Genomic DNA, 112,949 nt, shown 5'->3' with positions numbered 1-112,949 from the left:
TCGTTCGTGCCGTGGGCCAGCGAGACCAGGGAGGCGGAGGCGATCTGGCCGAGCCGGAAGCCCTTCGTCACCGAGTCCTGGCGGGCGCGGGCGCTGAGCCTGTAGGCGAGGTAGGTGGCCACCAGCGCCGCGACACCGGCTACGACCGGGGAGACCACCGCGGGGAGGAGCACCTTCTCGACAACCTTGTCGAGGTGCACGCCGTGCGAACCCGCGCCGACCCAGACCGCGCCGATCAGACCGCCGAAGAGGGCGTGGGAGGAGCTGGAGGGGAGTCCGGCGAGCCAGGTCACCAGGTTCCACAGGATCGCCCCGACCAGCCCCGCGAAGATCATCGCTGGGCTGACCAGTGCGTCGTCCACGATCCCGCCGGAGATCGTCTTCGCGACCTCGGTGGACAGGAAGGCGCCGACGATGTTGAGGACTCCACTGACCAGGACCGCTATACGCGGTCTGAGCGCACCGGTGGCGATGGAGGTGGCCATCGCGTTCGCGGTGTCGTGGAATCCGTTCGTGAAGTCGAACGCCAGAGCCGTGACGATGACGACCGCCACGAGGAACGTGATGTGGTCCATTCCGCAAGGCTGACAAGGGCAGGCCAATGTACGGAGAACTGAAGGCGAACGGCGTGTCGAAGATGGGGGACTCTGTTGTGCGCTCGTGTGCGGAAACGTCGTATCTCCCGGTGTCAGTGCCCTGTGCCACGCTGTGAACGCGACCGTGGAGGCATCGATGACCGTGCTGGAGGACCTCAGACGGCTGCGCCGCGTGCGCGACCGGATGGATCGTGAGTACGCCGAGCCGCTGGACATGACCGAGCTGGCCCGGGGCGCCCACATGTCCCCGGGCCACTTCCAGCGCAGCTTTCGCAAGGCCTTCGGCGAGACGCCGTACAGCTATCTGATGACGCGCAGGATCGAGCGGGCCAAGGCACTGCTGCGCCGGGGCGACCTCACGGTGACCGAGGTGTGCCTCGCCGTGGGCTGTACGTCGCTCGGCTCCTTCAGCTCCCGCTTCACCGAGCTGGTCGGGGAGACACCGAGCGCCTACCGCGCCCGGGACCACGAGGAGAGCGCGGTGATCCCGTCCTGCGTGGCCCGTACGTTCACCCGCCCGCGCCGCAGACCGTACTGACCCCCCGGCACCTCGGCGTCCGCCCCGCCGTACCGTATCCCGTGTCCGCCCCGCCGCACCGAGTCCCGCGCGTCCGCGCCCGCACGGGCCTAGCGTGAGGTCATGGACGTGAAACTCAAGCAGTGCTTCATCTCGGTGGACGACCACGACAAGGCGCTCGCCTTCTACCGCGACGTGCTCGGCCTGGAGGTCCGCAACGACGTGGGCTTCGAGGGCATGCGCTGGGTGACGCTGGGCTCGCCGCTCCAGCCGGACGTCGAGATCGTGCTGGAGCCCCCGGGCGCGAACCCCGACGCCTCCCCCGCCGACCGGCAGGCGATGGCCGAACTGCTCGCCAAGGGCATGCTCCGGGGCGTCATCTTCACGACCGAGGACTGCGACGCCCTGTTCGAGCGGGTGCGCGAGTCCGGCGCCGACGTGCTCCAGGAGCCGACCGACCAGCCGTACGGGGTGCGCGACTGCGCCTTCCGCGACCCGGCGGGCAACCAGCTGCGCTTCCTCCAGCGGCCCGCGGAGTAGGAGACGGCAGCGGGCGCGGTGCATTCCCGGCGACGGTGCGGGAGTTCGCGCCTACACTCCGGGACATGATCATTCGCTGGACGTACGCCTTCGCCGACCGTCCCGCCGGCCGGCTGTCCGAGGCCCGCGCCTTCTGGACCGCGGTCACCGGCACCCGGCCGTCCGAACCCCGGGGCGAGCGGGGCGAGTTCCTGACCCTGCTGCCCGACCCGGCCACCGGGGCGGACGCGTGTGTGAAGCTCCAGGGGCTCGCCGAGGGGGACGGCGGCGCCCATCTCGACCTGTGCGTGGAGGACGTGCGGGAGTCGGCCGGGGCGGCCCGCGCCCTCGGTGCGGACCCGGTCGGGGACCACGGCGACCGGGCCGTACTGCGTTCCCCCGCCGGGCAGTTGTTCTGCCTGGTGCCCTGGCACGGCGAGGCGGTACGGCCGCCCGTGACGGCGGGCAGCCGGCTGGACCAGGTCTGCCTCGACATCCCGCCGTCCGCGTACGCCGCCGAGTCGGACTTCTGGGCCGCGCTGACGGGCTGGGAGCGGCTGGCCGGGTCCCGGCCGGAGTTCGAGACGCTGCGGCCGCCGGCGGGACTGCCCGTGCGGATCCTGCTCCAGCGGCTCGGCTCCGAGCGACCCGCCGCCGCCCATCTCGACCTCGCCTGCGCGGACATCCCCGCGGTCCGGGCCCGGCACGAGGAGCTGGGAGCCGTCCCGGTGTCGCACGGCCCGCACTGGTCGGTGATGCGCGACCCGGCCGGCGGCGTCTACTGCCTGACCGGCCGCGACCCGGAGACGGGCGGCCTGCCGACCGCTCACCGGGACGGCGGCGCGTAGAAGCACACGAGTGCGGCGTGCCCGGATGCCGTGCCCCGGTCGGCCGGCGAGCGCGGCGGGCACGCACCCGCGCCGGCGCGGTGACGGGCCCGTTCCGCCGGCGCACGCCCCCGCGCCCTCACCCCCAGGGCTGCACCTCCACCACCGCGTCGGCGGGCAGCGGCCCGTACACGTGCGGGAACTCCTCGCCGTCCGGCTCCATGGCCTCGTACTTCACCGGCACGCCGACCAGGGCCGGGTCCACGACGAGCACGACCAGTTCGTCCGGGCCGTCGTAGTCGCCGTAGAGGAAGGCGGCGACGCGCGGGAGCTGTTCGCGCGTGGAGAAGTGGATGAAGCCCTCTTCCTGAAGAGTGCGGCCGCGCGTGGACACCTCGTAGCTGCCGCGCTCGCGGGCCGCTTCCCACAGGGAGCGTTCGGTGATGTGGAAGATGGGGGGCAGTTTCGGCATGCGCTTACGGTACGGCGTCGGCGCTCCGGGACCATACGGCTCTCCGTCGACCCGCGCACAGCGGCGGGCCCCGCACACTGTGGGGATGTGCGGGGACCGCCTGACCGGAGCCCCGGTCGCCGCACGGGGTCAGGAGCCGCACGGCGACCGGGGTCCGGGGTCTCTCCGGCTGCCGCCGCGCGGGCGCGACCGGCCACGACGGCGCCGCAGCCGACCGACGGCACCTCGCGGCGCCTCCCCTCACGGCGCCCCCGGCGGAGCCCTACGCGCTGCGCCGGGTCACGAACTCGGCGAGCGCCAGCAGGCCTTCCGCCGCCTCCGGGCCGGGAACCGCGCGGGCCAGCTCCTGCATGGCGCGGGCCATCCGGTCGGCCGCCTCGGTCTGCGCCCAGTCCCGGCCGCCGGCCCGCTCCACGGCCAGCGCCGTCCGCGCGATGCCGTCGGCGTCCCCGGTGACGTACGGCGTGGCGTACAGCTCGGTCAGCTCGGCCGCCGCCTGCGTACCGGACGCGAGCGCCGCCACCACCGGCAGCGACTTCTTCCGGGCCGCGAGGTCCGCCCCGGCGGGCTTCCCGGTGCGCCGCGGGTCGCCCCATATGCCGATGACGTCGTCGATCAGCTGGAAGGCGAGCCCGGCCTGGCGGCCGAAGTCGTCCAGCGCGGCGACCTCCTGGGGCCCCGCGCCCGCGTACAGCGCGCCGAGGGCACAGGCGCAGCCCAGCAGAGCCCCGGTCTTCGCCTCGGCCATGGCCAGCACCTCGTCGAGGGTGACCTCGTCCGGTGCACGGTGTTCCAGGTCGGTGTCGGTGTGCTCCCCGGCGCACAGCTCCACCACGCAGCTCGCGAGCCGGGCCGCGGCCGGGCCGCCGGCCGGGTGCGGGTCCTCGGCGAGCAGCCGCAGGGCCAGGGCCAGCAGGGCGTCCCCGGCGAGGATCGCGTCGGTGTCGCCGAACACCGTCCAGGCCGTGGGGCGGTGCCGGCGGGAGGTGTCCCGGTCCATCACGTCGTCGTGCAACAGCGTGAAGTTGTGGACCAGTTCGACCGCCACCGCCGCCGGGACGGCCGCCGTGCGGGCCGCCGGGCCGCCGAGGGCGGCTGCCGCGGCCAGGACGAGCGCGGGCCTTATGGCCTTGCCGCCGCCCGCCTCCGCCGGGCTGCCGTCGACGTGCTGCCAGCCGAAGTGGTAGAGGGCGATGCGGCGCAGGGAGCCGGGCAGTGATTCGAGTGCCGCGCGCAGCTCGGGGTCGACCACGGCCCTGGTGCGCTCCAGCAGCGCCGCCGCCTCGTGGCCCTCCGCACCATCGGCCGGACCGCCGTCGCCGTTCTCCGCCCTGTCCTGCCCGCTCCGCCCGAGCTGGGCGTCCTGCGTCTTCTGCTTGGCGTGCGTGTCCCCCGGGGCCTCCCCCGCCGTGCCGGGGTGCGGCACGGCGGGGGAACGCTCTTCGGTCTCCGTCATGAACTCGGCCATGTCTCCCCCTCGCCAGGTCCCCGGACGCCGGCGTCGCCGGACCGACCGGGCACGTGTGCCGAGGGTCTACCCGCGCGGGCGGGCGGGAACACGGCCCCGAAGTGCGGAAACGTCACCCCCACCGGCCGATCTCGACGTTCTCCAGTACCCCGAGCGCGTCCGGCACCAGCACGGCGGCCGAGTAGTAGGCCGTCACCAGGTAGTTGATGATGGCCTGTTCGTTGATCCCCATGAACCGCACCGAGAGGCTCGGCTCGATCTCGTCCGGGATGCCCGACTGCCGCAGGCCGATCACGCCCTGCTCGTCCTCGCCGGTGCGCATCGCGATGATCGACGTGGTGCGCTGCTCGGTGACCGGGATCTTGTTGCACGGGTAGATCGGCACACCGCGCCAGGTCGGGATGCGGTTGCCGTTGACGTCGATGCTCTCGGGGACCAGGCCGCGCTTGTTCAGCTCGCGCCCGAACGCGGCGATCGCGCGCGGGTGGGCCAGGAACAGCTTGGTGCTGCGGCGGCGGCTGAGCAGCTCGTCCATGTCGTCCGGGCTGGGCACGCCGTCGTGCGGCTGGATCCGCTGGTCGTACTCGCAGTTGTTGAGCAGGCCGAAGTCGCGGTTGTTGATCAGCTCGTGCTCCTGGCGCTCCTTGAGCGCCTCGACCGTGAGCCGCAGCTGCTGCTCGGTCTGGTTCATCGGCTGGTTGTACAGGTCGGCCACGCGCGTGTGGATGCGCAGCACGGTCTGGGCGATGCTCAGCTCGTACTCGCGCGGGCTCGGCTCGTAGTCGACGAAGGTGTGCGGGATGTCGGGCTCGCCGGTGTGGCCGGCCTTCAGCTCGACCTCCTTCTCGCCGTACTTGTTGGTCCGCTGCTCGGGCACCGCGCGCAGCTGCTCCAGGTGCCCGCGCAGGCTGTCCGAGCGCTCCGCGACCTGCTCGAAGTCCTGGCGGCTGAGGATGAGCACGGTGGTGGGGGTGTCCGCGCGGACGGTGAACTCCCAGATGGCGTCCGGGTCCAGCAGCGCCGCCTCGCCGAAGTAGGCGCCGTCGGCGAGGACTCCGAGGACGGCGTCGTCGCCGTAGGGGCCGGTGCCGACCTTCGCGACCCTGCCGTGCGCCAGCAGGTACACCTCGTTGGCCGGGTTGCCGAAGTCGGCGATGACTTCCCCGGGAGCGAAGTCGCGCTGGCGGCAGCGCCGGGCCAGCTCCGACAGCACCTCCTCGTCGCCGTACGCGCGCAGGGCCTGCAGCTCGCCCAGTTCGGCCGGGATGACCTGGACCTGGTCTCCTGTCTTCACGAAGGTGATGCGGCCGTCGCCGACGGTGTACGCCAGGCGCCTGTTGACGCGGTACGTGCCGCCCTTGAGGTCCACCCACGGGAGCGTGCGCAGCAGCCAGCGGGAGCTGATCTCCTGCATCTGCGGAACGGACTTGGTGGTGGTGGCCAGGTTCCGCGCGGCCGCTGTCCCGAGGGACTGCTGCGGCTTGCCCTCGTCCGTGCGGACCTCTTCGCCTACCGACATAAGGAAATGTCCTCCCATGTATGGCTGGTGCCGGATCACACGGGCACCGGTCTCGGGACCGAGCCTTCCATCACGGAACGTGTCGTCGCCATTACCCGAAAGAGCGGGATTGGATCATCGGACGGCTGGGCATGAAAGGGGACCTCATACAGCTCACAGGTCCTTTCTGCACGTGCAGGCTGTCCGGATCGGCTCGCACAGCGCGCGAACGAGGTGTCCGGGACATCCGTTTTTCGGTAGGGGCCCGCCACAGGATGGAGCGAACACGAAGGAGGCGTTATGGCCCCACCCATGTCCGCGAGCACGTTTCTGGACGTTCTGCGGGCCGAGGGCGTCACGGTCGTCGAGGTCGGCGACTGGCGGCACCACCATCGCAACCACAAGGGCCCGTGGGGTCCGGTGCACGGCGTGATGATCCATCACACGGTGACCCGGGGCAGCGCGGCCACGGTGCGGCTCTGCCGGGACGGCTACCGGGCGCAGCCGGGCCCGCTGTGCCACGGCGTGGTCACCAAGGACGGCACGGTCCACCTGGTCGGCTACGGCCGTGCCGACCATGCCGGGCTCGGCGACGACGACGTGCTGCGCGCGGTGATCGCCGAGCGGACGCTGCCGCCGGACAACGCGGCGGACACCGACGGCAACCGGCACTTCTACGGCTTCGAGTGCGAGAACCTCGGCACCGGCGCGGACCCCTGGCCGGACGCCCAGCTGGAGGCGATCACGCGCGCGGCGGCAGCGGTGTGCCGGCGGCACGGCTGGACGGAGCGCTCGGTCATCGGGCATCTGGAGTGGCAGCCGGGGAAGGTGGACCCGCGGGGCTTCACGATGGACTGGCTGCGCACGCGGGTCGGGGGGCGGCTGAAGGGGTAGCGCCGGTGCGGCCGGGCAGCCGCGCCGGGCGACAATGAGGTGTGACCGGCCCCGACTCCCTCGCGCCCCGCCTTCCCTCCCCTCTCCACGAGATACGGGACGAGCGGTTCGAGCGGCACGGCCTGCGCCTGCTGCTCAAACGGGACGATCTCATCCACCCCGAGCTGATCGGCAACAAGTGGCGCAAGCTGGTGCCGAACATCGCTGCGGCGGGCGGGCGGCCGCTGGTCACCTTCGGCGGGGCCTGGTCCAACCATCTGCGGGCCACCGCCGCCGCGGGCCGCCTGCTCGGGCTGCCGACCACGGGTGTGGTGCGCGGCGAGGAGCTGGCCGGACGCCCGCTCAACCCGTCCCTCGCCCGGTGCGCGGCCCACGGCATGCGGCTGCAGTTCGTCGACAGATCGACGTATCGCCGCAAGACCGAGCCGGAGACCCTGGCCGCGGTCCTGCGCGCGGCCGACGCCGAGGAGGCGTACGTCGTCCCCGAGGGCGGCAGCAACAGCGCGGCCGTGCACGGCTGCCGGGCCCTCGGCGAGGAGCTGCGCGGGCACACGGACGTCGTGGCCGTCGCCTGCGGCACCGGCGGCACCCTGGCGGGACTCGCCGCGGGACTCGCCCCCGGGCAGAGCGCGCTCGGCGTGCCCGTCCTCAGGGGCGGCTTCCTGGAGGGCGACACCGAGGCACTGCAGGAACGTGCCTTCGGCGGCCGTACCGGCGACTGGTCCCTCGACGAGCGCTTCCATTTCGGCGGGTACGCGCGCACGACCCCCGAACTGCACGCATTCGCCCGGGACTTCGAGGACCGTCACGGACTGCCCGTCGAACGTCTCTATGTCGCCAAGTTGCTCTACGCCCTTGTCACCCGCGCGGAAGAAGGCGCCTACGCGCGCGGGACGACGATCACGGCGGTCGTCACCGGACGGCCGTTCCCGGAGGACTAACCCGCCTCCCGGTAGGCCGCCGCCTCCTCCAGGTCGAGGCGTCTGAGCAGCGCGCGCAGCATCTCGTCGTCGATGTAGCGGTGGTCGCGGAGCTTGACGAAGACCTCGCGCTCGGCACTGATCATCTCGCGGGAGAGGCGCCGGTACGTCTCGTCCACGGACTCGCCGGTGGCGGGGTTGGTCTGGCCGAGGCGCTCCCAGACGGCGTTGCGGCGGCGTTCCAGGACCGAGCGCAGGCGGTCGGCGAGCGGCGGCGGCAGGGCGTTGCGCTCGTCGTCGAGGAGGTCGTCGAGGCGCCGCTCGGCGGCCCGGGAGGCCTGCGCCTGGGCGTTGGCCTCGGCGAGCGTCTCGGCCTGCTGGTCGCGGCCGGGGAACCTCATCAGACGGATCAGCGGCGCGAGCGTCAGCCCCTGCACGACCAGCGTGCCGATGACCGTGGTGAACGTCAGGAAGAGGATCAGGTTCCGCTGCGGGAAGGGGGCGCCGCCGTGCACCGCGACCGGGATGGAGAACGCGATGGCCAGGGACACCACACCGCGCATCGCGGCCCACGACGTCACGACCGGCCCCCGCCAGCCGGGGCTGTCCTCGCGTTCGCGGATGCGGCGGGAGAGCACGCGGGGCAGCAGGGCCGCCGGGAACACCCACACGAACCGGGCCGCGACGACCACGACGAAGACCGCGATCGCGTACCAGGCCGCGTCGGCCCCCCGGTACGCGCCGAGCCCCTTGAGCACGGTCGGCAGCTGCAGGCCGATCAGCGCGAAGACCGCCGACTCCAGCAGGAAGGCGACCATCCGCCACACCGCGTCCTCCTGGAGCCGGGTGGCGAAGTCGACCTCCCATGCGCGGTGCCCGAGATAGACCGCGACCACCACGACCGCGAGCACACCGGAGCCGTGCAGCTGCTCGGCCACGCCGTAGGCGACGAACGGGATCAGCAGCGAGAGGGTGTTCTGGAGCAGTGCCTCCTTCAGGTGGGTGCGCAGCCAGTGGATCGGCACCATGAGCACCAGTCCGACGAGCACACCGCCGACGGCGGCCCGCAGGAACTCCCAGAAGCCGCCCGACCAGGTGGCACCCTCGCCGACGGCCGCGGCGAGGGCCACCTTGTAGGCGGTGATCGCGGTGGCGTCGTTGAGCAGGGACTCGCCCTGGAGGATGGTGGTGATCCGGGACGGCAGCCCGACCCGGCGCGCGATCGCCGCGGCCGCGACGGCGTCGGTCGGCGCGACGACGGCGCCGAGCACCAGCGCGGCGGGCAGCGGCAGTCCGGGGACGACGAGGTAGGCGGCCCAGCCGACGGCGAAGGTCGCGAAGAGCACGTACCCGATCGACAGCAGCCCCACGGGCCGCATCTGGGCCCGCAGATCGAGGTACGAGCTCTCGGTGCCCTCCTTGTACAGCAGCGGGGGCAGCACCAGCGGCAGGACGACCTCGGGGTCCAGCGTGTAGTGCGGGATCCCGGGCACGTACGAGATCGCCAGGCCCACCGCGACCAGCAGCAGGGGCGCCGGCACCGGTGTGCGCCGGGCGGCCCCCGCGATGCCCGCACTGCCCGCCACCAGCAACAGCAGCGGCATCACGTCCATGGTCCTCGCCCGCCCTCGTTTTCCGCGCGGTCACCCGCACACCCGTCGTAATCTGGCAATCATGAAACAGTGCACGCACGCCGACGCGCTGCCGCACCCGGAACCGGAGCCGCTCGCCGCGACCTGCCCGGAGTGTCTGCGGGACGGCACACACCCGGTGCAGCTGCGGTTGTGTCTCACCTGTGGTCACGTCGGCTGCTGCGACTCCTCGCCGGGGCAGCACGCGACCGGACACCACCGGGAGTCCGGCCACCCGGTCATGCGGACCTTCGAGCCCGGCGAGGACTGGCGGTGGTGCTTCGTGGACCACATCCTCGTGTGACACTGCATGAGGTGGCGGCCGTACGACGGTTCGAGCGTCGGACGCCTGGGTACGTCAACCCGGCGCGCGCTCTTCCCATTTGGGCCCGCAGACCCTCTAGACACGGAGCGTATCCGCAGCTTTACTGTGAGTGACGCCAGGGGGTTGGGGTCCCGGGGACAGGACCGTTCGGAGCGCGATAGCGTCACCGCGGAACCACGTACGCGTTACCCCGGGGGGCGACCCTCGGCCCCGTAGAGCTTGTACCACCATGGAGGTGAGGGTGTCCCAGATCGCAGGCGAGCCCACGGCGAATCAGGACTTCGTGGAAGTCCGGCTGCCGGCCGCGGGTGCCTACCTGTCGGTGCTGCGGACGGCCACGGCCGGTCTCGCGGCCCGCTTGGACTTCACCCTGGACGAGATCGAGGACCTGCGCATCGCCGTGGACGAGGCCTGCGCGATCCTCCTCCAACAGGCCGTGCCCGGCTCCGTGCTCAGCTGTGTCTTCCGGCTCGTCGACGACTCGCTGGAAGTCACGGTCGCGGCGCCGACCACGGATGGTCACGCCCCCTCGCGGGACACCTTCGCCTGGACCGTGCTGTCGGCCCTCGCGGGCAAGGTCTCGTCCGCCGTCGACGAGGACAAGACCGTGTCGATCAGCCTCTACAAACAGCGTGGCGCGGGCCCCGGCCCGGCGTGAGGAAGAACGGGGACGGTCCGGTGCGGGACGAAGAGCGCGGCACAAGGGAGCTGCCGTCCGGGGACGGGGGTGCCTCCTGGCCATGGGGGTCCCCCCGCTCGAGCGGAACCGAGAGCGGGGGTACGGGCGGCATGTCCGGGGAACCTCCCCGGGACGGTTCGCGGCGCATGGCGGACGGCATCGACGGCATCCCCGAGCAGGCCAGACCACACCCGGTGGACGACTCCGCGCGGCCCGGCGGTGCCGGTGCCGTGCAGGGCGCGGCGCCGGCGGAATCCGGCGCCGCCGGTACCGCCGTCCACGTGGGGGCGAGGGCTCGGGGAAGGGCTACGGGCGGGACGATGAGCGAGCACGAGCGATACGCCGAGGACGACGCGCCGGGCGCGGATGCCGTGCAGGCCGTCCAGCACGGCCCCCAGGACCGCAGCGGGGCACGTGCGCTCTTCGTCGAGCTGCGCAAGCTGAACGCGGGCAGCCCGGAGTACGCGGAGCTGCGCAACCAGCTGGTCCGTATGCATCTGCCGCTCGTGGAGCACCTGGCGCGCCGCTTCCGCAATCGCGGCGAGCCGCTGGACGACCTCACCCAGGTCGCCACGATCGGTCTGATCAAGTCCGTCGACCGGTTCGACCCGGAGCGCGGCGTGGAGTTCTCCACGTACGCCACCCCGACCGTCGTCGGCGAGATCAAACGGCACTTCCGCGACAAGGGCTGGGCGGTGCGCGTGCCGCGCCGGCTCCAGGAGCTGCGCCTCGCGCTGACCACGGCGACGGCCGAGCTGTCCCAGCTGCACGGCCGCTCCCCCACGGTCCACGAACTGGCCGAGAAGCTCGCCATCTCCGAGGAGGAGGTCCTGGAGGGCCTGGAGTCCGCGAACGCGTACTCCACGCTGTCCCTGGACGTCCCCGACACGGACGACGAGTCCCCGGCGGTCGCGGACACCCTCGGCGCCGAGGACGAGGCGCTGGAGGGCGTGGAGTACCGCGAGTCCCTCAAGCCGCTGCTGGAGGACCTGCCACCACGCGAGAAGCGCATCCTGCTGCTGCGCTTCTTCGGGAACATGACGCAGTCGCAGATCGCGCAGGAGGTCGGCATCTCCCAGATGCACGTCTCCCGGCTGCTGGCCCGCACGCTGGCCCAGCTGCGGGAGAAGCTCCTCGTGGAGGAGTGAGCCCGATAAGCGAGCCCCGGGCGGTCGGCTATTCGCTCCGGCCCGGTCCCCTGATGCCCAGGGCCCGGGTCGTGGCAGGGTTGACGAGCAGCACCAGCGCCACGACGGCGACGACCGCGAGGGCGATGCCGGCCGGGACGGCCATGCTGTCGGCCTTGAGCAGGCTGTAGGCCACCGGCAGCGCCATCAGCTGAGTGATCACCGCCGGGCCCCGGCTCCAGCCGCGCCGCAGCAGCAGACCGCGCGCGGCGAGCAGCGGCAGCAGCGCGAGCACGAGGAGGGTGATCCCCAGGGAGATCCCCTGCTGCCGGTCGGAGGCGTCACCGGAGATCCCGAGGACGACCATCCACAGGCCGCCGGCCACCAGGGCAAGGCCCTCCAGTGCGGCGAGCACGGCAGCGTAGGTCAGCCGGCTCGGACGCGGTCCGACGACGGCTTCGGTGGTGTCCGCGGCTTCCGCGGCGGCTTTCTGCTCACTGCTCACCCCAGCAGGGTAGCCGTCTGCCCGCCGGTGCCCTCCGTCCACCCGGGGGCCCGAGGGTGTCAGGGCTCACACCCTCTCTCTTACCGGATCCCTACCTCGGCGTCCGCCGGGTACCACCCAGTAGGTACGCTGCCATCCATGCGTGCACTTCTCGTGGTCAATCCGGCGGCAACCACCACAAGCGCACGCAGGCGTGACGTTCTGCTCCACGCGCTGGCGAGCGAGATGAAGCTGGAGGCGGTCACCACCCAGTACCGCGGGCACGCGCGCGACCTCGGGCGGCAGGCGGCGGACAGCGACGACATCGACCTCGTGGTGGCCCTCGGCGGCGACGGCACGGTCAACGAGGTCGTCAACGGCCTCATGCACGACGGCCCCGACCTGAACCGCCTGCCCGGCCTCGCCGTGGTGCCCGGCGGCTCCACCAACGTCTTCGCCCGCGCCCTGGGGCTGCCCAACGATCCCGTCGAGGCCACCGGCGCCCTGCTGGACGCGCTGCGCGAGCGACGCGAGCGGGTCGTCGGACTCGGGCTGACCTCGGGCACGCCCGGCACCGAGGACGAGGCGGTCCCGGACCGCTGGTTCACCTTCAACGCCGGACTCGGCTTCGACGCGGGCGTGGTCGGCCGGGTCGAGCAGCAGCGCGAACGCGGCAAGACCTCGACGCACGGGCTCTACGTCCGTCAGGTCGTCCGGCAGTGGCTCGGCGAGCCGAGCCGCCGGCACGGCTTGATCACGCTCGAACGCGCCGGCGAGGACCCGGTCGCCGAACTCGTCGTCGCCATAGTCTCGAACACGGCCCCGTGGACGTATCTCGGCAATCGCCCGATGTATACGTCACCTAAGGCCTCGTTCGACACCGGCCTCGATGTGCTCGGTCTCAGCCGCCTCTCGACGGCCGCGGTTGCCCGGTATGGCACCCAGTTGCTCACTTCGTCCCCCGAGCGCGGACCCCATGGCAGGCACGCCCACTCACTGCACGATCTGGACCAGTTCACCTTGCATTCGAAGGCGCCTCTGCCCTTGCAGATGGACGGCGACCACCTTGGGCTGCGCACGAGCGTGACGTTCACAGGCGTTCGCCGTGCACTGCGTGTGATTGTGTGAGCGGAACGGGCCAAAGTCCTTTCACTCGAACGTTTAGGCCAGGATCCACCCCATGGAAGTACGGCTGTGACCTAGTCGACACCGAGGAATCAAAAAAAACTTTCCGGAAGGGGTTGTATCCGTCGCCGAGGTTTGCGAGTCTCTACGTGTCGATCGGGACGGCCCGCAACACCGGCCTCCACTGATCAACAGAACCCCTCTTCAAACCCAGGACCACGCCGGGGAGATCTCGGCGGTCGGCCCTTCACTTGTTGAGGGATTCGTGAAAGCGTTCACATTCACAAGCAACCTGCATGTAATACCAAGGAGAGGTAGCAGCCATGGACTGGCGTCACAACGCCGTTTGCCGCGAGGAAGACCCCGAGCTCTTCTTCCCCATCGGCAACACCGGTCCTGCGCTGCTGCAGATCGAGGAAGCCAAGGCCGTCTGCCGTCGCTGCCCGGTGATCGAGCAGTGTCTGCAGTGGGCGCTCGAGTCCGGTCAGGACTCCGGCGTCTGGGGTGGTCTCAGCGAGGACGAGCGCCGCGCCATGAAGCGCCGCGCCGCCCGCAACCGGGCTCGTCAGGCCTCCGCCTGACCTACCCACCCCTGCTGACAGCCTGAGCTTGGCGGCGCGTACACCACGTACGCATCTCCCGCCCCCGAGCCGCAGCGCGCAGTATCCCCCGATGCGCTTAGCAATGACGCAGAGCAGCAACGAGCACGAGCCTCGGACCAACACCGGTCCGGGGCTTTTTGCTGTGCACAGCCGAGCCGGCCAACTCCCTTGTACGAAAAGGCTGTCGGCCGGCTATTTCTGCGACCGCACCGGAAGGTCGAGGATCACCCGGGTGCCCCGCTCCGGCGCCGGGACCATGTCGAACGAGCCGCCCAACTCGCCCTCCACCAGCGTCCGTACGATCTGCAGGCCGAGATTGCCCGAGCGGTGCGGGTCGAAGCCCTCGGGCAGGCCGACGCCGTCGTCCTGGACCGTGACCAGGAGCCGGGCCTCCTTCGTCGTACCGCCGCGGACCGCGGAGACCTCGACGGTGCCGGTGTCGCCCTCGCGGAAGCCGTGCTCCAGGGCGTTCTGGAGGACCTCGGTGAGGACCATGGACAGCGGGGTGGCGACCTCGGCGTCCAGGATCCCGAAGCATCCTGTGCGCCGGCCGGCCACCTTGCCCGGCGAGATCTCGGCGACCATCGCCAGTACCCGGTCGGCGATGTCGTCGAACTCCACGCGCTCGTCCAGGTTCTGGGACAGCGTCTCGTGCACGATCGCGATGGAGCCGACCCGGCGCACGGCCTCCTCCAGGGCCTCCCGGCCGCGCTCGGACTCGATCCGCCGCGCCTGGAGGCGCAGCAGGGCGGCGACCGTCTGGAGGTTGTTCTTCACCCGGTGGTGGATCTCCCGGATGGTGGCGTCCTTGGTGATCAACTCGCGTTCGCGGCGCCGCAGTTCGGTGACGTCCCGGCACAGCACCAGCGAGCCGATCCGGGTGCCCTTGGGCTTGAGCGGGATCGCCCGGAACTGGATCACCCCGTCGTGGGCCTCGATCTCGAACTCGCGCGGCGCCCAGCCGCTCGCGAGCTTGACCAGCGCCTCGTCCACCGGGCCGCGGGTCGGGGCGAGTTCGGCGGTGGTCTGTCCGAGGTGGTGGCCGACCAGGTCGGCGGCGAGCCCGAGCCGGTGGTAGGCGGACAGGGCGTTCGGGGACGCGTACTGGACGATGCCGTCCGCGTCGAGCCGGATCAGTCCGTCGCCGGCGCGCGGCGAGGCGTCCATGTCCACCTGCTGGTCCGGGAAGGGGAACGATCCTGCAGCGATCATCTGCGCGAGATCTGAGGCGCTCTGGAGGTAGGTCAGCTCCAGCCGGCTCGGGGTGCGGACGGTGAGCAGGTTGGTGTTGCGGGCGATCACGCCGAGCACGCGGCCCTCGCGTCGTACGGGGATGGACTCGACCCGAACGGGGACCTCTTCGCGCCACTCCGGGTCGCCCTCGCGCACGATCCGGCCCTCGTCCAGGGCCGCGTCCAGCATGGGCCGGCGGCCGCGCGGGACGAGGTGGCCGACCATGTCGTCCTGGTAGGAGGTGGGGCCGGTGTTCGGGCGCATCTGGGCGACCGAGACGTACCGGGTGCCGTCCCGGGTGGGGACCCACAGGACCAGGTCCGCGAAGGACAGGTCGGAGAGCAGTTGCCACTCCGAGACCAGCAGGTGCAGCCACTCGAGGTCGGAGTCGTCGAGGGCGGTGTGCTGGCGGACCAGTTCGTTCATGGAGGGCACGTGTGTGAGCGTACTCGCACGTGTGAAGGTGGCCGAAAACACCCGCGGGCCGCGGCGCCTGGAAGGGACCCTCAACCCTCCCGGCACCGCAGCCCGGAGCATCATCGGCCGCGGGGTGTGCGGTCCCGGCCGGCCGAAGGTCGAGGAGCCGGGGCAGTCAGGGCAGAGAGCGCCGGTTCCTCGATCCGCCCTCCTGTGCGGGGAAGGCGGAGGCTTTTGTGTTCTCTTGGAATTGTGGACTAGACCACAAGGGTGTGTCCATGGCCTTGTCGGCATGCACGAGCGATGGCACCCGATATCCACACCTGATGGCACTCGATGCCACGCAGCACGCAGCCTAGCCCGCCGGGCTCAGTCTTGGGGCCAGATGGTCATGGCAATTTCCGCGAGTGCTTCCAGTTCCTCCCGGCTCGCCCCGTCGCGCGCCTGCTGGGACATGCCCTGGATCATCGCGCCGGTGTGCCGGGCCAGTGCGGCGGCGTCGGTGCCGGCCGGGAGCACCCCCGCCGCGACGTCGGCACGGATCCGGGAGGCCATGGCCGCGATGTTGGCGTTGCGCCGCTCGCGCAGCAGCCGCTCCACCTCGGCGCTGGTGCAGTTGGTCGCGGCGTGCACGACGAGGCAGCCGAAGGGGTGGGCGGGGTCGGTGTACTCGGCGGCGGCCTCGCGCAGCGTGCGGGCGACGGCGTCGCGAGCGGTGGACTCCTCGGCGAGGGCGCGGTCGCCGAAGGCGCCGTGCGTGTCCGCGTAGACCCGGACGACCTCCTCGAACAGGCTCCGCTTGTCGCCGAAGGCCGCGTAGAGACTCGGCGCCCCGATGCCCATGATCCGGGTGAGGTCGGAGACCGAGGTGGCCTCGTACCCGTGCTCCCAGAAGGCCATGAGCGCCTTCTCCAGCGCGGTGGCCCGGTCGAAGGAGCGCGGCCGACCACGCGTCCTGCCGTTGCCCGCCTGCGCTTTCGCGTCCTGACCCGTCACCATGACAGGCATTTTATAGCGGGCCCTAGAAAATTGTCCCCGTCATGCTGTACGGTTTTTCTGTAGCGACCACTAGAGAAATGCGAAGGGGTGGCAGAAATGGGTGCGCTCACGGGGAAGACGGCGCTGGTCACGGGTGCGAGCCGGGGCATCGGGCGGGGCATCGCCGAGCGGCTCGGGCGAGACGGAGCCCGGGTGGCGGTGCACTGCGGAAGGGACGAGGCGGCCGCCAAGGAGACGGTCGCGGCCATCGAGGCGGCCGGCGGCTCGGCGTTCCCGATCAGGACGGAGCTGGGCACGCCGGGGGACGCGGCACGGCTCTGGGAGGAGTTCGACCGGCACGCCGACGGCCTGGACATCCTCGTGCACAACGCGGGCATCGGCACCTCGCGCCCGTTCACGGAGATCGACGAGGAGGAGTACGACCGCCTCTTCGCGGTGAACGCGAAGGCACCGTTCTTCCTCACGCAGCTCGGGGCGGACCGACTGCGGGACGGCGGACGGGTGGTGAACATATCGTCGGGGCTCGCACGGACCGCCCTGATGCCCCACCTCGTCGCCTACGCGATGACGAAGGCCGCGCTGGACGTCTTCACCCGGGACCTGTCCAAGGTGCTCGGCCCCCGCGGGATCACGGTGAACTCGGTGGCGCCCGGCATCGTGGACACCGACGTCACCGCCGACTGGCTGCGCGCGAGCGACGAGGCATGGGCGAACGCGGCGGCGTACGCGGCGCTGGGCCGGGTGGGCCGGCCGTCGGACATCGCCGACGTGGTGGCCTTCCTGGTCTCGGAGGACGGTCGCTGGGTGACGGGCCACTGGCTGGACGCGACGGGAGGCTCCCTCACCTGACCACTCCCGGACCGCTCCACCCGAACGTTCCCCGGAGCTTCCGCCCCGCTTTCCCGCCCCGTCGTACGGCGATTCTGTTAGATTGGTCTAAACCACATAGAGGTGCACAGAGCCCACTTCGAGCCCACTTCAGAACGGCAGGCCCAGCGTGGAAGTTGTCATCGTTCCGGACGCCGCGGCGGGCGGCGAGCTGATCGCCGAGGCCATGGCACAGCTGCTGCGACGCAAGCCCGACGCCCTGCTCGGCGTGGCCACCGGCTCCACCCCGCTGCCCATCTATCAGTCGCTGACCGCGAAGGTGCGCTCCGGCGCCGTGGACACCTCGCGGGCCCGGATCGCCCAGCTCGACGAGTACGTGGGGCTGCCCGCCGAGCACCCCGAGTCCTACCGCTCGGTGCTGCGCCGTGAGGTGCTGGAGCCGCTCGGCATCGGCATGGACGCGTTCCTCGGCCCCGACGGCACCGCCGCGGACGTCCAGGCGGCGTGCGAGGAGTACGACCGCGCGCTCGCCACGGCCGGCGGGGTGGACCTCCAGCTGCTCGGCATCGGCACCGACGGACACATCGGCTTCAACGAGCCGTGCTCCTCGCTCGCCTCGCGCACCCGCATCAAGACGCTGACCGAGCAGACCCGCGTCGACAACGCCCGCTTCTTCGACGGCGACATCGGCCAGGTCCCCCACCACGTCATCACCCAGGGCATCGGCACCATCCTGGAGGCCCGGCACCTGGTGCTGCTCGCGACCGGCGAGGGCAAGGCCGACGCGGTGGCCGCGACCGTCGAGGGCCCGGTCGCCGCGGTCTGCCCGGCCTCCGCGCTCCAGCTGCACCCGCACGCGACGGTGGTGGTCGACGAGGCGGCCGCGTCCAAGCTGAAGCTCGCCGACTACTTCCGGCACACCTACGCCAACAAGCCGGACTGGCAGGGGATCTAGAGGCCCGGGGCGGGGTGATGGACTAGACCAACCAGGGGTGCGACGGTATACAGAGGAGATCGCGGGGCGTGCGGGTGGACTCCGGACACAAGAACCCGTGCCACGATGTGAGCCGTGGCCGATGTCAGTCGGTCGCTTTCGGCATCCGGAGCCGGGAAGGCAGGGCATGAGCACCGACGTGAGCAGTGCGGAGAACGAGGCCGGCACCACCGTCCGTACGGCACGCGTGCCCAAGTACTACCGCTTGAAGAAGCACCTGCTCGACATGACGGAGACGCAGGCGCCGGGCACTCCGGTCCCGCCCGAGCGCACACTGGCGGCCGAATTCGACACCTCCCGCACCACCGTCCGCCAGGCCCTTCAGGAGCTGGTCGTCGAGGGCCGGCTGGAGCGGATCCAGGGCAAGGGCACCTTTGTCGCCAAGCCCAAGGTCTCCCAGGCGCTCCAGCTCACCTCCTACACCGAGGACATGCGCGCCCAGGGCCTGGAGCCGACCTCTCAACTGCTGGACGTCGGGTACATCACGGCGGACGACCGGCTCGCCGGGCTGCTCGACATCACGGCCGGCGGGCGCGTGCTGCGCATCGAGCGGCTGCGCATGGCCAACGGCGAGCCGATGGCGATCGAGACCACGCATCTGAGCGCCAAGCGCTTCCCGGCCCTGCGCCGCTCCCTGGCGAAGTACACCTCTCTCTACACCGCGCTCGCGGAGGTCTACGACGTCCATCTCGCCGAGGCCGAGGAGACCATCGAGACCTCCCTGGCCACGCCGCGCGAGGCGGGCCTGCTCGGCACCGACGTGGGCCTGCCCATGCTGATGCTCTCCCGTCACTCCCTGGACCGCGAGGGCAAGCCGGTGGAGTGGGTGCGCTCGGTGTACCGCGGGGACCGCTACAAGTTCGTGGCGCGGCTGAAGCGGCCCGTCGAGTAGACCCCGCCGGGGGCGCGGGCGGTGCACGTTCGCCGAATCGATATACCGATATGCGGACGAGGTCTTCCACTGCCGTGACACCGTCACCTAGATTGCCTGCGCATTACACAGGTGATCAGCGAGGGGACGGAGATCGGTGGCATGTCCGAAGCACCAGAAGTGAGGCCGCCGGTGGTGACACCGGTGCGCGTGATCATCGGCGTGTGCCTCGTCGCGCCCTTCGTGGCGATGCTGTGGGTCGGCTCGTACGCCAAGACCGACCCCGCGTTCATCGGTATCCCCTTCTTCTACTGGTACCAGATGCTCTGGGTGCTGATCTCCACGGCGCTCACGATGACGGCGTACAAGCTGTGGCAGCGTGACCAGCGCGCCCGCGCCGGCCGGCAGGGGGGTGCGGCGAAGTGAAGAACGGCGTCAACGGCGTCGCGCTCGGCGTCTTCATCTTCTTCTTCCTGGCCGTCACGGTCATGGGCTTCCTCGCCGCACGCTGGCGCAGGGCCGAGAACGAGCACTCGCTGGACGAATGGGGCCTGGGCGGGCGGTCGTTCGGCACCTGGATCACCTGGTTCCTGCTCGGCGGTGACCTGTACACGGCGTACACATTCGTCGCCGTACCGGCGGCGATCTACGCGGCGGGCGCGTCCGGCTTCTTCGCGGTGCCGTACACGATCCTCGTCTATCCGCTGATCTTCACGTTCCTGCCCCGCCTGTGGTCGGTGTCCCACAAGCACGGCTACGTGACGACCTCGGACTTCGTGCGCGGCCGGTTCGGCTCCAAGAGCCTGTCGCTGGCGGTGGCGCTGACCGGCATCCTCGCCACGATGCCGTACATCGCGCTCCAGCTCGTCGGCATCCAGGCCGTGCTGGACGTGATGGGCGTCGGCGGGGAGAACAGCGGCAACTGGTTCGTCCGGGACCTGCCGCTGCTGATCGCCTTCGGTGTGCTCGCGGCCTACACGTACTCGTCCGGGCTGCGCGCCCCCGCCCTGATCGCGTTCGTCAAGGACGCACTGATCTACATCGTCATCGCGGTCGCGATCATCTACATCCCGATCAAGCTGGGCGGCTTCGACGCCGTCTTCGCGAAGGCCGGTCACGCCTTCAGCCAGGTCAGCCCAGCGACGGGCAAGCCGCGCGGCGCGCTCGTGCCCCCGCAGGCGGGCCAGTGGACATACGCCACGCTGGCCCTCGGTTCGGCCCTGGCCCTGTTCATGTACCCGCACTCGATCACCGCGACCCTGTCGTCCAAGAGCCGTGAGGTGATCCGCCGCAACACCACGATCCTGCCGCTGTACTCCCTGATGCTCGGCCTGCTGGCCCTGCTGGGATTCATGGCGATCGCGGCCGGAGTCAAGGTCGGCAACGGGCAGTTGGCGATCCCGCAGCTGTTCGAGGACATGTTCCCGAGCTGGTTCGCGGGCGTGGCCTTCGCCGCCATCGGCATCGGCGCCCTCGTGCCCGCGGCCATCATGTCGATCGCGGCGGCGAACCTCTTCACCCGCAACATCTACCGGGACTTCATCAGACCGGACGCCACGCCGAAGCAGGAGGCCCAGGTCTCCAAGCTGGTCTCCCTGCTGGTGAAGGTCGGCGCCCTGGTCTTCGTCCTCACCATGGACAAGACGGTCGCCATCAACTTCCAGCTGCTGGGCGGCATCTGGATCCTGCAGACCTTCCCGGCCCTGGTCGGCGGCCTGTTCACCCGCTGGTTCCACCGCTGGGCGCTGCTCGCCGGCTGGGCGGTCGGCATGATCTACGGCACGGTCGCCGCGTACGGCGTCGCCTCCCCGACCCAGAAGCACTTCGGCGGCTCGGCGAAGGAGATCCCCGGCATCGGCGAGATCGGCTACATCGGCATGACGGCGTTCGTACTGAACGTGGCGGTCACCGTGATCCTCACCCTCGTCCTGAAGGCCGTGAAGGCCCCCGCGGGCCTGGACGAGACCAGGCCGGAGGACTACACGGCGGACGCGGGCGACCCGGGCGTCGAGACGGAACTGGCGGGTGTCGCCCACTGAAACGCGCCCCCTAGGGGAGCGGGGCCGTATCGCTCTGCGGCTCCGCCGCGTGGGCGCGGTCTACCACGACGCACCGCAGCGGGCCGCCATGGGACGAACCCACGGCGGCCCGCTCTCGTATGTCCCCCGTCATACACAAGTTGACGCTCTGAAGCCAGCGCAACACACAACAGACACAACATCTGGGGGTGTCACGACAGCCCGGCACTAGATGTATGCTCATCCTCGCTGTCGCCGCAGGGGAATCCGGTGCGAATCCGGAACTGTCCCGCAACGGTGTACTTGTGCGCATCCGCGCCCAGGAGTCAGTCCGAGGACCTGCCGGCAGCGTGCGCCCGGCCGTCCGGCCCGGGTGCCTTCCGACGTCCGGGCCTCGTGGAATGGGCCGGTGGACGCGACGCGTGCGCGCTCGTGGCTGCCCCCTGCCCTCCGCAAGGCCCCCGTGCCGAGCGAGGGAGAGCCCCACGTGACCATCGCGCCCGCAGATCCGGCTTCAGCAGGCGGTCTGGACACCGACGGTCCCGGTACCGCGCTGCTGCGTACCCTGACCGAGCTGACCGCCGACCTCCCCGACGCCGACCCCGGCCGGGTCGCCGCCGCCGCGCTGCGCGGCCGGTCGGCGAAGGCCGACGAGGCGGAGTTGCGCGAACTGGCCACGGAGGCCGCCGCCGGGCTCATCTCCGAGGACCCCGCCTACTCGCGGCTGGCCGCCCGGCTGCTGACCCTCTCCATCCGCGCCGAGGCCGCCTCGCAGGGGGTGACGTCCTTCACCGAGTCCGTGGCCGTCGGCCACCGCGAGGGCCTCATCGCCGACCGCACCGCCGCGTTCGCACGGCTGCACGCGGCCCGTCTCGACGCCCTGGTCGACGTGCACGCCGACGACCGTTTCGGCTACTTCGGCCTGCGCACCCTGCACAGCCGCTACCTGCTGCGGCACCCGATCACCCGCCGGGTCATCGAGACCCCCCAGCACTTCATGCTCCGGGTCGCGAGCGGTCTCGCCGAGGACGACAGCGTCCGCGCGCTGGACGAAGTCGCCGCCCTCTACGGGCTCATGAGCCGCCTCGACTACCTGCCCTCCTCCCCCACGCTCTTCAACTCCGGTACGCGGCACCCCCAGATGTCGTCCTGCTACCTCCTCGACTCCCCGCTGGACGAGCTGGACTCGATCTACGACCGCTACCACCAGGTGGCCCGGCTCTCGAAGCACGCCGGCGGCATCGGGCTGTCGTACTCCCGCATCCGCAGCCGCGGTTCGCTGATCCGCGGCACCAACGGGCACTCCAACGGCATCGTGCCGTTCCTGAAGACGCTGGACGCCTCGGTGGCCGCCGTGAACCAGGGCGGCCGACGCAAGGGCGCGGCCGCGGTCTACCTGGAGACCTGGCACTCCGACATCGAGGAGTTCCTGGAGCTGCGGGACAACACCGGTGAGGACGCCCGCCGTACGCACAACCTGAACCTCGCGCACTGGATCCCGGACGAGTTCATGCGCCGGGTCAACGCGGACGCGTCCTGGTCGCTGTTCTCCCCCGCCGACGTGCCGGAGCTGGTGGACCTGTGGGGCGACGAGTTCGACGCCGCGTACCGCAAGGCCGAGCAGGCGGGCCTCGCGAAGAAGACCATCCCGGCCCGTGAGCTGTACGGCCGCATGATGCGCACCCTCGCGCAGACCGGCAACGGCTGGATGACCTTCAAGGACGCCGCCAACCGCACCGCCAACCAGACGGCCCTGCCCGGTCACGTGGTCCACTCCTCCAACCTCTGTACGGAGATCCTGGAGGTCACGGACGACGGCGAGACGGCGGTCTGCAACCTCGGTTCGGTGAACCTGGGTGCCTTTGTCGACACGGCGAGGGGTGACCTCGACTGGGAGCGGCTGGACGAGACCGTCCGCACGGCCGTGACCTTCCTCGACCGGGTCGTGGACATCAACTTCTACCCGACCGAGCAGGCGGGCCGCTCCAACGCCAAGTGGCGTCCGGTCGGTCTCGGCGCGATGGGCCTCCAGGACGTCTTCTTCAAGCTGCGGCTGCCCTTCGACTCCGCCGAGGCCAAGGCCCTCTCGACGCGGATCGCCGAGCGGATCATGCTCGCCGCCTACGAGGCCTCCGCCGACCTCGCCGAGCGGGGCGGCCCGCTGCCGGCCTGGGAGAAGACCCGTACGGCCCAGGGCGTGCTGCACCCGGACCACTACGACGCCGAGCTGACCTGGCCGGAGCGCTGGGACGCGCTGCGCGAGCGGATCGCCGGCGTCGGCCTGCGCAACTCGCTGCTCCTCGCGATCGCCCCGACGGCCACCATCGCCTCCATCGCCGGTGTGTACGAGTGCATCGAGCCGCAGGTGTCGAACCTGTTCAAGCGCGAGACGCTGTCGGGTGAGTTCCTCCAGGTCAACTCGTACCTGGTGCAGGACCTGAAGGACCTGGGCGTGTGGGACGCGCGCACCCGTGAGGCGCTGCGCGACGCGAACGGCTCGGTGCAGGACTTCGCGTGGATCCCCGAGGAGGTGCGCGCGCTGTACCGCACCGCGTGGGAGATCCCGCAGCGCGGTCTGATCGACATGGCCGCGGCCCGCACGCCGTTCCTGGACCAGGCGCAGTCCCTGAACCTGTTCCTGGAGACGCCGACCATCGGCAAGCTCTCCTCGATGTACGCGTACGCCTGGAAGTCGGGCCTGAAGACGACGTACTACCTGCGCTCCCGCCCGGCGACCCGGATCGCCCGCGCGGCCCAGGCGCAGCCCCAGAAGACCATCCCCGCCCAGCAGGTCGCCGACCCCGACGCCGTCGCCTGCTCCCTGGAAAACCCCGAGTCCTGCGAGGCCTGCCAGTAATGTCCACTCCCGCCCACCCGTCGCCCGACCGCCACCCCTCGACGACGGCGCTCCGCGGCGCCACCTCCCGATTCCAGAACCTGCTCGACCCGGGCTTCGAGCTGACGCTGCGTCCGATGCGCTACCCGGACTTCTACGAGCGCTACCGGGACGCGATCAAGAACACCTGGACCGTGGAGGAGGTCGACCTCCACTCGGACGTCGCCGACCTCGCGAAGCTGACGCCCGAGGAGCAGCACCTCATCGGCCGGCTGGTGGCCTTCTTCGCGACGGGCGACTCGATCGTCGCGAACAACCTGGTGCTGACGCTGTACAAGCACATCAACTCCCCCGAGGCGCGGCTCTATCTGAGCCGTCAGCTCTTCGAGGAGGCCGTGCACGTCCAGTTCTATCTGACGCTGCTGGACACCTACCTGCCCGACCCGGACGACCGGGCGGCGGCCTTCGCGGCCGTCGAGAACATCCCCTCCATCCGCGAGAAGGCGCAGTTCTGCTTCACGTGGATCGACGAGGTGGAGAAGCTGGACCGGCTGGCGTCGAAGGCCGACCGCCGGCGCTTCCTGCTGAACCTGATCTGCTTCGCCGCGTGCATCGAGGGCCTGTTCTTCTACGGCGCCTTCGCGTACGTCTACTGGTTCCGCAGCCGGGGTCTGCTGCACGGCCTCGCCACGGGCACCAACTGGGTGTTCCGCGACGAGACCATGCACATGTCCTTCGCCTTCGACGTGGTCGACACCGTCCGCAAGGAGGAGCCGGACCTCTTCGACGACCAGCTCCAGCAGCAGGTCACCGACATGCTGGCGGAGGCGGTCGAGGCCGAGCTGCAGTTCGCCCGCGACCTGTGCGGTGACGGGCTGCCGGGCATGAACACCGAGTCGATGCGCCAGTACCTGGAGTGCGTCGCCGACCAGCGCCTCACGCGCCTCGGCTTCGCCCCGGTGTACGGCTCGGAGAACCCCTTCTCCTTCATGGAGCTCCAGGGTGTTCAGGAGCTGACGAACTTCTTCGAGCGCCGCCCGTCGGCGTACCAGGTCGCGGTGGAGGGCACCGTCGACCTGGACGAGGACTTCTGAGTCTGCCGCCCGTACGCCCGATCAGGCCTTGAATCCGGTTTCCGGTCATGCACGGCCGCCGTGCTGCCGGACGGGGTGCCCGGGTGCTGAGCGTGTGTTCCGGGGTGTCGCACCGGGACGGCGGGCAGGCCCGGTCCATCGAGCGGCCGCTGCCGAAGGGCTCGTGCGACACCGTCGGCGAGGTGCTGGTGCGGAGGGAGGAGCGCCTCGGCGCGGAGGTGACCGTCGAGCAGCTCGCCGCCCGCGCGCACATGGCGCCGCGCGCCTTCGCCCGCCGCTTCCAGCAGCAGACCGGGACCACGCCGTACCGGTGGATCCTGCGCCAACGGGTGCTGTGCGCACTGGAGTTGCCGGAGGGTACCGACGAGACCGTGGACGCCATCGCCTGGCGCACCGGGTTCGGTACGGCGGCTGCGCTGCGTCACCAGTTCGTGCGGGCGCTCGGGACCGCGCCGAACGCCTACCGGCGCACGTTCCGCGGCCCTCACGCCGCGTGAGCGCGCGCCGGTATCAGGACGTATCCGTCACCTCACCACTCCACAGGTTTCAGCAGCAGGTCGTGCGGGCGCAGCGTGATGCCCACGCGGGTGGCGTCGTTCGACCCCGCGACCTGCTCGAAGCGGTACTTCGCGGAGATCGCCGCCGTGATCAGGGTCAGCTGGGTCATGGAGAAGTGGTCGCTCGGGCACTTGCGGTTGCCCGTGCTGAACGGACTCATCGCGTGCTTCGGGACCTCCTTGGCCCGCTCCGGCAGCCACCGGTCGGGGTCGAAGTCGAGGTGGCGGTCGTAGGAGCGGGTGTCGCGCTGGATCGCGTAGGGGCTGTAGACGATGTCCGCCCCGGCCGGAATGCGATAGCCGCCGAGTGAGGTTTCGGTCACCGCCCGCCGCGTCAATATCCAAACGGCCGGCCTGAGCCGCATCGCCTCGACGACGACATTGTTGGTGTGGGTGAGTGAGCGGACGTGCTCGAATGCGACGGGTCGGCCGCCGGTCACGGTTTCGACCTCGGTCCGTACCTTCTCCGCGTGTTCCGGGTGTTCCGCGAGGACTTGGAGCAGCCACATGATCGTGGACGCCACTGTTTCGCTGCCCGGGGTGAGTATCGCGACGACCTGGTCGTGGATCTCCTGTTCCCCGATGGGGTCGCCATTGTCGTCCTTCGCTTCCAGCAATGCCGTCAGCAAATCGTCCGGCCTTTGACCACTTGCCCTCCGCTCGGCGACGATCTCGTCCACGAGGAGATGCAAATCGGCCAAGGCCCGGTTGAATTGGCGGTTGGCCGGAAACGGCAGCCGGTACAGCGGTCCGAGCGGGACGACCATCCTGCGGTACATGCCCCGGAAGACGGTGGCGAGGTCGACGCTGAGCCGCTCGGCGCGCTCGTCCATGTACTCGCCGCGCAGCAGGCAGCGGGCGGCGATGCGCACGGCGACCCGGAAGGACTCGGAGGTGCACTCGACGGTCCGGCCGGGCTGCCAGCGCTCCGTCAGCGCGTGCGCCTCCTCCTCCATGATCGGCCCGTAGTTCGGGATGGCGTCCAGCCGGAAGGCGGGCTGGATGGTGCGCCGCTGGCGCCGGTGCGTGGGGCCGTTGGCGGTGGCCACGCCCTCCTTGCCGAGCAGCCCTTCGAGGGACTCCCACAGCGGTCCGTCGATCTTGAAGTCGGGGCTGAGCGCGAGGGCGCCGGTGAGCGCCGGCGTGGTGACGGCGTACACCGTCTTGGGACCGAGCTTGAGGCGTACGACGTCACCGTGGTCGCGCAGGCCCGCCATGAAGGCGAGCGGGTCACGGACCAGCTTCAGGCCGTGCCCGAGACCCGGCACGGCGCCGCCCGCGAGGGGCGCCTCGCGCGGTTGTGCCGTCTCGGAGGTCACGGGCCGCACAGACTCGACGGTCATTTCTCACCTGCCGTTTCGTTCGTCACGTACGGGGGCGTGGACCGGTCGTCCCAGCTGTCGACCATGTACCGGCCGGACTCGTGGTGGAACCAGTAGACGGAGCTGAACCAGTTCCGCATATCGCCGACACAGGCGCGCACCGCGGTGCTCAGTTCTTTGCCGCCGGCGACCAATCCAGGGGCGGCGCCGTCGGCAATTGCGTCGGCGAAGCGCAGTGCCTGCTGTTCGGCCTCCAGGAATTCCTGGATGCATTTCTCGACGCGCCGCCTGACCTCGTCCACGGCTTCTTCGAGAGTCAGTCCCTCATGGGTGATGAGACTGATTCCGAGATTGTGGACCTCATCTCCCGCTATTTCTTTCGGCAGCGAGCACAGGTCGTTGTACCAGGCGGCGAATTCCTGGGTCAGCAGCGCGGCCCGGCGATAGGCCGGGTTTTTCCGTACGGCGTCCGGGAGTTCGCATCCGGCGCTGGGTTCGAGCAGGTCCGTCCATATCCAGTGGGCGAAGGTGTGCCGACGCAGGGCGAGGTATTCCTCGACACCGGGTATGTATCCCTCGGTGCGGTTGCGGAATTCACGGTCGTAGGCCTCGATCACCGCATGGAAGTGCCGGGCGAACCGCTGGTTCCAGGTGCGCGGCAGGAAGCCGTACAGCCGCTGCACGCTGTCCGCGAACCCCGAGACCAGCGGGTCCGGGTGGTGCAGATGATGCCTGGGCGCATCGAGGGCCGCGTGCAGGCGGTTCCTCAGCCGCCGCCAGTCGCCCGCCCGGCCGTGCACGATGTCGCGGTCGTGGCGGTCGTCCCAGATGAAGAACCACGCGCTGTAGTCGGCGATGGCTTGCAGGACCTGGTCGGAGGCGTTCACGTAGAAGCCCGCCATCAGGTCGGTGTAGCACAGTCCATCGGCATATTCCTGCACCTTGCCCACGGGCATGAGCCGCTTTTCGAGCAGCCACAGGCGGGTCTTCTCCTGAAGCCGCGGCCAATACGGATGCAGTTGCCGGGGAAAGGCGGACTCGATCACCGGGAGTGCCAGTGAGGGTGGCACTACGACCGCCGTAGGTGTCGCTGTGGTGCTGTGTGGGAAAGCTTGCACGAACAAACCCCTCTCAGCCGCCAGGAGCGCGCGCCCCTCCCGTCATGCCCGGGCGTGCGCCGTTGCGTATCCCCGCAGTTCCCATTCAGCACCACAACTGACCGCCATGGGAACGGATTTGCTTCACTCACTACCCCAAGATGCCGAGAATCCCCCCATGTATGACTGATTAGGGATCACGAGAGAGCCGGAAGCGATCGGTTGTGCGACGCACGGATGAGCGAGGAAGGCCATGCGAAGGGCGCCCGGCCGGGAGTGATCCCGGCCGGGCGCCCGAGGCCCCGCGCCCGTCAGTCGTTGGCGACGACCGGGTAACGTGGCTCGTTCTCGGCCATCTGCCGCATGACGTCCTTGCGCTCCCGCTTGGACAGCCGGTCGATGTAGAGGTAGCCGTAGAGGTGGTCGGTCTCGTGCTGCAAACAACGCGCGAAGTAGCCGGTGCCGCGGACCTTGATCGCGTTGCCCGCGACGTCCTGGCCCGTCACCTCGGCGTAGTCCGGACGCGCGAGCGGCGCGTACGCACCCGGCACGGACAGGCAGCCCTCGTTGTTGTCGTCCAGCAGGCGCTTCTCGGCGGGCAGCTCGACCAGCTTCGGGTTGCAGACCACGCCGACGTGCCGGTTGCCCTCGTCGTCCTGGCAGTCGTAGACGAAGACCTTGAGGTCGACACCGATCTGGTTGGCGGCCAGGCCCACGCCCTCGGCGGTGCGCTGGCTGGCGAACATGTCGGCGGCCAGCTGCGCCAGCTCCGCGCCGAACTCGGTGACGTCCCGGCACTCCTTGTGCAGCACCGGGTTGCCGACGACCGTGATCGGCCGCGAGGTGCCGCGCTCACGCCAGGCCTGCTCGCGCTCCTCGCAGTCCTCCGTGTCGACGATGTACCCCTCGTCGTCGACGGGGAGCACGCCCGCGTGCTGCTGATCGGTGTCCTGCTGCGCCATGACCGACGTACGCCTTCCTGCAAAACCTTCAAAAGAATCGAGTACAGCCTAAAGGCGACAGCTCACCGGCCGCTCAGCAAACCTCTTCCAGGTCCCGCCAGTCCCGCGAGTCCGGGCTGTCCGCGACCCATCCGTCCAGCAGCCCCCGGACCAGCGAAGCGGGCGCGGCCACCCCGCACTCCCGTTCCGGGACCCACAGCTGTCCGTCCGTGCGGTGCCCCAGCGGGCCGGGGTGACCTGGCTCGCTGTGGTCGTGCGGGTCCAGATGCTCCCCTTCACCCTCGTCCGACGGCATCCGCGACTCCGAGCACATCCGGCACAGCAGCCGCACCGAGGAGGACCAGTCCTCCGCCGCGAACCCCGCGTCGGCGGCCAGCTGCTCCAGCGCGTCCCGGTCCGCCTCCGTGGCCGCCTCCAGCAGGACCACCCAGGTCGGCACGGGCGAGGGCGCCCACAGCTCGATCTCGTCGAAGACCGGGTAGGAGTGGCCGGCGGACGTCGTGCGCTCGCCGTGCGGGACGCCGTCGTGCAGCACGACCTCGCCCCAGCGTCGCCCGGACGAGGGAAGTGGGATGGAGAGGACCTCGATGCGGGCCGGATCCAGCCGGCGGCCCCACACGACCTCGGCCTCGCCTTCCGGGGAGAGTCGTACGGCCGCGCTGCCCAGCTCCATGCCGACGGGCTCGCCGGCCACGGTGGCGCCGCCGGGCACCTTCAGCCCGTACGCCTGCCAGGCGCGGCGGGCCAGCGGCCAGTCCTGGAGGGCGGTCGCGGCGATGCCGACGTTCCACCAGTCGGGCGCGCCGGCCTCCCGGTCGAGCAGGGCGACGGCGCGCAGCCCGGCCGCGCGGGCCTGCTCCCAGTCGTGCCGGAACTTGTGCAGCAGGGCGAGGTTGAACCAGGACTCCGACAGCCAGGGCTCCAGGTCGGCGGCCCGTGTCAGCAGTTCGCCCGCGTCCTCGTAGCGGCCGTCGCCGATGAGCGTGAACGCGCGGTCGGTGGCCTGCCGCCAGGAGGCGGAGGGCCGGTGCCGTCCCTTGCCGAAGATCCTCACGATTCCCGCCTGCCAGTTCCAGTTCCGCACAGTGGGCTGGCTTGTGCCCCCGGACACCCTCTCCCTCGCATCCAACCACGTGCCAGGGGAAAGGCGCTCATTACCCATGGGTTACCCAGCCGCGCACGGGGTCAGACAGTGCCGTACGTCTCCCGTCGTCCCGCGCCGGAGCGATCTCCCGCCAGCCGCGCGGCCGGGCCAGCACCCGGCCGAGGGACTCGACGACCTCGGGGGCGTAGTCCCCCGCTGCGGCGAGCCGCAGCTCCTCCAGCGCCCGCAGGGGACCCTCGGGGCCGGCGTCCCGGGACTTCTCCTCGTAGGCGTTCACGGCCCGGACGATCCGCGCCGCGAGGGGCTGGTCCCGGCAGGGGTCGGCCTGCCGCTCGACCACGACGGCGACCGCCGCGTCCACCCCGGTCTGCCGGACGACGGCCCCGCCCAGCAGCGCGATGCGCCGCTGCTCCTCGGGCGGCAGCCCGGCGGTGGCGCCGGCCGGGACCGGGTCGACGAGGCTGAGCTGCCCGATGTCGTGCATCAGGGCCGCGTACTCCAGAACGGTCAGTTCGCCCTCGGCCATCCCGAGGTCGCGGCCGACGGCGAGGCCGAGCGCGGCGACCCGTCGGGCGTGGCCCGCGGGGGTGCAGCCGGCGATCTCGGTGGCGCGGGCGAGGGAGGCGATGGTCTGCCGGTAGGTGGCCCGCACGGCGGCGTAGCGGCGCACGGAGAGCTGGGTGAGCAGCAGGGGCAGGCAGAACACGGGCAGCGCCCACAGTCCGACCACGGCGACCGCGAGCGCCATCACGGCGCCGGTGGCGCCCACGGCGGAGCCGATGCCGAGCAGCCCGCGCAGTTGCTCGCGCAGCAGCGGGCCGAACGGCCAGCGGGTGCGGGCGTGGGCGAGGGCGGCGGCGAGCACGGCGTCGCACAGGCCGGTCAGGGTGAGCAGGGCGATCAGCAGCAGGGCGTAGCCGGGACCGGCCCAGGAGGTGAACAGGCCCTGGTCGTACAGGGGTTGGAAGCAGACGGCGGCGAACCCGACGGTGAGGACGCGGCGGGCGAGATGGTCGAGGGTGGGGGTGCGGCCGCACCAGATGTGGGGGACGGCGCCGAGCACGGCCGCGACCAGGACGACGGTGACGACCTGGGCGGCACGGTGCGCGGTGGGCCGGCCAGCGTCGGCGCCGAGCAGGGCGTACGCCAGGGAGCCGGCGGCGGCGAGCGGCGCGGCCTGGCGGGCCTGGGAGTCGCTCCACCGGTTCAGTTCGCCGACGGCTATGAGCACCCCGAAGGCGAGCGCGATCCCCCGGTCCGTGAGGCCGGTGCCCAGGGTGACGGCGAGGGAACCGGCCGCGGTGAGGGCGGCCGCGCCGTGGATCAGCCGCAGGCCGGTCACCGGGGCGTCCCCCCGCCGGCCACCGCCCGTACCGGCGCGTGCGCCTCGTCGGCGGTGACCGCGGGATGCCAGCCGTGCCGGCGCAGGGCGCGGACCAGCGCGCCGACCATCCGGGGGTCGAACTGGGCGCCTGCGCAGCGCTCCAGCTCGGCGAGGGCCGTCTCGACGGGCCGGGCCCGGCTGTAGGAGCGGGTGGAGGTCATCGCGTCGAAGGCGTCGGCGACGGCGACGACCCGGGCGGCCTCGGGGATCCGCTCGCCGGCCAGGCCGTAGGGATAGCCGCTGCCGTCGAGGCGTTCGTGGTGGTGCAGGATCGCGGCGCGGGCCTCGCCGAGGAAGGAGATCCCGCGGACCATCTCGTGGCCGTACTCCGGGTGCAGTTCGATGACGCGGCGTTCCTCGGGGGTCAGCGGGCCCTCCTTGCGCAGCAGACGGGTGGGGACGCCGAGCTTGCCGACGTCGTGCAGGATGCCGGCGAAGCGCAGCACCTCGATGCGCTCGTCGTCCATGCCGAGTTCCCGGGCGATCAGCACGGAGGCCTGGCCGACGCGCTCGCTGTGGCCGCGGGTGTAGCCGTCCTTGATGTCGACGGCCTGGACGAGGGCGCGGATGGTGGCCTGGTGGGCGGCGCGTTCGCGGTGGTACTGGGCGAAGACCCACCAGGAGACGTACATCGGCAGCAGTACGAGCAGGGCTGCGACCGGGCCGTACGGGCTGCGCCACAGGACGGCCATCATCAGTCCGGCCAGCCCCTGCACGGCGACCGGCGCGAGCGAGTGCGACAGCAGCCCGCGCCAGGCCCGGCGCAGCGGTACACGCTCGGCGACGGCCAGGATGCCGCCGTCGAGGGCGGTGAGGATCAGGCAGAAGGCGAGGACGGCCGCGCCCGCGGGCAGCAGCGCGTAGGGGAAGTCGCTGGTGACGACGGCGTCCCGGCCGCCGAGCGTCCAGTGCACCGTGGCGGCGCCCCACACCGCGAGCGCGGGCTGCGCGGCCCGCCACACCCGCCGCAGCAGGGCGGGCCGCTGCTCGACGGGGCAGAGCAGGGCGGCGGGCAGCGGCACGAGCGCGGCGGCCGGGGGCGGCAGCAGGAACGCGGCGGCGAGCAGGACGGGGTGGAAGGTGCCGCCGAAGCGGCGCCGTACGACGTACTCGCAGCCGGCGTAGAGCGCGCAGAGCAGGGCGAGCGCCCACCAGGGCGTGCGTACCGTCGGCAGGGGCAGCAGGCAGAGCAGTACCAGCACGGCGACGGCGGCCACAAAGCCGCGTGCTCTCGCTGGAACCGCCTCCATCGCGCCCCTCCCCGACCACGCCTGCCCCAGGCTGGAGCCTAGGGCGGGATGCGAGGGGCAGGGGGCTTATGACCTGAGGATTAGCACGTTCGGGTGACGACCCGGCGGTCAGCTCTCCGGGCCGGCGGCGGTGACGTCGTGCTCCGGCACGGTGTGGCCCGAGCGGATCAGGTCGATCCGCCCCATGACCTTGGCCCGCAGGTCGGCGGGCACGTCGTCATGCCCGCAGCACCGCTTGACCAGCTTCTTCACGGCCTGCTCCAGGCCGTACTTCTCCAGGCACGGAGAGCATTCCTCGAAGTGGTGCTGGAACTTGTCGCGGTCGACGTCCGGCATCTCGCTGTCGAGGAACTCGTACAGATGGTCGAGGACCTCACTGCAGTCCGTCTCGTGCGGCTCTCCGCAGCTCATGAGCCCGAGCCTTTCGCTTCGTTCGACTCTCCGGCGCCCGCCGGGACGAGCCCGCGTTCACGGGCGTAGTCCTCCAGCATGCCGCGCAGCTGACGGCGGCCCCGGTGCAGCCGGGACATCACCGTACCGATGGGTGTCCCCATGATGTCCGCGATCTCCTTGTACGCAAAGCCCTCGACGTCCGCGAGATAGACGGCGATGCGGAACTCCTCGGGGATCGCCTGCAGCGCTTCCTTCACGTCCGAGTCGGGCAGGTGGTCGAGCGCCTGCGACTCGGCGGAGCGCAGACCCGTCGACATGTGCGACTCGGCGCGGGCCAGCTGCCAGTCCTCGATCTCCTCCGCCGCCGAGCGCTGCGGCTCGCGCTGCTTCTTGCGGTAGGAGTTGATGAACGTGTTGGTGAGGATCCGGTACAGCCACGCCTTGAGGTTGGTGCCCTCGCGGAACTGGTGGAAGGACGCGTACGCCTTGGCGTACGTCTCCTGCACCAGGTCCTCGGCGTCGGCCGGGTTGCGTGTCATGCGCAGCGCGGCCGAGTACATCTGGTCGAGGAATTCGAGCGCGTCCCGTTCGAAGCGCGCACTGCGCTGCGTGCTGGACTCGGCGGTCGTCTCCGCGCTCACGCCCCGGCCCTCGGGCTGCTCCGCCTGGCCGTTGTCGGTCCCTGCGTCGGTACCGGTGACCGGACCCACCTCCTCAAGATCCCGGGCGGGACCGAGACCGGTCCCACTCGTTTCGGAGGATAGAACACGACCCGTGCCCGCCGCCGCTCGAATAGGAGCGGTCTTGGCCGCGTGGAGCACCGTCCAGTCCAGGTCAAGGCTGCTGCTGCGGACATCGAGAGGGGCCGCGCGCAGCGCGTCGTCGCAGGGGCGGTGGTGGGCGACGGGCGGGCAGATGGTCGAACCCATGCGGCGGACTTCCTCTCCGTACGACGTCGGTGCCGAGGCCTCAGCACTTCTGTCCGCCACAACAGTGGCCGGTCACGAGTCATTCCCTGCCGTCACCCGAGTGACGCGGCCCACTCCACGACAGCGCCGGTGATGATCTCCAGGGCCCGCTCCTGCGTGATGTCGGCGCGCCCCGGGACCGCGAACCCGTGATCGCCGTACGCCACCTCGACCAGCTCGTACGGCCCCTCCGGGAACTCCGCCGGCCGGCCGAAGGGGTCGTTTCCGCCCTGGACGACGAGCGTGGGCACCCCGGTGCCGAGCAGTTCCTCCGCCCGGGACTTCTCGGGCCTGCCCGGCGGGTGCAGCGGAAAGCTCAGCGCGAGCACGGCGTGCGCGCCCAGCTCGCCCGCCGTACGGCAGGCGACCCGCGCCCCGGCGCTGCGCCCGCCGGAGATCACCGGCAGCTCCATCCCGGCGAGTGCGGGCCAGATGCCGCGCCACCCGGCGTCCAGCGTCCTCGGCGCGGGCGCGACCTTCTTGCCCGCGACCCGCCAGGGCTGCTCGACGAGGGCCACGGTCACCCCGTGCGCGGGGAGAACCCGGGCGAGCGCCTGGAGGTCCCGGGCCTCGATGCCGCCGCCGGCTCCGTGGCTCGCGGCGAGGACGAGCCGGGGTTTCTTCGCCTTGTGCCAGGTGATGCGTGCGGTCCCGGCATCGGTCTCGACAATCTCGATCACGCTAGAAGAGTGTGCCCTCTTCCGGCGCCTCAAGCTCCTTCAGCAGCTCCGGGCCGTTGTTGCGGACGTTGCTGACGGCCGTGGAGACGGGGTAGGCGCGCATCAGGCCGGGCGGGGGCGGGGCGAGCAGGTCGCGCAGGGTGTCGGGGTCGGTGCGGGCCGGGTCGAGCCAGGCGTCCCAGCGGTCCGGGGTGAGCATCAGCGGCATCCGGGGGTGGATCTCGGCGAGGGAGTGCGGGCCCTCCTCGGGCGCGACGGCCAGCGGGGTCCGCTCGGCCTCCGTGGTGATCACCGAGCAGGTCACCCACCAGGCCTGGGGGTGGTCGTCGGGCAGCGTGCGGTCGCGCCAGAACTCGTACAGCCCGGCCATCGCGAACACCGAGCCGTCGGCGGGCAGCACGAAGTACGGCTGCTTGCGCGGCCGCTTCTTCCTCCCCTCGACCTCCAGGTCGCGCTCGTCCTTCCCGGTGACCCACTCGTAGTAGCCGTCGGCGGGCAGGATGCAGCGCCGGGCGGCGAAGGCGCGGCGGAAGGAGGGCTTCTCGTGCACGGTCTCCGCGCGCGCGTTGATCATCCGGGCGCCGCCCTCGGGCGTCTTGGCCCAGGACGGCACCAGTCCCCACTTCAGCCTGCGCAGCTGGCGAACCGGACGCGGGGAGTCCGCGTCTTTCAGAGGACGGTCGAGGACGGCGTGGACCTCCTTGGTCGGAGCCACGTTGTAGTCCGGCTCCAAGGTCTCTTCCGGATCCCACTTCTCGATCTCGAAGACTCCTGCGAGATCCTCGGGCCTACGACTCGATGCATACCGTCCGCACATACGTGCCACACTGCCAGGCCCACCCGTCACCCGACCACCACCCGTCAACGACGGCGCTTCGCGCCGACTCCTCTCGATCACGACGACAGGGAGCCACTCGGACCTATGGACAGCCTCGCCGTCACCTCGTTGGCCGGTCTCTGGGACCAGCTCTCCGGGACCCAGTCCGACCCCGACGTGTGGGTGGTGATCGCCACGCTCGCCGCCGCGCTCGCCGTCGTCGTCCCGCACCCGGTGTGGCGCATATCGCGCAACGCGGTCACCATCGCGCACGAGGGCGGCCACGGCCTGGTCGCCCTGCTCACCGGCCGGCAGCTCACCGGCATCCGGCTGCACTCCGACACCAGCGGCCTCACGGTCAGCCGGGGCAAACCGTACGGGCCGGGCATGATCCTGACGGCCGCGGCGGGCTACACGGCGCCGTCCCTGCTGGGCCTGGGCGGCGCCGCGCTGCTGTCCTCCGGCCGCATCACGCTGCTGCTGTGGCTGGCGACGGCCCTGCTGCTCGTGATGCTGGTGATGATCCGCAACGCGTACGGCGTGCTGACCGTGGTCCTGGCCGGCGGCGCCTTCGTGCTGGTGTCCTGGCTGGCGGGCTCCCAGGTGCAGGCCGCCTTCGCGTACGCGGTGGTGTGGTTCCTGCTGCTCGGCGGGGTCCGCCCGCCCTTCGAACTCCAGGCGAAGCGGATGCGCGGCGGCGCCGGGGACTCGGACGCGGACCAGCTGTCCCGGCTGACGCACGTCCCGGCGGGGCTGTGGCTGTTCCTGTTCCACGCGGTGTCGCTGTGCTCGCTGCTCGGCGGCGGGCGCTGGCTGCTGGAAGGTTGACCGCCGACCCTCCTTATAAAGTGGGCCCATGGCCCCGAACACCGCCCTTCCCGCACTCTGGCCCGCCCCGCACGCGAGCGGAGCCGTCGACGCGACGGTCCACGTGCCGGGGTCCAAGTCGGTCACCAACCGTGCCCTCGTCCTCGCCGCCCTCGCCTCCGAGCCCGGCTGGCTGCGCCGCCCGCTGCGCTCCCGCGACACCCTGCTGATGGCCGGCGCCCTGCGGGCCATGGGCGTGGAGATCGAGGAGGGGGTCGGCCCCGACGGCACCGGCGAGGCCTGGCGAGTGGTGCCGAGCGGCCTGCGCGGCCCGGCGACCGTCGACGTCGGCAACGCCGGCACGGTGATGCGTTTCCTGCCGCCGGTCGCCGCGCTGGCCGACGGCACGATCCGGTTCGACGGCGACCCCCGCTCGTACGAGCGCCCCCTGAACGGCGTGATCGACGCGCTGCGTGTGCTCGGCGCCCGGATCGACGACGACGGCCGGGGCACGCTGCCCCTGACCGTGCACGGCGGCGGGGCGCTGGACGGCGGTCCGGTGGCGATCGACGCGTCGTCCTCGTCCCAGTTCGTGTCGGCCCTGCTGCTCTCCGGCCCGCGCTTCAACCAGGGTGTCGAGGTCCGCCACACGGGGAGCACGCTCCCCTCCATGCCGCACATCCGGATGACCGTCGACATGCTGCGCGCGGTCGGCGCCCAGGTGGACACCCCGGAGTCCGGCGGCGAGCCGAACGTGTGGCGGGTGACGCCGGGCGCGCTGCTCGGCCGGGACCTGACGGTCGAGCCCGACCTGTCCAACGCCCAGCCGTTCCTCGCCGCCGCGCTGGTCACCGGCGGCACGGTGCTGATCCCCGACTGGCCGGAGCGGACCACGCAGCCCGGCGACCGGCTGCGGGAGGTCTTCACCGAGATGGGCGGTTCCTGTGAACTCACCGACTACGGGCTGGTGTTCACCGGTTCGGGTGCCATCCACGGTATCGACGTGGACCTCGGTGACGTCGGCGAGCTGACCCCCGGCATCGCGGCGGTGGCCGCCCTCGCCGACTCCCCCTCCACCCTGCGGGGCGTGGCCCATCTGCGGCTGCACGAGACGGACCGGCTGGCCGCGCTCACCAAGGAGATCAACGAACTCGGCGGTGACGTCACGGAGACGGCCGACGGTCTGCACATCCGCCCGCGCCCGCTGCACGGCGGCACCTTCCACACCTACGAGGACCACCGCATGGCGACCGCCGGCGCGATCCTCGGCCTCGCGGTCGAGGGCGTGCGGATCGAGAACGTGGCGACGACGGCCAAGACCCTGCCGGACTTCCCCGAGCTGTGGACCGGGATGCTCGGGCAGTAGGGACAGACGCCATGCGCCGCTACGGCAAGCACACCGACGAGGACGACATCCGCACCCGTCCCAACCGCAAGGGCAACCGGCCGCGGACCAACATCCGGCCCAAGCACGAGGACGCGGCCGAGGGCATGGTCCTCACTGTCGACCGGGGGCGGCTGACCTGTCTGGTCGAGGGTCGTCCGGTCATGGCGATGAAGGCCCGCGAACTGGGCCGCAAGGCCGCCGTGGTGGGTGACCGGGTCGCCCTGGTCGGTGACCTGTCCGGCAAGAAGGACACGCTCGCCCGGATCGTCCGCATCGAGGAGCGCGCCTCGGTGCTGCGCCGCACGGCCGACGACGACGACCCCTACGAGCGGGTGGTCGTCGCCAACGCGCACCAGCTGGCGATCGTCACGGCGCTCGCCGACCCGGAGCCCCGCCCCCGGCTGATCGACCGCTGTCTGGTGGCCGCGTTCGACGGCGGTCTGGAGCCGCTGCTGGTGATGACGAAGTCGGACCTGGCCCCGCCGGGCAAGCTGCTGGAGCTGTACGGCGACCTCGACATCCCGTTCGTCGTCACGAGCCGCGAGGAGCTGGAGAACGGGGACGCGGCGGAGCGGGTGCGCGCCCATCTGGACGGCCGGATCACCGCGTTCGTCGGCCACTCCGGCGTCGGCAAGACCACCCTCGTCAACGCGCTCGTCCCCAAGGACCGGCGGCGTACGACGGGACACGTCAACGCCGTGACGGGCCGGGGCCGGCACACCACGACCTCGGCGCTGGCGCTGCCGCTCGACGACGACGAGGGCTGGGTCATCGACACCCCGGGCGTGCGCTCCTTCGGCCTCGCGCACGTCGACCCCTCCCGCGTCATCCACGCCTTCCCGGACCTCGAACCCGGCACGGAGGGCTGCCCGCGCGCGTGCAGCCACGACGAGCCGGACTGCGCGCTGGACGCCTGGGTCGAGGAGGGGCACGCGGATCCGGCACGGTTGTACTCGCTGCGCCGGCTGCTGGCCACCCGGGAGCGCCGGGAAGGCGACTGACCACCACGTTGTTTGGCCGGATGAGAGGCCGGTAAGTGCATACTCGCACCGAACCGGTGAGCCGGATCAACGGGAGGACAGCACATGGCGTGGCTGCTGGTGGTCGTGGCCGGGATGCTGGAGACCGGTTTCGCCGTGTGCCTGAAGCTCTCTCACGGGTTCACCCGCCTGTGGCCGACGATCGCCTTCGCCAGCTTCGCGCTGGGCAGCTTCGGCCTGTTGACCCTCTCCCTGAAGAAGCTCGACGTCGGCCCCGCCTACGCCGTGTGGACGGGGATCGGCGCGGCGGGCACGGCGATCTACGGCATGGTCTTCCTCGGTGACCTGGTGTCCACGCTGAAGATCGTGTCGATCAGCTTCGTCATCGTCGGGGTCATCGGGCTCCAGCTGTCGGGCTCGGCGCACTGACCACCGCGCGGACCAGTTCGGCGACGCCGCCCTCCCCCGGCGGGGCCGCGACGCAGGACAGGGCGAGACGCACGACCAGCTCGCAGGGGTGGGCCAGTTCGGCGGTGTCGACGGGGCCGGCGGCGGGTCCGGCCAGGGCGGTGGCCGCGCGGTCGCGCACGATCCGGACGAGGTCGTGCGGCGTCGGCAGCGGCCCGTCCGCGCGGCGCTGTGCGGGCACCGTGGAGGAGGACGGCACGGCGGCGAGCGGCGGGGTGGGCAGCCGCTCGCTCCAGCAGCCGGTGAGCATGGCGCGTACCAGCGCGTTCTCCCGCGCCGCGGCGCTGGTCCACTCGGCGACGGCGGTGAGCCGCTCGCGGGGTTCGGCGGAGCCGGCGAGCGCCCGCTCGACACCGGCGAGGTAGCGGTCGGCCGCCCGCCGCACCAGGGCCCGGGCGAGGCCGTCCTTGCTGCCGAACTCGTTGTAGAGGGTCTGCCGGGACACCCCGGCCGTCGCGGCCACGTCGACCATCCGCACCGCGGGCCACGGCCGGCGCGCGAGCGCCGTGAAAGCGGCGTCCAGCAAGGACTCCCGGGCAGCAGGCATCGTCGCCTCCCTGGGCCAGACCAGTTCTGCGCCCAGAGTTGACGCGGCCGCAGGCACTGTCAAGGGGGCGCGGGCCGTGCGCGGGGCGCCGCGGACGTGGCTGCCGGTGCCGCCCGAGTGGGAGCGAGCACGCCGTCCGGATGGAAACAACCGTGTCGACCGGGTGGGAACGGCCGGACCCGCCGCGCCCCGCTGGCCCCACCCCGATCCCGGCAGATACGGTTCCCCCATGCCGGACTACCTCGATGACCTGCGCCTCGCCCACGTTCTCGCGGACGCCGCCGACGCCGTCACCATGGACCGCTTCAAGGCTCTCGACCTGAAGGTGGAGACGAAGCCGGACATGACGCCGGTGAGCGAGGCGGACAAGGCGGCGGAGGAGCTCATCCGCGGCCAGCTCCAGCGCGCCCGCCCCCGGGACGCGGTCCTCGGCGAGGAGTACGGGATCGAGGGCAGCGGGCCCCGCCGCTGGGTGATCGACCCGATCGACGGCACCAAGAACTACGTGCGCGGCGTCCCCGTCTGGGCCACCCTCATCTCCCTGATGGAGGCGGGCGAGGGCGGTTTCCACCCCGTCGTCGGCGTCGTCTCCGCCCCCGCCCTCAGCCGCCGCTGGTGGGCCGCGAAGGGCCACGGCGCCTTCACCGGCCGCAACCTCACCGCGGCCTCCCGCATCCACGTCTCCAGCGTCGGCAAGCTCGCGGACGCCTCGTTCGCGTACTCCTCCCTGTCCGGCTGGGAGGAGCAGCGCCGGCTCGGCGGCTTCCTGGAGCTCACCCGCCAGGTGTGGCGCACGCGCGCGTACGGCGATTTCTGGCCCTACATGATGGTCGCCGAGGGTGCCGTCGACATGTGCGCCGAGCCCGAGCTGTCCCTGTGGGACATGGCCGCCAACGCGATCGTCGTCACCGAGGCGGGCGGCAGCTTCACAGGCCTCGACGGCCAGCCGGGCCCGCACAGCGGCAACGCGGCCGCGTCCAACGGCCTGCTCCACGACGAGCTGCTGGGGTACCTCAACCCGCGCGGCTGACAGCGAGGAAGAGCGCGCACGCCCTCAACTGACGTCGCGCGCCCCCTTGTTGACCCTCCCTTTACCTGGCACTCTGACTCCACCCTCATTTGTGAACTTGTGAATCCCTTCTCGTGGGATTCCTAGGAGGTGGACCATCCATGCTCGTCCGAGATGCCATGAGCACGGTGATCCTCACCGTCGGCCCCACCCACACCCTTCGCCAGGCGGCCACCCTGATGTCCGCCCGCCGCACCGGCGCCGCCGTGGTCCTCGACCCGGACTCCGGCGGCATCGGCGTCCTGACCGAACGTGACATCCTCAACTCCGTCGGCCTCGGCCAGAACCCGGACACCGAACGCGCCCACGCCCACACCACCACCGACGTCGTCTTCGCCGCCCCCACCTGGTCGCTCCAGGAAGCCGCCCAGGCCATGACCCGCGGCGGCTTCCGGCACCTGATCGTCCTCGACCGGGGCGAGGTGGCCGGCATCGTCTCCGTCCGCGACATCATCCGCTGCTGGCTTCCGGCCCGCGCGCCCGCACCGGCACTCTGAGCACGCGCAACGGGGCATGCGAAACGGGCCGGACCCCGAGCACCGTGGGGTCCGGCCCGCCTGGGGATACCCCCAGGTCTTCAAGGCTCCGGGGGAGGCGCTGAGCGTGCCACCAGCTCAGGCGCGCCTCAGCCGCGCAGCGCGCGCACCGCCGCCTCCAGCCGCTTGCCGAAGTCGGCGTCGGCCTGCGCGAAGTTGCCGATCGCCCGCTCGGCGATGTCCTCGCGCGAGACGGGCGCGATCGCGGCCGCGAGGTTGGCCACCAGACGCTCCTTCTCCTCCTCCGACATCAGCCGGTAGAGGTTGCCCGCCTGCACGAAGTCGTCGTCCTCGGCGTGCACCGGGGTCGGGTGGCCGCCGGTGGGGCCGGCGACGGAGGTGGGCTCCCACAGCGCACGGCCGGTCTGCCGCGGACCGCCGAAGCTGTTCGGCTCGTAGTTCTTCGTCCCGCCGTGCCGGCCGTCGTAGAGGAAGCCGTCCCGGGAGTTGGTGCGCGCCTCGGTGGCGTGCGGGCGGTTCACCGGCAGGTGGTCGGCGTTGATGCCGACGCGGTAGCGGTGCGCGTCGCCGTACGCGAAGAGGCGGCCCTGGAGCATCTTGTCGGGCGAGGGGCCGATGCCCGGCACGAAGTGCGCGGGGCTGAAGATCGACTGCTCGACCTCGGCGAAGACGTTCCGCGGGTTGCGGTTCAGCTCCAGCCTGCCGATCTCTGTGACCGGGTAGTCCGCGTGCGGCCACACCTTGGTCAGGTCGAACGGGTTGAAGCGGTACGTCGCCGCGTCCGCCGCCGGCATGATCTGCACGCCCACGGTCCAGCTCGGGAACTCCCCGCGCTCGATCGCCTCCCGCAGATCGCGCTGGTGGGAGTCGGGGTCCCGGCCCGCGAGCACCCCGGCCTCCTCGGCCGTGAGGTTCTTGATCCCCTGGTCGGTCTTGAAGTGGTACTTGACCCAGAAGACCTCGCCCGCCTCGTTGCTCCACTGGTAGGTGTGCGAGCCGAAGCCGTCCATGTGCCGGTATGACGCCGGGATGCCGCGGTCGCCGAACAGCCAGGTCACCTGGTGGGTCGCCTCGGGGCTGAGCCCCCAGAAGTCCCAGACGTTGTCGGCCTCCTGGCTGCCCGTGTACGGGTCGCGCTTCTGGGTGTGGATGAAGTCCGGGAACTTGATCGCGTCCCGGATGAAGAAGACCGGGGTGTTGTTGCCGACGAGGTCGTAGTTGCCCTCCTCGGTGTAGAACTTCAGCGCGAAGCCACGCGGGTCGCGGACGGCGTCCGCCGCGCCGAGGTTTCCGGCCACGGTCGAGAAGCGCAGGAAGGTCTCGGTCTCCTTGCCGACCTCGGAGAGGAAGGCGGCCCGCGTGTACGGCGTGACGTCCGCCGTGACCGTGAAGGTGCCGTACGCACCCGCACCGCGCGCGTGCACGACGCGCTCGGGGATCCGCTCCCGGTTGAAGTGGGCGAGCTTCTCCAGCAGGAGCTGATCCTGGACCAGGACCGGTCCGCCGATGCCGGCCGTCTCGCTGTTCTGGTTGTCGGCGACCGGGGCACCGGCCTCCGTGGTGAGCGGTCCCTGCGTCACGTGCGCCTCCTGCGTCATTCCTGACCAGTCCTGTCCTGTGGCCAAACTAGTTTTCGATCCTACATTAGACTAGATCTAAGTCAAACAGCGTTCCAATCTCACACCTATTCCCGTCCTGGTCCCTCCTCCTGTTAGGCTGATAGCCATGAGCGACCTTCTGGAACGGCTGCGTGGACGCGGATGGCGGATGACCGCGCAGCGACGCGTGGTGGCCGAGGTCCTGGACGGTGAGCACGTCCACCTCACGGCCGACGAGGTCCATGCGCGCGCCGTCACGAAGCTCCCGGAGATCTCCCGGGCGACCGTCTACAACACCCTGGGCGAGCTGGTCTCGCTGGGCGAGGTGCTGGAAGTCGCGACGGACAAGCGCGCGAAGCGGTACGACCCGAACGCGCACCGCCCGCACCACCACCTGGTCTGCGCCCGCTGCGGCGCGATCCGCGACGTCCACCCGACGGGCAACCCGCTCGCCGACCTCCCCGACACGGAGCGCTTCGGCTTCACGGTGTCGGACGTCGAGGTGACGTACCGGGGACTGTGCCCGGACTGCGCGGGCGCGTGAGCAAGGGGGCGTGAGCCCCCTTCTTTTTCACTTCTGGCCTTCTTGGCCCCTGAACGCACCGAGGGCCGGAATCCATCTCTGGATTCCGGCCCTCGGCCTTCAGTAGCGGGGACAGGATTTGAACCTGCGACCTCTGGGTTATGAGCCCAGCGAGCTACCGAGCTGCTCCACCCCGCGTCGGTGAACACGACATTACGTGAGGGAAGTCCGCGGAGGCAAATCCGTTTCACCGGACGTGGCCGGGGTCACGTCTTCACGCCGAGAGCTCTTCGCGCAGCGCGTCCCGCAGCCGCCCCGCCCGCTCCGCGACCTCGGCCGGTCCCAGCGCCACGGCGCGGTCCGCCCAGCGCTGCCCCTCAGCCAGCTCTCCCCGACGCGCGTAGACGAGGGCCAGCCGGAGTGCTGCCCGGCCGTGCCCGGCGTCGGCGGCACGGGTCCACCACACCGCCGCCTCCGGCTCGCTGCCCTCCCGGGCCAGCAGCAGCCCCAGGTTGAAGGCGCCGTTGCGCGAGCCGGCCTCCGCCGCCTCGCGATACCACCGCGCCGCCTCGACGACGTCGCCCCGCGCCGCGGCCAGCATGCCGACCCGCACCTGGGCGCGCCGGTGCCCCTGCGTGGCGGCGCGCTCGTACCACTCCTCGCACTCGGTCTTCTCGTGCACGATCTCGCCCAGCTCGTGCGCCGGCTCCGGCGGCCGGCGCGCGTCCAGCAGCGTGGCCAGCCGGTACGCCGCCTCCGCGCTGCCGCCGCCCGCCGCGCACCGCAGATGCCGTTCGGCCTCCTGCTCGTCGCCCTCGCGCAGCCGGGCGATCCCGACCTGGAGCGCGGCCTCGGTGTGCCCGGCGGCAGCCGCCCGCTCGTACCAGCGCAGCGCCGTCTCCGCGTCCGGTCCGGTGCCGCGCCCGGCGTAGAGGATGCCGAGGTTGAACGCGGCGTCCACGCTGCCGGCCTCGGCGGCCTTGGAGAACCACGGCTCGGCGCCGGTGGTGTCGCTGCCCTGGAGCAGCAGGATCGCGAGCGCGTTCGCGGCCTCCCGGTGCCCGGCGTAGGCGGCTCGCCGGTACCACTGCTCGGCCTGCGCGGTGCGCCCCTGCTCGGCGCAGAGCAGCCCGAGGTTGTACGCGCCGTTGTCGTCGCCCGCTTCGAGCGCCGCCCGGTACCAGCGCTCGGCGGTCTGCGTCTCGCCCCGCTCGGCGTGCAGCGCGCCGAGCGCGTTGGCCGCGTTGCCGTCGCCGTCCTGGGCGGCGCGCAGCCACCACACGGCCGCGCTCTCGGCGTCCCCGGCGTCGCGCAGCAGGAAGCCCAGCGCGCAGGCGGCCCGGGCCTCGCCGTCCTTGGCCGAGGTCAGGTACCAGCGCCCGGCCTCCTTCAGCTCGCCCCGCTTCTCCAGGATCGCCCCGAGGTGCAGCGCGGCCCTGCGGTGACCGCGCGCGGCGGCCTGCCGGTACCACTGCTCGGCCTCCGTGACAGCGTTGTCGGGCCCGGTCCCCTCCTCCGGGCCCGAGGTGCGGTCGAGAGCGCGGGCCAGCCGGTACGCCGCCTCGCGGTGCCCGCGCTCGGCGGCGGCGCGCATCCAGTGTTCGGCGCCGACGTCCCCGCGGTGTTCCAGCAGGTCGGCGAGGGCGTAGGCGCCCAGGGCGTGGCCCTGCTCGGCGGACTGGCGCAGCCAGTACTCGGCGGCGGGCTCGTCCCCGCGCTCGCGGTGGTAGCGGCCGAGCGCGTGCGCGGCGGCGGCGGAGCCGGCCACGGCGGCGATGCGCCACCAGCCGGCGGCGTCCTCGGGATAGCCGCGCTGATGCAGCAGGACGCCGAGGTTGTTGGCGGCGGCGCGGTCGCCGGCCGCGGTGGCGGCCCGCAGCTGGGGTTCGGCTCCGTCGAGGTCGCCGCGGCGCAGCAGCATGGCTCCGAGGACGCTCGCGGCCTCGGCGTCGCCGCTCTGCGCGGCGAGGCCGAGGCGTACCTCCTCAGCGGCGTCCCCCATGTCGCTCACGTCGTCGCGGGTCGGCTCCTCACCGGGAGGCTGCACAAATCGCCCTGACTCGAACAGAGTTGCCTTGTCCCCCATAACGTCCATCGTCGCACCACCATCAACCCGGGTACACCCGGTATACCGCAGCCCGTGAGGTCACTTCAGCGTTTTGTCGACATGCCCACAGGACGACAAGTCAAACACACACCCCTCAACTCCCCACGGCGGCGCGGCCGTACCTCCTGCCCGTAATTGAGTTCGCACACCACGAAGGCCCGGATCCCTCGGGATCCGGGCCTTCGATGCAGTAGCGGGGACAGGATTTGAACCTGCGACCTCTGGGTTATGAGCCCAGCGAGCTACCGAGCTGCTCCACCCCGCGCCGTTGCCCGTCAACCGTACCACGACGCGGGGTGGTGTCGATCAAGTCCCCTTCTTGCTTCCTGCGCTGGTCTCCGCCTCCTCGGCCCGCTTCAGCGCGGCCTTCAGGTCCTTCTGGGCCTTGGCGTACGCCGCCCAGTCCGGACCGCCCGGCTTCTGGAGGGCCTGCTGGCCCGCGTCGAAGGCCTTCTGGGCGTCGCCCAGGGCCTGTTGGACGGTCGGGTTCTTGGAGGAGGGCGGGTTGGCGGTGCCGGTGTCCGGTGGCGGGGTGGTCGAACCCGTCACGCCGAACACCTTGTTGAGCGCCTCGTCGAGGGTGTTCTCGAAGGCCGTGTGGTTGTTGTAGCTGACCAGCACCTTGCCCAGCAGGGGGTACTTCAGCTTGCTGCCGCCCAGGATGTAGACCGGTTCCGCGTACAGCAGTCCGCCGTCGAGCGGCACGGTGAGCAGGTTGCCGTACTCGACCTTGGAATGCCCGCGGGTGAGCAGGCTGATCGTCTCCGCGATGTCCTGCCGGGAGTTGAACAGGCTCTGCACCTGTTTGGGGCCGTCGGCCGTGGTGCTGGCCGGCAGCTTCAGGATTCTGATCTTGCCGTAGTCGCTGGTGCCCGGGTCGGAGTCGACGGCCATGAACGCGCTGAGGTTGTCACGCCCGTTGGGCGTGAACGTCGTCGTCAGCGAGAACGACTGCTTGCTCTGGTCCGGCATCCTCATGCTCAGGTAGTACGGCGGCACCGCGCTGCCCGAGTCGTTGGTCGGGTCGTCGGGCACCTGCCAGACCTCGCTGCCGGTGAGGAACGTCTGCGCGTCCGTCACGTGGTAGCGGCTGAGCAGCTCGCGCTGGACCTTGAACAGGTCCTGCGGGTAGCGCAGATGGGACATCAGGTCCGGGGAGATCGCCGTCTTCGGCTGCACCGTGCCCGGGAAGGCCTTCATCCAGGTCTTCAGCACCGGGTCCTGGGTGTCCCACTGGTAGAGCTTGACCGCGCCGGTGTACGCGTCGACGGTCGCCTTCACCGAGTTGCGGATGTAGTTGACCTGGTTCTGCTGGGCCACCACCGCGCGGTTGTTGTTGGCGGCGGTCAGCGAGTCGGCCGTCGTGTCGCCGAGGGTCGTGCGCGAGGAGTACGGGTAGCCGTTCGACGTCGTGTAGGCGTCGACGATCCACTGGATGCGGTGGTTGACGACCGCCGGGTAGGCGTCGCCGTCGATGGTCAGCCAGGGTGCGACCGCCTCGACGCGGTCCTTGGGCGTGCGGTTGTACAGGATCCGCGAGCCCTTGCCGATGGCGCCCGAGTAGAGGATCTGCGGGTCGTTGAACGCCACCGCGTACGCGGCCCGGTTGAGCGGGTTGTCGAGGTTGACCCCGCTCTTGCCGGTGTAGCCGAAGGTCTTCTCGTCGCCGTTGTCCGCCGAGTAGTCGACCTCCTTCTGCGGTCCGCCGACGATCGAGTACGTGGTGGTCTTCTCGCCGTAGTAGACGCGCTGCTCGTACGTCCCCAGGTCCCCCTTGGCCGGCAGGTCGGACTCGGTGAAGACCGGCTGGCCCTGGTCGTCGGCCTCGGTGCCCTTGGCGGCGACCACACCGTAGCCGTGCGTGTAGCGGAAGTGGTCGTTGATCCAGTTGTTCTTCGGGATGCCGTCCAGGTTCAGCTCGCGCAGACCGAGGATCGTGTCCTGCTCCTTGCCGTCCTTGTCCTTGTACCGGTCGACGTCCAGGTTGGTCGGGAAGGCGTAGTAGTTCTTCATCTGCTGCGCCTGCTGGAACGTCGGCGAGACGATGTTCGGGTCCATGATCCGGATGCTCGCCGCGGCATCGGCGTCGCTGCGCAGCTTGGCCTGGTCCGCGGCGGCGTCGGACTTGCCGTCGTACTCGGTGACCTTGGCGTCGTCGATGCCGTACGCCTCGCGGGTCGCCTTGAGGTTCTTCTGGACGTACGGGGCTTCCTTGGCCTGCTCGTTGGGCTGGACCTGGAACTTCTGCACGATCGCGGGGTACAGCCCGCCGATCAGGATCGCCGACAGCACCATCAGGCCGAAGCCGATGACCGGGAGCTGCCAGGTGCGCCGCCACAGGGTGGCGAAGAACAGCAGCGCGCAGATGACCGCGATGCAGAACAGGATGGTCTTGGCCGGCAGATAGGCGTTGGCGTCGACGTAGCGCAGGCCGGTCCAGTTGCCCGTCGCCTTGAAGTCGCTGGACTTGACGGCCAGGCCGTACCGGTCGAGCCAGTAGGCGACCGCCTTGAGGGCGACGAAGAGGCCGAGCAGCACCGACAGATGACCGGTCGCGGCAGCGGTGGCGCGGGCACCCGGACTGGTCAGCCGCAGCCCGCCGTACAGGTAGTGCGTGAGCGCGGCGGCGATCAGGCTCAGGACGGCGGCGGCGAAGCCGAAGCCCAGCAGGAAGCGGTACCAGGGCAGGTCGAAGGCGTAGAAGGAGACGTCGAGGTGGAACTGCGGGTCCTTCTGGTGGAAGGGCACGCCGTTGACCCACATCAGCCAGAGCCGCCACTGCCCGGCCGCGGAGGCGCCCGCGATCAGCCCGACGAGCGCGGTGACGGCGAGCAGCAGCCACTTCTTGTACGGTGCGATGCCCATGCGGTAGCGGTCGAGGCTCTGCTGCTCCATGGACATGGCGCTCAGCGGGGGCCGCAGCCGGTGCGCGATCCAGATGTTGACCCCGACGGCGACCGCCATCAGCAGACCGAAGACGAAGAACAGCCCGATCTTGGTCCACAACGTGGTCGTGAACACCGACGAGTAGTGCACCGACCGGTACCAGAGCCAGTCCGTCCAGAAGCCCGCGAACATGGTGAACGCCATGCCGAGGACGGCCAGGACGCCCAGTGTCATGAGCAGGGTCCGAATCCCCCGGGACGGGCGGCCCGCTCTGATCCGTGGCCCCGACGGGCCTCCGCCGCGGTCCGGCATCTGGAAAGCCAAGGTGCGCACCTCGAAGTCGCTGTCGATCCGTCAGTCAGGCCCTCGTGATCGCGGACCCGCCGTGGCCCCCCGTGATCGCGGACCCACACCTATGCAACTTACTCAGCGTTTGGTCGGTTCCCGATTCCGGCCATGAACGAGGCAGGATTGTGACCATGTCCAACACTCCCATGGCAGCGAGCCCGCTCACCCGGGCCGTACTCGAGATCGACGAGTACGTCTCCGGCCTCGGCTGGGACCAGCCCGCTCGCCTCTTCGCCCTTGTCGACACCGCACGGCTGCGGGCTCAGGAACCCTCGCTCGCGGCCCAGCTGGGCCTCGACGCGGACGAGTCCGAGACCGCCGGTCTCACCCCCATCGAGCAGGACGAGCTTCCGTCCGGCAAGCCGCTGGACGACTTCCTCGGCACCATCGCCTGGCCCGACGCGGTCGTCGGCTGCGCGCTGGCGGTGGAGCGCCTGATGCTGCCGCCGTCCGCCGAGGCGCAGGTCCCGCAGAACCTGAGCGAGGCCAAGCTGGCCAAGTGGGTCGCCCAGCACCCCGAGCGCCAGGAGGTCCGCATGACGGTCGCGGTGCTGCGCGACGGCACCCGCGACTCGGCGATCCGGCTGCGCGAGAAGGACTCCCCGACGGAGGTCCTCACCGGCCCGGACCTGGTGCCCGGCCTGGCGGAGGCACTGAAGGCCACGTTCGAGGACTGAGTTCTTCCCGGTTCCTCTCCGCACGGCGCCGGGGGCGCCCCGCCGCACGGGGCGCCCCCGGCCGTGTCACGTCCTGGTCAGCCCTTGGTGGTGCACGTGGGCAGTGCGGCGGTGTTCCCGCTGCGGATGTCCTTCAGCGCGCCGAGCGCGTCGCCGATGGTCTTCACCTTGACCAGGGTGAGCCCGCTCGGGGTGTCCTTGGCGGCGGCCGCGCAGTTGTCGGCAGGCGTCAGGAAGTACTGGGCGCCCTTGTCGCGGGCGCCGATGGTCTTCATCTCGATGCCGCCGATCGGGCCGACCGTGCCGTTGTCGTCGATCGTGCCGGTGCCGGCGACGAACTTGCCGCCCGTGAGGTCGCCCGGGGTGAGCTTGTCGTAGATCCCGAGGGCGAACATCAGACCGGCGCTGGGGCCGCCGACGTCGGCGAGCTTGATGTCGATGGTGAACGGGAAGGTGTGGTCGGTCCCGGCGGAGATGCCGACGACGGCACGCTTCGGCCCGCTGTCGTCGGACGCCTTCGTGGTGAGGGTGACGTCCCGGGTCGCGGTCGCCGTCCTGTGCGCCTTCTCCGCGGCGGCCTGCTCCTTCGCGGGGACGACGGTGAAGACGACGTTCTGCCCGGCCTTGTGCTTGGTGACGAGCTTGGCGACGTCGGACGGCTGCCTGACCGCCGTGCCGTCGACGGCCTTGATCACGTCTCCGGCGTGCAGCCTGCCCTCGGCCGGGGAGTCCTTGACGACGGTGGCGACGATCACCCAGGACTTCACCGGGATGCCCAGCTCCTTCAGGGCGGCGACCTTGGCGCTCTCCTGGGACTGGCTGAACTCCTCGGCGTTCTGCTGCGAGGACTGCTCCTCCGTCGTGCCGGCCGGGTAGAGCGTGTCGTGCGGGACGACCTTGGTGTCGGGGTCGAGCCAGCCGTAGACCGCCTCCACCAGGTTCATCCGGAAGTCCGCGCTGGTGACCCGGACCGTGGTCATGTTCAGGTGGCCGCCGGCCTGGTACGTCTTGTGCCCGGTGATCTGCAGCACCGGCTCGCCGTCGTGGTCCCCGAGCGTGTTCACGGTCGGACCGGGAGACATCTCCGCGTACGGCACGGGGATGAGCACTCCCGCGCACAGGAGCGCGATCAGCATCAGGGTCGAGGCGAGCATCGTCGCGGTGCGGCGTGGCATGGCACGACAGTACGTGACGCCTCTGTCAGCGGCCCGTCAGGGCCACCCTCCTCAGGCCCCGCCCGCGCCCGGGTGGGACTTCTCCATGGCCGCGCGGAACCGTGCGTATCCGTCCAGCTCGGGCCCGTCACCGCGCACCTTGCGGGTCCGACTGGCCCAGCTGCCCCAGAGCCCGCCACCGATCGCGGCCAGAAGCGGAATCAGCAGCCAGACAAGCGCCCCCATGCCGACCTCCCAACGCGATGTGCGTCCGCAACTGACTGATCAGCAGATTAACCATCCGCACGGACAACGCTCACGCCAGGGGGGCGGTTACGCAACCGGAGGGACAGAAGTGCTCCAGGTGACGGACAGCGACGGGGGCCTCAGCGGCTCCTCAACAGGCCCCCACCCACTCCTCGGTGCCGTCCGAGAACTTCTGGTGCTTCCAGATCGGCACCTCGTGCTTGAGGTCGTCGATCAGCTTGCGACAGGCCTCGAAGGCCTCCGCGCGGTGCGGACAGGAAACTCCGACGACCACGGCGAGATCCCCGACGCGCAGGTCCCCGACCCTGTGCACGGCGGCCAGCGCCCGCACCGGGTACTCCGCGACGACCTTCTCGGCGATCCGCCGCATCTCGGCCTCGGCACTGGGATGGCACGAGTACCCGAGCGCGTCCACGGCGGCGCCCCCGTCGTGGTTGCGCACGGTCCCCACGAACAGCACGAGGCCCCCGGCCGCGTCGTCCCCGACGGCCCGGAACACCTCGTCCACGGAGAGCGCGGTCTCCCGGACACCGATCAGCCTGATGGGATCCTGCGCCGCCTGCTCACCGGGATGCTCGTTCGCGTGTGCCATGCGCCCCATGGTGCCGCACGCCTGTGACAACCGGGAATACGAGATTCACCAGGCACACGTGTGTAAGCCTTTGGATTGTTCTACAGGCCCTCGCTAGACGCGGCGCCGGGCCTTGCGGGCCCGCCGTACGACGGCGGCGGCGCCCAGCAGCGCGACCGTCGCCCCCGCGGCACCCGCGGCCGTGGCGTCCTTGCGGCCGAGCCGGCGCCCGGCCACGGTGTGCCGCCCGGCGGCCTCCTCCAGCAGCTCCGCCAGGACGTCCTCGTTGGTCCACTGCGGCCGCCACCCGGCGTCGTGCAGCCGGCTCCCGCTGACCACCCAGGGGTACATCGTGTACGCGAGGTCCCCGGCCGGGGACGGCGTGAGCCCGATCCGGTGCAGCCGGGCCGCGGCGCCGAGCGCGACCGCCGACGGCAGTTCCATCCGGCGGATCCCGCTCAGCTCCTCGACCTCCTCCTGTTCCAGCCATCCGTCGCAGCCGACGGCCAGCTCCCCGTCGACCTTCTCCAGGACGGCGTACTCCAGCGCGCTGCACAGGTCCTCGACGTGGCAGAACTGCCACGCGGGCCGCGATCCGGCGACGACGAGCAGCCGCGGCGACTCGAAGTACCGGGTCAGCGCGGTGTCCGTCCCCCCGACCAGCACGGCGGGCCGTACGACGGTGACGTTGAGCCCCGGGTGCGCGCGGGGCGCGCGCCGGGCCAGCCGCTCGATCTCCAGCAGGTCGCCGACCCCGGTGGCCTCTGCGGTCGCGCGCAGCTCGGCGTCCTCCGACAGGGGCAGCTCGTTGTCCGGCAGGGCGCCGTAGACCATGGCCGAGGTGCACAGCACCACCCGGTGCACGCCGGCGGCCGCCGCGGCCGTGAGGACGGTCTGTGTCCCCCGGACGTTGTAAGCCGTGCGCGCCGCCGGATCCGTCTCCAGATCGAGGTCGAGCGCGAGGTGGACGACGACGTCGGCGCCGCGCAGCTTGTCGGCGATGGCGGGATCGCGGACGTCGAGGATGTGCCACTCGGCGTCGGCGCACTCCCCGCGCCGCTCGTCGATGGCCACGACCTGTCTGATCTCCCCGGAGGCGGCCAGCCGCTCGGTGAGCAGGGCGCCGACCCCGCCGGCGGCACCGGTGACCGCGACGACGGGCCCGCGCACGGCGGCGGCCGCGGACCGGGTTGACGGGTTTCGCGCTGCGCGAACCTGCGGATCTGGGGAACTCACCGGGCGTCTCCAGCGGTTGTCTTCAGTACGGGCGCGAGTGACGCGTACGTACCAGGTGTATCCATCCTGCCGCAGGCCTTCCGTGGGCGAAGCACCGAGGCCCGATCGGGTCCGGGTGTCTACGCTGGGTGGTGTTGTCGGGCAGCCGCGCCACCGGAGACAGACCGGTGGCCTTACCAGCCGAGGAATCCCGTGAGTGACACCCCATTCGGTTTCGGCCTTCCGCCGGAGGAGCCGGAGGACGGCGACGAGGGCAAGAAGAAGGACCAGCAGAGCGGTGGTGGGCAGGGACCGGCCAACCCGTTCGGCTTCGGCGGCCTGCCCGGAGCCGGAGGCTTGGGCGGCCCCGGCGCCGACAATCCGCTCGCAGCGATGTTCGGTTCTCTGAACCCCACCGACCTGGGCGCCGCGTTCCAGCAGCTGGGCCAGATGCTCTCCTACGAGGGCGGCCCGGTGAACTGGGACATGGCCAAGCAGATCGCCCGCCAGACGGTCGCCCAGGGCACCCCGGACGGCACCAAGGACGCCAGCGTCGGCGAGGCCGAGCGCAAGGCCGTCGAGGAGGCCGTGCGCCTGGCCGACCTGTGGCTGGACGACGCGACGTCCCTGCCGTCGGGCTCCGCCGCGGCGGTGGCCTGGTCCCGCGCGGAGTGGGTCGAGGCGACGCTGCCCGCGTGGCAGGAGCTGGTCGACCCGGTCGCCGAGCGGGTCGGCGCGGCGATGGGCGACGTCCTGCCGGAGGAGATGCAGGCCATGGCGGGCCCGCTGATCGGCATGATGCGCTCGATGGGCGGCGCCATGTTCGGTACGCAGATCGGGCAGGCCGTCGGCGTGCTCGCGGGCGAGGTCGTCGGCTCGACCGACATCGGCCTTCCGCTCGGCCCGGCCGGCAAGGCCGCGCTGCTCCCGGCCAACGTGGAGGCCTTCGGCAAGGACCTCGGCGTGCCGCAGGAGGAGGTGCGGCTGTATCTGGCCCTGCGCGAGGCGGCCCACCAGCGCCTGTTCTCGCACGTGCCGTGGCTGCGCTCGCACCTGTTCGGCGCGGTCGACGGCTACGCGCGCGGGATCAAGGTCGACACGGCCAAGCTGGAGGACGTGGTCGGCCAGTTCGACCCGCAGAACCCCGAGCAGCTGCAGGACGCGCTCCAGCAGGGCATGTTCCAGCCGGAGGACACGCCCGAGCAGAAGGCCGCCCTGGCCCGTCTGGAGACGGCTCTGGCGCTCGTCGAGGGCTGGGTGGACGCGGTGGTGCACGCGGCCGCGAAGCCGCGTCTGTCGTCCGCCGACGCCCTGCGCGAGACCCTGCGCCGGCGCCGTGCGACCGGCGGCCCCGCGGAGCAGACGTTCGCCACGCTGATCGGCCTGGAGCTGCGCCCGCGCCGGCTGCGCGACGCCTCCCGCCTGTGGGCCTCGCTCACGGACGCGCGCGGGGTCGATGGCCGCGACGGTCTGTGGGCCCACCCGGACATGCTGCCGACGGCCAGCGACCTGGACGACCCGGACGGCTTCGTGCACCGCGAGCAGCTGGACTTCTCCGAGCTGGACAAGATGCTCGGCGAGGCGGCGGACGGCTCCGCCGGAGAGGGCGACGACACAGAGTGACCCTGCACAGTGATGCCGTCCGGGTACTGGAGGGCTACGGGGACCAGCAGGGCCTGCGCGGCGTCTATCTGGACCACCTGCGGGAGCATCCCGACGGGATGTGGAAGGACTGCGCGGACGGGCACGTCACGGCGAGCGCGCTGGTGATCGATCCGGAGGGCGAGCGGGTCCTTCTCACCCTCCACCGCAAGCTCCGCATGTGGCTTCAGATGGGCGGCCACTGCGAGCGGACCGACCCCACCCTCGCCACGGCAGCCCTGCGGGAGGCCACGGAGGAGTCGGGTATCCCTGGTCTGCGTCTGCTGCGGGACGAGCCGGTGCGCCTCGACCGCCACCACACGCCCTGCGCCTGGCACCTGGACGTCCAGTACGCCGCCCTGGCGCCGCGCGGGGCCGTCGAGGCGATCAGCGACGAGTCCCTGGACCTGCGCTGGTTCGCCTACCACGAGGTCGCCGACGTGGCGGACGAGTCGGTGGTACGGCTGCTGGAAGCGGCCCGCGCACGGCTGTGAACCCGAGGCATGCGTAAGGGGCGTCCACCTGGACGGGCGCCCCTTACGTCGGTTTTCTGGACGCTCAGTTCCAGACGTTGCCCTGGTTCTGCCCGCGCGCGCCCTGCTGGCCCAGGCCGAACTGGGCGGCGATGCCGGCGCCGATCACCGCGTTCTGCGGCGGCAGCAGCTCGCTGGGCTGGACGAGCGCGAAGCCGGAGCCCATGAAGCTCAGCTCCCATCCCTCACCCGTGTTGCCGCGCCGGCGCCAGACGCCGGACGAGTGCGTCTGGGCCTGCATCTGCACCCGCAGTCCGGCGGACCAGGCGACGATCGCGTCCGCGTCGCAGTTGACGTACCGGTCGGGCGTGACCTGCATCAGCAGCGGCGAACCCGAGGTCATCAGGGCGACCCTGCCGTGCCCGGTGATGTTCAGCTGGTACTTCCCGGAGCCGGAGATGCCGTAGAGGCTGTCGACGGCGACGACCTCGTAGTGCAGCGAGGAGTCCATGGCGAGGACGTAGGAGCTGTCGACGGTCAGCCCGTCCTGCTCGACGTCCATGATGTGCACGTGCTGGGCGAGGTTGGCGAGGTAGACCGTGCCCTGTCCGTGACAGCGCATCAGGTCCAGGCCCTCGCCGGTGTACGCACGCGCGCGTGCCTGGTTGTTGCTCTGGTACTCGGCGTCGAACTCCATCAGCCCCTGGTAGGCGACCATCGTGCCCTTGCGGGCGAGGATGTCGTCGTGGCCCTCCAGGGTGACGCGGAGCAGCTGCGCGTTCTGGAGGCTCCAGCGCTCCTGGGTCTGGACGTCGTTGTGCGCGAAAAGCGGGCTCTGCATGACGTTCTGGCTCCCCCTCAGCCCCGGATCCGGAGGCGGTCGGTGCTGTCCTCGCTGGGCTGGACGACGACGATCCCCTGGCCGGAGAAGGCCATCTGGTAGGCCTCGCCGCTGCCCCGGCCGATCAGCGACTGCGCCTTGAAGCTGCGCTTGCCCTTCACCTTCAGGTTCGGCGACCAGGCCACGAGCGCGTCGGGGTCGACGTACGTCTCGTTCTCGCCGCCGCCGCAGTCGACGACGATGGGCGTGCCCCGGGAGGTCAGCGCGACCCAGCCCTGCCCGGAGATCCTCGTGTTCCACAGCCCCTGGCCGGCGAACTTGGCCAGTCCCTTGACCCGTTCGACACCCCAGCTCAGGTGGGCGTCGAAGGCGAGGAGGTTGGTGGCGTTGACGGAGATGCCGTCGCCGCCCAGATTGATCACGACGACGTTGGCGCCGTAGTCGGCGAGGTAGAGCAGTCCGTCGCCGGAGCACTTCATCAGCGGGGCGCCCTCGCCGGTGATCCAGTCGCGGGCGATCTGGCGCACGGCCGGCGGGTTCGGCTCGTACTGGACGAAGCCTTCGTAGGCGACCATCGAGCCCACGCGCGCGAGGAGGTCGTTTCCGGTCTGCATGGCGACCTTCAGCATGTGATGGCCGTGGTTCTCCATGCGGGCCGTGACGGGTGCGGGGGCGAAGCCCGCGAGTGGCTGGTTCATGACGGGCTCCCTCAGACCTCGTAGGGCTGGACGACGATGAAGTTGCCGGGAGCGCCCCGGAACTGGAGGTTGACGCTCTCTCCGGTCTCGCCCGGGTAGGCGTTGCGGCGCATGCGGACCTGGCTGGAGACGATCACCTGCGAGGCGGCCGACCAGGCGACGACGGCGTTGCAGTCGGCGAAGGTGGTCGGCGTGACCGGCAGGACCACGGGCGTGCCGTGCGTCTTGACGACGATCGTGCCGGTGCCCTGGAACTGCATGGTGAACAGCGCGCCGCCGGAGATGCCGTGGCCCTCGATGCGGCGGACCTCGTGCTGCAGGGTCTCGTCGAAGGCGAGGACGTTCTCGGCGGACACGCAGATCGCGTCGCCCTGGAGCTCGATGGGGTGCAGCTGGGTGGCGTTCTCGGCGAGGAACACCTGGCCCTGGCCGGTGCAGCGCATCAGCTGCATCTCCTGGCCGGTGGCGTGGCCGACGATCCGTCCGGCGAATCCGGCGCCCTTGTAGCTGAAGTCGATCTTGCCCTGGTAGAGCACCATGCTGCCCTGCCGGGCCAGCACGGACTGTCCGCCGATGCCGAGGTCGACGCGGACCAGCTTCTTGTTCTGGAGCGTCCAGCGCTGCCCGGTGGGCGTCTCCTTGAACATCTGGAGCCCGGTCGAGACACCGGCACCGCCCTGTGGGGCGCCCTGCGGCGCTCCGTACCCGGCGGGCTGCAGGCCGGGGACCTGGCCGTAGGGCTGCTGGCCGTGGCCGGGAGGCACGGGGGCGGCCGGCTGGGCGCCGTAGGGGGACTGCTGGCCGTATCCCGGGGGCATCGGCGCGCCGGGCCGACCGTCGTACGACGGCTGCTGCGGCGGCTGGCCATAAGGCGCGGGGGCCGGGGCGGGCGGCGGGACCGGGCCGGCGGCGGGCGGGCTCAGCGGGGCGATGACCGTCGGCGCACCGTGCACGTCGGGCGCGGGTGCGGGGCCCGGGGGCGGGGTGTGGCCGGGCGGGGTGTGACCGGGCTGCGGGGCGAAGCCCTGCGGCGGCGTGCTTCCGGCGGGCGGGGCGGAGGGCTGCGGCGCGGGGGCCGGTGCGGGCACGGGGGCGGCGAAGGCGGGTGGGGCGAAGCCGGGGGCGGCGCCGGCCTGCGGCTGCTGCGCCTGCTGCTGGGGGGCGGCGGGCGCCTCCTCCTCCAGCACCTCGCCGCCGAAGTTCTTCAGCAGCGCCTCCAGTCCGCCGTCGAAACCCTGCCCCACGGCGGCGAACCGCCACACGTCCTTGAGGTAGACGTCACCGAGCATCACGGCCCGCTCGGTGGAGAACTCCGCACCGTTGAACGAGTACCGCGCGACCTCCTCGCCGCCCGCCACGATGCGCAGGTAGCCGGGGGCGACCTGGGACATCTGCCCGGCACCGTCGATCGTCGCCGTGAAGGACAGCTTGCGGATGTGCGACGGGATCCGGTCAAGGGTGACGCGGAACGACTCCGTGTCGCCCGCCTGGGCCCCCAGCAGCTGGAGGGATTCCTCCGGGGACTTCGGCTGGTTGAAGAAGACGAAGTAACGGTCGTCCGAGAGGCGCTCGTCGCCGTCCAGGCCGAAGCAGCTGATGTCGAAGTTCAGTCCGGGCCCGGAGATCTGCACGCCTACGTACAGATCCGTGCCCGCCGTGAGATCACTGATCCTGGCCTTGTGGCCGCGTTGGAATTCCCTGGCCATACGTGACGACCGTCCCCCATCCCGAATATGAGTGCGTCGCGCCAGGCTAGCGGCAAAGTCCGACAACACACTCAGCCGGTACAGAGCCGGTACACAACCGCACCCGGGGGCGCACGAACGGTGTCCGGCTCACTCCCCGCGCGCGCCGGGGACGTGCGGCAGCCGTTCGGCGGCCACGACTCCTTCGAGATAGCCGCGGGCCCGCTCGGTGCGCGGATAGGCCTCCAAGAGCCGCCAGAAATCCGGCCCGTGACCGGGCACCAGCAGATGCGCCAGCTCGTGGCAGAGGACGTAGTCGATGACGTACTCGGGCATCCCCTGGAGCCGGTGCGAGAGCCGGATGCTGCCCTCGGCGGGGGTGCACGAACCCCAGCGCGTGTTCTGGTTGGTGACCCAGCGCACGGAGGCGGGACGCGCGCGCCCGTCGAAGTACTGCGCCGACAGCCGCTCGGCACGCTCCGCCAGCTCGGCGTCGCCGAGAACGCGTTTGCTCTCCTGGGCGGCGAGTTTGTCGAGCATGACGGTGACCCAGCGCTGCTCCTCCGCCTTCGACATCCGGGCGGGGATCAGCACGACGGTGCGATCGCCCTCGCGGTACGCGGAGACCGTCCGGCGGCGCCGGCTACTTCTGCGGACCTCGATCGCGCTCGCCCCCGAGCCGCTGGGCGGCTGGCTCGTCGTGCTGCGCTGTGGCTTTCCGGCGCGGTGCAGTGGGTCGGCGGGCACGCCCCGACGTTACCCGGTGGGCCCGGGCAAAGTCCCGGCTCCGGGACGGTTCGATGCCGATCCCCCACCATGCGTGGGATTCCTATGATTCCTACGACTGATCCGCACATCCGGTTTGCACGGCTCCACTCGACCGCGACACACAGCCTCAATCATCCGGTTCTTCCCGCTGTATCCGCCCCACTTGCCCGCTTCACCCTGTCGACTTATACGACAAATGCCCCTGCCCTGTGGATAACTCCCGACGCCGGACCGACGGGCGCGGCATGCTGGCAGTCGTCGGCGGGGCATGACCGGCCCCACCGGCGTCGTGGGCCTTCCCGGGTGTTCCCGGAAGGCCAGGATGCTTCCAGGGACGGGGGTCAGACATGCATCCGGTGTTGAAACCCGCGCTGCGGCGCGGCTGGCGCGATCGCGACACCGTGCAGTTCGGGATGACCGCGGCGCACGCGCAGACACTGGGACCCATGGACCCGGCGACACGCGGCTTCCTCGATCTGCTCAACGGCACCCGCGGGCTACCCCTGCTGCGCGAGGAGGGCCGCCGCATGCACCTGCCGGCCGGACGGGTCGACACCCTCCTGGAACGGCTCACGCGCGCGGGCCTCGTCGACGACGCGCGCGGTGGCGGGCCGGCCGCGGACGCCCTGCGCGAGCGGGACGACGTCCTGCAACGGCTGCGCCCGGACCTCACCTCGCTCTCCTTGACCACGGCCGAACCGGGCGGCGCTCTCGCCCGGCTCGCCGCCCGCCGCGTCCTCGGCGTACGGGTGGAGGGCGCGGGCCGGGTCGGCGCCCTGCTGGCGTCGGTGCTCTCCGGCGCCGGCGTCGGCGAGGTCGACGTACGCGACACCGGCCGCGTGGAACCCTGGGACGTGGCCCCGGGCGGCCTGCCCGCCGACTCGATCGGCGATCGCCGGGAAGCGGCCGCGCACGCCGCTGTCCGCCGCGCGGCACCGGACCGCCCGCGCCGCCACGCTCACTCCCCCGGATCGGCCACCCGGAATCCCGGACTCTCCCTCGTGATCCTCGCGCCCCGGGACGACGTGGGCGTGCACGCACCGGACCCGGGTGCCGCCGAGCCGCTCATGGCCTGCGGAACCCCGCATCTGTACGCCGGTGTCGTGGAGGGCACGGGGGTCGTCGGCCCACTCGTCCTGCCCGGAGAGACCGGATGCGCCCGCTGCCTGCACTTCGAGCGCTCCGACCGGGATCCGGCCTGGCCCCGGCTGATCGCCCAGTGGCGCTCCGCGCGGGCCCGTCGGATCGGGGCCTGCGATCTGACACTGGCCACGGCGGTCGCCGGATTGGCCGCGGCGCACGCGCTGGCCTTCCTCGACGGACGCTCGCCCGCGTCCACCGGAGCCCGCTGGGAGGTGTCCCTGCCCGGCCTGCACTGGTCCGCGCGGCCCCTGCGCCCGCATCCGGCATGCGGCTGCGCCGACGCGCAGAAGGGTACGGAGAAAACCAGGGGGGAGCACTCCTCAACCGAAAGGAAGCCGCGCGCGACAATGGCGGTGCAACGGCCGTCGACGAAGCGACGACGCGAAGCGGGCGCGGCGCGGCCGACTGGGACCTGGAGGGCGCATGTCTGATCTTCCCCGGAAGGCGGTCACCCGTACCGCCAAGCTCGCCGCGCTCCCGCTCGGCTTCGCCGGCCGGGCGACCTGGGGGCTGGGCAAGCGGATCGTGGGCGAGTCCGCGGAGATCGTCGGCAGAGAGCTGCAACAGCGCACGGCGGAGCAGTTGTTCAAGGTGCTCGGCGAGCTGAAAGGCGGTGCGATGAAGTTCGGGCAGGCCCTGTCCGTCTTCGAGTCCGCGCTGCCCGAGGAGGTCGCCGGCCCCTACCGCGCGGCCCTGACCAAGCTCCAGGAGGCGGCCCCGCCGATGCCGACCCGCACGGTGCACGCCGTGCTGGAGGAGCGGCTGGGCCCGGACTGGCGGGAACTGTTCGAGGAGTTCGAGGACAAGCCGGCCGCCGCTGCCTCCATCGGGCAGGTGCACCGGGCGGTGTGGCACGACGGCCGCGAGGTGGCGGTCAAGGTCCAGTACCCCGGCGCCGGCGAGGCCCTGGTCTCCGACCTGGGCCAACTGAGCCGCTTCGCCCGCCTGTTGGGCCCCCTCATCCCCGGCATGGACATCAAGCCGCTCATCGCCGAGCTGAAGGACCGCGTCTCCGAGGAGCTGGACTACGCACTGGAGGCCCAGGCGCAGTCCGTGCACGCGGAGGAGTTCGCCGACGACCCGGACGTGGTGGTCCCGGCGGTGGTCCACCAGTGCGAGCAGGTCCTGGTCACGGAGTGGATCGACGGGATCCCCCTGTCGGAGATCATCACGGACGGCACCGAGCGGCAGCGCGACCGGGCCGGCCAGCTCCTGGCCCGCTTCCTGTTCTCGGGCCCGGCCCGCACCGGCCTGCTGCACGCCGACCCGCATCCGGGCAACTTCCGTCTGCTGCCCGGCGGCCCCGACGGCGAGGACGACTGGCGCCTCGGCGTCCTGGACTTCGGCACGGTCGACCGGCTGCCCGGCGGCCTGCCCACACCTATCGGCGTCTCGCTCCGGCTGACCCTGGACGGTGACGCCGAGACGGTCTACGAACTCCTCTGCGAGGAGGGCTTCGTGAAGGAGTCCATAGAGCTGGACCCCGACGCCGTGCTCGACTACCTGCTGCCGATCATCGAACCCGCCCGCGTCGATTCCTTCCAGTTCACCCGCACCTGGATGCGCAGCCAGGCCGCCCGCATCGCCGACCCCCGCTCCCCCGCCTACCAACTGGGCAAGCGCCTCAACCTGCCGCCGTCCTACCTGCTGATCCACCGGGTGACGCTGAGCACGATCGGCGTCCTGTGCCAGCTGGGCGCGACGGTACGACTGCGCGAGGAACTGGAGGAATGGCTGCCGGGGTTCGTCGAGGAGGACCTGCCGGACGAGGACCTGCCCGGGGAGGAACCGGCGGCGGAGGGCTGATCCGGCATGCCCTGAAGAGGGGGGAGGGGAGGGGAGGGGAGGGGAGGGTGGGGGGAGGGGGAGGAGCCCGAAGGAGAGGCTCACCACCAGGAGGAATCCAGCCGCCCCTCGATCGCCCTGAGGTTCTCCCTTGAGCAGACGTCGCAGAAGTACCGGCGGGTGCCGCTCTCCACGGAGCAGGTCCAGGTGGCCGGCGGGGGGCCGTCGGCCGGGGTGCCGCAGCGGGCGCACGCGAGCACACGGCGCTCCGGGGTGGAGCCGCCCTGATCACCGTCTCCGGGAGGACTCTTCACCCGGTGACGATAACTCCCGCACCGGCCGATCGCCGTGCACAACGCACCGCGGGGGCCGGTCCGTTCGGCCGGACCGGCCCCCGCGTGGAAGTCTTCGCCTCCCCGGGCCGGGAGGCCACCGCTTCTCAGGTGTGATCGTTACTGCATGACGGCCATGGCGAGCGCGCGGCGGGCGCGGAGCGAGGCACGCTCGGCCCGGCGCTGCATCCGCTGGGCGACCGCCAGGCGCAGAGCCCGGCGCTCTCTCCCGGCGTCGTCGAGGCGCTCGTGCATATGCGCACGAGCCAGGGCTTCTTGCATGAGTTGCATCTCACGGTTCCTGTTCTGGCGCGCTTCGGTCGCACCGGTGGTGGTGAAGTCTGTGGTCGCGGAGCCTGCGGGCTCGCTGGTGGACGGCTTCATCGGGGCCTGCTTCTTGGGGTCGTGCGTGAGGGGGCGATCGATCGTTCCTGCGGTGTTCATGCCGTGACCGGGTTCTTCCGCGGGCGACCACGCGGCCGCTTCCGGGCGACGACGACACCCTGGACGAACAGTTCGCCGCCCCAGACGCCCCAGGGCTCGCGCCGTTCCTTGGCACCGGCGAGGCAGGCCTCGATCAGCGGGCAGGTGCGGCACAGGGACTTGGCGTACTCGACGTCCGCCGGCGACTCGGCGAAGAAGACCTCCGGGTCGTAGGAGCGGCAGGGAACGGGTACGCCGAGGTTCTCGATGGCGTCGTCGAGCGCGGTGAGCGCGGTGAGGGGGATCAAGGTGGAGTCCTCCGTGAGGCCGGGCGGGGGGATCGTTTGCGAAGGCGGTACGGACGGGGCGTGCGCTTCGAGTTGCACGGTTGGTCTTCCTCGTCTGGTCGTTCCGGCCGGTTGACCGGGTGTCGGCTGGTACCGGGTTCTTTTCTGCCCGAGGCCCCTTCGGCTCCGTTCTCCCGCTTGAGGGAAAACAGAAGGGCCGCGGATCCCGGGTGGGGTTCCGCGGCCCTGAAGGCGCCGGCCTGATCGGCGATCAGGCTGGATCACTCCAGGGTTTAGGCCCACGGAAGGCCCACATCAGGTGGTGCTGCGTCGTCTGCTTCCGGAATCCGGCACCGGCCGCCGCAAAGGCATAGGCATGTGCCTTTGCCGCTACCGCTTCCAGTGCCTTGGTCGGTCGCTCATTGCGCTCTCGGATGGAAAGACCCGTGAGAACAAGGGAGGACGCCGGACGGGCGGCACGGATGCCGGACAGACCGGTGCCCTGGTTCGAGGCGCCGAGCATGCACGTGGAGACGGTCGAGCGATCGGTCAGTTTGGCCGTGCTGATGGTGCTGGTGTTGATGCTGATCACTGGACTCGCCTCCTCTCGGCGTCTTGGGGACTGGGGTGAGCCAGTCCGTTCGGATATGCAAGTACATCACGGAGGCGGGCCTTCGAGAAGGCCGCAGCTTCCGTGCCTAGAACCTATGGGGATTGCCGGGGCATGCGCAAACTATTTTTTCGACGAGTTCGTATCAGTCGTCGCTGTCGCCTTCGTTGACGTCCTGACCTGCGCAGATGGCCAGAACTTCGTCACCGTAGCTGCGTAGCTTGCGGCTGAGGACGCCCGGGATGCGGGACAGTTCGGCGGAGTTCTCCGGCCGTGCCTCGGCGATGGCCACGAGGGTGCGGTCGGTGAAGACGCAGAAGTCCGGCTGTCCGCTGCGCTCGGCCTGCACCGTCCGCCACTCGCGGAGGCGTTCGTAGAGGCCTTCGTCCATGTCCGAGGGGCACTCCTCGCAGCGCATCAGCTTCATCTCGCCCGCGTCGGTGAGTGTCCGCCCGCAGACCCGGCAGCGCGCGGGGCTGCGCTGGGCGCGCCGGGGTACGGCGGGGATGTCGCGGCCGGTGCCGCGTTCGACGCCTGCGCCGGAAGTTGTGCCGGCGCGCCCGGCCGTGGGCGTGGTGCCGGGGCGCAGGCCGTCGAGGAAGCGGCTGGCTCTGCGGTTGGGGCGTCCGCCGGGCGAGCGGGACAGGGCCCAGGAGACGTGGAGCCGTTCCCGCGCGCGGGTGACGCCGACGTAGAGGAGCCGGCGTTCCTCCTCGATCTGCTCGTCGGTCTTGGCGTAGGTGATGGGCAGCATGCCTTCGGCGACGCCGACCAGGAAGACGACGTCCCATTCCAGGCCCTTGGCGGCGTGCAGGGACGCGAGGGTGACGCCCTGGACGGTGGGGGCGTGCTGGGCGTTCGCCCGCTCGTCCAGTTCGGCCACGAAGTCGGCGAGGGTGGCTTTCGGGTTGCCGGCCGCGAGGTCGTGCGCGAGGTTGACGAGGGCGGCCAGGGACTCCCAGCGCTCTCTGACGGCGCCGGAGCCGGCGGGCGGCTCGTTGGCCCAGCCTTCGCCGGAGAGCACGGCACGCACCTGGGAGGGCAGGTCGACGGCGTCGTCCAGCAGGGAGTCGTTGCCGCCGAAGCGGGCCGCGCCACGCAGGGCGATACCGGCCTTGCGGACCTCGGGGCGGTCGAAGAAGCGCTCGGCGCCGCGCAGTTGGTAGGGCACGCCGGCGTCGGCGAGGGCCTGTTCGTAGGTCTCGGACTGGGCGTTCGTACGGAACAGGACGGCGATCTCGGCGGCCGGGACACCGGCGTCGATCAACTCGCGGATGCGGTGGGCTGCGCCTTCGGCCTCGGCGGGCTCGTCGGTGTACTCGGTGTGGACGGGTTCGGGGCCGGGGGCGCGCTGGGAGACCAGTTCCAGCCGGTGGTCGGCGGCGCGGCCGTGGGCCTGGGCGAGCAGGCCGTTGGCGAGGCGGACGACCTGGGGTGAGGAGCGGTAGTCACGGACGAGCTTCACGACGGTGGCGCCCGGGTGTCTGGTGCGGAAGTCCAGGAGGTGGTCCGGGGTTGCTCCCGTGAACGAGTAGATGGTCTGGCTGGCGTCGCCGACCACGCACAGGTTGTCGCGGTCGCCGAGCCACAGCTCCAGCAGTCGCTGCTGGAGCGGGCTGACGTCCTGGTATTCGTCGACGACGAAGTGCTGGTACTGCGCGCGGACCTGTTCGGCGATGTCGTGCCGGTCCTGGAGGATGGCGACGGTCAGCAGCAGGACGTCCTCGAAGTCGATCACCGCACGGTCGCGTTTGAGGTTCTCGTAGGCCGCGTAGAGGTGGGCGATCTCGGCGGGCGCGCGGGGGGCCTCGCGGCCGGCCTTCGCGGCCGCGTACGGGTAGTCGGCGGGGACGGTCTGGGTGACCTTGGACCATTCGATCTCGGCGGTCACGTCGCGCAGCTCGCCGCGGTCGAGCCGGGTGCCGCAGGCGGCGGCCGCGTCAGCGACGAGCTGGATCTTGCGGTCGACCAGTCGGGGCATGCCGCCACCGATCGCTTTCGGCCAGAAGTACTGGAGCTGGCGCAGTGCTGCGGAGTGGAAGGTGCGGGCCTGGACGCCGTGGGCGCCGAGCTGGCGCAGCCGGCCGCGCATCTCTCCGGCGGCGCGGTTGGTGAAGGTGACGGCGAGCACGGTGGAGGGTTGCAGGATCCCGGCGCGCACCCCGTAGGCGATGCGGTGGGTGATCGCCCGGGTTTTGCCCGTGCCCGCTCCGGCCAGGACGCACACCGGGCCGCGCAGCGCGGTGGCCACCGCGCGCTGCTCGGGGTCGAGCCCTTCGAGCACCGCGTCGGCAGAGTCCGGTACCTGCGGGAAGAGGGTGGAGTGCGTTGCTGCTGTCACACCGCAATGCTGCCAGGTCGTCCGGGGCTGCCGTGGCGGTTGTCCACAGGCGGGCCTCTTTCGTCGTACTAATGCGGCAGGCGTCACAGCGTCCTGTGGACAACCGGGTGAGAAGGCACATACCCCGGGCGGGAATGGCGGGCCTTTCGCGTACGTTCTCCAGCGGACGACGTTTTCCGAGCTGCCTGAGGAGCGCGAGAGACATGCAGGGCACTGTGACGATGTACAGCACGACTTGGTGCGGCTACTGCCAGCGGCTGAAGAAGCAGCTGGAGCGGGAAGGCATCGCCTACACCGAGATCAACATCGAGCAGGACCCCGAGTCCGCGGCGTTCGTGGAGAAGGCGAACGGCGGAAACCAGACGGTCCCGACCGTGCTCTTCGGCGACGGCAGCACGCTGACGAACCCGTCGCTGGCCCAGGTGAAGCAGAAGATCGGCGCGTGACGCTCCGCGGGTTTTCCGCGGTGAGCACGGCAGGGCGGCCTCTGAGCGTCAGGGGCCGCCCTTCCGTGCTCTGTCCCGGACCGCGGTGCAGCGCCACAGCATCCGGGGTGGATGGCGGCGGCCGGGCAGCAGGCGGTGGGCCGCCTCGCGGACCTCGCCCCAGTGCACGGGCGGTCTTCCATGGGCATGACCGCCGGGCCGCGCTTGCCGCCGTGCACGCGCGCATGGGCGAGGCCGGCGGGCTGCCCGCAGGCGCTGATCGCCTGGTCGGGCGGGGTCTTGTTGCGGGCCGGCCCGACCACGACGTGTCGGCCGGCGGGCGCGACCAGCCGGGTCAGGGCACCGATGGAGTCGTCGAAACGGGTGTGGTGCGCGACCGCGACCGCGCTGACGAACGCGTTGGCGCCTGGGGCAGCGCGGCGCTGTCCAGGTGGTCGGCCTGCACGAAGGTGACGTTCCGGGGCTGCCGGGCGGGTGCCCGCCGGATCATCTCCGGTGAGCGGTCCACGCCGTCACCGTCCGGGTGCGGGCGGCGAGCTTGCGCGCCAGGGGGCCGTCTCCGCGGCCCACGTCCAGGGCCGTGCGGCAGCCGTCCGGGACGGTAGCCGGCACAGCCCGGTGGTGGTGGGCGTTGTGGTTCCGGTACGGATCGCCCGCCACTCGGGACGCGGCCTCAGACGAAGCTGCGTGTCGGCAGCGGCTTGCCGTACCACATCTCGATCAGGCGGGCCGCGATGGAGATGCCGTAGGGCGGCATGACCTCGCCGGACTCGAAGGCGTCGTGCAGCTCCTCGCGGGAGAACCAGCGGGCCTCGTGGATCTCGTCCCCGTCGACGTCGATCTCGATGGACGTGGCGCGGGCCATGAAGCCGAGCATCAGGCTGGAGGGGAAGGGCCAGGGCTGGCTGGCCACGTACTCCACGGAGCCGACGGTGACGCCGACCTCCTCGGACACCTCGCGGCGCACCGCCTGTTCGATGGACTCGCCGGGCTCGACGAAACCGGCGAGTGTGGAGAAGCGGCCCTCGGGCCAGTGGACCTGGCGGCCGAGCAGGATGCGGTCGTCGGCGTCGGTCACGGCCATGATCACGGCCGGGTCGGTGCGCGGGTAGTGCTCGGCTCCGCAGGCCTGGCAGCGGCGGATGTGGCCGGCGGCGGCGATCACCGTGCGCTCGCCGCAGCGGGAGCAGAAGCGGTGGGTGCGCTGCCAGTTCTCCAGGCCGACGGCGTGCACCATGAGTCCGGCGTCGCGCGGCGACAGGAGCAGGCCCGCCTCGCGCAGGCCGGCGGGGCGCGCCGACTGGTCGATGCGGCCGGGCAGAGCGTCCTTCTGGAGTGCGAAGTAGCTGACGCCGTCCTCGTCGGTGCCGAGGAAATAGCGGTGGGCCTCGGTGAGCGGGGCCTCGAAGGACGGTGTCATGACGAGTTCGGTCCGGCCGTCCGGGGTCTCGTCGATGAGCACCTGGCCGCCGGAGACCACGAAGCAGCGGGTCGTGGGGTGGCTCCACGCCGCCGCGAGCCAGGCTTCGTCGAGCCGGTGGTGGGCGGCGCGGTCGATGCCGCTCGGGGCGGTCAGCGAGATGGGTCGGTCGGCTGTGTCGTCGGTCCAGGTGGTCACGGGTGCTTCCAACTCCCCCAGTACAGCGGTTCGTTCGGCGGTCGGTTCGGCAGGACGTACGGCGTGGGGCACCGGGCCGGGCGTGGGCGGGGCGGTCGGGGCGTCCCTCCAGTGTGCCCCGCGCGCGGTGCCTTCCCGTGCGGTGCCGGTGCGGTCAGGGCGTGGGCCGCCAGTTCTCGGCCAGGTCACCCCACAGATAGGCGCTGGTCTCGACGCCCTTGAGGAGGAGGTCCAGCTCGACCTTCTCGTCAGGGGCGTGCCAGCCGTCGGAGGGGACGGAGATGCCCAGGAAGAGCACGGGGGCGCCGAGGACTTCCTGGAGGTCGGTGGCGGGCCCGGAGCCGCCCTCGCGCGTGAAGCGGATCGGTGTCCCGAAGGCGCGGCCCATGGCGCGGACCACGGATTGCAGGGCGGGGTGGTCGAGCGGGGTCAGGCACGGGCGCGTGGCCGGGCCGAAGTCGATCTCGTAGCGGATTCCGGCGGGCACCTGCTCGGCCGCCCAGGCCCGTACGGCCTTCTCGATGTGCTCGGGCTGCTGGCCCGCGACCATCCGGAACGACAGCTTCACCATGGCGGAGGAGGGGATGATCGTCTTGCTGCCCGCGCCCTGGTAGCCACCGCCGATGCCGTTGACCTCGGCGGTCGGCCGGGCCCAGATCCGCTCCAGGGTGGTGTGCCCGGCCTCGCCGTGGGTGGCACGGGACTTGGCGGTGCGCAGCCAGCGCTCCTCGTCGAAGGGCAGCTCGGCGAACAGCTCGCGCTCGCGGTCGGTCAGCTCGACGACGCCGTCGTAGAAGCCGGGGATCGCCACACGCGCGTGCTCGTCGTGCAGCGCCGCGACCAGGTGCGCGACCGCGGTCGCCGGGTTGGGTACGGCGCCGCCGAAGGAGCCGGAGTGGATGTCCTGGTCCGGGCCGTACAGGCGGATCTCGCACTCGGCGAGGCCGCGCATGCCCGTGCACACGGTCGGGGTGTCCTCGGACCACATGCCGGTGTCGGAGACGACCACGGCGTCGGCGGCGAGCCGCCCGGCGCACTCCTCCACCAGGGCCCGGAGGTGCGGGGAGCCGGACTCCTCCTCGCCCTCGATCAGCAGCTTCAGGTTGACCGCGGGGGCGGTGCGGCCGGTGGCGGCGAGGTGGGCGCGGACGCCGAGTGTGTGGAAGAACACCTGGCCCTTGTCGTCAGCGGCCCCGCGCGCGTAGAGCCGGTTTCCGCGGACGACCGGCTCGAAGGGGTCGCTGTCCCAGCCGTCCTCGCGGGCGGCGGGCTGCACGTCGTGGTGGCCGTAGACGAGCACGGTGGGCGCCTCGGGGTCGCCCGAGGGCCATTCGGCGAAGACGGCCGGGGCGCCGGGGGTCGGCCAGACCTCGACGGTCGGGAAGCCGGTCTCCTCGAGTTTCTCGGCGAGCCAGTCGGCGCTGCGCCGTACATCGGGCGCGTGGTGGGGCTGGGCCGACACGGAGGGGATGCGCAGCCATGCGGCGAGGTCGTCGAGGAAGGCGGCGCGGTGCTGCTCGATGTACGTGCGGACGGCGCTGTCCGGGGTCTGGCTCATGCTCACGAGCCTATCGGCCCGCACCGACATCCCCGGCGGGCGGTTCGTCACACTCAGTCTGTCTGATGTGCCACTCCGGCGTCTTCCGTGAGGAGCCGTTCCAGGGCGGCCCGGTCCGGCAGCCCCGTGGGCCGTACGACCTCGCCGCTGCGCACGTACAGGAAGGCGGCCGTGACCGACGCGGGCGGCACGCCCTGCTGCTCGGCCCAGGCCAGCCGGTACACGGCGAGCTGGAGCGGGTCCGCCGCGTGGGTGCGGCTGGTCTTCCAGTCGACGATCTCGTACGTCGCCTCGTCGCCGTCGCCGTTCTTGTAGACGGCGTCGATCCGACCGCGTACGACGCGGCCGGCCAGGGTGAACTGGAAGGGGGCCTCGACGCGGTACGGGGTGCGCCGGGCGTAGGCGCTGCGCTCGAAGGCGTCCTTCAGGGCCTGCAGGTCCTGTTCGTCGGCGATCTCGGCGTCGCTGCCGGGCAGCTCGTCCGGTTCGAGCAGGGGCAGTGTCAGCTCTTCGAAGCGGGCCTCGACCCAGGCGTGGAACCGGGTGCCCCGGCGCGCGGCCGGTTGCGGGGGGCGCGGCATGGGGCGCGCGAGCTCCTGCGCGAGCCCGTCGGGGTCCTCGGCCAGGAGCATCAGCTGGGACGCGGTCAGCGTGACGGGCAGAGGGACGTCCGTGACGGTCCGGCGGGCGCGCAGCAGCTCGCCGGCGAGCGCGTCCAGGTCGCGGTCCCAGGAGGCGACGGCGCGCTCCTCCTCCGGGGTGAGGCGTGGGCGCGGCTCGGCGGGGCGGGGGTGCGGCGGGGGTGGCTGGTGGGGGACGAGGGGCCGGGTACTCGGGCCGACCGGGTCCTCCGTGTCCTCCAGGGATGCGGAAACCGGTGGGGCGTCCGTGTCGTACGGCGGTTCCTCGTCGCTGAAGGGGTCTTCGTCGTAGTCGCCGAAGGGGTCGTCGTAGGGGTGGTCCGCCTCGTGCTCGTCGTACGGCTCGTCGCCGTAGGGGTCCTCGTCCGGGGGTGTGGGCCACTGCGGGTCGTCGAAGGCGGCGGGGTCGTGGACGGCCGGCGGCCGGCCGGTGTCCTGGACAGTGAGGCCGTCCAGGTGCGCGAGGACGGTCTCGGCGGCCGCGCGGCGGCGGGTCAGGGCGGCGGCGTCCAGCGGGAGCGGCCACGCCTGGTCGGCACGCGCCGCGTGCAGGGCCGGGTTCTGCTCGTCCTCGGCGGGCTCGTCCGCCCACTGCTCGATCTCGCCGTGTCCGGCGGCGCAGTGGTCGTACAGGGCCTGGAGGAAGCCGGAGGGGCCGCGCGGTTTCTTCTGGCTGGGGCCCCACCAGTGGCCGGAGCCGAGCAGGAGGAAGCGGGGGCGGGTGAAGGTGACGTAGCCGAGGCGGAGCTCCTCGGTGTGCTGGTGGTCCTTCATGGCCTCGTGGAAGGCCTTCATGCCGCGCGAGTCCCAGCTGTCCGCGTCCGGCAGGGTGTCGGCGTCGCCACGCAGGGCGTGCGGCACGACCTTGGCCTGCGCCGTCCACTTCTCGCGGCCCTGGGCGCTCGGGAACGTGCCCTCGACCAGTCCCGGGACGGCCACGACGTCCCACTCCAGGCCCTTGGACTTGTGGGCGGTGAGCACCTTGACGGTGTTCTCGCCGCCGGGCAGGGCGTTGTCGAGGCCTTTCTCGTACTGCGCGGCGGTGCGCAGGAAGCCGAGGAAGGCGAGCAGGGTCGCCTCGCCATCGCCCGCCGCGAAGGAGGCGGCGACGTCGAGGAAGTTGGACAGGGTCTCGCGGCGGCGGGCGGCCAGGGCGTGCGGTGACGCGGACAGCTCCACCTCCAGGCCGGTGACGGCGAGGACGCGGTGCAGGACGTCCATCAGCGGGTCGGACAAGGAGCGGCGCAGGTCGCGCAGCTCGGCCGCGAGGCGAGCGAAGCGCACGCGCGCGTCCGCGGAGAACGGCAGTCCGTCGTCGGCGCCGTCGTCGAAGACGCCCTCCGCCGGCGTCTCCAGGAAGGTGTCGAGGGCGTCGGCGAGCGATATCACCTCGGACGGGTCGATCCCCTCGACGGCCGCGGCGAGCCGGCGGTCCGGGTCGTCGGTGTCGCCCACTCGCGCGTGGGCGACCAGCAGCCGGGCACGGCGGCCCAGCAGGGCGAGGTCGCGGGGGCCGATGCGCCAGCGCGGGCCGGTCAGCAGGCGCACCAGGGAGGCGTTGGCGCCGGGGTCCTGGAGCACCTCGCAGACGGCGACGAGGTCGGCGACCTCGGGCAGGTGCAGCAGCCCGGACAGGCCGACGACCTCGACGGGGATGTCGCGGGCCACGAGAGCGCCCTGGATCTCGGCGAAGTCGGTCGCCGTACGGCACAGGACGGCGATCTCGCCGGGCGCCGTGCCCGTGCGCACGAGGTGGGCGATCGAGTCGGCGAGCCAGTCGATCTCCTCGGCGTGGGTGCGCAGCAGGGCGCAGCGGACCGTGCCGTCGTGCTCCGCGCCGGGGGCGGGGCGCAGGGCCTCCACGCCCGCGTGCAGGGCGCGCAGGGGTTCGGCGAGGCCGTTGGCGAGGTCGAGGAGGCGACCGCCGCTGCGGCGGTTCTCGCTGAGCGCCTGCCGGGTGGCGGGGCGGCCGTCGGCCCGGGCGAAGTGCGCGGGGAAGTCGTCGAGGTTGGCGACGGAGGCGCCGCGCCAGCCGTAGATGGCCTGGCAGGGGTCGCCGACGGCGGTGACCGGGTGGCCGGTGCCGCCGCCGAACAGGCCCGCCAGCAGGACGCGCTGGGCCACGGAGGTGTCCTGGTACTCGTCCAGGAGCACCATGCGGAACTCCTCGCGCAGGAGGCGGCCCACCTCGGGCACGCGCGCGAGGCGGGCGGACAGGGCGATCTGGTCGCCGAAGTCGAGCAGGTCGCGGGCGCGTTTGGCGGCCCGGTAGCGCTGCACGAGGTCGGCGAGTTCCCGGCGGGCGGCGGCGGTCTCGGGGACCTTGCGCAGGTCGGCGTTGGTGAGCTTGGCGCTCCGGAGGGTGTGCAGCAGGTCGGAGTCCCAGGCGCGCAGCTCCTCGGGGCCGACGAGGTGTTCGGCGAGTTCGGAGTCGAGGGCGAGCAGATCGCTGACGAGGTCGGCGAACGAGCGGGTCAGGGCGGGGTAGGGGCCGGGGGCCTCGCGCAGCACGCGCGCGGCGAGCTGGTAGCGGGTGGCGTCGGCGAGCAGCCGGGAGGCGGGCTCCAGGCCGATGCGCAGGCCGTGGTCGGTCAGCAGCCGGCCGGCGAAGGCGTGGTACGTGGAGATCACCGGCTCGCCCGGCGGGTTGTCCGGATCGATGACGTCGGGGTCGGTGACGCCGGCCTTGATCAGCGCCTTGCGGACGCGTTCGGCCAGCTCACCGGCGGCCTTGTTGGTGAAGGTCAGGCCGAGGACCTGTTCGGGGGCGACCTGTCCGGTGCCGACCAGCCAGACCACGCGCGCGGCCATCACGGTGGTCTTGCCCGACCCGGCTCCGGCCACGATCACCTGCGGGGCGGGCGGCGCGGTGATGCAGGCCGTCTGCTCCGGGGTGAACGGGATGCCGAGGAGCTCCTTGAGCTGCTCGGGATCGGTGATACGGGCGGGCATGTCGCAAAAGGCTAGCGGCGGGCACTGACAGTCGGGCGCGGAGCAGCCGTACGGGGTGAGAGCGGCGCAGGTCAGCGCGTGTGGTGCCGTCCGTCACTCGCCCTCGCCACGGCTCACTCGACCACGTGCCGCCCCTCGGGCCGGGCGCTGCACGAGGCGCGGAACGCGCAGTGCGTGCAGTGCTGGCCGGTGCTCGGCGCGAACCGCTCGTCGAGGACCTTTCCGGCGGCGGTGGCCAGCAGCTCGCCGACCCACTCCCCCGACAGCGGCTCCTGGCTCTGTGTCCTCGGCAGGCTGTCGCCGCCGTCGCGCCGGGCGGCGCCCTGTCGCAGGTGCACCAGTTCGGCGCCGCCCGGTTCGGGACGTACGCCGTCGAAGGCCTCGTCGACGGCGCCTTCGCGCACGGCGAGCTGGTACACGGCGAGCTGGGGGTGACGGGCCACCTCGGCGGCGCTGGGCGCCTGTTTGCCGGTCTTGAAGTCCACCACGTACGCGCGTCCCTCGCCGTCCGCCTCCACGCGGTCCATCTGGCCGCGGATGCGGACCTCGTAGTCGCCCGCCGCGAGGGTGACGTCGAAGTCCTGCTCGCTCGCCACCGGGGTGCGGCCGGTGCGGTCCAGGACGTGCCAGTTCAGGAAGCGTTCGAGCGCCACGCGCGCGTTGTCCTTCTCCTGCCGCGACTTCCACGGCGCGTCGAAGGCGAGCGCGTTCCACACCGAGTCCAGGCGCTCCATGAGGACGTCGAGGTCGGCCGGCGTACGGCCGGAGGCGACCTCGTCGGCGAGGACGTGGACGACGTTCCCGAAGCCCTGGGCGGTGGTGGCGGGGGCGTCGGCCTTCACCTCGCGCCCCAGGAACCACTGGAGCGCGCAGGTGTTGGCGAGCTGGTCGAGAGCGCTGCCGGAGAGCACGACCGGCTGGTCGCGGTGGCGCAGCGGCACCTTGCTCTCCGTCGGGTCGTACATGCCCCACCAGCGGTAGGGGTGCGCGGAGGGCACCAGGGGGCGGCCGTCCTCGTCGGCGAGGGCGGCGAGCCGGGCCAGGCGGCGGGCGGCGGCCTCCCGCAGCGGGGCGGACGCGCGCGGGTCGACGGTCGTGGCGCGCAGTTCGGCGACGAGCGCGGCGACGGACAGCGGGCGGCGCGGCCGGCCGGTGACGTCCCGGGATTCGACGCCGAGTTCGGTCAGGAACCGGGACGGTTGGTCACCGTCGTCGGCCGGTGCCTTCACGGCGGTCACGACCAGGCGTTCACGCGCACGCGTGGCGGCGACGTAGAACAGCCGGCGCTCCTCGGCGAGCAGGGCGCCCGGCGTCAGCGGTTCGGCGAGTCCGTCGCGGCCGATGCGGTCGGCCTCCAGGAGGGAGCCGCGGCGGCGCAGGTCGGGCCACAGGCCCTCCTGGACACCGGCGACGACGACGAGGCGCCACTCCAGGCCCTTGGCGCGGTGAGCGGTCATCAGACGGACGGCGTCGGGGCGCACGGCGCGACGCGCGAGCGTGTCGGCGGCTATGTCCTCGGCCTCGATCTCCGCCAGGAAGTTCAGCGCACCCCGTCCGCCGGTGCGTTCCTCCGCGCGCGCGGCGGTGGCGAACAGCGCGCACACGGCGTCCAGGTCGCGGTCGGCGTTGCGGCCGACGGCTCCGCCGCGCCGCGCGGCCCGTTCCAGGCGGGCGGGCCAGGGCGTGCCCGCCCACAGGTCCCACAGCGCCTCCTCGGCCGTACCACCGCCCGCGAGGCGTTCACGGGCCTTGCGCAGCAGCGCGCCGAGGCGTTGCGCCCCGCGCGCGTACGCCGGGTCGTGCACGGCCAGGCGCTCGGGCTCGGCGAGCGCCCGCGCGAGAAGCTCGTCGGACGGCGGCGGGAGCGCGTTGCCGGCCGCGCGCTCCTCCTCGCGCAGCGCGCGCCCGAGCCGGCGCAGATCGGCCGCGTCCATGCTGGCGAGGGGGGAGGCGAGCAGGGTGAGCGCGGTTTCGGTGTCGAGCCAGGAGGTGTCCGGGATGGTGACTGCGGTGCCCTCCACGCCTTCGGTGCCTTCGGTGGCAACGTGCGCGGCCGTTTCCTCGGTGGCCTCGCGGCGTCCGGCCTCCGCCGTGGCCACCGCGCGCAGGGCCGTCAGCAGGGGTGCCACCGCCGGCTCGTGCCGCAGGGGCAGATCGTCGCCGTCGATGTCCAGTGGTACGCCGGCCGCGCTCAGGGCCCGGCGGAGCGCCGGGAGGCGGGATCCGGCCCGGACGAGGACGGCCATGTCGCTCCAGCGGACGCCGTCCTCCAGGTGGGCGCGGCGCAGGACGTCCGCGATGTTGTCCATTTCCGCACCGGACGTCGGGTACGTGTAGACCTCGACGCGGCCGCCGTCCCGTGCGGCGGCCGGCTCGCGGTGGGCGCGCACCGTGTCGGCGGCCAGCCGGGTCAGCGGCATGCGCTGGGTGATCAGACGGGTGGCGGCCAGCAGGGCGGCGCCGAAGCGGCGGGAGGTGCGCAGCACCTCGACGGGTGCGGCGCGGCCGTCCACGCGCGCGAAGGCCGCCGGGAAGTCGAGGATGCCGTTCACGTCGGCACCCCGGAAGGCGTAGATCGACTGGTCGGGGTCGCCGAAGGCGACCAGGGTGCGGCCGCCGCCGGCCAGGGCGTGCAGAAGCCGTACCTGGGCGGGGTCGGTGTCCTGGTACTCGTCGACGTAGACGGCGTCGTACCGGGCGGCGAGCCGTGCGGCGTTCTCGGGGCGCCCGGCGAGCAGGACCGCGCGGTGGACCAGTTCCGCGTAGTCGATCACGCCCTGCAGGTCGAGCACGTCCAGGTACTCGGCGAGGAACGCCGCCGCCGCGCCCCAGTCGGGACGGCCGATACGCCGGGCGAAGGCGTCCAGGGCGTCGGGGCCGAGGCCCAGCTCACGGCTGCGGGCGAGGACGGCGCGGACCTCGTCGGCGAAGCCGCGCGTGGTCAGGCAGGCGCGCAGTTCGTCGGGCCAGCGCACGTGCGTGAGCCCGAGCCGCTCCAGGTCGGGCTGTCCGGCGAGCAACTCCCGCACGGCGACGTCCTGCTCGGGGCCGGAGAGCAGGCGCAGCGGCTCGGCGAACAGCTCGCCGTCCTGGTGGCCGCGCACCAGGGCGTAGCAGTACGAGTGGAACGTGGTGGCCCGGGGCGCGCGGGCGGCGCCCATGCGCAGGGCCATGCGGTCGCGCAGCTCGACGGCGGCCTTGCGGCTGAACGTCAGCACCAGGATGCGCTCGGGGTCCGCGCCGCGGGCGATCCGCGCGGCGACGGACTCGACCAGGGTGGTGGTCTTGCCGGTGCCCGGGCCGGCGAGGACGAGCAGCGGTCCGGAGCGGTGGTCAACCACGGCGCGCTGTGCCGCGTCCAGACGAGGGGGGTCCACTGCGGCGGGAGGGGTCCGGACCAGCCGGTAAGCGCCACGGCTCCCCTGCCGCACCCGGGGGTGCGGCAGGCGTCCGGTGGAGGAAGAGGAGCTCACGTGGTTGGCCGGTCCTGGTGGTCGTGCTGATGGGCGGGCGGTCACGCGCGCGAGGCGGCGACCACGGGGTGAGGGCGACGGGTGCAGCCGACGCTACGCCGCCGCTCCGGACGGAAGCAGGGCTTCCGCTTCATCCCTCGCGGCGCTCGCGCCACGCGCGTCCCACCCCTCACGAACGTACGTCATGCCACGGACGTCCCCTCTGTCCCCCGTACGGGCCACAGGCTCTCCCCAGGGGCATCCGATGGCGGAAGCTGTCAGGTGTGACCCTCTGCGCCCGCCCCGCCGTCCCACCGGGCCCGCCGCATGTCGAGCCGCGGCAGATGCCCCTCGGTGCTTCTGCCCGCCTCTCTCAGCGGCGTGCCCTCCGCGCGGTAGTGACCGAGGGCGCGCAGCTCGTGTCCCGGCAGCAGCACGCCGTCGGCACGGACGACCCGCCACCACGGCACCGCTCCTCCGTAGAGGGACATCACCCGGCCGACCTGGCGCGGTCCCCCCTCCTCGAGCCACTCGGCGACATCGCCGTACGTCATCACGCGGCCCGGCGGGATCCGCTCGGCGACCTCGAGGACCCGCTCGGCGTACTCCGGCAGTGCGTCCGCGTACCCCTCGTGGGTGTCCTCGGCAGGGCTCTGCTCGCTCATTCGCCCCATCCTGCCGCACTCCACCGACAGCGCGGCGCGGACCGCGGGAACGGCCCTCTCGCCCCCGGACGGCGCTTCGGGCAGACTGTGCGCCCGCGCATCCGCACCCTGATGCCCCCGAGGGTCGGTGGGGCATGCCACCATCGTGCGGGCGGTGACCGGTGATACGAGACCAAGAAGAGACCATGAAACAGCAGGGCGTGCACCCCGAAGGCGGAGCGGGCACCCCTGACGCCGCCGCGCGCCCAGGCGCCGCCGGCGCGGGCAGGAGCGACGGCACACACCAGGACACCGGTTCAGGCACGGACGACGCCACGCGTGCGCGTGGGAGCGACAACGGGGCCCGGAAGGGCGACGGCGCGCACGCGCACGGAGACAACCATCACCACACCGAGGGGGCGCACGTCCTGGAGAACACGCCCCCCGACCACGGTCCGGGCGCCGACGACGAACCGCACGCCGGCGAGGTGGAGGGTGACGAACCGCTGCTCCCCGCGCGCGTGCACCGCCCGTCCGACCTCATGCGGCTCCTGGTCGGCGTGCTGGCCGTCGCGGTACTGCTCGCGATCGCCGCGTTCGCACACGGCACCACCTCGGGCCTCGAACAGGACATCAACAAGGGCACCGGGCAGGCCCCCGACCTGCTGATCAGGTTCGCGGGGCTGGCGTCCAGCATCGCGATCCTGCTGGTGCCGGTCGCCTTCGCGATCGAGCGGCTGATCAAACGCGACGGGCTGCGCATCGCCGACGGCGTCCTCGCCGCCGTCCTCGCCCATGGAGTGACCCTCGCGACCGACCTGTGGGTCGCGAGAGCCGCCCCGGCCTCGATCCAGGAAGCGCTCACCCAGCCCTCCCCGGGCGATCTGCACGCCCTGACCGACCCCGTGCACGGCTATCTGGCACCCGTCATCGCCTACATGACGGCCGTCGGCATGTCCCGCAGACCCCGATGGCGCTCGGTGCTGTGGATCGTCCTGCTGCTCGACGCGTTCTCGATGCTGGTCACCGGCTACACGACACCGTTCTCGATCATCCTGACGGTGCTGATCGGCTGGACCGTCGCCTACGGCACGCTGTACGCGGTCGGCTCCCCCAACGTCCGCCCCACCGGCCAGACCCTGATGGCGGGCCTGAGGCACGTCGGCTTCCATCCTGTCGCCGCGGCCCGTGAGGAGGCCGTGGAGAGCGAGAACGGCGACCGCGGCCGGCGCTACTTCGTCACCCTGGAGGACGGCCCGCCGCTGGACGTCACGGTCGTCGACCGGGAACAGCAGGCCCAGGGCTTCTTCTACCGGGTGTGGCGCAATCTGACCCTGCGCGGGTTCGCCACCCGTTCCAGCCTCCAGTCACTGCGGCAGGCGCTGGAGCAGGAGGCCCTGCTGGCGTACGCGGCGATCGCGGCCGGTGCCAACGCGCCCAAACTGATCGCCACCTCCGAACTCGGCCCCGACGCCGTCATGCTCGTCTACGAGCACACCGGCGGGCGCACACTGGACTCGCTGGCCGACGCGGAGATCACCGACGAACTGCTGCGCCACACCTGGCACCAGGTGCGGGCACTGCAGTCCCGGCGCATCGCGCACCGCAGGCTCGCAGGTGACGCGATTCTGGTGGATCGTTCCGGCACGGTGATCCTCACCGAACTGCGCGGTGGCGAGATCGCGGCCGGCGAACTGCTCCTGCGCATGGACGTGGCCCAGCTGGTCACCACCCTCGGTCTGCGGGTGGGCGCCGAGCGAGCGGTGGCCTCGGCGGTCGGGGTGCTCGGCCCGGACGCGGTCGCCGACTGTCTGCCCCTGCTCCAGCCGATCGCCCTGACGCGCTCCACGCGCGCGACGCTGCGCAAACTGGCCCGGGAGCGCGCCCAGCGCGAGCGCGATGCGGTGCTGGAGTCGTCCCGGCAGACCAAGCAGGCCCGGCTGGAGGAAGCCGGGGAAGACGGCACCAAGGCCCTCGAAAAGGCCGACAAGAAGGCCGTACGCGCGCAGGAACGGGCCGAGAAACGGGCCATCGACGAGGCACTCGAAGAAGCGCGTGAAGACGATCTGCTCACGCAGATCCGTCACGAGGTGCTGCGGATCCGGCCGCAGGCACCGGTGGAGCCGGCCCGGCTGGAGCGGGTGCGGCCACGCACCCTGATCAGTTTCATCGCGGGCGCCATCGGCGCGTACTTCCTGCTGACACAGCTCACGCACATCGAGTTCGGCCCGCTCGTCGCGGGCGCCCAGTGGGGCTGGGTCGCGGCGGCCGTGCTGTTCGCGGCGCTGAGCTATGTGGCGGCGGCGATGCAGCTGCTCGGGTTCGTCCCGGAGCGGGTGCCGTTCCTGCGGGCCGTGGCGGCCCAGGTGGCCGGCTCCTTCGTGAAGATCGTGGCACCGGCGGCGGTCGGCGGTGTGGCCCTCAACACGCGGTACCTCCAGCGCGCGGGGATCCGGCCGGGGCTCGCGGTGGCGAGCGTGGGCGCCTCGCAGCTGGCCGGGCTCGGCGCCCACATCCTGATGCTGCTGTCCTTCGGCTATCTCACCGGCACCGAGAAGACGCCGTCCCTGTCGCCGTCCCGGACGGTCATCGCGGGGCTGCTGACGGTGGCCGTGCTGGTACTGGTGGTGACGTCGGTGCCGTTCCTGCGGAAATTCGTCGTCACGCGCGTGAGGTCGCTGTTCGCGGGCGTCGTACCCCGCATGCTCGACGTGCTGCAGCGGCCGCAGAAACTGGTCACCGGCATCGGCGGCATCCTGTTGCTGACGTTCTGCTTCGTGATGTGCCTGGACGCCTCCATCCGGGCGTTCGGCGGCAGTACGGCCTCGCTCAGCATCGCCAGCGTCGCCGTGGTCTTCCTCGCCGGCAACGCGCTCGGCTCCGCGGCGCCCACCCCGGGCGGCGTCGGCGCGGTGGAGGCGACTCTCACGGTCGGTCTGATCGCCGTCGGACTGCCCAAGGAGGTCGCCGCCCCGGCGGTCCTGCTGTACCGGCTGCTGACGCTGTGGTTGCCGGTGCTGCCGGGCTGGCTGGCGTTCAACCACCTGAGCCGCAAGGGCGCCTTGTAGGGCGCGGGGTGCGGGTACCTCGTACGGCCCGCGTCCCGCGCGCGTGGGCGTACCCGCCCCCAGGATGGGTACATGGCGAACCCCTCCCGGCTGCGCTGCGCCGCCCTGACCACCACCGCCGTGTTGCTGGCCGCATTGCTGGCAGGATGCGGCGACGGCGCCGAGGACGGGGATCTCACGGCGCAGAAGCTGGACTGGAAGGACTGCCCGGCTCCGTCCGAGGCCGAGGGCGGCGGCAGCGCCCCGTCCCCGCTGCCGAACGGCGCCGCATGGCAGTGCGCCACCATGCGGGCGCCCCTGGACTGGGGCAGGCCGAAGGGCGACACGATCAGCATCGCCCTGATCCGCGCCAGGGCGAGCGGCCCGGAGAACAAACGGATCGGCTCGCTCGTGTTCAACTTCGGCGGCCCCGGTGGCAGCGGGGTCAGCACGCTGCCCGCGTTCGGCTCCGACTACGACGTCCTGCGCACCCGCTACGACCTGGTGAGCTTCGACCCACGCGGGGTCGGCCGCAGCGCGCCGGTGAAGTGCAAGAGCGACGCCCAGCTGGACGTGTACTTCCAGCAGGACGCGACGCCCGACAACAGCGCCGAGCGCGCCCAGTTGGTCAACCGCACCAAGCAGTTCAACGCGGCCTGCGAGCAGAACTCCAGGAAGATCCTGCCGCACGTGGCGACCACGGACGCGGCCCGCGACATGGATCTGCTGCGCCAGGTCCTCGGCGACGACAAGCTGCACTACTTCGGCATCTCCTACGGCACCGAACTCGGCGGCGTGTACGCCCACTTGTTCCCCAAGAACGTCGGCCGGGCCGTCTTCGACGGCGTCGTCGACCCCACGCAGAACCCCGAACAGAGCGCCCTCGGCCAGACCGCGGGCTTCCAGCTCGCCCTCGACAACTTCGCCGAGGACTGTACGTCGAAGACCACGGAGTGCCCGATCGGCGACACCCCCGAAGACGTGAAGAACCGCATCGCGAAACTCCTCAACGACCTGGAGAAGAAGCCGATCTCCGGCGACCCGCCGCGCCGGCTCACGCAGACCGCCGCGACGAACGGCATCGCGCAGTCCCTGTACTCCAAGGACTTCTGGGAGTACCTGACCGAGGGGCTGGAGGCGGCCTACGACGGTGACGGCAGGATCCTCATGCTGCTGTCCGACTCGATGAACGGCCGCAGCGAGAACGGCGAGTACAGCAACATCACCGCGGCCAACACCGCGATCAACTGCGCCGACGAGAAGCCGCGGTACACCGCGGACTTCGTCCAGCAGAGGCTGCCCGAATTCCGCGCCGCCTCCCCGCTGTTCGGGGACTACCTGGCCTGGGGCCTGATCAGCTGCACCAACTGGGCCGTGCCCGGCGCCGCCGACCATCCCGACGTCAGCGCACCCGGGTCCGCGCCCATCCTCGTCGTCGGCAACACCGGTGACCCGGCCACCCCGTACTCGGGCGCGAGGAGGATGGCCGAGGCGCTCGGCAGTGGCGTCGCCGTCGAGCTGACGTACAAGGGCCAGGGGCACGGTGCGTACGACAGCAAGGACAAGTGTGTGCAGAGCAAGGTGAACGACTACCTGCTGAACGGGACGGTGCCGAAGGCCGGAGCGGTCTGCTCCTGAAGCACCCTCAGCCACCAATAGTTGCAGGTCAAAGGGTTATCCACAGGCCAAAACCTCGACGCGGTGGTGAACCCGACCACGGACACGGTGGGTCACGCCGAGAACCAGGCCCGCGGATTCCAGCGGGCGCTGGACGACTACCTGAAGTCCACCGGCCAGGATCCCGCGCGGGGTTCCCGGAGGATCGCCGCCCTGCTGAAGCGGATCGACGCGAAGCCGCTGCCGACGTCCTCCGGGCGGAAGCCGACCCAGACGCCGGCGACCACCGGCATCATCGTGCCGCTGTACAGCGAGCCCGACTGGCCACGGCTGACCAGCGCACTCGACGCGGCGCAGCAGGGCGACGGTTCACCGCTGCCGGCGCTCGCGGACAGCTCCAACGAGCGGGACTCGTCGGGGCACTACGGCACCACGACCCAGTCCCAGCGGGTCATATCGTGCCTGGACGAGAAGGAGCGCCCGACGCTCGCCGAGACGAAGAGCAGGCCGGCGCGCTTCGAGCGGATCTCGCCGGTGTTCGGAGACTTCCTCGGCTGGGACACGGCAGACTGGTGCCATGCCTGGCCGGTGCCGGGCCAGTTCACCACCCCGCAGGTCAGCGCGCCGGGTGCGGCACCCACGTTTCCGGTCGCTCCGTCACTTCTCGGCCCGCTGGGTGATGGCCGCCTCGGTGCGGTCCCCCAGGAACTCGTACCAACGGCGTTCGAGACAGACGTAGCGCACGTCCGCTTCGACGAGACTGAGGAAACCCGACACCGTCTCTGTGAGACGTTGTTGCAGCCCCGGGTCGGCCAGGGTTCCGTCCTCGGCGAAGGCCTGGTAGCTGTTGGCCACGCTGAACATGTCCGGGTAGACGCGGGTGCCCAGGTGTTCCAGCGGAACCCTCAGCGCCCACAGCCCGCGGTTGCCGCCGACCAGCGACGGCGAAGCGGAGACGAGCAGCGCGTGCTTGGTCTTGAACGGCTGCGGCCGGACACGCGAGACCCAGTCGATCGCGTTCTTCAGCACTCCCGGCACGGACGCGTTGTACTCCGGCGAGGAGATGACGAAGGCGTCGCTCTGCTCGAGCCGGTCGCGCAGGGCGAGGGCGCCGTGCGGCAGCCCCTCACTGGCCTCCGCGTCGCCGTCGTACAAAGGCATGTCGAAGTCGCGCATGGAGGCGAGGTCGACGGCGGCACCGGTGTCGGAGATGAGCCGGGCCACGAGCGAGGCGAGGCGCGCGTTGGTCGAATCGGCCCGCAGAGCGCCGCCGAAGACCAGGAATCGCAGCGGGCCGGGAAGCGTGTCCATGGGCATGGGTCCGTCCTTCCGTCGCGGGCAAGCGCCTCCAGGAGAGCGCCCCACCGACCAGTGTGGTTCCCCGGCGGGCGCCACGCGACAGGGCCGGGAACCGGCAGGCCCGAGCTGGCCCGGACGATGGCCGACGCCGACCTGCAATGCCGGAAGCCCACGGCATCTGAGCTGGTCAGAGCCGTGGGCTTCGTCCGTCCCGCTGGTCGGCGGGGCTGTTGGTCAGTAGACCGGCTTGTTCGGTTCGATCTGGTTGACCCAGCCGATGACGCCGCCGCCCACGTGGACGGCGTCGGCGAAGCCCGCGGACTTCAGCACGGCGAGGACTTCCGCACTGCGGACACCCGTCTTGCAGTGCAGGACGATCTTCTTGTCCTGCGGGAGGTCCTGCAGAGCCGCGCCCATGAGGAACTCGTTCTTCGGGATCAGCTTGGCGCCCGGGATGGAGACGATCTCGTACTCGTTCGGCTCGCGGACATCGATGATCTCGATGTTCTCGCCGTCGTCGATCCACTCCTTGAGCTGCTTCGGAGTGATCGTCGAGCCGGCGGCCGCCTCCTGGGCCTCCTCGGACACGACGCCGCAGAAGGCCTCGTAGTCGATGAGCTCGGTGACGGTCGGGTTCTCGCCGCAGACCGCGCAGTTCGGGTCCTTGCGGACCTTGACCTGGCGGTACGTCATCTCCAGGGCGTCGTAGATCATCAGGCGGCCGACCAGGGGCTCGCCGATGCCCGCGAGGAGCTTGATGGCCTCGTTGACCTGGATGGAGCCGATGGACGCGCACAGCACGCCCAGGACGCCGCCCTCGGCGCAGGAGGGGACCATGCCCGGGGGCGGGGGCTCCGGGTAGAGGCAGCGGTAGCAGGGACCGTGCTCGGACCAGAAGACGGAGGCCTGACCGTCGAAGCGGTAGATCGAGCCCCACACGTACGGCTTGTTCAGCAGCACGCACGCGTCGTTGACCAGGTAGCGGGTCGCGAAGTTGTCCGTGCCGTCGACGATCAGGTCGTACTGGCTGAAGATGTCCATCACGTTCTCGGCTTCGAGCCGCTCTTCGTGAAGGATCACGTTCACGTACGGGTTGATGCCCTTGACGCTGTCGCGAGCGGACTCGGCCTTGGAGCGGCCGATGTCGGACTGGCTGTGGATGATCTGGCGCTGCAGGTTCGACTCGTCGACCTCGTCGAACTCCACGATGCCCAGAGTGCCCACGCCCGCGGCGGCCAGGTACATCAGCGCGGGCGAGCCCAGGCCGCCGGCGCCGACACACAGCACCTTGGCGTTCTTCAGCCGCTTCTGCCCGTCCATGCCCACGTCGGGGATGATCAGGTGGCGGGAGTACCGGCGGACCTCGTCTACGGTGAGCTCAGCGGCTGGCTCAACCAGGGGTGGCAACGACACGGGGACTCCGTTGGTCGGTCAAACAGTACGGTTGTTCTCCCCGTAACACTGCCACGGCCTTTTTCATTCCGAGACACCTGTTCCGATACGCGAGACGATGTCGTCCCAGTAGCCGGGCATCGTCTCCCACGGATCGGTGCGGCCGCCGCGGTCCGTGCGGTCGGTGAAGTAGATCGTCGCCGCTCCCTGCCAGCGGGCGATGCGCAGCGCCTCGTCCAGGTGCCCCAGGGGGACGCTGTGCACGAAGTGACAGAAGCGGTCCGGCGGATAGTCGGCGGTCCACTCGGCGACCTGCGACCAGCGGTAGTCGGACCAGGACCCCGAGAAGGTCACCAGTTGGTCGGCGTTCTCCGCGTAGCCGGGATACGGGTGGCGGCGGTGGCCGAAGACGATGTGGGCGGTGTCACTGATCGCCCGCAGCGTGGTGGCCGCCCGTCGGACCTCGGGGAGCGCCGCGCGCTCACCGGGGCAGCGGTCGAGCAGGAAGCCGTCGACGCGGTACCAGTCGAGGTGGCGGTGCGCGTCGCCGAGCACGTCGGCGAACGAACGGGCGCCGTAGGTGAGGTCCAGCTGGCCGAGGACGCGGACCCCGGCGCCCCGCAGCCGGCCCGCGGCCTCCAGGCAGTGCGGGTCGGGGCGGGTGCCCGGCCCCGCGGACACGTTGAGGACCACCCAGTCCAGCGGGGTGCCCGGCCGGGCGAGCTCGGCCCATTGGGCGGGGGCGACGAGCGGATGGGCGAACCCCGGCACGCCGAGGGCGGTGCGCACACCTGTGCTCGCGGCGCCCGCCTCGGTCGTGGTCAGATGCGGCATGCCGCCTCCATCCAGATGTCGGCCAGGGATTCTTCGAGGTTGATGCGGGGGCGCCAGCCGAGCCGGTCCCGCGCGGTGCGCACATCGGCCTGCTGCCAGCTGCCGCAGCCGTCCGGGTACGGGTAGGCGACCGGAGCCGCGTGGTCGGAGTCGGCGCGGGGATGGCCGATGGGGCCGCGCAACGGGCCGGGCGGGGCGTCGAGTTCGTGCAGCGCACCGCCGTACCCGGCGACCCGGGCGAGGACCCCGGCGGCGTCGCGGAGGCGCACGGCGCGCCCGGAGCCGATGTTGATGACGCCCTGCGCGGCGGAGAGCGAGGCGGCGTGCACGGCGCGCGCGACGTCGCGTACGTCGACGAAGTCGCGCTGGACGCCGAGCCCGCCGAGTTTGAGCTCGCCGTCTCCGGACTGCATGGCGCGGCGCATGGCCTCGGCGAGCCGGCCCAGCGGGGAGCCGGCCGGGGTGCCGGGGCCGGCCGGTGAGAAGACGCGCAGGACGACGGCGTCCAGGCCCGAGCCGAGGACGAGTTCCGTCGCGGCGAGCTTGCTGACCCCGTACGGGCCGCCGGGGCGGGGTACGGCGTCCTCGGCCGTGGAGGAGCCGGGCTGGCTGGGGCCGTACTCCGAGCCGCAGCCGATCTGCACCAGCCGGGCGCCGCACCCGCTGCGGCGCAGTGCCTCGCAGACGGTGGCGACGGCGACGGTGTTGTGCCGGGTGAGTTCGCGGGCCCCGCCGCGGGTGGCGCCGGCGCAGTTGACGACGACGCCGGGGTGGACCGCGTCGAGGAAGCGGGTGAGCGCGCCCGGGCTGCCGGTGGCGAGGTCGAAGCGGACGTCGGCGTCGTCGCCGCGGCCGAGTGCGGTGAGCTGGACGGCCGGGTCGGCGAGCAGGCGGTCGGCGACGAAGCGGCCGATGTAGCCGTTGGCTCCGATCAGCAGGACCCTCATCGGGCGCCTCCCGGGGTGTGCGCGCCGGTGGCACCGGCCTTGGCGATGGCACCGGTCGCCGCGGGCGCTCCGGCGGTTCCGGCGGCCCCGGACGCTCCGGACGCTCCGGGTCGGGAGGTGGTCATCTGGTCTTCTCCTTCGAAGGGGTGGCGCGGGTGCCCGCGGCGGTGGGCCGTGGCGGAAGGTTCACTCGGGGGCTCACTCGAGAGCTCCCGTGAGCGCGTGGGCCGAGGCCCGGGTGAGGGTGTGGCCGGCGTGGAACAGCAGGGCCAGGGCCGCGGCGCCGCAGGCGAGGGCCGGGACGGCGGCGAGGCCGCAGGCGTTCACGAGGGCCCGGACCGGGACCGACAGGACGGCACAGCCGGGCAGCCGGCCGGTCAGCGGCAGGGCGAGGGCCGCGACCTCGGCCGCCGCGGCGGTGCCCAGCGCGAGGACCGGGGCGCGTCGGTGACGGTGCACGGCGAGCAGGCGGGCGAGCAGGAGCAGAGCGCCCAGGGTGAGGGTCTGCGCGTAGGCCGCGGGCTGGCGCAGGACCGTGCCGCACAGCAGGAGCAGCGCCGTGAGCGTGCCGAGGAAGAGCGTGAACGTGCCGCACAGCAGCGGCCGGGCGGTGGCTGTGAACTCCTCCAGGCCCCGGCTGTCGGCCAGCCTGCGGCGGGCGCCCGCGCCGAGCAGGTGGGCGCACCAGGCTGCCGGGGCGCACGCCAGCGTGAGGGCCAGGACGGGCGCCACGGCTGTCGGCCAGGGGGCGTCCGGGGCGCCGGTCGGGAGGGTGTCGGGTCCGCCGGTCAGGACGGCGCTCAGCAGCCCGTCACCGAAGAGGGCGTACCCGAGCAGCCAGACGGTCCACGCGCGCGTGGCGCTCGTCGTGCGCCACGCGCGTGTGCCGGACGGCCCCGCGAGCGGGCCGTGGCGCAGTACGGCGCGCGCGGCGAGGCAGAGGGCGAGGAGGCCTGCGACGGCGACGAGGAGGCGCGGGTGCCCGTGGGTGAGCCGCAGTCCGGCCGTGGTGGCCGCGCCCAGGGCACCGGGAAGGAGGGTGAGCAGCACCCAGCCGGGGCGGACGCGGGGTACGGGCAGCGGCTCGGTCCCGGGGTCCGCCTCACCGCTGCTGCGCGGCACGCGTGCGTACAGCTCCTCGGCCAGCGAGAAGACGTCACGGTGCCGGAACCGGGCGGCGGTCCGGTCGGTGATGCCGTGCGCCTCCAGCCCGGCGGCGATCTCCAGCGGGTCCACGGCTCGCTCGCACAGCTCACGGTGCCGGTGCAGCAGGGCCTTCACCGGGTCGGCGCCGCGCCGGGGCGCGGGGCGCGCCACGGCGGACGCGGGTACGGGCGCGCTCGCGGGATCCGACGTCGCAGGCGCACTCGTGGAGGCCGACGGCGTCTGCGGTGACGTCCTCCCGATCCCGGGCCGCTCCCCCGCCCCCGAGTCCCACGGTTCCGCGCCACTCGGCATGCCGGGCAGGTCCGTTCCGCCCGGGCTCTCGCCGCCGAGCCCGTCCCCGCCGCCGTAGCCGTCGTCCTGTACGTCGGTCACGCCCGTCACGCCCCCTCCGCAGCCGCCAGTGGTGTCGCGCGTACCGGCGCGGTCGCGGCCCAGCCGGGGGCGGTCCGGGGCAGGACGCGCGCCGTGGGGCCGGTCCAGCGGCCGGGGACGTGGGACTCGGCGGGGGCGGCGAACGGCCGTGGCTCGCCGGACGCGTCGAGGACGACCCGGCGCACCGGGCAGTGCGAAACGATCCGCAGGTAAATGCCGTGAAATGCCGCGATGTTCTGCTCGACGGTGAACAGTTCGAGCGCGCGGGCGCGCGCGGCGGCGCCGAGGCGTGCACGGCGTTCGGGGTCGTGCAGCAGCGCCACGCACGCCTCGGCGAGCGCCCGCGGATTGCGCGGCGGCACGACGAGCCCGGTGCCGCCGATGACCTCGACCACCGCGCCGACGTCGGTGGACACCGTGGCCCGGCCGCAGAGCATGGCCTCCACGAGGCTGATGGGGAAGCCCTCGACCACGCTGGACAGCACGACGACCGCGCCGGCGGCGTACGCGTCGGGCAGGGTCGGGGCCTCGGGGCCGCCGATCTCCTCGAAGGAGACCGGGTTGTCGCCGACGGCGTGCGCGCCCTCCGCCTCGTCCGGGAAGAGCTGGGCGGCGAGTGCCCGGCAGTGGCCGAGGTAGGCCGCGCCCTCGGGACCGCAGGGCGCCCCGACGATCCTGAGCCGCGCCTTGGGCTCCTCCTTGCGGACCTCTGCGAAGGCGTGCAGCAGCGAGATCAGGTCCTTGGCCGGTTCGACGCGCCCGACCCAGACCAGGGTGTCCGGTTCGGCGCGGTCGGGGGACTCGCCGACCTCCGCGAACCGGCTGGCGTCCATGCCCGGGTAGACCGTGCGGATCCTGGCCCGGTCGGCGCCGCACCGTTCCTGCCAGCGGCGGGCGTGGGCGTTGCCCGGGGTGAGGATCTCGGCGCGCCGGTAGACCTCGGCGGCGAGCCGGCCGTGGAAGGCGCCGAGGAGCGCGCGTACGGCGGGGGCGGCGGCGTCGGGGCCGAGGCCGAGGTAGTGCGAGCGCAGCTGCACGCCGTACTCCGTGACGAGCAGCGGTACGCCGCAGAAGTGCCGGGCGAGCAGGCCGGGCAGGGCGGCGGGGCCGCCGGCGGCGGCGTGGCAGAGGTCGGCCGCACCGAGGCCGTCGTCGCCGTACCAGTCGAGGGTGAGGGGGCGCAGGGCGCGTTCGAGGTGCGCGGTGACGGCGAGCAGGTCGGGAACGCGCGCCTCGCGCGCCGTGCGCAGGGCGCCGGGGGCGCGGCAGGCGCGTTCCAGGGTGCGTACGGCGGCGTCGGAGCGCAGGGCCCCGACCAGGCCGCCCTCTTCGCGGGCGAGTTCGGCGAGCCCGTACAGCGCGCTGCCGAAACGGTCCGCCAGATCGGCGGACGCGTCCGCCGATTCATCGGACCCGCACCCGGACGGACCGTCGGCCCCCGGGGCGGCTCCGGCGCACACGGCCCCGACCAGCTCCCCGTAGCACTCGGCGAAGCGCCGACGGGCGCGCCGCCCGTGGCTGACCCCGTCGTCGTCGGCCGTCCACAGCGGCGCCGTACGCACCCGGCTCACCTGCGGCGGGAGCGGGACCCAGCCCTCGTCCTCCTGCTGCCGGCTGCGACTGAGCGCGTAGAGGTCGAACTCGTGCTGTTCGAGCCCGCGTACGAGCCGGTCGCACCAGAGTCCGGCGTCACCGCTCACATACGGATAGCCACCCTCCGTAAGCAGTCCGATGCGCACGTGTGCACCCCCGATCTCCCGTCTCGGGAGCCGCCGTTGTCCCGGCGGCTCGCAGCGGGACGAACGTAAGGGGACAAGGCGGTGGCGCGACGGACGGTTGTCCATCGCGCCACCAAAAGGGGTGAACGGTCGTAACTTTCGCGTGCGGGCCGCGTTCCGTCGCGCTAAGGACTCAGCGCGTCATCGCCCGTGCACGAAACGTTACGCCACGGCCGGTTCGCGCCGGGCCGCGCGCCGCCGGGCCGCCAGTTCCGGGTCGAGCGCGGGCACGGCCGCCAGGAGCTGCCTGGTGTACGGCTCGCGCGGGCTGTCGTACACCTCGTCGGCGGGCCCGTACTCGACGACGCTGCCGCGGCGCATGACCGCGACCCGGTCGCTGACCTGCCGTACGACGGCGAGGTCGTGCGCGATGAAGACCAGCGCGAGGCCGAGCTCCCGCTGCAACGCGCTGAGCAGCTCGACCACCTGGGCCTGCGTGGTCACGTCGAGCGCGGAGACGGGCTCGTCGCAGACGATGACGCGCGGGTCGGCGGCGAGCGCCCGGGCGATGCCGACGCGCTGGCGCTGGCCGCCGCTGAACTCGTGCGGGTAGCGGTCGTAGTGTGCCCTTTCGAGCCCCACACGCTCCAGCAGTTCCGCCACGCGCCCCCGGATGCGCTCCTCGTCCCTCTCGCCCCGCGCGCGGAGCGGGTCGGCGATGGACTCGCCCACGCTGCGGCGGGGGTTGAGGGAGGAGACCGGGTCCTGGAAGACCATCTGGACGGCCGGGTTCACCGTGGTGTGCGGGCGGCCCTCGTAGCGGATCGCACCGGCGGTCGGCTCCAGCAGCCCGACCAGCATCCGGCCGAGCGTCGTCTTGCCGCTGCCGCTCTCGCCGACCACGCCGAGGGTCTCACCGCGGCGCACGCTCACCGAGACGTCGTCCACGGCCGCCAGCGCCCGCTTGCCACGCCCGAACTCGCGCCGCAGCCCGGTGGCCTCCAGCACGACCTCGTCGGTGGCCTCGGAGGCGGTGCGGCGCGCGCCCACGCGCGGGACAGCGTCGAGCAGTTCGCGCGTGTACGCCTGGGCGGGCGCCGCGAGGACGGTGCCGACCGGGCCGTGTTCGACGGCCCGGCCGTGGCGCATGACGAGGATGTCGTCCACGCTCTCGGCGGCGACGCCCACGTCGTGCGTGACGAGCAGCAGGCCCATGCCGGTCTCCTCGCGCAGCGTGTGCAGCAGGTCGAGGATCTGGGCCTGCACGGTGACGTCGAGGGCGGTGGTCGGCTCGTCGGCGATCAGCAGGTCCGGCTCGCAGGCGAGGGCCATGGCGATCAGGGCGCGCTGGCGCATCCCGCCGCTGAACTCGTGCGGCCGGGACCGGGACCGGCGTGCCGCGTCCGCGATTCCCACCCGCTCCAGCACCTCGACGGCACGCGCGCGTGCGGCACGTCGCGACACGCGCGTGTGCACGCGGTGGACCTCGGCGATCTGGTCGCCGATCGCGTAGTACGGGTCGAGCGAGGACAGCGGGTCCTGGAAGACCATGGCGACCCTCGCCCCGCGCAGGCGCCGCAACTCCTCGTCCCTGGCCGCCTGTACGTCCGTGCCGGCCACGCGGACCGACCCCGTGACGCGGGCCCCGGTGCCCCGGTGCAGGCCCAGCAGGGCACCCGCGACCGTGGACTTTCCGGAGCCGGACTCGCCGACGAGGGCCAGCGCGGCGCCCTTCGCCAGGCTGAAGGAGAGCCCGTCCACGGCCCGCAGGGCGCCGAACTCGACGGTCAGGTCCGTCACTTCCACCAGGCTCATGCGAGCACCACCCGTCGGTCGGCCACCGCGTACAGCACGTCCGCGACGGCATTGGCCAGCACCACGAAGAAACCGACGACCAGGACCATGCCGACGACCACCGGCAGGTCCACGACCTTCACCGCGTGCACCAGCTCCTGGCCGATGCCGGGCAGGCCGAACAGGGTCTCGGTGAGGACGGCGCCGCCGACGGCCGAGCCGACGTTGTTGGCGTTCAGCGCGATCACGGGTGCCAGGGCGCCGCGCAGCGCGTGCCGCGCGACGATCGCGCGCTCGCCGACCCCGTAGGCGCGGAAGGTGCGGATGTGGTCCTCGGCGAGTGTCTCGAGCATCGAGGCGCGGGTGAGGCGGGCGAAGGCGGCCGCCTCGATCAGGGCCAGTGACAGCCAGGGCAACAGCAGGTTCCACGCCCACTGTTCCGGGTCGTCGGTGAGGTTCACGTACTCCGGGAAGGGCAGCAGCCGCAGTTCACCGCAGACGACGATCATCAGCACGAGACCGATGACGAAGACGGGTGTGGCCGTGCCCGCGAGGGTGACCGCGGTCAGCACGCGCTCGGAGATCCGGCCGCGCCGCCACGCGGACAGGACGCCGGTGCCGACGCCGAGGACGAGCCAGACCACCATCGCGCCCAGGACCAGCGACAGGCTGACCGGCAGCTTGGTCAGGATGATGTCCAGGACCGGCTGGTCGGTCTGGTACGACTGCCCGAGGCACGGCGCCGCGCAGTGCGCGACCGAGGTACCGGTGGAGAAGTCCTGGCCGACGAAGAGGCCCTCGAGGAAGTGCCAGTAGCGCAGGTACAGCGGGTCCCCGAGCTTCAGCTGCTGGGCGACCTGGTGGACCTGTTCCGGCGAGCAGCGCGGACCGCAGGTGATCTGGGCGACGTTGCCAGGGGTGACGTAGAAGACGACGTAGACGATCACCGAGATGGCGAGCAGGGTGACCACCGTGCCGACGGCACGGCGCAGCAGGAATCCGCCGAAGCCGCTCATGCGGACGCCTCCTTCGTGGTGGGGCCCGAGCCCTCGGCGCCGGAACCCTTGGCGCTGGAACCCTTGGCGCCGAAGTCCCTGGCACCGGCGTCCTTGCGGCCGGTGCCGACGCGCAGGCGCGAGGCCGCGCGCGGGTCGAGGGCGGTGCGTACGCCGTCGCCGAGGACGGTCAGGGCGAGAACGGTGACGAACAGGGCGCCCGCGGGCAGCAGCAGGTACTGGGGCGCGGCCTGGTACCAGACGTCAGCGTCGGTCAGCATCTGCCCCCAGGACGGAGTGGGCGGCTTCACGCCGACGCCGAGGAAGGACAGGGCCGCCTCGACGGAGATGTTCGTGGGCACCAGCAGCGCGGCGTAGGTGATGACGGGTGCCGCGAGGCCGGGCAGCAGTTCTCGGCGGGCGACGCGCCAGGCGCCCCAGCCGCTCAGCCGGGCTGCGGAGACGTAGTCGAGCCCCTTGAGGGACAGTGCCTGGGCCCGCACGATCTTCGCGATGTTGCCCCAGGCGATCAGCCCGATCACAAGGGTGACCAGTACGGGCCTCGGGAAGCTCGACGGCACGATCGCCAGCAGGGCCAACGACATGATCATCAACGGCATCGCGACGATGATGTCCGTTGCCCGGCTCAAGAGTTGATCAACCCACCGGTTGCCGAGCGCCGAGGCCACACCGACCGCGACACCGAGGGCGACCTGCACGACCGTGGCGGCCAGCGCGACGCCCAGGGACACCTGCGCCCCGTAGACGAGCCGGGCGAACATGTCGCGTCCGGTCTGCGGTTCGACGCCCAGCCAGTGGTCGGCGCTGAAGCCGCCGAAGGAGCCGATGGGCACGCCACCGCGCGCGGAGTCGATCAGGGACGGGTGGTACGTGGTGGGGTCCTGGCCCTCCAGGGCGGTGAGCAGCGGCGCGGCGAGCGCGACCAGCACGAGCAGCGCGACGACGGCCGCCGCGACCAGGGCGGCGCGCTGCGCTCGCAGCCGCCGCCAGAACTGACGGGCCCCCGGGGCCGCCGGGGCGGACGTGCCCGCCCCGGCGGCCTCGACGGCGACAAGTGCCTCGCTCACGGCGCTACTTCACCGCGGCCTGGGAGATGTCGAGGACGCCGGTCCAGTCGCTGATGACGATGTTCTTGACGTCCTTGCCGTACAGGCGCTTGTAGACCGGGTGGAACAGCGGCACGACGAGGGCCTGCTCGCCGATCTTCTTGTCCAGTGCACCCCATCGCGTGGCGGCGGCGTCAAGGTCGGTCAACTTGTTGATCGCGTCAATCTCGTCATTGACCGACTTGTCGTTGAGCAGGCCCGTGTTGAAGTTCGCGCCGTCCTTGACGATCTGCCGACCGTCGAAGATCGGGGCGAGGAAGGGACCGCCGGAAGGCCAGTCGGCACCCCAGTGCGCGAGGAAGAAGCCGGGCTCGGTCTTCACGCTGTGGATCTTGTCCTTGTAGTCGTTGAGCTCCAGGCCCTGGAGCTTGACCGTGATGCCGGCCTTCTTGAGCGCGTCCTGGACGGCGGTCGCGATCTCCGGGCTGGTCTCGAAGTCCTTGGCGTTGGAGTGGGTCAGCGTGATGGTGAGGCCGTTCTTGTAACCGGCCTGCGCGAGCAGTTCCTTGGCCTTGGCCGGGTTGCCGGACGCGCCCGCCGGGAACGGGTCGTACGGCGTGTAGCCGAAGGACTTCTGGTTGGGCAGGAAGGTGGTCGCGGGTTCGGCCAGGGCGCTGCCGCCGGCCGCGTTGACGACCGAGGAGCGGTCGATGGCGTACGCGATCGCCTGGCGCACCTTGGGGTTGTCGAACGGCTTCACGGTCGGGTTGAACGCGATGTAGTTCGTGTAGCCGAAGTGGCCGGTGCCCACGCGCGCGGCGAGGTCCTTGTCGCCGCTGACCTTGGCGAGCTCGGCCGGACCGAGATTGGTGTCCGTGGTGACGGCCGCAGCGTCCGCTCCCTGAGACGCGGACAGCCGCTGGTTGATCACCGAGGAGTCGAGGCCGGAGCGGACGTCGATGGTGTCCGGGTAAGCCTTGCGCTGGTCGTCGACGGCCGTCGACCAGTACGTGTTGCGTTCGAGGAGGACGTGCTCGCCGTCGTTCTCGTTCTTGACGACCTTGTAGGGGCCGGACGAGACCGGGTGCTCCTCGTACTTGGTGCCGGTGTCCTTGCTCTTGGGCACCGGGGTGAACTGGGTCTGCGTGGCGAGGAACGGGAACTCGCCCTCGGGCTTGTTCAGATGGAACACGAGGGTCCGCGCGTCGGGCGTCTCGATCGCCGAGAGCCCCTTCTTGTCCTTGTACGGCCCCTGGTAGTCGGCCGCGCCGACCAGCCAGTCCCGCAGGTAGGGGGCGCCGCCGGACAGCTCGGGGGCGAAGGATCGCTCGATGCCGTACTTGATGTCGGCCGAGGTGATCGGCGTGCCGTCCTCGTACTTGAGGCCCGTCTTCAGGGTGTACGTCCACACGGTGGCGTCCTTGCTGGGACGGCCGGTGTCGGTGGCGAGGTCGGGGACGACCTTGGAGCCGGCCGCGCCGTTCGCGCGGTTGCGGGTGGTGAGCGTACGGAAGACGAGGGAGGGGACGTTGCCGCCGCCGGAGGTGTAGAGGCGGGCGGGGTCGAAGTCGGTCTGCGGCTCGGCGTTCAGGACCGTGAGCGTGCCGCCCTTGTGGGGCGTGGAGTCGCCACCGGAGGCCTTGGCACCGCTGTCCTTCGGGCCGCAGGCGGCGGCGCCCGCGGCCACGACCAGGCTGACGGATGCCGCTGCCACGCGGCGCGCTATGACGGACGGTTGACGCATCGGAATGACGACCTCTCGGGAACTGACGGGGCTCTGATCGAGGGTTTCTCGAAGAGTGAGACATGTGGACGAGGAGTGAGACGTCTGCGCGCAGACGTCGGCCCCGGCGTCGGGTCGTCGAAAGGCCCGTGACAGTCACGGACGGAAAAGGGAGAAGCGGTCGCGACGCGTACGCCGGGGAGGCGGCGTCAGCGACAGTGGATGTCGGCCACGCAGAGTGCGGTCACACCGAAGAGCGCCAGCTCGATGGCGGCGCTCTCATGAAGGGCGTGACGGGACCACATGCGCAGAAATATGAACGAACTTGCGACTCATGTCAATGTGACATGAGAAGCACCTGTCAACTCCCGGGATAGGGCCAGGGATTGGGCAGACAGTGGATTCCGTCATGGTCCAGGAACTTGGTCTGCTGCTGCATGACGGGAGCGAGTTCGCCGCTCTTCTGGCACGTCACATGGCCGTAGCCGAGCCGGTGACCGACCTCGTGGTTGATCAACATCTGCCGATAGGGATGAATTCTGTCCCCGTACGTCTCGCTGCCCTGCGCCCACCTGTATGCGTTGATCATCACTCGTTCGGTGGATGCCGAATCGCAGGAGACGTTGTCCTCCGTGGTGTCCAGTCCGGACTTCGCGCACCAGGCGGCGGTCGTGCCGGGGCTGGCCAGCGTGATCACGAAGTCGGGCTTGCCGGAGGAGATCCGCTCGAAGGTGCGGGCGCCGCCGTGGGCCCAACTGCGGCTGTCGTTCAGGGTCTTCTGCACGGCTTCGGCGAACAGGGCGCCGTCCAGCCCGAGCCCCTGCTCGACGTCGACGCGGTAGGTGTACTTGTGCCCGGTGCCCGGCGCCTTGTCGAACCCGGGGACGGCGTCGAACGTGCCCGAGGCCTTCAGCGTGGCACTGAGCGGGTACGTCCGGTCCATCGCCTGCTCGTACGTCAGCGGCGCCGCGCCCGCCGAGGCGGAGGGCGCCGGCCCTGCCGGGGCATGGGTGCCCTGATCCTGGTCGGTGGCCGACCGCGACTGCGTGGCACTGTCGCCCCGCCGCCCCTCGGCCACCTGTCCGGCGACGATCACGGCGAGCACCGTGGTGACCGCGGCCGCGGCGATCCCGGTGAAGGCCCGCCCCTTGCCCCCGGAGCGCTGCGCGGGCAGACCGGCAGGGGCTGCGCCGCCGCCATCGGCCTCGGTCCCCAAGGCGGTCGTCGCGGCCGCCGACGGCTCCTCGGTCGCGCGTGGCCCCCGCGCGCGGGGCGCGAAGACGTCGACGTCCTCCAGGTCCGCGCCGCCGGCCCCGGCGTCACCGAAGGCGTCCAGGTACTCCTGCCGGGGCCCGCCCTCCCGCGCCGCCCGCCGCTGCCGCGGAAGCACGACACCGGGACCGCCGCCCGCACCGGCCCGCCCCGCGAACTCGCCCCAGCCGCCGCCCCGTTCCCGCTGTTCGGGATGCCCCCCGCGCGCGGGAACCCCCTCCCGGAAACCGGACACGCCATGGGCAGGGGTGCCGTCGGGCAGCCGGGGAACGCCCCGCACGGGCGTCCCGTCGGGAAGACGCGGCACACCGGCCCAGGGCGTGCCCCCGTCGAACCCCGGCATGCCGTGGGCGGGCGTACCGTCGGGCAGCCGGGGCACCCCCTGGGCCGGTGTGCCGTCCGGCAGCCGTGGCGCCCCGCGCCGTTGCTCGGCCCCCTCCGCCCTCTCAGCGCTCTTCGAGTTCTCCGTGCGCCTCGCGGCTATGTCCGCGACGCCGGTCCCGGGGGCCGGTCCACGACGGCTGTGGCGTCCCACGCCGGCCTCAGCTCCCCGCGCCCTGGACAGTCACGTCGCCCTCGGCCGACACGCGCGTGGCGCCCGCCCCCGAGGCGCCGCCGTCGGTGCCGGCGGTGTCGGCCAGGAGTTCCCGGAACGCGGTGGCCACCACCCCCGGGTACTCCATCATCGCCACGTGCCCGGCGTCCGGCAGCGACAGCAGACGGGAGTCACGGAAGGTGCGGGCGGCCTTGGCGGCCATGCGGAAGCCGACCAGCTGGTCGCGGCCGCCGTAGACCAGCAGGGTCGGCGCGAGCACGCGCTCGGCCTGGCGCCACAGCCCGTGCTGGCCGCCGAGGGTGTAGGCGTCGACGATCCCGCGCGCGGAACGGGCCATCGCGTCCCAGAAGTACGGCAGTTGCAGCCGCCGCTCCAGCTCCTCGACGGCCTCCCGGAACGCCTCGGGCGACACCTTCGAGGGATCGCCGTAACAGAGCGCCATGACCCCGCGCACCCGCTGTTCGGCCGACCACTCCTTGGTCATCCGGGTGAACATCGCGGCGATGCCGGGCACGCCGAGCAGCGCGGTCGGCACCGCCGTGCGCTGGACGCGCAGCTCGGGCAGGGCGGGCGAGACGAGCGTGAGCGTACGGACGAGGTCGGGGCGTACGGCGGCCACGCGCGTGGTGACGGCGCCGCCCAGCGAGTTGCCGACGAGGTGGACCGGGCCGCGGCCGGCCGCGTCGAGATAGCGGATCACCGCGCGCGCGTGCCCCGTGACGGAGTAGTCGCCGTCGTCCGGGGGCGGGGAGTCGCCGAAGCCGGGCAGGTCGAGCGCCTCGCTGTCGACGACGCCGTCCAGCTCGGCCATCAGCTGCGACCAGTTCTGCGAGGAACCGCCGAGCCCGTGGACGTACAGCGCGGGCGGCAGGCCCGCGCGCGCGGGAGGGCGGGAACGGATCGACAGGGTGACACCGGGCAGCCCCACGGACCGCAGCCGCTCGCCCTCACCGACCCGTACGGGCGCCACCTTCGGAAGCACGCTTGCGGCCGACACGGACGGCGACTCGGTCGAAGACATGCGGCAATGTTACGAGGTGATCACGCCGAGGTCCGTGTGTTCGCCGTCACAGCGTGCTCCGTACGCGCGCGACGCAGCGTATGGCGTCCGGTTCTGCTCTCTCCTAGGCTCGTACCCAGGGCACCCGTGTGTGCTGCTTCCAGGGACGTGCGTAGGAAGGGAGCCCACCATGGCCTATGACCCCACCGAGCCCGACACGACCGACGACCCGGAGAGCGAGACGGCCGAGCTCGACGTCGAGGCCCCCGAGGGGGACGCCGCCGAACAGCACGCCGACCTCGCGCCGGACAGCGACGACCCCCTGACGGACGTGGACCCGGACCGGGCCGCGAACGTGGCCGACCAACTCGAACAGGCGCACGTGGTTCGACTCGACGAGGACGACTACCGCTGACCTCTGGCGCACTTCCGGCCCGTTCCGGAGGATGATCACGGCTTTCGCCACCGTCCGGTACATGAAATTCTGCGCTCGCACCGCGCACACCACGGTTACCGAAAAGTACGATGGCCGCGCGGCCGACACCGCATGTGGACGACTTTGGGAGGCGGCGTGACAGCCATCGAGCAAACTGAGGCGGCACGCCCGCGTGGCACCCGTCTGCCGCGCCGAGCCCGACGGAACCAGCTCCTGGGCGCCGCCCAGGAGGTTTTCGTCGCACAGGGCTACCACGCGGCCGCGATGGACGACATCGCCGAGCGGGCCGGAGTGAGCAAGCCGGTGCTCTACCAGCACTTCCCGGGCAAGCTCGACCTGTACCTGGCCCTGCTGGACCAGCACTGCGAAGCGCTGATCCAGTCCGTGCGCACCGCGCTCGCGTCCACGACGGACAACAAGCAGCGCGTGCGCGCCACCATGGACGCCTATTTCGCCTACGTCGAGGACGACGGCGGCGCCTTCCGGCTGGTCTTCGAGTCGGACCTGACGAACGAGCCCGCCGTGCGCGAGCGCGTCGACAAGGTCACCAACGACTGCGCGGAGGCGATCTGCGAGGTCATCGCCGAGGACACGGGGCTGTCGCGCGCGGAGTCGATGCTGCTCGCCTCCGGCCTCGGCGGTCTGGCCCAGGTCGTGGCCCGCTCCTGGCTGCACAGCGACCGCAGCGTCCCGCGCGACCAGGCCGTGCAGCTGCTGACCTCGCTGGCCTGGCGAGGCATCGCCGGCTTCCCGCTGCACGGCACCGAACACCACTGACGGCGGTTTGTTCCCGGCGGCTGTTCGCTGATGGCGTTCCGCCCCGCAGCGTGTACGTCCCCTCACCGGGCTAATGTGTGCTGCGTACGGCGCGGAAGATCGCGCACATCACTGACCGTCGGAGGGACATAGCCGTGGAGGTCAAGATCGGCGTGCAGTACGCGCCCCGCGAGATCGTTCTGGAGAGCGGTCAGAGCGTCGAGGAGGTCGAGCGCCTGGTGAGCGAGGCGCTGGCCGGAAAGACGCCCCTGCTGAGCCTTGAGGACGAGAAGGGCCGCAAGATCCTGGTGCCGGCGGACCGCCTGGCGTACGTGGAGATCGGCCAGCCCACCGTGCGCAAGGTGGGCTTCGGCGCCTAGTAGGCCGATGCAGTGAGAAGGGCCCGGCGGCAATTCGGCCGCCGGGCCCTTGCTTTCGGGGATTCGCACACAGCTAGGACACAACTCCTGCACAGCGGAGGGTTGCAGTCCGCAGGTCACGGGTATGACGGGCTACGAACGTCAAGGCAGGGACCGGCCATGGGAGGGACTCCGACATGATCTTGGAAGCACTCGCGTCCGCAGTGCTCGGTCTCGTCCTGGCGTGGGCGGCGGCCCGCCGCCTCTCCCGCCGGCTCCCGGCCCGCCCGCTGGTGTTCTCGACCGGCATCGCCGGGTCCCTCTTCGGTGACTTCGTCACCCACACCGCCCTCGGCCCCGGCACCGCCTGGCTGAGCCTCGTGGGCGCCGCCGTCATCTCGGCCGCATCCCTGTCCCTGCTCCTGCGCCCGACGGGCAGAATGCGCCGATCAGCGACGGCGTAGGGGTTCGGGGCAGCGCCCCGAAGGGGCGCGGGGAACTGCGCGAGCAACCAGGACGGGACCCGCAGCCGCGCAACTCACCGCACCCACCCCCACAGAGGGCACCCGTCCTCAGGCCGCGAGGCCCAGCGCAGCCATCCGCTTCGTGTGCGCCTCCGTGATCCGCGAGAACATCCTGCCGACCTCCGCGAGATCGAACCCGTCGGCGACACCGCCCACGAGCATCGTCGACAGCGCGTCCCGGTCGGCGACCACCCGCTGGGACTGCGACAGGGCCTCGCCCATCAGCCGCCGCGCCCACAGCGCCAGCCGGCCGCCCACGCGCGGGTCGGCGTCGATGGCGGCCCGCACCTTCTCCACCGCGAACCCGGCGTGCCCGGTGTCGTCGAGGACGGCGAGGACCAGCTCGCGGGTGTCGGAGTCGAGCCTTGCCGCGACCTCCCGGTAGAAGTCGCTCGCGATCGAGTCGCCGACGTACGCCTTGACCAGGCCCTCCAGCCAGTCCGACGGCGCGGTCTGACGGTGGAAGCCGTCCAGGGCCGCGACGAAGGGGTCCATGGCGGCCGTCGGCTCCTCGCCGATCTCGGTCAGCCGGTCCCGCAGCCGCTCGAAGTGGTGGAACTCGGCCGAGGCCATCTTCGCCAGCTCCGCCTTGTCCGAGAGGGTCGGCGCCAGCTTCGCGTCCTCCGCGAGCCGCTCGAACGCCGCCAGCTCCCCGTACGCGAGCGCGCCGAGCAGATCCACGACGGCCGCGCGGTACTGCGGGTCGGCGGAGGCCCGCGCCCAGTCCTCGGCAGCGATGCCCGTGGGTGCGACGGAGTCCTTCTCAGGCTTGTCAGAGCTAGTCATGAGCCGCACAATAGTCCGCTCGCGCCACCTCGGAAGTGCCTGGTCGATCAGTGTGACCACGACTACGTGACCAAATCGGCCATCGCGTGTGCGCCAATCCGGGGTATGGTGGTAATGCGCCTGCTGAGTGCGTTGACAGTGTTCGACGTGCTCCGACAGGTCGCACGCATGAGGATGCCCGGTCGGTGGCCCGATCGGCTCCGACCCGACAGCCCTCCCTGGCCGTACGGCTCAGTACGTACGACGACCGGAGGGACACCCTCAGCGGTACGAGCGCTAGAGCGTCGGCAGAGGTCCCGTGTCTTACGGCTTGCCCGAGTGGTTCGCCCGTACGGCTAGCCGACGTCCCGGCACGGTCAGACATGACCCCCGCGCTCGCCTCGCACCGCACCACACAGAAGAGGCAGCACCCTGACTACGACGTTTCGAGAACTCGGAATCCTTCCCGAGACCGCCGAGGCCCTGGAGGCCGTCGGCATCCTCAACCCCTTCCCCATCCAGGAGATGACGCTCCCCGTCGCCCTTTCCGGCACGGACGTCATCGGCCAGGCCAAGACCGGCACCGGAAAGACGCTGGGCTTCGGCCTCCCGCTCCTCGAGCGCGTCACCGTCCCCGCCGACGTCGAGGCCGGCCGCGCCGCCCCCGAGGCCCTCACGGAAGCCCCCCAGGCACTCGTCGTCGTCCCCACGCGCGAGCTGTGCACCCAGGTCACCAACGACCTGCTGACGGCCGGCAAGGTCCGTAACGTGCGCGTGACGGCGATCTACGGCGGCCGGGCCTACGAGCCGCAGGTGGAGGCCCTGAAGAAGGGCGTCGACGTTGTCGTCGGCACCCCGGGCCGGCTGCTCGACCTCGCGGGCCAGAAGAAGCTGGACCTGAAGCACGTCAAGTGCCTCGTCCTCGACGAGGCCGACGAGATGCTCGACCTGGGCTTCCTGCCCGACGTCGAGAAGATCATCGACATGCTGCCGGCCAAGCGTCAGACCATGCTGTTCTCGGCCACCATGCCGGGCGCGGTCATCGGCCTCGCGCGCCGCTACATGTCCCGGCCCACGCACATCCGCGCGACCGCGCCGGACGACGAGGGCGCGACGGTCGCGAACATCAAGCAGTTCGTGTACCGCGGTCACTCCATGGACAAGCCGGAGATGGTCGCCCGCATCCTGCAGGCCGAGGGCCGCGGACTGGCGATGATCTTCTGCCGCACCAAGCGGACGGCCGCCGACATCGCCGAGCAGCTGCAGCGCCGCGGGTTCGCCTCCGGCGCGGTCCACGGCGACCTCGGCCAGGGCGCCCGCGAGCAGGCGCTGCGCGCGTTCCGCAACGGCAAGGTCGACGTCCTCGTCTGCACCGACGTCGCCGCGCGCGGTATCGACGTCGAGGGCGTCACCCACGTCATCAACTACCAGTCCCCCGAGGACGAGAAGACGTACCTGCACCGCATCGGCCGTACGGGCCGCGCGGGCGCCAAGGGTACGGCGATCACGTTCGTCGACTGGGACGACATCCCGCGCTGGCAGCTGATCAACAAGGCGCTGGAGCTGGACTTCAACGACCCGGTGGAGACGTACTCGACGTCCCCGCACCTGTTCTCCGACCTCGACATCCCGGCGGGCACGAAGGGCATCCTGCCGCGCTCGGAGCGGACGCGTGCCGGTCTGGACGCGGAGGAGCTGGAGGACCTGGGCGAGACCGGTGGCCGCGGTGCGCGCGGTCGCGGCGGCCGGGGTGACCGCAACGGCCGTGGTGGCCGCGGCGGTTCGGACGCCGCTGCCGCCCCGGCTGCCGAGCGCGAGCGTCCGTCCCGTACGCCGCGTCGCCGCCGCCGTACGCGCGGTGGCACCCCGCTGGACGCCACGGGCGGCACGCCCGCCGCCACGACGGCTCCGGCGCCGGCCGCCGAGTCCGGCCCGGCGGAGGAGGCCCAGACGGCGCCCCGCACCCTGCGTCGCCGCCGCCGTACGCGCGCCGGAGCGTCGGGCCGGCCGGTGCCGGCCGCCGAGAGCGTGGTCGAGTCCGCCGTCGTGGCCGACGCGGTGACGGCCCCGGTCGCGCCGGAGACCCCGGAAGCGGATGAGAAGCCGCGCCGCCGCCGGACCCGCAAGTCGGCGGAGCCGACGGTGCCGGCGCCCGCCGCCGAGACCGCGGCCGAGACGCTCGTGACGGTGACCGAGACCGTGTCCGCGTCCGAGCCGGTGACCGTCGAGGCCCCGGAGGCCGAGGCCAAGCCGCGCCGCCGGACCCGCAAGGCCGCCACCACGGCCGAGCCCGCCGCGGAGCAGGCCGTCGCCACGGCCGAGCCCGCTCCGGAGGTCAAGCCGCGCCGTACGCGCAAGACGGCAGCCGCAGCCGAGACCGTGGCGGACACGGCCGAGGCCACGGAGACCAAGCCCCGCCGCACCCGCAAGACGGCAGCCACCACGCCGGAGACGGCCGAGGCCGCGGACACCGAGGCCGAGGTCAAGCCGCGCCGCACGCGCAAGACGGCCGCCACGGCTGCCGTCGAAACCGCCGAGGCCACGGAGGCCAAGCCCCGCCGCACCCGCAAGACGGCAGCCACCACGCCGGAGCCGGCCGAGGCCGCGGACACCGAGGCCGAGGTCAAGCCGCGCCGCACGCGCAAGACGGCCGCCACGGCTGCCGTCGAAACCGCCGAAGGCACGGAGGCCAAGCCGCGCCGGACCCGCAAGACGGCAGCAGCAACCGAGACTGTGGTGGACACCGCCGACGTCACGGAGACCAAGCCCCGCCGCACCCGCAAGACGGCCGCCACCGCGCCGGCCGAGGCTCCGGAGGCCAAGGCCGAGGCCAAGCCGCGCCGGACCCGGAAGACGGCAGCCGCAGCCGATACCGTGGCGGACACGGCCGAGGCCACGGAGACCAAGCCCCGCCGCACCCGCAAGACGGCAGCCACCGCGCCGGAGCCGGCTGGCGCCCCCGAGGCCGAGGTCAAGCCCCGCCGCACCCGCAAGGCCGCCGCCGCGGTCGCCGACGCGGACGGTGCCGCCGAGGCAGCCGCTCCCAAGGTGCGCCGGACCCGCAAGGCCGTCGCCGAGGTGGCCACCGCCGAGATCCCGGCGCAGGCCACCGAGGAGCCGGAGGTCAAGCCGCGGCGCCGGACCCGTAAGGCCACGGCGGTCGTCGAGGCGGCCGAAGGCTGATCCGGAACGCCCGTCACCGACGGCCCGGCCCACTCCCTGTGGGCCGGGCCGTCGCGCATCCGGCGGAACCACCCGGCCCCACTGCACAGACACCGCCTGCCCTCTCCCGTCCCCTCCCCGCTCCGCTCGTGTGCCGGCCGGCCGATAGCCTCTTCCCATGAGCAGGCCCGCCACCTTCGTCCCGCCCCCCGGTTCGCGTGCGTACGCGTTGCGCACCGCGCGTGGGGAGTTCGCCGTCGTCGACGCTCCCGTGGCCGACGGGGTGGAGCCCCGGGGGACCGCGCTGTTGCTGCCGGGGTTCACCGGGAGCAAGGAGGACTTCAATCCGCTGCACGTGCCGCTCGCACGGCGCGGATACCGGACGGTGGCCGTGGACGGACGCGGACAGTTCGAGTCCGCCGGGCCCGAGACCGATGAACGTGCCTACGCCCAGGCCGAGTTGGCGCAGGACGTGCTGGCGCAGGCGGAGGCCGTCGGGGCCGGGAGCCCGGTGCATCTGCTGGGGCACTCGCTCGGCGGACAGATCTCGCGCGCGGCCGTGCTGCTCGACCACACGCCCTTCCGCTCGCTGACCCTGATGGCGTCCGGCCCGGCGCAGATCTCGCCGTCCCAGCAGCAGCGGGTGAAGCTGTTGCGGGACGCGCTCGCGGTGATGGACATGGCCGAAGTCTGGGAAGCGATCCAGGCGATGGAGACGCCCGAGGAGACCGAGACGGCCGCACTCGACGGCGGACTCGACGACCGGGACGATCTGCGGCGCCGCTGGCTGGGCACCACGCCCGCCCAACTGCTCGCCACCGGGCGGCAGTTGTGCACGGAGCCGGACCGGGTCGCCGAACTGGCCGGCGTACCGCTGCCGTTCCATGTGCTGTCGGGCGACAAGGACGACACCTGGCCGCTGCCGTTGCTCGACGCCATGGCCGTACGGCTGCGGGCGCGGCGCACGGTCGTCGCGAACGCGGAGCACTCGCCCAACACCGACCGGCCGCTCGCCACGGCCGAGGCCATCGCCGACTTCTGGGACGCCGCGGACGGGGCGGGCGCGACGGACGCGGCCCACGTGCCGCCCATGGTCATCGTATGAGCCGCTGACACAGGACGACTGCCCTGCTCCGACGGGGGATGCAGAGCAGGACAGCCGTCTTCAGTGTGCCACTTCTCACCGCGCTGTCCTAGTCGGTCCACGTGGCGTGCAGGGCGCAGAGGCTGAAACCGGGGCCGTAGGCGACGACCAGGGCCTGCTCGCCGTCGGCCGGAGGACGGCCGTGGGTCCGTTCCAGGACGCGAAGAACCGATACGCCTCCGAGGTTGCCCTCGTCCGACAAGGTGTCGAGCGAGTGGCGGGCGTCGTCCTCGGTGAGGCCGAGGGCCGTGGCGGTGTCCATGATGATCGGCCGGGAGCCGGGGTGGATGACCGGAACCGTGACCGAGCGGCCGGCGAGCCACTCGAGCAGGGCGGGCATGACGTGCTTGGCCCCGCCCATGGCGGCCTTGGTGGAGTCGAAGTGCAGGCCGCTGCCGTCGATGCGACCCGCGTAGAAGTCGAGCGAGCCCGGAAGGACATACTCGAGGAGTCCCGCCGGACTGTCGAGGGTGAGACCGGGGCCGAGAGGTTCGTCGCTGACGACGGTGGCGGCCGCGCCGTCGCCGAACAGCGCCTTGTAGATCATGTGCTCGATCTTGGTGTCCGCGTGGTTGTAGGCCGCGGACAGCACCTCGGCGGCGACCACGAGGACGCGGGAGCCGGGGTGGAGCAGCGCCTGCTCGACCGCGCGGACGAGGGCGGTGGCACCGCCCGCGCAGGCCCCGGTGGTCAGAGCGGTGCGACGGATGGTGGGGCGCAGACCGAGCCGGTCCGCGAGGTGGATGTCGAGGTTCGGTACGGCCCAGCTGGTGGCGTGGGTGGTGATCAGGCCGGTGATGTCGCCCGGTTCGAGGCCGTGACTCCGCAGTGCGGAACGGGCCGCGCGCTCCGCCATGTCGAGAGAGCCGGCGAAGGCCTCGAGCGCGCGCTCCCCTATGGGGGCGGCGCCGCTGACGGTGGGCGAGTTCAGCGGTTGGGTGAAGTACCGGGTCTCGACACCGCAGTTGCCGAGGACACGGAGGATCGCCCCGAGGCGCGGATGGTCGGGGTGGTGGGCACGGATGTCGTCGGCTATCTCGCCCGTGGTGACCTTGTGCGCGGCGAGGGTGGTACTGGGCCGGGCGATGTGAGCGGGCATGTGTCCCCCCTAGGACGCGCAACCTGATGGAGGTGACGGTACGGCAAAGTTGGCTGGTTCGTTTCCCTGCCGTCCAGGCCATGCTCTCTCGCCACCCGTCAGACACGAGCAGAGGAAGGGGGTTTCAGCGCGCTCAGCGAGCTTGAAGCATCGGAGGACGCTGACTCGATCGCCGCGGACCTGGCCGAAAAATGAGAATCATGAACCTCGCCCCGGGGGCCGACATCGGCTGCGCCACGCACATCGTCACCCAGCCCGGACCGTCGGCCGCGTGCCAGATCGGCCTTTCATCGCCGTCGGGATGGACTGAAGTGCCGCCCACTTCGTACAGCGGGCGGGCGAGGGGATCACTGAGAAGTTCCCGCTCGATCTCACACAGCACCTTGTCGTCGGCGCGTTGCGCGAGTGCCGCCTGGAGCTGGGTCATGACGAGCGGCGCCCATGCGTTCGCCCAGTCCGTGAGCTGCTCGCGGCCGTCGATCAGCATCCAGCGCATGGTGTTCTCGGGGGCCCGCCCGGATGCGAAGAGGCGGTGGAACTGCTCGTTGCAGGTAAGCAGGTTCCAGGAGGCGTCGGTGACGTAGGCCGGATGCGCCACGGCGGCGACGGCGTCCTCCCAGGCGGCCGGAACGGCGTCGCCGCTGGTGTCGTAGAGCGGGCTGGGCGGGTCCTCGCCGCGTGCGTACCGGCACAGCGAGATCCACTCCTGCTCGTTGAGCGCGAACAGGCGGGCTATGTCGCGCAGCAGGTCGACGGGCGCGTTGGGATACGTGCCGGATTCCAGGCGGTGGTACGTGCCGAAGGCCCGGTTGACGAGCTGGTCGACCTGGTGCTGGGACAGGCCCGGGGCACGCCGGCCGGGTCCGGTGGGACGGGTGAGGCCATGGTCTTCGGGGGTGATGAGTGCGCGTCGGTCCTTGAGCAGGCGTTTCAGTGCTCGTTTGTTCACTGGTGCGGATCCCCCGGCGTTGTTGACAGTCAGTCAGTGTAATTAATGGTGTGGGCTTTACTCCGAAAGATCTCCCGTAGAAAGCGTGTAGGTGAGTCCTGCATGCTCGATGGTGCGCGGGGCTGGCCTGCCAGTGTGCTCACCAGTGACCACGTGGATACACCCCCTCGCGGGCACTGGCTGGAAATATTCGAATTACCGGCCGGTTTTCGCGCAGGGGTCGCAGGAACAAAGCCGGATGAGCTATCGGTTCACGCCTCCGCTTCCCGCAAGGGAACCACAGGGCGGGCTCCGCATCACCGCCAGCGCACCACTGGCGCAGCCCCGGCGGCCAGACTGCGGCCGGTGCCCTCCCGCCCCACACCAGGGGACTCGGCACCGGCCGCCGACGTATCACCGCCCACGGACGCAACACCGGCCACGGACGCAACACCGCGCGGCGGGCACCTCAGCACCCGTCGGCGCATCACCACCGACGGCGTCGCCTCAGTACTGCGCCTGCAGGTGCTCCCAGAATCCGTCGCGCAGGGCGCGGCGCAGATCGGCCTGGCCGCGCAGGGAGTACTGGAGCAGGCCCTCGGCCTCGACCAGCAGGTCCTGGTCGACGGAGCCGGGCAGATAGGGGTGGCCCGGCAGCAGTTCGACCAGCGCCTCGCGGCCCCGGGAGGCCAGCCACTTGGCCGCGATCTGGGCACCGACGAAGCGGACGTCCTCGCGGCTGGGCCGGGTCCCGGCGGAGGCGTCGTACGCGGCGGCGGTACGGCGCGAGACGTACGGCTTGAAGAAATCCAGCTCGAAGGTGCGCTGGCTGTCGACCTCCCAGAGCAGGGGCTCGGCCTGGTTGCGGCCGTCGGGCGCCTCGATGCCCCACAGATGGACCCGGGCGCCGTAGCCCTGGGCCGCCTCGACCGCCGAGACCAGGTCCTCGTCACCGCCGAGGAGGGCGGCGTCGCTGATGGCGCGGTGGCGGGCCAGCGACTCCAGGTCCGTGCGGATCAGCGAATCGACGCCCTTCTGCTGGTTGTTGGCGTTGAGGTTGCCGAGGCGGACCTTGACGTCGGGCAGTTCGGCGATGGTCTGCTGCTCGGCGGTGTGGATGCGGCGGCGGGCGCCGTCGTACCAGTAGACGCGCAGCAGCCGACTGTCCGCGAAGATCGTGCGGGCCTTGTCGATCAGCGCGTCGATCAGCCCCTCGGCGTCGAGGTCGAAGGCCCGGCGGTCCTCGGTCCCGGCGACCAGCCGGCCCGCGGCCGCGTACAGATAGCCCGCGTCGACGAAGATCGCGTGCGTGGAGGGCGTCTTCGCCACCTCGGCGAGCATGCGCTCCAGCAGCTCGTTCGTGCGGTCGATGCGGGCGGCCAGGGCCGCCGGGTCGTCAGTCATCGTCCCCATTGTCCCGGTGGTCACGCTGCGAACACAACTGGTCCCGAACCGTTCCTTACCGGCTAGTAATTAGTCGTTCGAAAAATTTCTTTAGCGTAGGGAATGTTTGTAACACGAAGCACGTTGACTGTGGTGTACGACAGCACACTCACCAGTAGTTCTCCTCAGGAGGATGACCAGACGAAGGGAGAAGCCCGTGCGCTTCGAGATCAGGCGACTCGACGAGGTCGACGGCACCACCGTGGACTGCACCGTCGTGGACGCCGCCTCCGTCAACCGGATCGTTCAGCAGGCCGCCGCCATCGGGCAGCGCCTGTGGATCCGCCCGGCCGAGACCCCGGCCTCGTAACGGGGCGACCACACTCACACTTTCCGGGGGAGCCGGGCCGAGGACGGCTCAGCTCCCCCGGACCACCTGAGTGATCCCGTTGATGATCTGCTGCACGGCGATCGCGGAGAGCATCATGCCCGCGAGTCGCGTCACGAGGACGACGCCGCCGTCCTTGATGACCCGGATGATCAGCAGCGAGTAACGCATCACCAGCCACAGCACGACGTGGATCGCGAGGATCGCGGACCACACGGAGATCTGCGTGGCCACACTGCCGGCCTTCTGCACGGCGAGGATCACGGACACGATCGCCCCGGGCCCGGCGAGCAGCGGCATGCCGAGCGGTACGAGGGCGACGTTCACGTCCTTCGTCTGCTTGGGCTCGTCGGTCTTGCCGGTGAGCAGGTCCAGCGCGATCAGCAGGAGCAGCAGACCACCCGCGATCATCAGCGCGGGGACGGAGACGTGCAGGTAGTTCAGGATCTGGTGGCCGAGCACGCCGAAGACGGCGATGACCCCGAACGCCACGCAGACGGCCTGGAAGGCCATCCGTTTCTGCACCTTGCCCGGCCGTCCGGCGGTCAGGGCGAGGAAGATCGGGGTGATCCCGGGGGGATCCATGATGACGAAAAGGGTCAGGAACAGGGAGCCGAAGACGGCGATGTCGAACATGCTGAAGCAGGCCTTGCGGAAAGAAGTGATACGGGCGTGAGTCGGTGAGGCCGGTGCCGGCCTCGGCCTCAGGCTCCGCCGGTGCCCGGCACCGGGAACGCGCCGGTGGCGCGTCGCGTGATCTCCCCGTACACCTCGGGGTCGGTCGTGTAGGCGCCAAGCGCGACGGTCTTGCGGCTGCCGTGGTAGTCCGAGGAGCCCGTGACCAGCAGGTCCAGGTCCTTCGCCAGGCCCCGCAGCCGGTCGCGCGCGTCGGCCTCGTGGTCCATGTGATCGACCTCGATGCCGTCCAGACCGGCCGCCGCCATCTCGGCGATGCGCGCCTCGGACACGGTCCGGCCCCGCTTGGCGGCGGCCGGATGCGCGAAGACACAGACCCCGCCCGCGCCCTTGACCAGCCGGATCGCCTCGAACGGGTCGGTCTCGTGCTTCTCCACGAAGGCCCGCCCGCCGTCGGCCAGCCACTCCTCGGTGAACGCGTCGCTCACGGTCGGGACGACGCCCAGCTCGACGAGTGCGGTGGCCACGTGCGGCCGCCCCACGGAACCGCCGGCGGCGATCCGCTCGACCTGCTCCCAGGTGACCGGCACCCCGAGGTCGTTGAGCCGGGCGACCATTGCCTGGGCGCGCGGCACCCGGTCGTCCCGCACCAGCTCCCGCTCGGCGAGCAGCGCGGGCTCCTCGGGGTCGAAGAGGTAGGCCAGCATGTGCATGGACACGTCGTCGACACGGCAGGACAGCTCGGCGCCGGTGACCAGGGTCAGCCCCGCGGGCAGCGCGGCGATCGCCTCGCCGTACCCGCGCGTGGTGTCGTGATCGGTCAGCGCGACGACGTCCAGCCCGGCGGCGGCAGCGTTCCGCACCAGCTCGGCCGGGGTGTCCGTACCGTCGGAAGCCGTGGAGTGACAGTGCAGATCTATACGCACAAGGACTCCAGACACCGACGATTCAAAGGGGGGACACTTGATAGTACCGGTACTTCGAACCCCGTAAGGGGCGCGAGGAACTGCGCGACAAGCCCCCGCGCACCCGCGCGCGCCGACGGCGGGCAACCCGGCACCCCGGCGGGCGCTACGGCCGGAGCAAGCGCGGCGACAACGCCCCGCAGGGCACCAGATCCAGCTCCGCACCGGCGTCCCGCAGATCCGTCAGCACCAGCTCGTCGTACATGAGCAGCCCGGACTGCTCGGGCCACATCACCGCCCACAGCCACATGCCGAGCGCCTCGCCCGCGAAGACCGCGCGGTCCTCGGGGGTGCGGAAGACGTGCCAGAGCGGGGTCGGGCGGCCGACGGCGAGCACCTTGGCGTCCGGCGGCTTCTCGATGTTCATGTGCGGCCCCGGGTCCGGGCCGTCGATGCCCGCGTAGCGCGCGCCGAGACCCACGCCGAGTTCCTCGGCGACCAGGACGAGTTCGGCCGGGCCGCCCAGCGGGCCGGGACCGGTGCAGGCAACGGCGGTGGCGCGGCCCCCGCTGCGGTCGTCGCCCGCGTAGGCCACGCCCGTGAAGAGCCAGCCGACGGGCAGCGGCCAGGGCATCCACACCGGGACGTGGGTGCGCTGCACGACGGCGGCGAGGGCTTCGACGCTGGGCGGGATCACGGGCTGCAACGGACACACCGTGCCGTGCACGTCGCACTGCCACGCATCGGCGAAGAGACCGGGAGCCCTGACCCGGCCACCGCACCTCGGGCAACTGGGTTCGCCCCTCATAGGGCCCCACGGTCCTACCCCTGCCCGCCCACGTCAAGGACGATCACCCGTCCGGAGGGAACCCTTGACGCGAGCGACTGTATGTATATTACATTTATTAGGCGAACTAACTTATTGGGGAGAGCAAGGGAGACACAGATGGACCTGTTGCGACAACCGAAGGCCGTATGGGCCACGGCCGGCGCCTCCGTCGTCGCCTTCATGGGCATCGGCCTCGTCGACCCGATCCTGCCGTCCATCGCGCAGGGTCTGCACGCCACGGCCGGCCAGGTGTCCCTGCTCTTCACCTCCTACTTCCTGATCACCGCGGTGGCGATGCTGCTGACCGGCTTCGTCTCCAGCCGGATCGGCGGGCGCAGGACCCTGCTGCTCGGCCTCGCGTTCGTCGTCGTCTTCGCGGGCCTGGCGGGCACGTCGGACAGCGTCGGCCAGTTGGTCGGCTTCCGGGCGGGCTGGGGTCTCGGCAACGCCCTGTTCGTCTCGACCGCCCTCGCGGTCATCGTCGGCGCGGCGGCCGGCGGAAGCGCGGCGGCGATCCTGCTGTACGAGTCCGCGCTCGGCCTCGGCATGGCCTGCGGCCCGCTGCTCGGCGCGATCCTCGGCAACGTCAGCTGGCGCTACCCGTTCTTCGGGACGGCCACGCTGATGGCGATCGGCTTCCTGTGCATCACGATGTTCCTGAGGGAGCAGCCGAAGCCGGCCCGGAAGACCTCGGTGCTCGACCCGGTCAGGGCGCTCGGCCACGGCGGCCTCGCCTCGGCGGCGGCCTCCGCCTTCTTCTACAACTACACGTTCTTCACGGTGCTGGCCTTCACGCCGTTCGTGCTGAACATGACCCCGTACCGCTCGGGCGCGGTGTTCTTCGCCTGGGGCGTGCTGCTCGCCGTCTTCTCGGTGATCGTGGCCCCGCGCCTGCAGGCCCGCCTCGGCTCGCTGAAGGTGCTCGGCGGTTCGCTGGTGCTGCTCGCCGCGGACGTCCTCGTCCTCGGCTACGGCGACCACACCACGGCCGTCGTCTGCACGATCCTGTCCGGCGCGTTCATCGGCGTGAACAACACCGTCTACACCGAGCTGGCCCTCGGCGTCTCGGACGCTCCGCGCCCGGTGGCGAGCGCCGGCTACAACTTCGTCCGCTGGTTCGCGGCCGCCGCGGCGCCCTACTTCGCGCCGAAGATCGAGGGGTGGGCCGACATCCACGTCCCGTTCCTGGTCGCGGCGGTCACCGCCCTGCTGGGCGCGGCCGTGGTCGTCGTACGGCGCCGGGCGCTCACCGACGAGGTCGAGGAGCGGGCAGTGGCGCACGCCACGGAGGACGGCGTCAGCGCGTTCGCCAACTGACCGGAATCAGCCTTGTGTTGGTGAGCTCGGTCACGCCGGGTTTAGTCCAGCGGGACGGACGCGCGGGCCGGGTCCCTCAGGTCCGTCCCCTGGGCGAGCCAGCGTTCCTGGAGGGCCTGGGCGCCGTGCACCCGCTTCCAGGCGGCCTCGTTCGGGGTCATCGGCAGCAGCGGCAGGAACCGCACGGGATCCATCGGGTCGTCCAGCTCCAGATCCTCGACCAGTCCGCCGGGCTCGCCCACCAGCACCGAGGTGAAGGGGGCGCCGGGCCACAGCGGCTCGCCGGTGTCCAGGGAGGCGCCGGGCGTCACGATCAGACCCTCGACCTGCGGGGACGCGGCCAGCACGGCGAGCGGGCGCAGCACCTTGTCGGTGTCGGCACGGCTCGCGCGGACCGAGAGGACCAGCTCGGCGCGGGGCCCCTTGACCGGGTCCGCGACGGCCGCCGTGGGGTCGGTCATGGGGTGCTCGGACATGCCGAGGGTGACGTAGCGCAGGAGGTCCCCCTCCCGGAACCGGAGCACCTCGACGCGGTCCGTGCCGAGGAAGGTGACGGCGGCGCGCGCGTCC

The 112,949-nt window shown here is 71.7% G+C and carries 102 protein-coding genes, 2 tRNA genes, 2 pseudogenes and 1 riboswitch (2 of these 107 only partly in view); of the genes and pseudogenes, 42 read left to right on the top strand and 64 right to left on the bottom strand.

Annotated elements, in window-relative coordinates; all coding sequences use genetic code 11:
* Window positions 1-575 carry the beginning of an inorganic phosphate transporter gene (locus BIV23_RS30590; protein ID WP_071384221.1) on the bottom strand. Its footprint begins 580 nt before the window's first position, so 575 of the gene's 1,155 nt are visible here — the first part of the coding sequence; its start codon is at window positions 573-575; its stop codon lies beyond the left edge, outside the window.
* Between the two features lie 157 nt (window positions 576-732).
* Between BIV23_RS30590 and BIV23_RS30585 the strand changes: the two genes are divergently transcribed.
* The 3 genes from BIV23_RS30585 to BIV23_RS30575 all read left to right on the top strand — a co-directional run bounded on the left by BIV23_RS30585 (window position 733) and on the right by BIV23_RS30575 (window position 2,480).
* Window positions 733-1,134 carry a helix-turn-helix transcriptional regulator gene (locus tag BIV23_RS30585; protein WP_071384220.1) on the top strand — a complete coding sequence of 134 codons (402 nt, stop codon included), beginning with the start codon at window positions 733-735 and terminating at the stop codon, window positions 1,132-1,134.
* A 102-nt stretch (window positions 1,135-1,236) separates the two neighbouring features.
* Window positions 1,237-1,653 (top strand): VOC family protein, encoded by a 417-nt coding sequence (locus BIV23_RS30580; protein WP_071384219.1) that lies wholly within the window; start codon window positions 1,237-1,239, stop codon window positions 1,651-1,653.
* Between the two features lie 65 nt (window positions 1,654-1,718).
* On the top strand, window positions 1,719-2,480 hold the full coding sequence (locus tag BIV23_RS30575; RefSeq protein ID WP_071384218.1) for a VOC family protein: 762 nt from the start codon (window positions 1,719-1,721) through the stop codon (window positions 2,478-2,480).
* A gap of 118 nt (window positions 2,481-2,598) precedes the next feature.
* Here the strand turns inward: BIV23_RS30575 and BIV23_RS30570 are convergent, their stop codons facing one another.
* From BIV23_RS30570 to BIV23_RS30560, 3 genes are all read right to left on the bottom strand, one after another.
* On the bottom strand, window positions 2,599-2,931 hold the full coding sequence (locus tag BIV23_RS30570) for a DUF952 domain-containing protein (RefSeq protein ID WP_071384217.1): 333 nt from the start codon (window positions 2,929-2,931) through the stop codon (window positions 2,599-2,601).
* 262 nt (window positions 2,932-3,193) lie between these two features.
* Window positions 3,194-4,399 (bottom strand): family 2 encapsulin nanocompartment cargo protein polyprenyl transferase, encoded by a 1,206-nt coding sequence (locus tag BIV23_RS30565; RefSeq protein ID WP_071384216.1) that lies wholly within the window; start codon window positions 4,397-4,399, stop codon window positions 3,194-3,196.
* A 112-nt stretch (window positions 4,400-4,511) separates the two neighbouring features.
* The gene (locus BIV23_RS30560) at window positions 4,512-5,918 is read right to left on the bottom strand and encodes a family 2B encapsulin nanocompartment shell protein (protein WP_071384215.1); all 1,407 of its coding nucleotides are present in this window, start codon (window positions 5,916-5,918) and stop codon (window positions 4,512-4,514) included.
* A gap of 279 nt (window positions 5,919-6,197) precedes the next feature.
* Between BIV23_RS30560 and BIV23_RS30555 the strand changes: the two genes are divergently transcribed.
* Both BIV23_RS30555 and BIV23_RS30550 read left to right on the top strand, forming a co-directional pair.
* Window positions 6,198-6,791 carry an N-acetylmuramoyl-L-alanine amidase gene (locus tag BIV23_RS30555; RefSeq protein ID WP_071384214.1) on the top strand — a complete coding sequence of 198 codons (594 nt, stop codon included), beginning with the start codon at window positions 6,198-6,200 and terminating at the stop codon, window positions 6,789-6,791.
* Window positions 6,792-6,832: 41 nt separating this feature from the next.
* Window positions 6,833-7,732, top strand: a complete 900-nt coding sequence (locus BIV23_RS30550) for a 1-aminocyclopropane-1-carboxylate deaminase/D-cysteine desulfhydrase (protein ID WP_071384213.1) — start codon at window positions 6,833-6,835, stop codon at window positions 7,730-7,732.
* Here the strand turns inward: BIV23_RS30550 and BIV23_RS30545 are convergent.
* The gene (locus BIV23_RS30545) at window positions 7,729-9,324 is read right to left on the bottom strand and encodes a Na+/H+ antiporter (protein ID WP_071384212.1); all 1,596 of its coding nucleotides are present in this window, start codon (window positions 9,322-9,324) and stop codon (window positions 7,729-7,731) included. The genes BIV23_RS30550 and BIV23_RS30545 overlap by 4 nt on opposite strands.
* A 61-nt stretch (window positions 9,325-9,385) precedes the next feature.
* Here BIV23_RS30545 and BIV23_RS30540 point away from each other — a divergent pair, with 61 nt between their 5' ends.
* From BIV23_RS30540 to BIV23_RS30530, 3 genes are all read left to right on the top strand, one after another.
* A complete protein-coding gene (locus BIV23_RS30540; protein ID WP_071376515.1) occupies window positions 9,386-9,646 on the top strand; it encodes a UBP-type zinc finger domain-containing protein in 261 nt (86 codons plus the stop codon).
* A 262-nt stretch (window positions 9,647-9,908) separates the two neighbouring features.
* A complete protein-coding gene (locus BIV23_RS30535) occupies window positions 9,909-10,325 on the top strand; it encodes an ATP-binding protein (RefSeq protein ID WP_031163342.1) in 417 nt (138 codons plus the stop codon).
* Window positions 10,326-10,345: 20 nt separating this feature from the next.
* Window positions 10,346-11,494 (top strand): RNA polymerase sigma factor SigF, encoded by a 1,149-nt coding sequence (locus BIV23_RS30530; RefSeq protein ID WP_177240091.1) that lies wholly within the window; start codon window positions 10,346-10,348, stop codon window positions 11,492-11,494.
* Window positions 11,495-11,522: 28 nt separating this feature from the next.
* Here the strand turns inward: BIV23_RS30530 and BIV23_RS30525 are convergent, their stop codons facing one another.
* Window positions 11,523-11,978, bottom strand: coding sequence for a hypothetical protein (locus tag BIV23_RS30525; RefSeq protein WP_071384210.1), 456 nt, complete (start codon window positions 11,976-11,978; stop codon window positions 11,523-11,525).
* Between the two features lie 138 nt (window positions 11,979-12,116).
* Between BIV23_RS30525 and BIV23_RS30520 the strand changes: the two genes are divergently transcribed.
* Window positions 12,117-13,085 carry a diacylglycerol/lipid kinase family protein gene (locus tag BIV23_RS30520; protein ID WP_071384209.1) on the top strand — a complete coding sequence of 323 codons (969 nt, stop codon included), beginning with the start codon at window positions 12,117-12,119 and terminating at the stop codon, window positions 13,083-13,085.
* Window positions 13,086-13,405: 320 nt separating this feature from the next.
* The gene (locus BIV23_RS30515; RefSeq protein WP_003992873.1) at window positions 13,406-13,663 is read left to right on the top strand and encodes a WhiB family transcriptional regulator; all 258 of its coding nucleotides are present in this window, start codon (window positions 13,406-13,408) and stop codon (window positions 13,661-13,663) included.
* Between the two features lie 213 nt (window positions 13,664-13,876).
* On the opposite strand, the gene BIV23_RS30510 is transcribed toward BIV23_RS30515, so the two are convergent.
* Both BIV23_RS30510 and BIV23_RS30505 read right to left on the bottom strand, forming a co-directional pair.
* The gene (locus BIV23_RS30510) at window positions 13,877-15,352 is read right to left on the bottom strand and encodes a sensor histidine kinase (protein WP_107471309.1); all 1,476 of its coding nucleotides are present in this window, start codon (window positions 15,350-15,352) and stop codon (window positions 13,877-13,879) included.
* Window positions 15,353-15,703: 351 nt separating this feature from the next.
* Window positions 15,704-16,333 carry a TetR/AcrR family transcriptional regulator gene (locus tag BIV23_RS30505; RefSeq protein WP_071384207.1) on the bottom strand — a complete coding sequence of 210 codons (630 nt, stop codon included), beginning with the start codon at window positions 16,331-16,333 and terminating at the stop codon, window positions 15,704-15,706.
* Between the two features lie 96 nt (window positions 16,334-16,429).
* On the opposite strand from BIV23_RS30505, the gene BIV23_RS30500 reads away from it, so the two are divergent.
* From BIV23_RS30500 to BIV23_RS30465, 8 genes and pseudogenes are all read left to right on the top strand, one after another.
* Window positions 16,430-17,182, top strand: a complete 753-nt coding sequence (locus tag BIV23_RS30500) for an SDR family oxidoreductase (RefSeq protein ID WP_071384206.1) — start codon at window positions 16,430-16,432, stop codon at window positions 17,180-17,182.
* Between the two features lie 148 nt (window positions 17,183-17,330).
* Window positions 17,331-18,116, top strand: coding sequence for a glucosamine-6-phosphate deaminase (gene nagB / locus BIV23_RS30495; protein WP_071384205.1), 786 nt, complete (start codon window positions 17,331-17,333; stop codon window positions 18,114-18,116).
* Window positions 18,117-18,282: 166 nt separating this feature from the next.
* The gene (locus BIV23_RS30490; protein ID WP_071376521.1) at window positions 18,283-19,047 is read left to right on the top strand and encodes a GntR family transcriptional regulator; all 765 of its coding nucleotides are present in this window, start codon (window positions 18,283-18,285) and stop codon (window positions 19,045-19,047) included.
* A gap of 141 nt (window positions 19,048-19,188) precedes the next feature.
* On the top strand, window positions 19,189-19,452 hold the full coding sequence (locus BIV23_RS30485) for a DUF3311 domain-containing protein (RefSeq protein ID WP_079173493.1): 264 nt from the start codon (window positions 19,189-19,191) through the stop codon (window positions 19,450-19,452).
* Window positions 19,449-21,065: a monocarboxylate uptake permease MctP gene (mctP, locus tag BIV23_RS30480; RefSeq protein ID WP_071384203.1), complete on the top strand. Its 1,617-nt coding sequence runs from the start codon at window positions 19,449-19,451 to the stop codon at window positions 21,063-21,065. Before BIV23_RS30485 ends, mctP begins: the two co-directional genes overlap by 4 nt.
* A gap of 215 nt (window positions 21,066-21,280) precedes the next feature.
* A riboswitch (cobalamin riboswitch) is annotated at window positions 21,281-21,405 on the top strand.
* Window positions 21,406-21,531: 126 nt separating this feature from the next.
* A complete protein-coding gene (locus BIV23_RS30475) occupies window positions 21,532-23,901 on the top strand; it encodes a ribonucleoside-diphosphate reductase subunit alpha (RefSeq protein WP_071384202.1) in 2,370 nt (789 codons plus the stop codon).
* Window positions 23,902-24,017: 116 nt separating this feature from the next.
* Window positions 24,018-24,974, top strand: coding sequence for a ribonucleotide-diphosphate reductase subunit beta (locus BIV23_RS30470; protein ID WP_071384255.1), 957 nt, complete (start codon window positions 24,018-24,020; stop codon window positions 24,972-24,974).
* 110 nt (window positions 24,975-25,084) lie between these two features.
* A pseudogene (locus BIV23_RS30465) lies at window positions 25,085-25,471 on the top strand (helix-turn-helix domain-containing protein); the annotation flags it as partial.
* A 32-nt stretch (window positions 25,472-25,503) separates the two neighbouring features.
* Here BIV23_RS30465 and BIV23_RS30460 read toward each other — a convergent pair.
* The 10 genes from BIV23_RS30460 to BIV23_RS30415 all read right to left on the bottom strand — a co-directional run bounded on the left by BIV23_RS30460 (window position 25,504) and on the right by BIV23_RS30415 (window position 35,509).
* Entirely contained in the window at window positions 25,504-26,874 is a 1,371-nt protein-coding gene (locus tag BIV23_RS30460) for a bifunctional albaflavenone monooxygenase/terpene synthase (RefSeq protein ID WP_071384201.1), read from the bottom strand.
* Window positions 26,871-27,971, bottom strand: a complete 1,101-nt coding sequence (gene cyc1 / locus BIV23_RS30455) for an epi-isozizaene synthase (protein WP_107471314.1) — start codon at window positions 27,969-27,971, stop codon at window positions 26,871-26,873. The genes BIV23_RS30460 and cyc1 overlap by 4 nt, the downstream gene beginning before the upstream one ends.
* Before the next feature lie 290 nt (window positions 27,972-28,261).
* Window positions 28,262-28,912, bottom strand: a complete 651-nt coding sequence (gene def / locus BIV23_RS30450) for a peptide deformylase (RefSeq protein WP_071384199.1) — start codon at window positions 28,910-28,912, stop codon at window positions 28,262-28,264.
* 73 nt (window positions 28,913-28,985) lie between these two features.
* Complete coding sequence (locus BIV23_RS30445; RefSeq protein WP_071384254.1) at window positions 28,986-29,966, bottom strand: hypothetical protein; 981 nt, start codon at window positions 29,964-29,966, stop codon at window positions 28,986-28,988.
* A 100-nt stretch (window positions 29,967-30,066) separates the two neighbouring features.
* On the bottom strand, window positions 30,067-31,359 hold the full coding sequence (locus BIV23_RS30440) for an HD-GYP domain-containing protein (RefSeq protein ID WP_071384198.1): 1,293 nt from the start codon (window positions 31,357-31,359) through the stop codon (window positions 30,067-30,069).
* A complete protein-coding gene (locus tag BIV23_RS30435; RefSeq protein WP_071384197.1) occupies window positions 31,356-32,651 on the bottom strand; it encodes an HD-GYP domain-containing protein in 1,296 nt (431 codons plus the stop codon). Before BIV23_RS30435 ends, BIV23_RS30440 begins: the two co-directional genes overlap by 4 nt.
* A gap of 108 nt (window positions 32,652-32,759) precedes the next feature.
* Entirely contained in the window at window positions 32,760-33,062 is a 303-nt protein-coding gene (rsrA, locus tag BIV23_RS30430; protein WP_071376532.1) for a mycothiol system anti-sigma-R factor, read from the bottom strand.
* Window positions 33,059-33,754 (bottom strand): RNA polymerase sigma factor SigR, encoded by a 696-nt coding sequence (sigR, locus tag BIV23_RS30425; RefSeq protein ID WP_071384196.1) that lies wholly within the window; start codon window positions 33,752-33,754, stop codon window positions 33,059-33,061. Before sigR ends, rsrA begins: the two co-directional genes overlap by 4 nt.
* Before the next feature lie 311 nt (window positions 33,755-34,065).
* A complete protein-coding gene (locus BIV23_RS30420) occupies window positions 34,066-34,692 on the bottom strand; it encodes an alpha/beta hydrolase family protein (RefSeq protein WP_107471307.1) in 627 nt (208 codons plus the stop codon).
* A gap of 1 nt (window position 34,693) precedes the next feature.
* Window positions 34,694-35,509, bottom strand: a complete 816-nt coding sequence (locus BIV23_RS30415) for an SOS response-associated peptidase (protein WP_071384194.1) — start codon at window positions 35,507-35,509, stop codon at window positions 34,694-34,696.
* Between the two features lie 105 nt (window positions 35,510-35,614).
* Between BIV23_RS30415 and BIV23_RS30410 the strand changes: the two genes are divergently transcribed.
* The 4 genes from BIV23_RS30410 (at window position 35,615) to BIV23_RS30395 (ending at window position 39,112) form a co-directional block, all read left to right on the top strand.
* Window positions 35,615-36,337, top strand: a complete 723-nt coding sequence (locus BIV23_RS30410; RefSeq protein WP_071384193.1) for a M50 family metallopeptidase — start codon at window positions 35,615-35,617, stop codon at window positions 36,335-36,337.
* A 28-nt stretch (window positions 36,338-36,365) separates the two neighbouring features.
* Entirely contained in the window at window positions 36,366-37,682 is a 1,317-nt protein-coding gene (aroA, locus tag BIV23_RS30405; protein WP_071384192.1) for a 3-phosphoshikimate 1-carboxyvinyltransferase, read from the top strand.
* 11 nt (window positions 37,683-37,693) lie between these two features.
* A complete protein-coding gene (gene rsgA, locus BIV23_RS30400; protein WP_071384191.1) occupies window positions 37,694-38,704 on the top strand; it encodes a ribosome small subunit-dependent GTPase A in 1,011 nt (336 codons plus the stop codon).
* Between the two features lie 84 nt (window positions 38,705-38,788).
* A complete protein-coding gene (locus BIV23_RS30395; RefSeq protein ID WP_071384190.1) occupies window positions 38,789-39,112 on the top strand; it encodes a DMT family transporter in 324 nt (107 codons plus the stop codon).
* Here BIV23_RS30395 and BIV23_RS30390 read toward each other — a convergent pair.
* Window positions 39,078-39,698 carry a TetR/AcrR family transcriptional regulator gene (locus tag BIV23_RS30390; protein ID WP_071384189.1) on the bottom strand — a complete coding sequence of 207 codons (621 nt, stop codon included), beginning with the start codon at window positions 39,696-39,698 and terminating at the stop codon, window positions 39,078-39,080. The genes BIV23_RS30395 and BIV23_RS30390 overlap by 35 nt on opposite strands.
* 229 nt (window positions 39,699-39,927) lie before the next feature.
* On the opposite strand from BIV23_RS30390, the gene hisN reads away from it, so the two are divergent.
* Complete coding sequence (gene hisN / locus BIV23_RS30385) at window positions 39,928-40,728, top strand: histidinol-phosphatase (protein ID WP_071384188.1); 801 nt, start codon at window positions 39,928-39,930, stop codon at window positions 40,726-40,728.
* Window positions 40,729-40,868: 140 nt separating this feature from the next.
* Window positions 40,869-41,264 carry a CBS domain-containing protein gene (locus tag BIV23_RS30380; protein WP_071384187.1) on the top strand — a complete coding sequence of 132 codons (396 nt, stop codon included), beginning with the start codon at window positions 40,869-40,871 and terminating at the stop codon, window positions 41,262-41,264.
* A 128-nt stretch (window positions 41,265-41,392) separates the two neighbouring features.
* Here the strand turns inward: BIV23_RS30380 and BIV23_RS30375 are convergent, their stop codons facing one another.
* On the bottom strand, window positions 41,393-42,844 hold the full coding sequence (locus BIV23_RS30375; protein WP_071384253.1) for a catalase: 1,452 nt from the start codon (window positions 42,842-42,844) through the stop codon (window positions 41,393-41,395).
* 145 nt (window positions 42,845-42,989) lie between these two features.
* On the opposite strand from BIV23_RS30375, the gene BIV23_RS30370 reads away from it, so the two are divergent.
* Window positions 42,990-43,406 (top strand): Fur family transcriptional regulator, encoded by a 417-nt coding sequence (locus tag BIV23_RS30370; protein ID WP_079173492.1) that lies wholly within the window; start codon window positions 42,990-42,992, stop codon window positions 43,404-43,406.
* Between the two features lie 103 nt (window positions 43,407-43,509).
* Here the strand turns inward: BIV23_RS30370 and BIV23_RS30365 are convergent.
* From BIV23_RS30365 to BIV23_RS30350, 4 genes are all read right to left on the bottom strand, one after another.
* Window positions 43,510-43,583: transfer RNA gene (locus tag BIV23_RS30365), tRNA-Met, on the bottom strand.
* 76 nt (window positions 43,584-43,659) lie between these two features.
* Window positions 43,660-45,480 (bottom strand): tetratricopeptide repeat protein, encoded by a 1,821-nt coding sequence (locus tag BIV23_RS30360; RefSeq protein WP_177240090.1) that lies wholly within the window; start codon window positions 45,478-45,480, stop codon window positions 43,660-43,662.
* A 203-nt stretch (window positions 45,481-45,683) separates the two neighbouring features.
* Window positions 45,684-45,757, bottom strand: a tRNA-Met gene (locus tag BIV23_RS30355).
* Window positions 45,758-45,798: 41 nt separating this feature from the next.
* Window positions 45,799-48,690 carry a UPF0182 family membrane protein gene (locus BIV23_RS30350; protein ID WP_177240094.1) on the bottom strand — a complete coding sequence of 964 codons (2,892 nt, stop codon included), beginning with the start codon at window positions 48,688-48,690 and terminating at the stop codon, window positions 45,799-45,801.
* Window positions 48,691-48,857: 167 nt separating this feature from the next.
* Between BIV23_RS30350 and BIV23_RS30345 the strand changes: the two genes are divergently transcribed.
* Window positions 48,858-49,403, top strand: a complete 546-nt coding sequence (locus tag BIV23_RS30345; protein WP_071384183.1) for a PPA1309 family protein — start codon at window positions 48,858-48,860, stop codon at window positions 49,401-49,403.
* 77 nt (window positions 49,404-49,480) lie between these two features.
* Here the strand turns inward: BIV23_RS30345 and BIV23_RS30340 are convergent, their stop codons facing one another.
* The 4 genes from BIV23_RS30340 to BIV23_RS30330 all read right to left on the bottom strand — a co-directional run bounded on the left by BIV23_RS30340 (window position 49,481) and on the right by BIV23_RS30330 (window position 52,631).
* Window positions 49,481-50,578: a YlbL family protein gene (locus tag BIV23_RS30340; protein WP_177240089.1), complete on the bottom strand. Its 1,098-nt coding sequence runs from the start codon at window positions 50,576-50,578 to the stop codon at window positions 49,481-49,483.
* A 51-nt stretch (window positions 50,579-50,629) separates the two neighbouring features.
* Window positions 50,630-50,803 carry a hypothetical protein gene (locus tag BIV23_RS50630; RefSeq protein ID WP_177240088.1) on the bottom strand — a complete coding sequence of 58 codons (174 nt, stop codon included), beginning with the start codon at window positions 50,801-50,803 and terminating at the stop codon, window positions 50,630-50,632.
* Window positions 50,804-50,954: 151 nt separating this feature from the next.
* Window positions 50,955-51,416: a molybdenum cofactor biosynthesis protein MoaE gene (locus BIV23_RS30335; RefSeq protein WP_071384182.1), complete on the bottom strand. Its 462-nt coding sequence runs from the start codon at window positions 51,414-51,416 to the stop codon at window positions 50,955-50,957.
* 93 nt (window positions 51,417-51,509) lie between these two features.
* Window positions 51,510-52,631: an SDR family oxidoreductase gene (locus tag BIV23_RS30330; RefSeq protein WP_071384181.1), complete on the bottom strand. Its 1,122-nt coding sequence runs from the start codon at window positions 52,629-52,631 to the stop codon at window positions 51,510-51,512.
* 192 nt (window positions 52,632-52,823) lie between these two features.
* Here BIV23_RS30330 and BIV23_RS30325 point away from each other — a divergent pair, with 192 nt between their 5' ends.
* The gene (locus tag BIV23_RS30325) at window positions 52,824-54,233 is read left to right on the top strand and encodes a zinc-dependent metalloprotease (RefSeq protein ID WP_071384180.1); all 1,410 of its coding nucleotides are present in this window, start codon (window positions 52,824-52,826) and stop codon (window positions 54,231-54,233) included.
* A complete protein-coding gene (locus BIV23_RS30320) occupies window positions 54,230-54,745 on the top strand; it encodes an NUDIX hydrolase (RefSeq protein WP_071384179.1) in 516 nt (171 codons plus the stop codon). The genes BIV23_RS30325 and BIV23_RS30320 overlap by 4 nt, the downstream gene beginning before the upstream one ends.
* Before the next feature lie 64 nt (window positions 54,746-54,809).
* On the opposite strand, the gene BIV23_RS30315 is transcribed toward BIV23_RS30320, so the two are convergent.
* The 4 genes from BIV23_RS30315 to BIV23_RS30300 form a co-directional block, all read right to left on the bottom strand.
* Window positions 54,810-55,565 carry an AIM24 family protein gene (locus BIV23_RS30315; RefSeq protein ID WP_071384178.1) on the bottom strand — a complete coding sequence of 252 codons (756 nt, stop codon included), beginning with the start codon at window positions 55,563-55,565 and terminating at the stop codon, window positions 54,810-54,812.
* A 17-nt stretch (window positions 55,566-55,582) separates the two neighbouring features.
* Window positions 55,583-56,263 carry an AIM24 family protein gene (locus tag BIV23_RS30310; protein WP_071376550.1) on the bottom strand — a complete coding sequence of 227 codons (681 nt, stop codon included), beginning with the start codon at window positions 56,261-56,263 and terminating at the stop codon, window positions 55,583-55,585.
* An 11-nt stretch (window positions 56,264-56,274) separates the two neighbouring features.
* The gene (locus BIV23_RS30305) at window positions 56,275-57,969 is read right to left on the bottom strand and encodes a TerD family protein (RefSeq protein ID WP_071384177.1); all 1,695 of its coding nucleotides are present in this window, start codon (window positions 57,967-57,969) and stop codon (window positions 56,275-56,277) included.
* Window positions 57,970-58,098: 129 nt separating this feature from the next.
* Entirely contained in the window at window positions 58,099-58,695 is a 597-nt protein-coding gene (locus tag BIV23_RS30300) for a M48 metallopeptidase family protein (protein WP_071384176.1), read from the bottom strand.
* 368 nt (window positions 58,696-59,063) lie between these two features.
* On the opposite strand from BIV23_RS30300, the gene BIV23_RS30295 reads away from it, so the two are divergent.
* Both BIV23_RS30295 and BIV23_RS30290 read left to right on the top strand, forming a co-directional pair.
* The gene (locus tag BIV23_RS30295) at window positions 59,064-60,290 is read left to right on the top strand and encodes a TOMM precursor leader peptide-binding protein (RefSeq protein WP_071384175.1); all 1,227 of its coding nucleotides are present in this window, start codon (window positions 59,064-59,066) and stop codon (window positions 60,288-60,290) included.
* The gene (locus tag BIV23_RS30290; protein ID WP_071384174.1) at window positions 60,283-61,665 is read left to right on the top strand and encodes an ABC1 kinase family protein; all 1,383 of its coding nucleotides are present in this window, start codon (window positions 60,283-60,285) and stop codon (window positions 61,663-61,665) included. Before BIV23_RS30295 ends, BIV23_RS30290 begins: the two co-directional genes overlap by 8 nt.
* An 80-nt stretch (window positions 61,666-61,745) precedes the next feature.
* Here the strand turns inward: BIV23_RS30290 and BIV23_RS49790 are convergent, their stop codons facing one another.
* The 5 genes from BIV23_RS49790 to BIV23_RS30275 all read right to left on the bottom strand — a co-directional run bounded on the left by BIV23_RS49790 (window position 61,746) and on the right by BIV23_RS30275 (window position 65,637).
* Window positions 61,746-61,958, bottom strand: coding sequence for a hypothetical protein (locus tag BIV23_RS49790; RefSeq protein WP_143079146.1), 213 nt, complete (start codon window positions 61,956-61,958; stop codon window positions 61,746-61,748).
* 138 nt (window positions 61,959-62,096) lie between these two features.
* On the bottom strand, window positions 62,097-62,420 hold the full coding sequence (locus BIV23_RS30285; RefSeq protein ID WP_071384173.1) for a hypothetical protein: 324 nt from the start codon (window positions 62,418-62,420) through the stop codon (window positions 62,097-62,099).
* Window positions 62,417-62,785 (bottom strand): WhiB family transcriptional regulator, encoded by a 369-nt coding sequence (locus BIV23_RS30280; protein WP_053664703.1) that lies wholly within the window; start codon window positions 62,783-62,785, stop codon window positions 62,417-62,419. Before BIV23_RS30280 ends, BIV23_RS30285 begins: the two co-directional genes overlap by 4 nt.
* Window positions 62,786-62,957: 172 nt before the next feature.
* Window positions 62,958-63,278 carry a hypothetical protein gene (locus BIV23_RS47100; protein WP_079173491.1) on the bottom strand — a complete coding sequence of 107 codons (321 nt, stop codon included), beginning with the start codon at window positions 63,276-63,278 and terminating at the stop codon, window positions 62,958-62,960.
* A gap of 163 nt (window positions 63,279-63,441) precedes the next feature.
* The gene (locus BIV23_RS30275) at window positions 63,442-65,637 is read right to left on the bottom strand and encodes an ATP-dependent DNA helicase UvrD2 (RefSeq protein WP_177240087.1); all 2,196 of its coding nucleotides are present in this window, start codon (window positions 65,635-65,637) and stop codon (window positions 63,442-63,444) included.
* Window positions 65,638-65,840: 203 nt separating this feature from the next.
* Between BIV23_RS30275 and BIV23_RS30270 the strand changes: the two genes are divergently transcribed.
* Window positions 65,841-66,083: a mycoredoxin gene (locus tag BIV23_RS30270; protein WP_071376557.1), complete on the top strand. Its 243-nt coding sequence runs from the start codon at window positions 65,841-65,843 to the stop codon at window positions 66,081-66,083.
* Window positions 66,084-66,756: 673 nt separating this feature from the next.
* Here the strand turns inward: BIV23_RS30270 and nudC are convergent.
* The 5 genes from nudC to BIV23_RS30245 form a co-directional block, all read right to left on the bottom strand.
* Window positions 66,757-67,701, bottom strand: a complete 945-nt coding sequence (nudC, locus tag BIV23_RS30265; RefSeq protein ID WP_071384171.1) for an NAD(+) diphosphatase — start codon at window positions 67,699-67,701, stop codon at window positions 66,757-66,759.
* A gap of 154 nt (window positions 67,702-67,855) precedes the next feature.
* Complete coding sequence (locus tag BIV23_RS30260) at window positions 67,856-69,259, bottom strand: dipeptidase (protein WP_071384170.1); 1,404 nt, start codon at window positions 69,257-69,259, stop codon at window positions 67,856-67,858.
* A gap of 53 nt (window positions 69,260-69,312) precedes the next feature.
* Window positions 69,313-72,852, bottom strand: coding sequence for an ATP-dependent helicase (locus tag BIV23_RS30255; protein ID WP_071384169.1), 3,540 nt, complete (start codon window positions 72,850-72,852; stop codon window positions 69,313-69,315).
* Between the two features lie 113 nt (window positions 72,853-72,965).
* Entirely contained in the window at window positions 72,966-76,325 is a 3,360-nt protein-coding gene (locus tag BIV23_RS30250; protein WP_079173490.1) for an ATP-dependent helicase, read from the bottom strand.
* 257 nt (window positions 76,326-76,582) lie between these two features.
* A complete protein-coding gene (locus BIV23_RS30245; RefSeq protein ID WP_071384167.1) occupies window positions 76,583-76,969 on the bottom strand; it encodes an MGMT family protein in 387 nt (128 codons plus the stop codon).
* Window positions 76,970-77,154: 185 nt separating this feature from the next.
* Here BIV23_RS30245 and BIV23_RS30240 point away from each other — a divergent pair, with 185 nt between their 5' ends.
* From BIV23_RS30240 to BIV23_RS52350, 3 genes and pseudogenes are all read left to right on the top strand, one after another.
* Window positions 77,155-80,016: a lysylphosphatidylglycerol synthase domain-containing protein gene (locus BIV23_RS30240; RefSeq protein ID WP_071384166.1), complete on the top strand. Its 2,862-nt coding sequence runs from the start codon at window positions 77,155-77,157 to the stop codon at window positions 80,014-80,016.
* A 72-nt stretch (window positions 80,017-80,088) separates the two neighbouring features.
* Window positions 80,089-81,633, top strand: a complete 1,545-nt coding sequence (locus BIV23_RS30235; RefSeq protein ID WP_071384165.1) for an alpha/beta hydrolase — start codon at window positions 80,089-80,091, stop codon at window positions 81,631-81,633.
* A gap of 54 nt (window positions 81,634-81,687) precedes the next feature.
* A pseudogene (locus tag BIV23_RS52350) lies at window positions 81,688-82,263 on the top strand (alpha/beta hydrolase family protein); the annotation flags it as partial.
* Between the two features lie 6 nt (window positions 82,264-82,269).
* On the opposite strand, the gene BIV23_RS30220 reads toward BIV23_RS52350, so the two are convergent.
* The 14 genes from BIV23_RS30220 to BIV23_RS30165 all read right to left on the bottom strand — a co-directional run bounded on the left by BIV23_RS30220 (window position 82,270) and on the right by BIV23_RS30165 (window position 97,769).
* Window positions 82,270-82,929, bottom strand: coding sequence for an NADPH-dependent FMN reductase (locus BIV23_RS30220; protein WP_071384162.1), 660 nt, complete (start codon window positions 82,927-82,929; stop codon window positions 82,270-82,272).
* A gap of 216 nt (window positions 82,930-83,145) precedes the next feature.
* Window positions 83,146-84,324: an adenylyltransferase/sulfurtransferase MoeZ gene (gene moeZ / locus BIV23_RS30215; protein WP_071372914.1), complete on the bottom strand. Its 1,179-nt coding sequence runs from the start codon at window positions 84,322-84,324 to the stop codon at window positions 83,146-83,148.
* Between the two features lie 63 nt (window positions 84,325-84,387).
* Window positions 84,388-85,137, bottom strand: a complete 750-nt coding sequence (locus tag BIV23_RS30210; RefSeq protein ID WP_071384161.1) for a spherulation-specific family 4 protein — start codon at window positions 85,135-85,137, stop codon at window positions 84,388-84,390.
* Entirely contained in the window at window positions 85,125-86,084 is a 960-nt protein-coding gene (locus BIV23_RS30205; protein WP_071372916.1) for an NAD-dependent epimerase/dehydratase family protein, read from the bottom strand. Before BIV23_RS30205 ends, BIV23_RS30210 begins: the two co-directional genes overlap by 13 nt.
* Window positions 86,081-86,209 carry a hypothetical protein gene (locus BIV23_RS53300; RefSeq protein ID WP_281250175.1) on the bottom strand — a complete coding sequence of 43 codons (129 nt, stop codon included), beginning with the start codon at window positions 86,207-86,209 and terminating at the stop codon, window positions 86,081-86,083. The genes BIV23_RS30205 and BIV23_RS53300 overlap by 4 nt, the downstream gene beginning before the upstream one ends.
* Before the next feature lie 73 nt (window positions 86,210-86,282).
* A complete protein-coding gene (locus BIV23_RS30200; protein WP_071384251.1) occupies window positions 86,283-87,365 on the bottom strand; it encodes a hypothetical protein in 1,083 nt (360 codons plus the stop codon).
* Window positions 87,366-87,628: 263 nt separating this feature from the next.
* On the bottom strand, window positions 87,629-89,323 hold the full coding sequence (locus BIV23_RS30195) for a glycosyltransferase (RefSeq protein ID WP_071384160.1): 1,695 nt from the start codon (window positions 89,321-89,323) through the stop codon (window positions 87,629-87,631).
* A gap of 240 nt (window positions 89,324-89,563) precedes the next feature.
* Window positions 89,564-91,156 (bottom strand): dipeptide ABC transporter ATP-binding protein, encoded by a 1,593-nt coding sequence (locus BIV23_RS30190; RefSeq protein WP_071384159.1) that lies wholly within the window; start codon window positions 91,154-91,156, stop codon window positions 89,564-89,566.
* On the bottom strand, window positions 91,153-92,151 hold the full coding sequence (locus BIV23_RS30185) for an ABC transporter permease (protein ID WP_071384158.1): 999 nt from the start codon (window positions 92,149-92,151) through the stop codon (window positions 91,153-91,155). Before BIV23_RS30185 ends, BIV23_RS30190 begins: the two co-directional genes overlap by 4 nt.
* Window positions 92,148-93,218 (bottom strand): ABC transporter permease, encoded by a 1,071-nt coding sequence (locus BIV23_RS30180; protein WP_071384157.1) that lies wholly within the window; start codon window positions 93,216-93,218, stop codon window positions 92,148-92,150. Before BIV23_RS30180 ends, BIV23_RS30185 begins: the two co-directional genes overlap by 4 nt.
* A gap of 4 nt (window positions 93,219-93,222) precedes the next feature.
* Complete coding sequence (locus BIV23_RS30175; protein WP_071384156.1) at window positions 93,223-94,941, bottom strand: ABC transporter substrate-binding protein; 1,719 nt, start codon at window positions 94,939-94,941, stop codon at window positions 93,223-93,225.
* Window positions 94,942-95,129: 188 nt separating this feature from the next.
* Window positions 95,130-95,225: an Ms4533A family Cys-rich leader peptide gene (locus BIV23_RS53645; protein ID WP_342746390.1), complete on the bottom strand. Its 96-nt coding sequence runs from the start codon at window positions 95,223-95,225 to the stop codon at window positions 95,130-95,132.
* Window positions 95,226-95,281: 56 nt separating this feature from the next.
* The gene (locus BIV23_RS30170; protein ID WP_071384155.1) at window positions 95,282-96,727 is read right to left on the bottom strand and encodes a DUF3152 domain-containing protein; all 1,446 of its coding nucleotides are present in this window, start codon (window positions 96,725-96,727) and stop codon (window positions 95,282-95,284) included.
* A gap of 7 nt (window positions 96,728-96,734) precedes the next feature.
* Window positions 96,735-97,769 carry an alpha/beta fold hydrolase gene (locus tag BIV23_RS30165; protein WP_071384154.1) on the bottom strand — a complete coding sequence of 345 codons (1,035 nt, stop codon included), beginning with the start codon at window positions 97,767-97,769 and terminating at the stop codon, window positions 96,735-96,737.
* Between the two features lie 169 nt (window positions 97,770-97,938).
* Between BIV23_RS30165 and BIV23_RS30160 the strand changes: the two genes are divergently transcribed.
* The 4 genes from BIV23_RS30160 (at window position 97,939) to BIV23_RS30145 (ending at window position 99,763) form a co-directional block, all read left to right on the top strand.
* Window positions 97,939-98,163 (top strand): hypothetical protein, encoded by a 225-nt coding sequence (locus tag BIV23_RS30160; protein ID WP_071384153.1) that lies wholly within the window; start codon window positions 97,939-97,941, stop codon window positions 98,161-98,163.
* Window positions 98,164-98,319: 156 nt separating this feature from the next.
* Complete coding sequence (locus tag BIV23_RS30155) at window positions 98,320-98,961, top strand: TetR/AcrR family transcriptional regulator (protein ID WP_071384152.1); 642 nt, start codon at window positions 98,320-98,322, stop codon at window positions 98,959-98,961.
* Between the two features lie 134 nt (window positions 98,962-99,095).
* Window positions 99,096-99,320: a DUF3107 domain-containing protein gene (locus tag BIV23_RS30150; protein WP_071384151.1), complete on the top strand. Its 225-nt coding sequence runs from the start codon at window positions 99,096-99,098 to the stop codon at window positions 99,318-99,320.
* Between the two features lie 176 nt (window positions 99,321-99,496).
* Complete coding sequence (locus tag BIV23_RS30145; RefSeq protein ID WP_071384150.1) at window positions 99,497-99,763, top strand: hypothetical protein; 267 nt, start codon at window positions 99,497-99,499, stop codon at window positions 99,761-99,763.
* Window positions 99,764-99,871: 108 nt separating this feature from the next.
* Here BIV23_RS30145 and BIV23_RS30140 read toward each other — a convergent pair whose 3' ends face one another.
* Window positions 99,872-100,609: a ferritin-like fold-containing protein gene (locus tag BIV23_RS30140; RefSeq protein WP_245790705.1), complete on the bottom strand. Its 738-nt coding sequence runs from the start codon at window positions 100,607-100,609 to the stop codon at window positions 99,872-99,874.
* 504 nt (window positions 100,610-101,113) lie between these two features.
* Between BIV23_RS30140 and BIV23_RS30135 the strand changes: the two genes are divergently transcribed.
* Together BIV23_RS30135 and BIV23_RS30130 are read left to right on the top strand one after the other, a co-directional pair.
* Entirely contained in the window at window positions 101,114-103,771 is a 2,658-nt protein-coding gene (locus BIV23_RS30135) for a DEAD/DEAH box helicase (protein WP_071384148.1), read from the top strand.
* A gap of 157 nt (window positions 103,772-103,928) precedes the next feature.
* The gene (locus BIV23_RS30130) at window positions 103,929-104,855 is read left to right on the top strand and encodes an alpha/beta fold hydrolase (RefSeq protein ID WP_071384147.1); all 927 of its coding nucleotides are present in this window, start codon (window positions 103,929-103,931) and stop codon (window positions 104,853-104,855) included.
* Between the two features lie 88 nt (window positions 104,856-104,943).
* On the opposite strand, the gene BIV23_RS30125 is transcribed toward BIV23_RS30130, so the two are convergent.
* From BIV23_RS30125 to BIV23_RS30115, 3 genes are all read right to left on the bottom strand, one after another.
* A complete protein-coding gene (locus BIV23_RS30125; protein ID WP_071384146.1) occupies window positions 104,944-105,993 on the bottom strand; it encodes a beta-ketoacyl-[acyl-carrier-protein] synthase family protein in 1,050 nt (349 codons plus the stop codon).
* Between the two features lie 133 nt (window positions 105,994-106,126).
* A complete protein-coding gene (locus tag BIV23_RS30120; protein ID WP_071384145.1) occupies window positions 106,127-106,942 on the bottom strand; it encodes an MmyB family transcriptional regulator in 816 nt (271 codons plus the stop codon).
* A 486-nt stretch (window positions 106,943-107,428) separates the two neighbouring features.
* On the bottom strand, window positions 107,429-108,325 hold the full coding sequence (locus tag BIV23_RS30115; RefSeq protein ID WP_071384144.1) for an NYN domain-containing protein: 897 nt from the start codon (window positions 108,323-108,325) through the stop codon (window positions 107,429-107,431).
* Between the two features lie 172 nt (window positions 108,326-108,497).
* On the opposite strand from BIV23_RS30115, the gene BIV23_RS50615 reads away from it, so the two are divergent.
* Window positions 108,498-108,674, top strand: coding sequence for a hypothetical protein (locus BIV23_RS50615; protein WP_177235293.1), 177 nt, complete (start codon window positions 108,498-108,500; stop codon window positions 108,672-108,674).
* 48 nt (window positions 108,675-108,722) lie between these two features.
* Here the strand turns inward: BIV23_RS50615 and BIV23_RS30110 are convergent, their stop codons facing one another.
* From BIV23_RS30110 to BIV23_RS30100, 3 genes are all read right to left on the bottom strand, one after another.
* A complete protein-coding gene (locus BIV23_RS30110; protein ID WP_071384143.1) occupies window positions 108,723-109,328 on the bottom strand; it encodes a MarC family protein in 606 nt (201 codons plus the stop codon).
* Between the two features lie 68 nt (window positions 109,329-109,396).
* Window positions 109,397-110,254 carry a PHP domain-containing protein gene (locus BIV23_RS30105; RefSeq protein WP_071384142.1) on the bottom strand — a complete coding sequence of 286 codons (858 nt, stop codon included), beginning with the start codon at window positions 110,252-110,254 and terminating at the stop codon, window positions 109,397-109,399.
* 145 nt (window positions 110,255-110,399) lie between these two features.
* Window positions 110,400-111,041: a DUF6758 family protein gene (locus BIV23_RS30100; RefSeq protein ID WP_071384141.1), complete on the bottom strand. Its 642-nt coding sequence runs from the start codon at window positions 111,039-111,041 to the stop codon at window positions 110,400-110,402.
* A 138-nt stretch (window positions 111,042-111,179) separates the two neighbouring features.
* On the opposite strand from BIV23_RS30100, the gene BIV23_RS30095 reads away from it, so the two are divergent.
* Complete coding sequence (locus tag BIV23_RS30095; protein WP_071384140.1) at window positions 111,180-112,379, top strand: MFS transporter; 1,200 nt, start codon at window positions 111,180-111,182, stop codon at window positions 112,377-112,379.
* A gap of 41 nt (window positions 112,380-112,420) precedes the next feature.
* Here the strand turns inward: BIV23_RS30095 and BIV23_RS30090 are convergent, their stop codons facing one another.
* A protein-coding gene (locus BIV23_RS30090; RefSeq protein ID WP_071384139.1) for a suppressor of fused domain protein crosses the window boundary here: on the bottom strand, window positions 112,421-112,949 show its 3' portion. Its footprint extends 56 nt past the window's final position; 529 of the gene's 585 nt are visible here — the last part of the coding sequence; its start codon lies off the right edge, out of view; the stop codon is at window positions 112,421-112,423.

Source organism: Streptomyces monashensis (assembly GCF_001866665.1).
In the GTDB taxonomy this organism is placed as follows: domain Bacteria; phylum Actinomycetota; class Actinomycetes; order Streptomycetales; family Streptomycetaceae; genus Streptomyces; species Streptomyces monashensis.
The sequence above is the reverse complement of the archived record's forward strand: the minus strand, read 5'-3'. Positions and strand labels throughout refer to the sequence as shown.

What these genes read in the sequence shown, in the direction of transcription:
- BIV23_RS30585 (WP_071384220.1), top strand. Translation starts at nt 733, where the DNA reads ATGACCGTGCTGGAGGACCTCAGACGGCTGCGCCGCGTGCGCGACCGG.
- BIV23_RS30580 (WP_071384219.1), top strand. Translation starts at nt 1,237, where the DNA reads ATGGACGTGAAACTCAAGCAGTGCTTCATCTCGGTGGACGACCACGAC.
- BIV23_RS30575 (WP_071384218.1), top strand. Translation starts at nt 1,719, where the DNA reads ATGATCATTCGCTGGACGTACGCCTTCGCCGACCGTCCCGCCGGCCGG.
- BIV23_RS30570 (WP_071384217.1), bottom strand. Translation starts at nt 2,931, where the DNA reads ATGCCGAAACTGCCCCCCATCTTCCACATCACCGAACGCTCCCTGTGG.
- BIV23_RS30565 (WP_071384216.1), bottom strand. Translation starts at nt 4,399, where the DNA reads ATGGCCGAGTTCATGACGGAGACCGAAGAGCGTTCCCCCGCCGTGCCG.
- BIV23_RS30560 (WP_071384215.1), bottom strand. Translation starts at nt 5,918, where the DNA reads ATGTCGGTAGGCGAAGAGGTCCGCACGGACGAGGGCAAGCCGCAGCAG.
- BIV23_RS30555 (WP_071384214.1), top strand. Translation starts at nt 6,198, where the DNA reads ATGGCCCCACCCATGTCCGCGAGCACGTTTCTGGACGTTCTGCGGGCC.
- BIV23_RS30545 (WP_071384212.1), bottom strand. Translation starts at nt 9,324, where the DNA reads ATGGACGTGATGCCGCTGCTGTTGCTGGTGGCGGGCAGTGCGGGCATC.
- BIV23_RS30540 (WP_071376515.1), top strand. Translation starts at nt 9,386, where the DNA reads ATGAAACAGTGCACGCACGCCGACGCGCTGCCGCACCCGGAACCGGAG.
- BIV23_RS30520 (WP_071384209.1), top strand. Translation starts at nt 12,117, where the DNA reads ATGCGTGCACTTCTCGTGGTCAATCCGGCGGCAACCACCACAAGCGCA.
- BIV23_RS30515 (WP_003992873.1), top strand. Translation starts at nt 13,406, where the DNA reads ATGGACTGGCGTCACAACGCCGTTTGCCGCGAGGAAGACCCCGAGCTC.
- BIV23_RS30505 (WP_071384207.1), bottom strand. Translation starts at nt 16,333, where the DNA reads ATGGTGACGGGTCAGGACGCGAAAGCGCAGGCGGGCAACGGCAGGACG.
- BIV23_RS30500 (WP_071384206.1), top strand. Translation starts at nt 16,430, where the DNA reads ATGGGTGCGCTCACGGGGAAGACGGCGCTGGTCACGGGTGCGAGCCGG.
- BIV23_RS30490 (WP_071376521.1), top strand. Translation starts at nt 18,283, where the DNA reads ATGAGCACCGACGTGAGCAGTGCGGAGAACGAGGCCGGCACCACCGTC.
- BIV23_RS30485 (WP_079173493.1), top strand. Translation starts at nt 19,189, where the DNA reads ATGTCCGAAGCACCAGAAGTGAGGCCGCCGGTGGTGACACCGGTGCGC.
- BIV23_RS30470 (WP_071384255.1), top strand. Translation starts at nt 24,018, where the DNA reads ATGCGCTACCCGGACTTCTACGAGCGCTACCGGGACGCGATCAAGAAC.
- BIV23_RS30460 (WP_071384201.1), bottom strand. Translation starts at nt 26,874, where the DNA reads ATGACCGTCGAGTCTGTGCGGCCCGTGACCTCCGAGACGGCACAACCG.
- def (WP_071384199.1), bottom strand. Translation starts at nt 28,912, where the DNA reads ATGGCGCAGCAGGACACCGATCAGCAGCACGCGGGCGTGCTCCCCGTC.
- BIV23_RS30435 (WP_071384197.1), bottom strand. Translation starts at nt 32,651, where the DNA reads ATGGAGGCGGTTCCAGCGAGAGCACGCGGCTTTGTGGCCGCCGTCGCC.
- rsrA (WP_071376532.1), bottom strand. Translation starts at nt 33,062, where the DNA reads ATGAGCTGCGGAGAGCCGCACGAGACGGACTGCAGTGAGGTCCTCGAC.
- BIV23_RS30415 (WP_071384194.1), bottom strand. Translation starts at nt 35,509, where the DNA reads ATGTGCGGACGGTATGCATCGAGTCGTAGGCCCGAGGATCTCGCAGGA.
- BIV23_RS30410 (WP_071384193.1), top strand. Translation starts at nt 35,615, where the DNA reads ATGGACAGCCTCGCCGTCACCTCGTTGGCCGGTCTCTGGGACCAGCTC.
- aroA (WP_071384192.1), top strand. Translation starts at nt 36,366, where the DNA reads ATGGCCCCGAACACCGCCCTTCCCGCACTCTGGCCCGCCCCGCACGCG.
- rsgA (WP_071384191.1), top strand. Translation starts at nt 37,694, where the DNA reads ATGCGCCGCTACGGCAAGCACACCGACGAGGACGACATCCGCACCCGT.
- BIV23_RS30395 (WP_071384190.1), top strand. Translation starts at nt 38,789, where the DNA reads ATGGCGTGGCTGCTGGTGGTCGTGGCCGGGATGCTGGAGACCGGTTTC.
- BIV23_RS30390 (WP_071384189.1), bottom strand. Translation starts at nt 39,698, where the DNA reads ATGCCTGCTGCCCGGGAGTCCTTGCTGGACGCCGCTTTCACGGCGCTC.
- hisN (WP_071384188.1), top strand. Translation starts at nt 39,928, where the DNA reads ATGCCGGACTACCTCGATGACCTGCGCCTCGCCCACGTTCTCGCGGAC.
- BIV23_RS30380 (WP_071384187.1), top strand. Translation starts at nt 40,869, where the DNA reads ATGCTCGTCCGAGATGCCATGAGCACGGTGATCCTCACCGTCGGCCCC.
- BIV23_RS30370 (WP_079173492.1), top strand. Translation starts at nt 42,990, where the DNA reads ATGAGCGACCTTCTGGAACGGCTGCGTGGACGCGGATGGCGGATGACC.
- BIV23_RS30360 (WP_177240090.1), bottom strand. Translation starts at nt 45,480, where the DNA reads ATGGACGTTATGGGGGACAAGGCAACTCTGTTCGAGTCAGGGCGATTT.
- BIV23_RS30350 (WP_177240094.1), bottom strand. Translation starts at nt 48,690, where the DNA reads ATGCCGGACCGCGGCGGAGGCCCGTCGGGGCCACGGATCAGAGCGGGC.
- BIV23_RS30345 (WP_071384183.1), top strand. Translation starts at nt 48,858, where the DNA reads ATGTCCAACACTCCCATGGCAGCGAGCCCGCTCACCCGGGCCGTACTC.
- BIV23_RS30340 (WP_177240089.1), bottom strand. Translation starts at nt 50,578, where the DNA reads ATGCCACGCCGCACCGCGACGATGCTCGCCTCGACCCTGATGCTGATC.
- BIV23_RS50630 (WP_177240088.1), bottom strand. Translation starts at nt 50,803, where the DNA reads ATGGGGGCGCTTGTCTGGCTGCTGATTCCGCTTCTGGCCGCGATCGGT.
- BIV23_RS30335 (WP_071384182.1), bottom strand. Translation starts at nt 51,416, where the DNA reads ATGGCACACGCGAACGAGCATCCCGGTGAGCAGGCGGCGCAGGATCCC.
- BIV23_RS30315 (WP_071384178.1), bottom strand. Translation starts at nt 55,565, where the DNA reads ATGCAGAGCCCGCTTTTCGCGCACAACGACGTCCAGACCCAGGAGCGC.
- BIV23_RS30310 (WP_071376550.1), bottom strand. Translation starts at nt 56,263, where the DNA reads ATGAACCAGCCACTCGCGGGCTTCGCCCCCGCACCCGTCACGGCCCGC.
- BIV23_RS30305 (WP_071384177.1), bottom strand. Translation starts at nt 57,969, where the DNA reads ATGGCCAGGGAATTCCAACGCGGCCACAAGGCCAGGATCAGTGATCTC.
- BIV23_RS30295 (WP_071384175.1), top strand. Translation starts at nt 59,064, where the DNA reads ATGCATCCGGTGTTGAAACCCGCGCTGCGGCGCGGCTGGCGCGATCGC.
- BIV23_RS30290 (WP_071384174.1), top strand. Translation starts at nt 60,283, where the DNA reads ATGTCTGATCTTCCCCGGAAGGCGGTCACCCGTACCGCCAAGCTCGCC.
- BIV23_RS30285 (WP_071384173.1), bottom strand. Translation starts at nt 62,420, where the DNA reads ATGAACACCGCAGGAACGATCGATCGCCCCCTCACGCACGACCCCAAG.
- BIV23_RS30270 (WP_071376557.1), top strand. Translation starts at nt 65,841, where the DNA reads ATGCAGGGCACTGTGACGATGTACAGCACGACTTGGTGCGGCTACTGC.
- BIV23_RS30260 (WP_071384170.1), bottom strand. Translation starts at nt 69,259, where the DNA reads ATGAGCCAGACCCCGGACAGCGCCGTCCGCACGTACATCGAGCAGCAC.
- BIV23_RS30255 (WP_071384169.1), bottom strand. Translation starts at nt 72,852, where the DNA reads ATGCCCGCCCGTATCACCGATCCCGAGCAGCTCAAGGAGCTCCTCGGC.
- BIV23_RS30245 (WP_071384167.1), bottom strand. Translation starts at nt 76,969, where the DNA reads ATGAGCGAGCAGAGCCCTGCCGAGGACACCCACGAGGGGTACGCGGAC.
- BIV23_RS30240 (WP_071384166.1), top strand. Translation starts at nt 77,155, where the DNA reads ATGAAACAGCAGGGCGTGCACCCCGAAGGCGGAGCGGGCACCCCTGAC.
- BIV23_RS30235 (WP_071384165.1), top strand. Translation starts at nt 80,089, where the DNA reads ATGGCGAACCCCTCCCGGCTGCGCTGCGCCGCCCTGACCACCACCGCC.
- BIV23_RS30220 (WP_071384162.1), bottom strand. Translation starts at nt 82,929, where the DNA reads ATGCCCATGGACACGCTTCCCGGCCCGCTGCGATTCCTGGTCTTCGGC.
- BIV23_RS30210 (WP_071384161.1), bottom strand. Translation starts at nt 85,137, where the DNA reads ATGCCGCATCTGACCACGACCGAGGCGGGCGCCGCGAGCACAGGTGTG.
- BIV23_RS30205 (WP_071372916.1), bottom strand. Translation starts at nt 86,084, where the DNA reads ATGAGGGTCCTGCTGATCGGAGCCAACGGCTACATCGGCCGCTTCGTC.
- BIV23_RS53300 (WP_281250175.1), bottom strand. Translation starts at nt 86,209, where the DNA reads ATGACCACCTCCCGACCCGGAGCGTCCGGAGCGTCCGGGGCCGCCGGA.
- BIV23_RS30190 (WP_071384159.1), bottom strand. Translation starts at nt 91,156, where the DNA reads ATGAGCCTGGTGGAAGTGACGGACCTGACCGTCGAGTTCGGCGCCCTG.
- BIV23_RS30185 (WP_071384158.1), bottom strand. Translation starts at nt 92,151, where the DNA reads ATGAGCGGCTTCGGCGGATTCCTGCTGCGCCGTGCCGTCGGCACGGTG.
- BIV23_RS30175 (WP_071384156.1), bottom strand. Translation starts at nt 94,941, where the DNA reads ATGCGTCAACCGTCCGTCATAGCGCGCCGCGTGGCAGCGGCATCCGTC.
- BIV23_RS53645 (WP_342746390.1), bottom strand. Translation starts at nt 95,225, where the DNA reads ATGTGGTCCCGTCACGCCCTTCATGAGAGCGCCGCCATCGAGCTGGCG.
- BIV23_RS30165 (WP_071384154.1), bottom strand. Translation starts at nt 97,769, where the DNA reads ATGTCTTCGACCGAGTCGCCGTCCGTGTCGGCCGCAAGCGTGCTTCCG.
- BIV23_RS30160 (WP_071384153.1), top strand. Translation starts at nt 97,939, where the DNA reads ATGGCCTATGACCCCACCGAGCCCGACACGACCGACGACCCGGAGAGC.
- BIV23_RS30145 (WP_071384150.1), top strand. Translation starts at nt 99,497, where the DNA reads ATGATCTTGGAAGCACTCGCGTCCGCAGTGCTCGGTCTCGTCCTGGCG.
- BIV23_RS30140 (WP_245790705.1), bottom strand. Translation starts at nt 100,609, where the DNA reads ATGACTAGCTCTGACAAGCCTGAGAAGGACTCCGTCGCACCCACGGGC.
- BIV23_RS30135 (WP_071384148.1), top strand. Translation starts at nt 101,114, where the DNA reads ATGACGCTCCCCGTCGCCCTTTCCGGCACGGACGTCATCGGCCAGGCC.
- BIV23_RS30130 (WP_071384147.1), top strand. Translation starts at nt 103,929, where the DNA reads ATGAGCAGGCCCGCCACCTTCGTCCCGCCCCCCGGTTCGCGTGCGTAC.
- BIV23_RS30125 (WP_071384146.1), bottom strand. Translation starts at nt 105,993, where the DNA reads ATGCCCGCTCACATCGCCCGGCCCAGTACCACCCTCGCCGCGCACAAG.
- BIV23_RS30115 (WP_071384144.1), bottom strand. Translation starts at nt 108,325, where the DNA reads ATGACTGACGACCCGGCGGCCCTGGCCGCCCGCATCGACCGCACGAAC.
- BIV23_RS50615 (WP_177235293.1), top strand. Translation starts at nt 108,498, where the DNA reads ATGACCAGACGAAGGGAGAAGCCCGTGCGCTTCGAGATCAGGCGACTC.
- BIV23_RS30110 (WP_071384143.1), bottom strand. Translation starts at nt 109,328, where the DNA reads ATGTTCGACATCGCCGTCTTCGGCTCCCTGTTCCTGACCCTTTTCGTC.
- BIV23_RS30100 (WP_071384141.1), bottom strand. Translation starts at nt 111,041, where the DNA reads ATGAGGGGCGAACCCAGTTGCCCGAGGTGCGGTGGCCGGGTCAGGGCT.
- BIV23_RS30095 (WP_071384140.1), top strand. Translation starts at nt 111,180, where the DNA reads ATGGACCTGTTGCGACAACCGAAGGCCGTATGGGCCACGGCCGGCGCC.